Here is a 114,374-nt window from a genome sequence, read left to right on the forward strand (position 1 = left end):
TGGAAGGTAAAGATGACGTGACGGGTGAAGACCTTGTGGTTCGTGATGACGACAAAGAAGAGACCGTTCGCGCTCGCTTAGGTGTCTACCACGATCAAACTGCGCCACTGATCGAATACTACGGTAAAGAAGCGGCAGCAGGTAACACTAAGTACTTGAAATTCGATGGTACTAAGCAAGTGGCGGAAGTGAGCGCTGATATCGAGAAGGCATTAGCATAATAGGCAATACCTATTATCATCACTTTTGTGAAATTTGTTATAGTGAAGCGACCTAATCAGGTCGCTTTTTTTATATTTCTCTTGAACTTAACGCGGCTAGGCAACGTATCTTTCAGACAATTAAGACTGGATTCAACACAGGATCGGCGGACTCTATGCAGAATAAAAAACAACAAGGTGTGCTATTGGTGAACTTGGGCACACCCGATGAACCCACCGCACCAGCCGTGAAGCGCTTTCTAAGTCAGTTCCTTCATGATCATCGAGTCGTCGACATGAGCCGCTGGCTGTGGTGCCCTATTTTACATGGTGTGATATTGCCCATTCGCTCGCCCAAAGTCGCCAAGTTATATCAAAGCGTTTGGATGGAAGAAGGGTCGCCGCTGATGGTGTACTCTAAGCGCCAAGCGGCGCGTCTGGCTGATTTTTTATCGATGCCAGTGGAGCTTGGCATGACTTATGGCAATCCTAGTCTGCAATCTGGCGTTGAGGCACTGCTTGTACAAGGCGTCGAAGAGATCATTGTGCTGCCTCTTTACCCTCAGTATTCCGGCACCACCACTGGCGCGGTCAACGATGGCTTAGCGAAAGCCTTTAAAACGATGCCCGTGTTACCCAATTATCGAATGCTGCGCGACTATCACGATCATCCTCTGTATATCAAAGCGCTGGCGGCCAGTGTTGAAGCCTCTTGGCGCCAACATGGGCGTGGGGATTACTTGCTCTGTTCGTATCATGGCATCCCTAAACGCTACGCCGATAATGGTGACATCTATCCACAGCACTGTTTGCGAACCACTGAGCTTTTGGGTAAGGCGCTGGGATTAACCAGTGAACAAATTGGCACCACGTTCCAGTCGCGCTTTGGTCGAGAAGAGTGGCTTCAGCCCTATACGGACAAAACCATTGAACAGTTGCCGAGCGCTGGCATCAAAAAGCTCGATATTATGACCCCTGCCTTTTCTGCCGATTGTTTGGAGACCTTAGAGGAGATTTCCGAGCAGTGTCGTGAGTTGTATGAAGAGCATGGGGGAGAGCAGTTTAATTTTATTCCTTGCCTCAATGATGATGAGCTGCATATCGAGATGATGGCAGCCTTAGTTCAAGGAGAATAATGAGAGGCGATGTTAAGCCAGCCAAGAGCCCGATGTGTTCTTGACTGGCTTTTTTACACCTCATGTCAGCCCCTTGATGGTGACTGACTCACTTTTTACTCTTTCGCTTCATAATGACGGTATTCAAATACCTGCCCTTGCTCATTGAACGCATACACTGAATAGGCGTCGCTTTTCTCTCCATATTCCATACCGGGTGAGCCCATCGGCATGCCTGGCATCGCTAATCCTTTTGCCCCTTTGGGAGGATTGGCGAGAAACGCTTGAATGTCACTGGCGGGGATGTGGCCTTCAAATACATAACCGTCGATTTCTGCGGTATGGCAAGAGGCAAGCTGCGAGCTAATACCTAGCTGTTCTTTAATTGGGTTCATGTTGTCATGCAGTACTTCTTTGACGGTGAACCCTGCCTGCTCCATGTGTTTAGTCCACTCGCTACAACAGCCACAGTACGGCGATTTATGGTTGACCACATCGGCTGCCAGTACCTGCGGCGCTATAGTGAGTAGGGCGGTCAACATTGAGGTTTTCAGCAATCTGTTCATGAGCGATCTCCAAGCTGAGTTGAGGTTTTAAAAAGTCGAAGTCGATTGGCGTTGCTGACAACAGTAATCGACGATAAAGCCATCGCTGCGCCAGCAATGACTGGGCTGAGCAAGAAACCAAAGAGTGGGTATAACACGCCAGCGGCGACGGGAATGCCCAGTGAGTTATAGATGAAAGCACCAAATAAGTTCTGTTTCATGTTTTTGAGAGTGGCTTTAGAGAGCTCGATGGCCTGCACCACCGCCATCGGCGAGGCGTTAAGTAACGTCATTTGCGCGCTTTCAATTGCCACATCACTGCCACTGCCCATTGCAATACCGATGTCTGCTAAGGCGAGCGCGGGTGCATCGTTGACGCCATCACCGACCATGGCGACACGTTGACCGCGCACTTTCAGTGACTCAATATGCTGCGCTTTTTGATCTGGCAGCACTTCGGCGATGACGTCATCAATACCGAGCTGCTTTGCGATGGCGTTGGCGACATGGGCGTTGTCTCCAGTCAGCAGCACAGGGGTAATCCCCATATTTTTTAAAGTGGTTATCGTTCGCGCGGAATCAGGTTTAATGCCATCGGCGATCGCCATCACACCGACAACCTGCTCATCCAAAGCAATAATGATTGGCGTGTAAGCCTGGTCAGCCGCCCGTTTGATGTCTGCGTCGGCGAGGCTATGATCCCAGCCTTTTGCCTTGGCATAGTTGAGAGAGACAGCACTTAGAGATAGCTTTTGATAGTGTCCGGTCACCCCTTGTCCGCGTAGGTTAGTGAAGTGTGTGATAGGCAGCGGTGTGATGTGTGACGCTTGGGCGTAGTGCACGATGGCTTTTGCCAATGGGTGTTCCGAGTGACGTTCGATACCTGCGCTGAGACCTAAAAGCGTCTCGTCATCGATATGGTAGCGGGCGTGAAACTGCACTTCAGGTTTACCTTGCGTCAAGGTGCCCGTTTTATCAAAGACGACCGTATCGATGCGACTGGCCGACTGCAACACATTCGCATCTTTAATTAAGATCCCTAGCTCCGCTGCTTTACCAATCCCAACAGTCACAGACAGTGGCGTCGCAAGGCCAAGCGCACATGGACAGGCGATAATTAATACTGTGGTCACCGTGACCAGCATATAGCTGGCTTTGGGCTCAGGGCCAACAAAGAACCAGACCGCGGCCGCAATCAGAGCAATCGCGACGACGATAGGCACAAAAACGGATGAAATCTGATCGGCCAGTTTGGCAATCTGCGGTTTACTGCTTTGCGCGTCTCTGACTAATTTGATGATTTTTGCCAGCATGGTGTCACTGCCTACGCTGGTGGCTTGATACAGCAAGCTACCATCTTGGTTCAAGGTACCGGCATGTACGGTGTCACCGCTGCGTTTGAAGACTGGGATCGGCTCACCGGTAAGCATTGACTCATCGACATAGGACTCCCCGTCAGTGACAACGCCATCGACCGCGAACTGAGCCCCAGGCATGACGCGCAGCATCATACCTGGGGTGATCTGGTCGATAGGGATGGTTCGTTCACCTTGCTCGTCGACCAACAGCGCGTCGTTACTTTGCAAATTGATCAGTGCTTTAAGCGATTGGGTAGTCTTGGCTTTCGCTTTCGCTTCAATATAGTGGCCGAGCGAAATCAGGCCGATAATCATGGCACTGGCTTCAAAGTAGACGTGTCTTGAGGCAACAGGGAACCACTGTGGCATGACAACCACAAGCATCGAAAAGAGCCAGGCAGCGCCAGTGCCCAGAGCGACTAAGGTGTCCATGGTCGCTCGTTTATGGCGCAGTGCCGCGATAGCGTTAACAAAAAATCCTCTTCCTGCACTCGCCAGTAGCGCAAAACAGATCAAGCCAACAACGCCCCACGCCCATTGGTCGCCGCGGTTTTGGATCATCATACTGCCACCGAGAACGCCCCATAGCATGAGCGGCGCCCCGACGATTAAACCGGCCAGTGCGCTACGCTTGTGCTGCGCTTGCTGCTTTGCCAAATTTGCCGCTTGCTCGTCCTGCTGGGTGTTAGGATCGGCGATATGTGTGGCTTGATAACCCGCGCTCTGGCTCGCTTCTACAAGATCAGCCAGTATCTGTGCGCTTTCTCGTTTGCTGAATACTGAGGCGGTTTGCTCGGCTAGGTTAACGCTGACTCTGTTCACGCCCTCGACGGAGAGTAAGGCTTTTTCCACTGAGCTGACGCAACTGGCGCACGTCATCCCTGAAATAGCGAAATAGAGGTGGTGCTCATTACTATCTCTTTGCGAGGTGCTCTGCGGTTCATCGCCACTCTCCTTGATAGGTTCTTCACTGACGGTGTCCTCTGATATGAGCGGGGAGTCTTCAATCGGCACTGCGTAGTAACCCGTTTCTTGTACTAGGGCGATGATCTCGTCTGCTGTGAGTAGACCGATCACGGTGAGCTTGGTAGTGGAGATATCGACATCACCGATAGACGGATGGGATTCGAGCGCTGTTCGCAACTTAGCCACGCATCGGCCACAGTTTAGCCCCGAGAGTGAAAACACATAGCTTGTTCCTGATTGATAGCCTAAAGACGCCACCGTTTTCGCCAGTTCGTCATACGGGGCGTGACTTTCGACTTCAATGTGTTTTTTCGATACGTCGAGGACGGTGAGCGCATGATGCTCTATCAGTGCTCGCTCTACTTTGCGTGCGCAGCCCATGCAACTCAAACCCTGTAATGGAATATCAAACCTGTACATAGCGACGGCCTTTCACTGTCATTCGATGTGAGTTCGATAAGCATAAACCTTCCCTCAGGGGAAAGGTCAAGCATTGGAGCCCGAATGACGTCAAATTCGTTGAAATCAACGTATCGAACAAAATCAGTGACTTGCATCAAGTGAGATCGTGCTCACCCTTTTTTTACTACAAATATAAAGTGAGCTAAATAAACGCAAATAGGCTTTGACGGCGTTAACAATCTCACCGCTTTGCAGGGAGAAAAAGCTCAAAATTGCCGTTTTTATCGCTTTAGGTTTTTATTAACCCATTGAAATATCGTTGGTTTAGATACTCTCTCAATGACAAATTTGAAGTGAGTCGAAAAATAATTTGGTTTGTTTTTTAAGACGAAAAAAGCTTGCCAAGATGAGCCCGTCCATAAAGAGTCCTCACCACTGTGAATTCATCAGCGCGGTGGTGAGGCAAGAGAAAAATTCAAAAAATGACTATATAGGGGTTAATCTTATGTCTCACTTTAAAAAAACGTTTCTTAGCGCAGCAGTTGCTGCGGCGACTCTGACTGCGGGCGCTGCACACGCTTACATGTTAGGTGACCCAAATGATGCCAATGTTGAAGTGTATGGTGTGGTCTCCATTTCAGCGGTGGATTACGGCGCATCGAATGATGCAGGGCCGGATGCAGGCTGGGCACTAGAGAATGAAACGCGTGTTGGTTTTCGCGCTGCGAAAGTGATGACGGACAGCGTCACGGCATTTGCTCAAGTGGAATCGGGTTGGGTTCTGGATGACGGCGCTAAGCTCGGCAACCGTGATACCTTCGTTGGCCTACGCGGCGATGATTGGGGCTCCGTGCGTTTTGGTCGTATGTTGACACCTATGTATGAATTGGTGGACTGGCCATACTCAGCATCAAACTTAGGCCGCACATTCGACCGCGCATGGCGAAGCGGTGAGCGTTACCACTTTGACCGTAAGAGCCAAATGTTCCGCTACGATTCGCCAGTGTTTGGTGAGATGGTGAAATTTAGCTTGGCCGGTGGTAACGGTAGCGAAAATCACGAAGATTCGAACTTCTTTGGTGGTTCTATCTCTGTGACGCCAATCGATATATTGACTCTACATGCGGCGTTTGAAACTGCCGAAGGAACAACGTTTGAAGGTGGTGAATCAGGCATTTGGGATACGAACAACCCAGATCCAAATGGTCAGCCTTCATGGAAACCAGGAGTTGCAGCATCAATTGGTGATACTGATGCGTACTTTGTCGGTTTTGAGCTTCGTCCACTCGACAACTTCAACCTCTTGGGGGCGTACAAATCTGGCTCTTACGACTCGACCAACAATGGTGGCGGCTACGGCTACAAAGAGCGTGAAATCGACGCTTACTCCATTCAAGCGAACTACTACTTTGGCAATGCCAATATTCGTGTCGGCTACGCGGATCAAACCGGTAAGCAAGATGGCCGAAAAGATAAGGATCTGGATTCTACCTCTATCAGTGGTGAATTCGGTTACTCATTTAACTCTGTCTACACCTTCGTTCGTTTAACACAACAAGACGACGCAGCGTTTGATGACGATTTGATGATTCGTATCGGTACCGAATGGGTATTCTAATATAGAGCAAGAAAGGCAAGGCGGGCTCTGTCCGCCTTTTGTCGTTTTTGTACTTTTTGCCACTGCTATGTATTTGCCATTATAAAAATAGGGAAAGATCGTGATGAGATCATTAACGCTGCTGAGTTTGTTTGTCTGTCAGTCACTGTGGGCCAACGTGCAATTGACGACCGAGGGGCGAGTGGAGGTATTAGCGCTCAACTCAACCGATACCATTGTTCATGTTAAACCGGGTGAATGGCAACTGCCCAACGGCACCAATCAACTGTTAGTGCGAGTCAGTGGGATGATTGACACCAACGGAGGTAAACAGAAGTTTAATGGCTTACCTCTAGTGGTCACATTTGAGGCGCACGATCAAGCGGTGACCATTGCAGAACCCTTTGTTATCCGCGATCAAAGAGGGGTAGAGCGGTATAAACGGGCACCGAGTGTCCATTTACACGTCAATGGCCAGCCTTTGCCGTATCAATCGGATGAAATCTACGACCAGAGTTTTTCTCTGACCAAAAACTACGATGAAATGTTAGCAAGCTACAACGAACTTGGTGATGGTAAAGCGCAGCTGCGCACCTCAACATTAAAATCAACTGCGACAGCTGCTACGTCTCCAGCGCCATCCGACGTTGTTCTAGAAGCGACGCCGAGTTTGACGGATAAGGAGGAATCGACACGTACATCGCGGTTGCAACATGATTTTCTCACGCTTCCTGCTTCAGAACGCCAAGAGTTTCTCTCTTGGGCAGTAAAACACCTTAACCACGGATTGTAGATTTACATATCGGTGCTAAAATAACGCGCAATTTTGGCGTCACACTCCTCGCAAACGGAAGGCGGCGCAGTCATTCAGACAATCAAGGTATTTTACATGACGGTTAAAACTCGTTTTGCTCCAAGCCCGACAGGCTACCTCCATGTGGGTGGCGCTCGTACTGCTCTTTATTCTTGGCTCTACGCAAAAAGCCAAGGCGGTGAATTTGTACTTCGTATTGAAGACACCGACCTTGAGCGTAATTCACAAGAAGCTGTCGATGCGATTCTTGAAGGCATGCAATGGATGGGACTTGAGTGGGATGAGGGCCCGTACTACCAATCCAAGCGTTTTGATCGTTACAATGAAATGGTCGACAAACTGCTGGCTGAAGACAAAGCGTACAAATGTTACGCACCGAAAGAGCTGCTTGACGAAATTCGCGCAGAACAAGAAGAAGCAAAGCAGATGCCGCGCTACGACGCTAACCACCCGAAAATTATCGCTGCCAACGCGGCAGCAAAAGAGGGTGATCCGTGTGTGATTCGTTTCCGCAACCCGAAAGAGGGCAGCGTAGTGTTTGACGACCAAATTCGCGGCCGCATCGAAATTGGCAACGATCAGTTGGATGATCTGATTATCCGTCGTACGGATGGCGCGCCAACCTACAACTTTGTGGTTGTTGTCGACGATTGGGACATGGGCATCACTCACGTTGTTCGCGGTGAAGACCATATCAACAACACGCCTCGTCAAATCAATATTTACAAAGCGCTAGGTGCACCCGTGCCAACGTTTGCCCACTGTGCCATGATTTTGGGTGATGACGGTGCGAAGCTGTCAAAACGCCACGGTGCGGTCTCTGTGATGCAATATCGTGATGAAGGTTATCTGCCGAATGCACTCAATAACTACCTAGTGCGTTTGGGCTGGTCTCATGGCGATCAAGAGATCTTCTCACGCGAAGAGATGATTGAACATTTCTCCTTGAAGGCGATTTCTAAGTCAGCTTCTGCGTTTAACACAGATAAATTGCTTTGGTTGAACAACCACTACATCAAAACCTCCGATCCAGCGTACGTTGCAACGCATCTTCAATGGCATTTGGATAACCAAAAACTCGATATCTCAAATGGCCCTACGATCACAGATGTGATTCAACTGGTCGGTGAGCGTTGTCACACATTAGTGGAACTGGCTGAGCAAATTCGATACTTCTACGAAGACTTTTCGGAGTTTGAAGCCGGGGCGGCGAAGAAGCACCTTCGTGGCGTTGCCAAAGAGCCTCTGCAACTTGCTCTAGAGAAAGCCAAAGCCCTGACAGAGTGGACAACCGACAACATCAAGCAAGCGATCATTGCGACTGTGTGTGAAGAGCTTGAGATCGGCATGGGTAAAATTGGTATGCCGCTGCGCGTCGCTGTGACTGGCGGTGGTCAATCACCATCAGTGGATGCCGTGATGGCGCTTATCGGTAAAGAACGCGTTGTCGCTCGTATTGAATTGGCACTTGCTTTTATTACTGAGCGTGAAGCGAACGCGTAAATCGCGCGTTAAGTAGATCCAGACACTAGCCGCAGTGGTTAATCCCTGCGGCTTTTTTTTCATCTGAAGGGTGTTCATTATTTTTTATTCTCTTTGCCTAACTAATTACTGACTTATCAATATAATTTTTCACGCTATTTTAACCTTTGAGACAAGACATTTGGTCATTCTTCACATATTCTGAAAGGGTGTCTTCCAATGGAAGTGGTGGTCAACGGACCGCGCATTAAGGAGAAAATAAATGAAAATAAAAACAGTAGCAGTGGTTGTAGCAAGTGCTCTCGCTTTCTCTTCAGCGCCTTCATTCGCTGATGTGTACTTAGGGGGTAAAGTCGGTAAATCTTGGTTAAATGATGCGTGTGATATGACCGCAGATTGTGATGATGATGCCATCACTGGTGGTGTGTTCGCGGGTTACCAATTTGTGGACTGGCTTGGCCTAGAAGCCGGTTATGACTATCTCGGTAAATACACCGCTGATGGTATTGCTGACGAGTCCGCCAGCGCGTTTACCCTTGCGCCGAAACTCAGTGTACCTCTGACCGATGTGATCTCACTTTACGGTAAAGTGGGCGGTGCTTTTGTCGATTATGGAAGTGAGAATGATGCCTCATTCCTAGGTGCAGTGGGTGTCGAGCTCAATGCGAGCAAGTCCACTGGTGTGCGTATTGAATATCAGCGCTTGACTGACGTAAATAACAACTCAGCTCGTGCAGCCGTGAACTCTGCTACGATGAATTTCGTTTACCGTTTCGGTGCGAGTGAGCAGCCGATGACAACGGAAGAGCCCGTCGCCGAGGTGATGGCGGCAGAGCCGGTGCAAGAAGTGGTCGCCGAGCCTGCAACCAAGAAATTTACCGCCCAGTTGGTTGATGCCGGTATCTTCGAAGTGAACAGCGCTGAGCTAAAGTCAGAAAGTGTCGCGATGCTCGACAAACTTGTTGCCATGATGAAGCAGTATCCGCAATCTACCGTTACCATTACAGGTCACACGGACTCCACAGGTTCAGCGGCGTACAATCAGACGTTGTCAGAGAAGCGTGCCCAAGCGATCGCCGGCTTGCTTGAAAATGAAGGCATCGATGCTTCGCGCATCACTGCAGAGGGCAAAGGTGAATCTAGCCCTATCGCGTCAAATGAGACCAGCGAAGGTCGTCAAAAGAACCGTCGCGTCGAAATCAACGTTCCTGAGTTTGAATACGAAGAGTAAGTTGATCACTATGTTGATACTAAAGCCTTGGCATCTGCCAAGGCTTTTTACGTTATGGCTTGAGAACGTAGTTTGATTATTTGAGAGCGATACTCGTTAAGCGGCCCATGAACTCGAGTATTTCCAGATTATCCTTATTGGCTTCCAATAGGGCTTTTTTGGTTTTGGTGTAGGCACCCAAGCGACCATGCTTTTTGATAGAACAGACGACACTTTTATAGATTAAACGGCCATTGTCATCGTAGTTTCTCCATGCGGCGATATAGCATTCGTCTCTCGCCTCCGGATCGTGTTTTGTGGGTCGAGGTTTATAAATAATTTTAGGTTCCAGTGAGTGGGGGAGACGCGTGATCAGATAGGGGTCTTTGAGGAGGCGACGCCAGAATTTGCCCCACATTTCGCTACCCAGCTCATTTCTCAGGCGAATCGCTTTTTGCAGCCCTTTTTTTTCACCGATACGAACATAACCAACCGAACGGTGCAACACCTTATCATCCGGCGTATGGATATGAATTTTGTAGGCGGTTTTCGCTTTTGAAATAAAACGATGACCTGTATTGGTAATGAGGTTGCTTTTTGTCATTGTGCGGTTATCTACAACTCTGTTAATTACTAGTTTAGAAGAGATTCGCCGCAAGGGAAAATAGAGAGTAAAAGTAATTGCGCAGAGGCTCACAATGAAAGCAAAAGAGCGAGTGGATACCCGCTCTTGAATATTGGCGCTCCCGACAGGATTCGAACCTGTGACCTGCCCCTTAGGAGGGGGCCGCGCTATCCAGCTGTGCCACGGGAGCTCAGGGGTATGATACCCCAAATTATGCTGTTGTTAAGGGGTAACACTATGATCTGATTTACTTTTGAACATCGCTAGAGCAGTTTGTGCATCACATCGCCAATTTGAATGCTGCCCAGTAGCTCGGGTTGGTCAATGGTAAGCTCTGCTTCGTTTTCATACACACGAGATACCGTCAGTGTGATGTCCGTTTCTGTGACTTTATTGCGTGGTAACCCACGTTGGTCGATGAAAGAACCTGTATGCCATAGCTGCAACTTGTCGCCTTCGACGACGCCATGTACACGACCGAGATCCATGGTGATGGTGTTGCCCCACTTGGCGACTACTTCAGGTAAGGTGATTTTACAAGAGATTTCAGATTCAAGATCCAACATGATGTTTCGGCTTACGCGCAACATCATACTGCCGTAGGTCGACGCCCAAAAACGCGCGCTCTTAGTGTCCACTTGGCTGGTTTTAGGGAACGGCCATTTTGCCACTTCACGATAGTTTCGGTGGTAAATCTCATTACCCGTTTTGCCGTCGTACACTGTCATCTCGAGTGAGAACTGTCGGTTGATGATGTCGTCTTGCAGCAATTTTTGTTCAATGGTCGCTGTCAAGTCGTTGATAACGCCGCCAATGATGTACTGCGCGCCAGTATCTTGCGCGATCATTTTTAATCTTTCTGGGTAATCTTTGTTGATTTCAAAATCTGTGGTGCCTACCGATACAAAACTTGCCGATTCATTGTCGAGTTGGCGGTTGATGACTTGGGCGAAGTCGTCCCCGACACTATAGATTTGCCCCATGACAGCTTGCTGGGGGGAAGCTAAATCTATATTGCCCACTAAGAGGGTCTTCTTGTATTGACTCACGTGGCAACCTGTTGCCGATGGATAGATGTCAATACGCGCACGTAAGTACATGGTGCCACTGCGTACTCTCTGCTCCTCAATCAAGATGTAACGCACTTCACTGTTAGTAAATTGATACTCTTTTTGCGATGTCTCCAAGAAGGGACGCAAGTTACTAATGCTGCCGATGTCAGCGCCAGAAAAGCTGACTGCTTTATAAAGCGCATCTTCTAACGCATGTATTCTTGCCACCTCTTCTGATGACACCACGGTAGCGACGCCGGTGACCTCATACCAGCCTGCATTCGCGATCGAGGAGAAGAGGCTAAGATACAAGCCAGAGATAACGGTCAGAAGTGTTTTTTTCATGTTCGATTACCAACTTGGTTCGTTTTTTGCTTAGTTAATCTTAGCTGATTTAGGCATTGTGATTCTAAATGATTGCACAATTAGAAAAGCAAAGAGCGTTCCACTTTTTCAACTAAAAACTGTCGGAACGAAGAATGCCTAGGGTTATCGGAGATAAGAGAATGAAAAAATGGTTATTGCTTGTACCAGTCGTCATGCTGACGGCTTGTGCTTACGCCCCAATATACAACGGTAAAGAAGCTTACCGTGGTTCACAATTTATGTTGATGGAAAGTCCGCGTCACACTCTTGACTTTTTTGTTGAGAGCATGACAGAAGACTTGATGATTTCAAACACGAGTGTATCAGCACGAACGCCCATCGCCGTGACCTCTTTTGTCGACTTGCAAAACATGGATGCGACGAACTGGCTTGGAAATTCAGTGTCAGAGGGGTTCATCCATCAGTTTCAACGCCGCGGTTTTAAAGTTGTTGATTTCAAAACGACGGGATCGATTCAGGTCACACATTCGGGTGATTTTGCGTTTAGCCGCGATTGGAAGGATCTTGCTCAGGAGCAAGATATCCAGTATGTGTTAACGGGCACCATGCTTCGCCAAGAAGGGGGGGTGATCGTGAATGCGCGAGTTGTGGGGATGCAGTCTAGAGTTGTTGTCGCCACCGCTCAGGGTTTCTTACCGGCTGACCGAATTGGTCGCGATTTGGATACATTGAATAGTATCCGGACTCAAGATGGAGTGTTGATTCGTTCTGACCCAACGATGACTCAGCCATACACTGTTATTTTGCGACCATAGTAGGGAGACATGATGAAAAAAGTGATACTACTGATAGTTGCTCTCATTATGGTGGGCTGTCAGCCGATTCAAAATATGCGGCCTGAAGATTGGCTCACGGCTGTTGGTTACGCAAGCATAAGTGAGCAAAAAGGCAACAATGAAGAAGAGAAGCAAGTTCGGGCGATGCGAGCCTCTAAAATTGACGCTTACCGAGAGCTCGCCGAACAGGTGTATGGTTTGAGAGTGAGTGCCAGAGCAGATTTAAAAGATCAACGCTTAGGGACAGAGCTGACATCGGGAGCCGTAGATGGGGTCATTCGTGGTGCTGAAGTAGTCCGTAGTTATAAAGTCGGTGACAGTTACGTCACGGAACTTCGACTTGATGTCAAAAAAATGAATCAGTTGCGAGACTACGGGGAAGTGCAGCAAGTTCCAGAAAAACGCCAGCAAACGTTATTCTAGGCACATATTTTCTCTGATTTCCGATATAAAAACGGCGCTCTTATGAGCGCCGTTTTTATATCATCCTAACAATGTAACGCTATAGCGACTTTAGGCTTTAATATTAGTGCCAAGGGTGGTGACGTTACTGGTTTGCCCTTCGGCAGTGTACGTCATACCAAGCTTACCCTGGGACTGTTTCATGAGATTGTTGAGTTTATTGAAGCTCAATTGAGCACGTTGCAATGCTTCACCGTTAACGGCATTGGCCTGCTGGCAATCAGAGATGATGCTGCGGATCTTGTCGACCAGAGGGCTCAACTCTGGATCGCTCGTCAGCGTCTCAACATCGGGGTGTTTCTGAATGCGTTGATCGGTTTGTTGAAGCTTAGAGATCAGATCGACCTTCGCTTTCGCAACCTGTTCGATATCTTTAGAGACGCGACTGGCTATCGCCACTTTTTCTTGCTCTAACAGTGCCGACAATTCGGTTGCGCTTTGCAATTGGAATTCTACAAGCCCTTTTAACGCTGCCATGGTGGTATTGTTTCTTCAGTTCCAAATTCAGTGGTTAAAAACCACCAAGCTCTTTTTCGAATTTCATCATGTTGTCAGCCAGCTTTTCCGGATCCACGGAATAAGAGCCGTTTGCAATCGCTTCTTTGATTGCCGCCACTTTTGCTTTGTCAAAGCTGGGTTGACTTGCCATTTGATTATGCATCTCGCCCACCGCTTTACCTTGTGTGCTGAGGGACACCGAATCTTGCGCTACACCCGACTTGCTCGGAGAGTCACTTGTATTGGATGTTGCGTTCGTTTCACTGCGCGAGGGGCTACGAGTGGACGTGGTTAACGTCTGCCCTGCACGAATGTTATCAATACCTGCCATGTTTGAGCCTTTTAATTAGAGGATGACCTGTACTGTCACTATCGACTACAGGGCGAATAACTTTAGTGCTTTTTCAACCAAAGTTAAAAAATAACCGTGACTTCTGAAATGCCTGTTACTCTGCCTTCAATTATACGGTTGGATTTACTATTTTTCACTCTTATCTGCTCACCATGAGATCCATCTGTCAAAGCCACGCCTTTGGTGGTGATGGTCATACCAGACTGTACGGCGCGAATGGTGACGGTTTCATTGCGGCACACCACGCAAATATCACGGTTTTCGACTACGTCACCCGCGTTCATGTTTTTTTTTGCTTTGGCGCCAATGACCGCATCGAGCGAGGAAAAACCTTGCCGTCTGAAGCGTTGCAAATCGACCATGCTGATTGTAATGTCGTGCGCTGCAATGATTTGCCCACGGGAAATTGGGCTCAATAGAGTGACTTGTGGACCGGTTCTCGTCAGGCGAACGGGCACATAGACTCGCCAGTTATCCGCTTCACACTCGATTTGGACGGTAATATTACTGGCTATTGGGTTGGTGGAGCTAGAGGATGCCAAGAGCGGCTCGGGGCAATCTGTGGCAAAAATACGACTATCGATGGAGGCGGCGTCTGCCTCCAAAGTACCACCTGTCGGCCATTCGACATTGGCTAGAATGTACTCTTGAGCGGCATTTTGTATGGCAAATATCTGAGCTTCGGTAGCGGAATTGACTGAAAAGCTAAAGAAAATACACAAAACACCGATAGACGTATAAACTCTTTTAAATAAAGCTCTACACTTAGTGAAAGAACAACTAGTGGAAATTGAACAAAACTGTGATTTTAGGTTCTTCATTCTGTTTCCTAGAATTTCTTAGCTTGTAGTAGACTATCATTTTTTTACACGAAAGTTTTAGATGGAGATGAGCTTATGACCGGTATTCTTGATTCTGTGAATCAGCGTACGCAACTCGTCGGTCAAAACCGATTGGAACTCCTTACCTTCCGCCTGATGGGGCGTCAGCGTTATGGAATAAACGTATTTAAAGTAAAAGAGGTGCTCCAATGTCCTAAGCTTACTTCTATGCCAAATCTGCACCGTTTGGTGAAAGGAGTCGCCCACATTCGTGGCCACACGGTTTCTGTCATTGATTTAAGTTTAGCCATCGGTGGACGTCCGACCACAGATGTAGAAAAAGCTTTCGTTGTCATTGCCGAGTTCAACCGCTCTATTCAAGCGTTTTTGGTCACCTCTGTCGAGCGCATCATCAACATGCATTGGGAAGCGATCTTGCCGCCGCCAGATGGCGCAGGTAAAGCAAACTACCTCACTGCGGTCACCAACATCGATAACGAGTTGGTAGAAATCCTCGACGTAGAGAAAATCCTTGCAGAAATCGCGCCGGTTGATGAAACCATGGATGCATCCATCGGTGAGGAAATCGCCCAAGCAGAGACAGAAAAACAGATCGTTCGCCGAATTCTCATTGCCGACGACTCCACTGTGGCACGTAAGCAGGTAGAAAGAGCGATTACTTCAATTGGCTTTGAGGTCATTGCGGTTAAAGATGGGAAAGAAGCGTACGAAAAGCTGGTGGAAATGGCCGCGGAAGGCAGTATTTATGACCAGATTTCCTTGGTGATCTCAGACATCGAAATGCCAGAGATGGATGGATACACATTAACGGCCGAAATTCGCCGCAATGCCGATTTGAAAAATTTGTACGTTATCCTTCACTCATCACTCAGTGGTGTCTTTAACCAAGCGATGGTTGAGCGGGTAGGCGCCAACTCATTTATTGCGAAATTCAATCCTGATGAGCTAGGTAATGCAGTGAAATCTGCGCTGACTAACTAAAGAGAACTGAATGACAGCCATAACAATAAGCGATCAAGAATATCGTGATTTCAGCCGTTTCCTCGAAGCGCAATGTGGCATTGTGCTTGGGGATAGCAAGCAGTACCTCGTTCGGAGCCGCTTGAGTCCGCTGGTGACCAAGTTTAAGTTGGTCTCTTTGTCTGACCTGTTGAGAGATGTCGTCACTGGGAGAAACCGTGAGCTGCGTGTTGCCGCTGTAGATGCGATGACGACCAACGAAACCTTATGGTTTCGTGATGGTTACCCATTTACAGTATTGGCCGACAAGCTTCTGCCCGAAGTGGCCGCGAATAAGCGCCCAATCAAAATATGGTCAGCGGCTAGCTCGTCGGGTCAAGAACCCTACTCAATGGCAATGACAGTGTTGGAGACACAGCAACGCAAACCAGGCTTGCTACCGAGTGTCGCCATTACGGCAACGGACATCTCATCTAGCATGTTGGATATGTGTCGAGCGGGTATCTATGACAACCTTGCGCTAGGGCGAGGTCTCTCACCCGAGCGTCGTCGTACCTTCTTTGAAGATGCCGGAGATGGCCGAATGAAAGTGAAAGACAACGTGAAGCGTTTGGTGAATTTTCGACCACAGAACTTAATGGAAAGCTATGCGTTATTGGGTAAATTTGACATTATATTTTGTCGTAACGTGTTGATCTATTTCTCGCCGGATATGAAATCGAAAGTGCTCAACCAGATGGCCAATAGTCTTAACCCCGGTGGTTATTTGTTGCTTGGAGCATCGGAGTCACTCACTGGGCTGACCGACCGTTTTGAGATGGTACGTTGCAACCCAGGCATTATTTACAAGCTCAAGTAGTTTTCTCACTCTCACTCAAATCCCAGCCTTGTGGCTGGGATTTTTTTTTCTGCCATACTGTGAATACCTATCCGTAGCAACAATGCCTATGTGTAGCAATGATGACATCGACAAAGACGGGTTCCCAACTGACCGGAAATTGGCTCGGTAATTGCTAAACAAAACGTGAGTGTCTAGTACACTCGATTAAATGGCTAAACAATGGCAATCCTAAAAGTTGGTACGCTAATTGCTAAATCATTTAATAGTATCGGTCAGTTCTTTGAGTAGAGGTCAACATGGCTATTTCTTTCGACAATGCACTAGGTATCCACCAACATACGGTGGGTGTACGTGAGCGCAATGCTGAGGTGATTTCCACCAACATCGCGCAAGCCAATACGCCTGGGTATAAATCGAAAGGGATGGACTTTCAAAAGGCATTACAGGCGGCAACGTCGGGGGCAAGCATTAGTCTTAGCCGTACGGATGGTCGGCATATTCCTGCCTCTACTCAGGTGACAGGGGAAGTCATGTATCGTCTTCCAACCCAACCTGACACGGGTGACGGCAACACGGTGGATGTGGATTTAGAGCGTAACTTGTTTATGCAAAACCAAATTAGACACCAAGCGTCACTGGACTTCCTAGGCAGTAAGTTCAAGAACTTAACCAAGGCAATCAAAGGGGATTAATAGATGAGCTTATTTAACGTTTTCAATGTCACTGGTTCTGCGATGAGCGCTGAATCTGTTCGTCTAAATACCACCTCGAGCAACTTGGCGAATGCGGACAGTATCTCAAGCTCTGCGAAAGATACCTATAAGGCTCGCCATGCAGTATTTGGTGCTGAGTTAAGTAAGGCAAAGTATGGCCGCGACCATATGGTGCCAGTGAAGGTAATGGGCATCGTTGAAAGTGATAAACCGCTCACCGCGGAGTACAACCCTGACCACCCACTTGCCAATGATGAAGGGTATATTTACAAACCTAACGTCAATGTGATGGAAGAAATGGCCAACATGATTTCTGCTTCTCGTTCATACCAAACGAATGTTCAAGTGGCAGATGCAAGCAAACAAATGCTGCTGCGTACGCTGCAGATGGGTCAATAAGGATAGGAGGTAACGTATGGCCGATGGCATAAATAATGTTGGTCAAAACGGCTTGTCCTATATCGACCAGCTTAAACAGCTTCAAGACAAGAATAAGCCTAATGAGACCACAGGTAAGCAAGATCTTAAACAAGAAGACTTCTTATCACTACTCACGAAGCAGCTTGCTCAGCAAGATCCGTTTAAGCCGGTCAGTAATGACCAGATGATTGCGCAAATGGCGTCATTTGCGACGGTAGACGGGATTGGCAAAATGAACACTCAGTTCGAAACGCTCAATACCTCTATGACGTCGAACCAAGCGCTTCAAGCCTCATCATTAGTAGGACGTGATGTATTAGTCCCTGGTGCTTCGGGTGTGAAGAAGGACACTGGCAGCATGGCTGCGATGGTCAAGCTTCCGCAATCCGTAGACAACATGATGGTGCGTATTGAAGACCAAATGGGCCAACTTGTTCGAACCTTCGATGCTGGTGCTAAGCCTGCGGGCGACAACCGAGTCGAATGGGACGGCAAGGATCAAAACGGTAATCCATTGCCGGCTGGCAAATACAAGGTGAGAGCCGCGGGTTTGCTGGATGGAGAATCGAAAGAGTTTGAGGTATCAACCTATGCAAACGTCAATAGTGTTCTCTTAGGTAAAGGCGATGGTAACGTACTACTCAATCTGGCTGGCTTCGAGTCGCCAGTTCGACTTGCTGAAGTACTAGAAGTTGGCAAAGCGTAACGTGTTAGTGATAAACGACGCTAGCTAGATAGGAGATTTTGGAATGTCATATGTTGCACTTAGCGGGTTATCCGCAGCTCAGTTAGATCTGAACACTACCAGTAACAACATTGCGAACGCAAACACGTTCGGCTTTAAAGAGTCGCGTGCAGAGTTTGGCGATGTGTACTCAAATTCACTCTTTACCCATGCGAAAACAACGCCAGGGCAAGGCGTGCAGGCAGCACAGGTTGCTCAGCAGTTCCATGAAGGTTCCAGTATTTATACCAATAACCCGATGGATTTGCGTGTATCTGGTACGGGGTTCTTTGCCGTCGCAAAAGACAGATTAACCCCAACATCCAATGAACTGACTCGTAACGGCGCGTTTCATTTGGATAAAAACAACTACATGGTGACCGCTAATGACGAGTTCTTACTCGGTTACCAAGTCAATCCAGATACCGGTGATGTTCTCTCTTATGAGCCTTCGCCACTTAACATTCCAAAAGAGTTTGGTAAGCCAAAGCAAACAGCAAACATTGAAGTAGGGGTGAACTTACCTGCGGGTGGGGATTTGAAGGACCCAACCTTGTTTGATTATTCCGATCCCGAGACGTACAACCGCTCAACGTCCTCGACGATTTATGATTCGATGGGCCAGTCGTACAAACTGACGACCTACTATCTAAAAGATCAAAATCAGGCGAATACGTGGCAGACATACTACACGGTGACGGACAGTGCTGGTGAGAAGCCACTGAACATCGTTGGTGGTGATGCAACGAGTCCTACGGGGCATGTCGGTCACACTATGCGTTTCAATAATGATGGTACGCTAGCCAGTTTAAACAATGGGCAGAATATCGTCTCCGAACCTTTGGGGGCGGGTGCTAACCCGATTGACTTGAACGGTGCAGACATCAACCAAACATTGTCGTTTGGCCTTGATAGTGCCACTCAGTTTGCGGCTCCGTTTGAATTGACCAAGTTTGACGAAGATGGCGCAACTACTGGCTTCTTGACTAAGGTTGACTTTGATGAAAACGGTAGTGTCCTTGGCACATACTCTAACGGTGAGAATATCACCTTGGGACGTGTGGCGTTGGTTCGAGTAGCCAATGAACAAGGCCTAGATAAGAAGGGGGGAACTCAATGGGATTCCACTCAAAACTCTGGCGCCAAAGTGTGGGGTGAATCGAACAAAGGCTCATTTGGTACAATCAATAGCGGTGTGCTTGAACAGTCCAATATTGATATGACTCAAGAGCTGGTGGATCTGATTTCAGCCCAGCGCAACTTCCAAGCGAACTCACGTTCACTTGAAGTGCACAACCAAACTCAACAAAATATCCTTCAGATTCGTTAATCGAATCACACGCAATCTTCTGAATAGCAAACTAACGGCAATCGTTGGTTTGCTATTGTTGCCTCTAGCGGCAATTGCCGCTCCAATCTTATTCTATATTGCCATTTCTCTTTGCAACTGATTGATAACATTTACTTATTTTTATTGGCACGCCAATTGCTTTAAATGATCTAAATTGTGATTGTTGGAGCAAATTATGGATCGTGCACTGTTTCTCGCTATGAGCGGAGCAAAGCAAAATATGCAAGCGATGCAGCTAAGAGCGAATAACTTGGCAAACGTCAGTACCACGGGGTTCCGTGCTGATTTGGCGCAAGCCCGCTCAATGCAAGCATACGGCGACGGTTTGCCAAGCCGCGTATTTAGCATGACAGAGCGACCAGGTCATAATTTTCAGCAAGGCAGTGTGATTACCACTGGGCGAGATCTCGATGTCACTATTGAAGGCCAAGGTTGGATTGCCGTTATGGACAAGACGGGCAAAGAAGGCCTGACTCGAAACGGTAACCTCAACATTGACGTCAATGGCTTGCTTACCAATGGTAATGGCAACTTGGTTTTGGGCGAGACAGGCGCACCGATCACCCTACCGATTCCGTTGAGCAAAGTGGAAATCGGTACTGATGGGACGATTTCTGTTGTGCCACAAGGCGCCCCAGCGGATGCGATCGAAATCGTTGATCGCATCAAACTGACACGCAACGACAACCAATCACTGTACAAAGATGTCAATGGCCTCTTCCGCGCCAAAGATCCCAATGCAGCTTACGAGGCGGATGCCGGCGTAAAACTGCTCAAAGGCGCGTTAGAGGGCAGCAACGTGAATGCCATCGGTGAGATGACCAGCTTGATTGATCTTCAACGACAATTCGAAATGCAGGTCAAGATGATGAGCACAGCAGAAGACATGGACAAAGCGTCTGATTCTCTGCTTCGTATGAGCTAAGACCGTTTCTAGGAGAGAATTATGCAACCGGCATTATGGGTAAGTAAGACGGGCTTAGATGCTCAGCAAACCAATATTTCGACCATTTCCAACAACTTGGCTAACGCCTCGACGGTGGGTTTTAAGAAAAGCCGTCCTGTGTTTGAAGATTTGTTCTATCAAAATATCAACCAGCCGGGTGGTCAATCTTCGCAAAATACCGAATTGCCAAGTGGTTTAATGCTCGGCGCGGGTTCTAAGGTCGTGGCAACGCAGAAAGTGCATACCCAAGGGAATACGCAAACGACCAACAACAGCCTCGATATGATGATCGAAGGCGACGGTTTTTTCCAAATATTGATGCCGGATGGCAACATCGGTTACACGCGCAATGGTCAGTTCACCGTCAACAGTGAAGGTGTGATTGTCACGTCTGGTTCGGGGTATTCCTTAGAGCCTGAAATCACGATTCCAGACGACGCCATCAGCATTACTGTTGGTACGGATGGGGAAGTCTCTGTGCGTGTGCGAGGTCAGCAAGATAACCAAGTTCTGGGGCAAATTACTACGGTTGATTTTATCAACCCTGGTGGTCTTGAGCCTATTGGTCAAAATCTCTACTTGCCAACCGGTGCCAGTGGTGACCCTCAAGAAGGCGTACCGGGTTTTGACGGGTTTGGTGAAGTGCGTCAATCGATGCTAGAGACCTCAAACGTGAACGTGACGGAAGAGCTAGTCAACATGATTGAAGCGCAGCGCGTGTATGAAATGAACTCAAAAGTTATCTCTGCCGTCGATAAGATGATGAGCTTCGTAAACCAACAGCTATAACTGAATGAGTAAGGGGATTGTGATGATGCGAGTCATTAGTGTAACACTGATAGCACTGCTCTCAGGCTGTACCATGCTGGATATGCCAATCGAGACACCGGATGTGGTTCAAGGTACAACTACCGTTGATGCTGTAGAAGGAGATAAATCTTCCGATGATAGCTCTGGGATTGTAGATACTCTGCGAGGACGCACCGACCCTGTCGCTGGCGATCCTGCTTGGGCCCCCATTCATCCTAAGCATGAGCCGGAGCACTACGCGGCGGCAACCGGTTCGTTGTTTAATACCGGTAAAATGACCGTCAGTTTGTACGACGACTCTAAACCGAGAGGCATCGGTGACATCATCACCGTCACTTTGGATGAAAGTACCAAAGCGGCGAAAAGCTCAGACGCTGATCTGTCAAAAAATAATGATGCGTCGATGGACCCGCTGGAAGTGGGTGGTCAACAGCTGACCATTGGCGACTACAACTTTTCGTATAACTTAAGTAATGATAATTCGTTCAGTGGCAGCGCGGCGGCGAACCAAAGTAACAGCATTTCAGGCTCGATTTCGGTCGAAGTGATTGAAGTTCTGGCGAACGGAAATTTGGTGATTCGCGGTGAAAAGTGGTTGACCCTCAACACGGGGGACGAATACATCCGCTTAAGCGGCACCATCCGTCCGGATGACATCGACTACGACAATACCATTGCGTCAACGCGTATTTCGAATGCCCGAATCCAGTACTCTGGTACGGGAACGCAACAAGATATGCAAGAGCCTGGATTCTTGGCACGATTTTTTAATGTCGCTCTTTAATCCCGTTTGATGTCGATGTTTTGGCATTGCGTTAGAGAATAAGGTGTCCCCATGAAAACGTTGTTTGTCTTCCTAATTAGCTCGCTGCTTGTTGTAACACAAGCTCAGGCTGCGCGTATTAAAGACGTGGCTCAAATTGCCGGTGTTCGTAGTAACCAACTTGTCGGTTACGGGTTGGTCACAGGTTTGCCGGGCACAGGAGAATCGACACCCTTTACCGATCAAAGCTTTAACGCCATGCTGCAAAACTTTGGCATTCAATTGCCGCCCGGCACTAAGCCAAAGACCAAAAACGTTGCCGCTGTGATTGTGACGGCTGAGTTACCGCCTTTTTCTAAGCAAGGTCAGACGGTTGATGTCACCGTTTCCTCAATAGGCTCGGCGAAAAGCTTGCGTGGCGGTACACTGATGCAGACCATGCTCAAAGGTCTAGATGGGCAAGTGTATGCGGTGGCGCAAGGCAATTTGGTGGTGAGTGGCTTTAGTGCGACTGGCGCCGATGGCTCTAAAATTGTCGGCAACAACCCGACAGCAGGTATGATTTCTAGCGGAGCCATCGTTGAGCGAGAAATCCCATCGCCGTTTAGTCGCGGTGATTACATCACGTTTAACTTGCTTGAATCTGATTTCACCACTGCTCAGCGTATGGCGGATGCCGTTAACAACTTCCTGGGTCCTCAGATGGCCTCAGCGGTGGATGCCACATCGGTGAAAGTGCGTGCGCCTCGCGATGTCACTCAGCGTGTGGCCTTCTTATCAGCGATTGAAAACCTCGAATTTAACCCCGCCGATGGTGCAGCGAAGATCATTGTTAACTCACGTACAGGAACTATCGTTGTCGGCCAGCACGTGCGCTTGAAGCCGGCTGCCGTGACTCATGGTGGCATGACAGTGGCAATCAAAGAAAATCTCAACGTGAGTCAACCGAATGCGTTTGGTGGTGGTGAGACGGTTGTCGTCCCCGACAGCGATATCGAAGTCACCGAAGAACAAGGCAAGATGTTTAAGTTTGAGCCTGGATTAACTCTAGACGATCTGGTTCGTGCAGTGAATGAAGTCGGCGCGGCACCGTCTGATCTGATGGCAATCTTGCAAGCGCTGAAACAAGCGGGCGCGATTGAAGGTCAGCTGATCATCATTTAACGGGGGCGATATGATCAATAACGGAAATGACATCGGTTTTATTCATGATATCGCCAACCTAGACTCACTGCGCCGTAAAGCGGTCAATGGTGAGGAAGGGGCAGAGCAAGAAGCGCTCAACGCCGCCGCCAAACAGTTTGAAGCGATTTTTACCTCTATGCTGTTCAAATCGATGCGTGATGCCAATTCAACCTTTGAATCCGGCTTGATGGACAGCCAGAACCAACAGTTCTATCGTCAGATGATGGATGATCAGATGGCGAGTGAATTGAGTGCCTCTGGCTCACTCGGCCTAGCCGACATGATTGTGGCACAGCTTTCCACAGGCCAAGTGGACAATGAAACGGCGAACAACCGCAACCCTGATTTTGAAGCCATGATGGACAAAGTCTCTCGTATTCGTGAAGAGCGTGCCAATGCCCCTGCTGAAATCCGTGCTACTGGAGAGGAGCAAGCGAATACATTCGACTCTCCAGAATCGTTTGTAGCGTCGATGTCGCCTTATGCGGAAAAGGCCGCTCAGGCACTCGGCGTGGACTCATCATTGCTACTTGCTCAAGCGGCGCTCGAAACCGGCTGGGGCCAAAAAGTCATCAACAGTTCGCGTGGTAGCAGTAACAACCTCTTCAATATCAAAGCAGACCGCAGCTGGGCAGGCAATAAGATGTCCACTCAAACTCTTGAATATCATCAGGGGGTGCCAGTACAAGAGCGAGCAGCATTTCGTTCTTACGCTAACTTTGAAGAGAGTTTTAACGACTATGTGCGCTTCCTCAATCAAAACCCTCGCTATACCACAGCGCTCAAGCACAATGGCGATGATGAGGCGTTTATTCGCGGCATTCATGATGCCGGTTATGCCACAGACCCCGATTACGCGGATAAAGTGCTGAGTGTCAAACGACGTATTGATAGCATGTAATGGCTTGACCGGTAGGGTCTCTCAGCAGACCCTATCACCACCCACCACCCACCACCCCTAATCCAATCAATCTTATCCCATACACTCTCGAAAACTAACCCTGGCACACATATTGCTATTTAAGTCCATAGGCAATCAGTAAACACTGATAAATAAAGGTTTCTTGGGGGCAATATGGCGTCTGATCTTCTGAATCTTGGTTCGCAAAGCGTACTGACGGCTCAGAGACAATTGAACACCACAGGGCACAACATCTCGAACGTGAATACCGAGGGTTATAGCCGTCAGTCGGTGATACAAGGCACAAACATGCCGCGTCAATATGGCGGGGAAACCTACGGTATGGGCGTGCATGTGGAAAAAGTTCGCCGCTCATGGGATCAATTTGCCGTTAATGAACTCAATGTCTCGACCACCAATTACGCGCACAAAGTCGACGATGAAGCGAACTTAGAAATGCTGTCGAACATGCTCTCCTCAGTTGCCTCGAAAAAAATCCCAGAAAATCTCAATGAGTGGTTTGATGCGGTGAAGTCGCTTGCCGACAGCCCTAATGATGTCGGGGCACGTAAAGTGGTGCTCGAAAAAGCCAATTTGATCACCCAAAACCTCAATGATTTCCATGAGACCATTCGCCGTCAGTCGGATGTGACCAACAAAAAACTCGATCTCGGTGTCGAGCGAATGAATCAACTGGCGCTTGAAATACGTGATTTGCATCGTTTGATGATGAGAACGCCTGGGCCGCACAACGATTTAATGGACCAACACGAAAAGCTGGTGGCAGAGCTGTCTGAGTACACCAAAGTGACCGTGACTCCGCGCAAGAATGCGGAAGGGTTCAACATCCATATCGGTAACGGGCATACCTTAGTGTCAGGAACGGAAGCGAGTCGCTTAACCATGATCGATGGTTACCCAGATGTTCATCAGCGCCGTTTAGCCATGATTGAGGGTAAAGGCATCAAAGCGATTACCACCAAAGATATTGATGGCAAAATGGGCGCTATGCTCACGATGCGTGATGACAAGATCCCACAACTGATGGATGAGCTTGGCAAACTCGCCACGTCGTTTTCTTATGAAGTGAATAGATTGCAATCTCAAGGTCTTGATCTTAGGGGGGAAATTGGTGGGCTGATTTTTACTGATGTCAATTCAGACATCATAGCCAAGTCACGTGTGGTGACAGCCTCAAATTCTAATGCGGACTTAGCCGTGTATATTGAAGACACCACTCGGCTTGAAGGTGGCGAGTATTCGCTCCAGTATCACGACGGTGATTACATCATTACTCGCCCATCCGGTGAGCAGTTTGCCATACCTCAAGTAGGTAATGCACTGCAAATTGATGGCTTACGTATTGAAATCAATCAAGATTTAGCACAGGGCGAACGCGTGTTGATTCGTCCGACCCGCAGTGGCGCTGCGCAAATGAAAATGGCCACCAATGCTCCGACCGCGATCGCCGCGCAGAGTTATGAAGCTTCGACCACTTTCGCGCAAGGTAAAGCGAAATTCAATATCGAAGAAGTAGGGGATTTACGCGAGTTTGAAGTGGTGGTATCGCCGGATGGGAAGCAGTTTGCCGTCACGGACACAAAAGGCAAAATTCTCTTGCCGCCCCAAGATTACCCACCGTTTGGTCCTGTCGAGGTTCAAGGTACGATTTTTGAACTGACCGATGGGGCATTGCCGAACGATAAATTTACGGCAAACCTTGTCCCTTCCGAGGGGGACAACGGCAACTTGCTCAAAATGCAAAACATCCAAACCGAGAAAAAACTCAATGATGGTGAGTCGACCATTCTCGATATCTATCACAACCTCAACACCAACGTCGGGTTACAGATGTCTACCGCATCACGTTTAACCGATGTTTCAAGGTTAGAGAAAGAGGCGGCACAAGAGCGTGTGGCGTCTATCTCCGGAGTGAACTTGGATGAGGAAGCCGCCAACATGATGAAGTTTCAGCAAGCGTACATGGCGTCTTCACGCATCATGCAAGCGGCAAACGACACCTTTAACACGATTTTGGCATTGCGATAGGGGGCGTAAATGATCAACCGTATTTCCAGCTTCCATAATTATCAGTCGGTGCAAAACGATCTGCGTCGTCAAGAAGCAAAAGTCCATCATAACCAAGCGCAGCTCGCTTCAGGTAAGAAGTTGATGCGCGCCAGTGATGATCCCTTGGCTACGCATTACATCCAGAATATCGGTCAGCAGAAAGAGCAATTGCGCCAATACACCGATGCCATCGTGCTGACGCGTAATCGCCTTGAGCACCACGAAGTGATTATTTCCAATGCGGAAGAGTACGCCGATGAAGCAAAACGAACCGTGATGGAAATGATCAACGGTGCGCTGTCCCCTGAAGACCGCATCGCGAAGCGTAGAGAGCTTGAGGAAATCAGCAATAATTTCCTTAACTTGGTGAACGTTCAAGATGAATCGGGCAACTATATTTTTGCCGGGACTAAGCCGAAAAACCAACCCTTCTTTCGGGATAAAGATGGCGCTGTGGTGTATGCAGGCGATGACTACCAACGCAAGATGAAAATTTCCAACACGCTTGAAATGCCGATCAATGATCCAGGTAGCAAGCTGTTTATGGAAATAGATAACCCCTTCGGTGATTACTCGCCGGACTACAACCTGGGTGATACCTCTGAATTGCTGCTTGAGCGCGCGACCAACTTTAATCCTGATGATGACTCGAGCTATAAGATCACGTTTGTTGATATGCCGGGTGGCAAATATGGCTATCAACTCGAGCGCGACGGCAGTGTGGTTCAGGCCGATACCTTTGATCCGGCGAAAGGGATCAAGTACGAGGAGTTGACGATCCAGGTAAAAGGCCAAATCGAGAAGGGCGATGAAATCACGCTTGAGCCGCGCAAAAGCTACAGCATTTTCGATACCTTTCAGGAAGCCATGGCCTTGTCACAAGGGTCTGTGTCAGATACGTCCAATACCGCACGTTTGCATCGAATGACTCAAGAATTCCATTCGGCGTTTATTCATCTCAATAAAGCGCGCACGGATGTGGGGGCAAGGTTGAGCACGCTCGATATTCAAGAAGAGCAACATGAAGATTTTAAGATGACGCTCGCCAAATCGAAAAGCAACTTTGAAGATTTGGATTACTCGGAAGCGATCATCGAGTTTAACGAAAATACGCGTGCGTTGCAGGCTTCGCAGCAAGCGTTCGGAAAAACAAAAGACTTAACTCTGTTTAACTATCTCTAAATGGATCTTTATCGCCAAAGTTGATGCTTAACACTCTCGGTGATTGAGTTGTCTGACACAAGATGAAGATAACCTATGGGTTCGCTCCATGCCTTATGTGCTACGCCTTAAGCGCCGAGCAAAACCCGGCAGTCCGTGTATCGGCAAACCTTGCCACTGAGCGGCAATGATCGAGTGCCACTCACTAGCAAGTTCAGAGTGACTAAGCGCAGTTCGATGGGATTGATGTATCTAACATATTGATAGTTAGTTTAAATAAATTGATTTGGCTATTTTTTGTTAAGTTGGCATACAACTTGAATTAGTAAAATCAGAGTAAAAATTTTTAAGCCGGCTACCGCCTGCTTAGCAAGTCATACACGGTCAGTGCTTCCAAATGAGATTAAGCTGGCCGCTTCGCAAGAACTTGCGACTCACTAGGAGAGCAAACTATGACCATTACAGTCAACACTAACGTGTCAGCAATGACCGCTCAGCGTTACCTGAATAAAGCGACTGGCGATTTGAATACGTCGATGGAACGCCTATCTTCAGGACAAAAAATCAACAGTGCGAAAGACGATGCAGCAGGTCTGCAAATTTCAAACCGTCTAACCGCTCAGTCTCGTGGTTTAGATGTCGCGATGCGTAACGCCAACGACGGTATCTCGATTGCACAAACCGCAGAGGGGGCGATGAACGAGTCGACCTCGATTCTGCAACGTATGCGTGATCTATCGCTACAATCTGCGAACGGCACCAACTCCGCCTCAGAGCGTCAAGCCCTGAACGAAGAAGTGTCCGCACTGCAAGATGAGCTTAACCGTATCGCAGAAACGACCTCTTTTGGTGGTCGTAAGTTGCTCAACGGATCATTTGGTGAGGCGTCATTCCAGATCGGTGCCAGCTCGGGTGAAGCAATTATTATGGGATTGACTAGCATTCGTGCCGATGATTTTCGCATGGGAGGCCAGTCGTTCATCTCTGATGCCGAGAAGGGTAAAGACAAAGACTGGGGCGTACCTGCCAGCGCACGAGATCTAAAATTTGAATTCACCACCAAAGATGGCGAAGCGGTGACGCTCGATATCCTCGCGAAAGAAGGGGATGACATCGAAGAGCTAGCGACGTACATCAACGGTCAAACCGACAAACTGAAAGCGTCGGTCGATCAAGATGGCAGACTGCAAATCTTTGCCGCTGAGCCTAACTTGGAAGGCAATATGAATATCTCTGGTGGCTTAGCGACCGAGATTGGCCTCAACGGTGGTCCTGGTGTTCAGACAACAGTACAAAGTATTGATGTAAATACTGTGGGTGGCGCGCAAAACGCGGTCGGCATCTTGGATGCGGCGCTACGCTACGTAGATTCTCAGCGTGCCGATCTAGGTGCGAAGCAGAACCGACTCAGCCACAGTATCAATAACTTGGCCAACATCCAAGAAAACGTTGAAGCGTCAAACAGCCGAATCCGCGATACGGATTTTGCCAAAGAGACGACGGCAATGACCAAAGCACAAATTCTGCAGCAGGCGGGGACATCGATTCTTGCTCAAGCAAAACAGTTGCCAAACTCTGCGATGTCACTATTGCAGTAGTTGCGAATATCTTCATTAGCGCAGACCCAGACGTGGGGCTTTTGAAGGCATTCAGGCAAACATGGGTGATTGGATAAGCAGAGTTCTCTCTCAAACCTGCTCTGCTTAACCGCTTTACCTGTGTCTTGGTTACCAGCCCGGAATCATTTCTCTCGATCTCCAAAGGCACTGGTGACCTCTATAGCCCCGGTTCTCTCAAAGGAAAAGGGGCTTTTCTTTTATCTCCAGATTTCTCTTTCTTCAATCAATCTCATTTCTTTCGCACTGATGTCTTAAGTGCACCCGATCGGTCAATAGTTACAAAACTTTAATGATATTTTCTCGAACTCTGAGCTTGCTCAAATTCTATCGATTTTTGCTATGCAACGAGGAGGATTTATCAAAATGCTCTAAAGATAATCAAGTTGGCGTCGCTATAAGGATACTTTGAGAGAACTAATTGGTTTACCGAGACGTCGGAAACCTTTGGACCTCCGCTCTACGGAAATCAATAGGAGACACCATTATGGCGGTTAATGTAAATACCAACGTTTCGGCAATGACAGCTCAGCGCTACTTGAACTCAGCAACATCAGCGCAGCAAGCATCAATGGAAAAATTGTCGTCTGGTTTCAAAATCAATAGTGCGAAAGATGATGCAGCAGGTCTGCAAATCTCGAACCGTTTGAATGTCCAAAGTCGTGGCCTAGACGTCGCGGTACGAAATGCGAACGACGGCATTTCGATGGCGCAAACAGCGGAAGGCGCGATGAATGAAACCACCAACATCCTGCAACGTATGCGTGACCTCTCGCTACAATCGGCGAACGGCTCGAACTCTAAGTCTGAGCGTGTGGCGATTCAAGAAGAGATCACCGCGTTGAACGATGAATTGAATCGTATCGCTGAGACCACCTCGTTTGGTGGCAACAAGCTACTTAACGGTACGTTCGCCACCAAATCGTTCCAGATCGGTGCGGACAATGGTGAAGCGGTTATGTTGACGATGAACAACATGCGCAGCGACAATGCTCTGATGGGCGGTAACAGCTACGTTGCAGCCAACGGTCAAGATAAAGACTGGGCAGTGCAAGCGGGGGCCAATGACTTGACCATCAACGTCACGGATAAGTTTGGCGGCGTGCAAGACATCACCATCACCGCAAAAGAGGGGGATGATATTGAGCAGCTTGCGACTTACATCAACGGTCAAACGGACATGGTGAAAGCGTCGGTTAACGAAGATGGTCAACTTCAGTTGTTCACCGATAACAACACAGTAGAAGGCACGGCGACCTTTGGAGGCAGTCTAGCCGGTGAACTGAGCATTGGCCCAGCTAAAGCGGTCACCGTGGATACCATTGACGTTCGCACCGTCGGTGGCGCTCAAGAGTCTGTTGCCATCGTCGATGCTGCGCTTAAGTTTGTTGATAGTCACCGAGCGGAATTGGGTGCATTCCAAAACCGATTCAATCACGCGATCAATAACTTAGACAACATCAATGAGAATGTTAACGCGTCGAAGAGCCGCATCAAAGATACGGACTTCGCCAAAGAAACCACCGCATTGACTAAGTCTCAGATCTTGTCTCAAGCGTCAAGCTCTGTACTTGCTCAGGCAAAGCAAGCGCCCAACTCAGCGTTGGGGCTTTTAGGCTAAGAAAGTGATTTCTAGCATCTAAAAAGTCATGACTTAATGTTAAATCCAGCCCAAGGGCTGGATTTTTTTGTGCAGAAGAGATGCGAAAAAGGCAACTGGGCTGAAACGAGAAAACCCAGCCAAAGGCTGGGTTTTAATATGGCAGGTCTACCTGGATTCGAACCAGGGAATGGCGGCATCAAAAGCCGCTGCCTTACCACTTGGCGATAGACCTGCAGGGTGATAGCGATGCTATCAAATAATGGTGCGGAAGGAGAGACTTGAACTCTCACACCTTGCGGCGCCAGAACCTAAATCTGGTGCGTCTACCAATTCCGCCACTTCCGCTTTGTTTATATCATAACCGAACTATGGGTAAAAATCAGCTATGAATTGTAATGGTGGCTACGACGGGATTCGAACCTGTGACCCCATCATTATGAGTGATGTGCTCTAACCAGCTGAGCTACGTAGCCAAACCTGAATTAAGTATGGTGCGGAAGGAGAGACTTGAACTCTCACACCTTGCGGCGCCAGAACCTAAATCTGGTGCGTCTACCAATTCCGCCACTTCCGCATACTTAATGGTGCCTAGAAGGTCTTTCTAGACGCTTGTAATGAGAAAACTCATCACAAGAAATAATGGCAGGTCTACCTGGATTCGAACCAGGGAATGGCGGCATCAAAAGCCGCTGCCTTACCGCTTGGCGATAGACCTGCAGGTGATAGCGATGCTATCGAATGATGGTGCGGAAGGAGAGACTTGAACTCTCACACCTTGCGGCGCCAGAACCTAAATCTGGTGCGTCTACCAATTCCGCCACTTCCGCGAATCATAGTGCTCAACTTATCAAACAAGGAGTAAGTTCAGCGGTTTTCAGTCTGGCGAGACTAAAAACAAAATATGGCAGGGCTACCTGGATTCGAACCAGGGAATGGCGGCATCAAAAGCCGCTGCCTTACCGCTTGGCGATAGCCCTACAAGATTCTTATGAATCTGAATAATGGTGCGGAAAGAGAGACTTGAACTCTCACACCTTGCGGCGCCAGAACCTAAATCTGGTGCGTCTACCAATTCCGCCATTTCCGCATAATCAAATTCAGAGTTATTTACCAAGATGGTGCGGAAGGAGAGACTTGAACTCTCACACCTTGCGGCGCCAGAACCTAAATCTGGTGCGTCTACCAATTCCGCCACTTCCGCGTCTTGAACTCTGTACACAACCGATCAATTGGTAAAAATCAGTGGTGTTAATTTAATGGTGGCTACGACGGGATTCGAACCTGTGACCCCATCATTATGAGTGATGTGCTCTAACCAGCTGAGCTACGTAGCCACTCGTGAGCGAGACAATATAAACCCTCACGCTCTGATAGACAAGCCCTTTGTAATAAAAGGCTCAGCTATGTAAAAATGGCAGGTCTACCTGGATTCGAACCAGGGAATGGCGGCATCAAAAGCCGCTGCCTTACCGCTTGGCGATAGACCTGCAGATGATAGCGATGCTATCGAATAATGGTGCGGAAGGAGAGACTTGAACTCTCACACCTTGCGGCGCCAGAACCTAAATCTGGTGCGTCTACCAATTCCGCCACTTCCGCATTATTCTGTCTAGAGTTAGCTCTAGAGGTTTCCAGTCATGTATCATCACTAGAAACAAAAATGTATGGTGGCTACGACGGGATTCGAACCTGTGACCCCATCATTATGAGTGATGTGCTCTAACCAGCTGAGCTACGTAGCCACTCTGTGTCCCTTTCGGCTTCGTTTAAAAACGATATGCCTTATTGTCGGGAACGGCGCGCATTATGCGAAGTTGAGGCAGAGGCGTCAATAGTTTTTTTGAATAAATCCGGATAAACCAGCTGTTCGATTCCTTTTTAAACAAAGAGGCGTGTAAACAGGCAAAAACAGGTAACATTTTGGCGTCAATCTCTTTACTTAACTTAGGCTCGCTGGGGGAGAAAACAAAAAAGCCAGCAGAGTTGCTGGCTTTTTAAGTCAATCACTTGCGCAATTTTATACGTTAAAGCGGAAGTGGATAACGTCACCATCTTTGACGATGTAGTCTTTACCTTCTAGACGCCACTTACCGGCCTCTTTTGCACCGCTTTCACCGTTGAACTGGATGTAGTCGTCATAGCCGACAACTTCTGCGCGGATAAAGCCTTTTTCAAAATCCGTGTGGATTTTACCTGCTGCTTGTGGGGCGGTTGCACCGACAGGGATAGTCCAAGCACGTACCTCTTTGACACCTGCGGTGAAGTAGGTGTGTAGGGTCAAGAGCTCGTAACCAGAGCGGATAACGCGGTTTAGACCTGGCTCTTCAATGCCCATATCCGCCAAAAACTCTTCACGATCTTCATCGTCTAGCTCAGAAAGCTCAGATTCGATTGCAGCGCAGACGGCCACAACCACGTTGTTTTCTTTTTCTGCGTACTCACGTACCGCATCCAAGTACGGGTTGTCTTCAAAACCGTCCTCGTTGACGTTCGCAATGTACATGGTTGGCTTGAGCGTTAGGAAGTTGAGGTAACCAATGGCATCCAACTCTTCTTTCGACAACTCAACGGTACGCGCCATGCCACCTTCGGTCAGTACAGGGAGTAGCTTCTCTAGGACGGTCAATTCGAATTTCGCGTCTTTGTCGCCGCCTTTGGCTTTTTTAGCGTTACGTTGAATGGCGCGCTCACATGAGTCTAAGTCCGCCATCGCCAGTTCAAGGTTAATGACTTCGATATCTTCGATTGGAGACACTTTACCCGCAACGTGAACGATGTTTTCATTTTCAAAACAGCGAACCACATGGCCAATGGCATCGGTTTCACGGATATTGGCAAGGAATTTATTTCCTAGACCTTCACCGCGAGACGCGCCTGCAACCAAGCCTGCGATATCAACAAACTCCATCGTGGTTGGAAGTATTCTTTGTGGGTTAACGATCTTTGCCAGTGCATCGAGACGAAGATCAGGCACAGGTACCACACCTGTGTTTGGTTCAATGGTACAGAACGGGAAGTTGGCTGCTTCAATACCCGCTTTAGTCAGTGCGTTAAACAGAGTTGATTTACCTACGTTAGGGAGACCAACGATGCCACATTTAAAACCCATGATAGTAACCTTATTCAGCTTTGAACGTGTGTAGACGGTTTTGAGCTTTCGCTAAGCCATCTTTTAAAAGGATGTCTAAACAGCGGACCGATTCATCGGCGGCTGCATCGAGCAGTTCTTGCTCTTTTGCTGGTGCTTTGCCAAGGACAAAGCCAGCGACTTTGTCTTTGTGCCCAGGGTGACCAATGCCAATCCTGAGGCGATAGAAATCTTTGTTATTGCCAAGCTTGCTAATGGTGTCACGCAGGCCGTTGTGTCCACCGTGTCCACCGCCTTTTTTAAACTTGGCTACACCAGGTGGCAAGTCGAGCTCATCGTGTGCCACCATGATCTCTTCCGGTTTAATTTGGTAAAACTTTGCCATAGCGGCGACCGCTTTGCCGGAGAGATTCATAAAAGTGGTGGGGATCAGCAGGCGGAGATCTTGACCATTGATCAGTATGCGCCCGGTCATACCGAAGAATTTCGGTTCGTTCTTCAAGGTGACCGTGTGGATACGTGCGAGTTCTTCTACCACCCATGCGCCTGCATTATGGCGAGTTTTGGCGTATTCAGGCCCAGGATTGGCTAGGCCGACAAGAAGTTTGATCGGTTGAGTCAAGGTTAGGATCTCTCTTGCAATCTCAAAAAGCGCAGTATGATAGCACAATTTTATCGCCGCAATAAAAAAACACCCCGTAGGGTGTTTTTACATCGGAGCAAGGCGCGATATTAGTTGAACATCGCCGAGATAGACTCTTCATTGCTGATGCGGCGAATCGCTTCAGCCAGCATGCGAGATAGGCTTAGGCAGGTCACTTTACCGGTCGCTTCCATTTCTTTAGGTAGCGTGATCGAGTCAGTAACGATCACTTGGTCTAGCACTGAGTTACCAATGTTTTGTGCTGCGTTACCAGAGAAAACGGCGTGTGTCGCGTAAGCAAAGACACGTTTCGCGCCGCGCTCTTTTAGCGCTTCTGCTGCTTTACACAGTGTGCCGCCTGTATCGATCATGTCATCGACGATCACGCAGTCGCGACCTTCTACATCACCGATCAGGTTCATCACTTCAGAGACGTTGGCACGCGGACGACGCTTGTCAACGATAGCAATATCGATATCACCCAGTGCTTTTGCTGTTGCGCGAGCGCGAACAACACCGCCAAGGTCTGGAGAAACCACGACAGGGTTCTCTAGGCCGCGAGCCTGCATGTCTTCAAGCAGTACAGGTGTACCGAAGATATTATCAACAGGAACATCGAAGAAGCCTTGGATTTGCTCTGCATGTAGGTCGATAGTTAGAACGCGGTCAACACCGACGTTGGACAGGAAGTCAGCAACAACTTTTGCCGTAATTGGCACGCGAGCAGAACGTACGCGACGGTCTTGGCGAGCGTAACCAAAATAAGGGATAACTGCAGTAATACGGCCCGCTGAAGCGCGGCGCATTGCGTCAATCATCACTACAAGTTCCATTAGGTTGTCGTTGGTCGGTGCGCAGGTAGATTGGATGATGAAAACATCGCTACCACGAACGTTTTCGTTGATTTGTACAGCGACTTCGCCATCAGAAAAACGAGAAACAGTTGCGTCACCAAGGGAGATGTATAGACGATCAGCAATACGTTGGGCTAGTTCAGGTGTAGCGTTACCAGCAAATAGCTTCATATCAGGCACGGTGGAAACCTCAGGGTTGCGTCCAGTTTTAGATAGATTGTGTGTGGGCTAAGCGATACTTAGCCAAAGTCTCGTGTAAAGGCGAAATGTTTTTCCCTTGGGCTACAAAAGCCGAGACGGCGTCAGGTAATTTTTCGAAGACAGATTGTGCCGCATTTTTGCTCGAAAATTCGGCAAAAATGCACGATCCAGTCCCGGTCAATCTTGACGGCGCATATTGTAGCAGCCATGAAAGTTGCTTATCAACCTTTGGGTAAAGCATTCGAACAATTTTTTCGCAATCGTTTCCGTAAGGATCGGCGAGAAGGGTTGTCAGCGCTCGCTTTGGTGAATTTCTGCACAAATCTGGATGGGTGAATATATCCACCGTCGCAATGCTCACTGAGGGTTTGATAACTAAGTACCACTTTTCCTGTGGCGATGCCGGCGTCAGCTGCTCACCCACACCCTCAGCAAAGGCGGCAAAACCTCGGGTGAACACCGGGACATCTGCTCCTAGAGCCAGTCCAATCTCGGCGAGCGCATCGTCGCTCAGTTTGGTTTGCCATAAGTGATTGAGCGCGACAAGCGTTGTTGCGGCGTTAGAGGAACCGCCGCCAATGCCACCGCCCATAGGTAAAATTTTGTTGAGTTCAATATGAGCGCCGAGTGGACATTGACTCGCACTTTTCAGTGCCATTGCCGCTTTCCAGATCAAATTGTCCTCTAGCGCAACGCCTTCGATAGCAGGTGAGAGCGTAATGTTTCCACTGTGATTGGCGGTGATGGTTAGCTCATCGCCATAATCAAGGAATTGAAACAGCGTCTGCAGTTCATGGTAGCCATTGGCTCGTCGGCCTGTGATGTAGAGAAAGAGATTCAGTTTGGCCGGTGAGGGCCATGTGGTGGTTTGGGTGATCATCAGTTCAGTGTCCAGGTCGAAATAATGATGTTGATGGTCGTGTCACCTTGGCGAAGGGCAATGCGTTGTGGTAACGGTGTGGGTAGCCCAGCGACGAGCACATCTTGATACCGTTGATATTCCAACTGCCAGGTTTGGCCGCTGACCGTTTTGGTTAAGGTAGCGAGCGTGTTGGTCGGGTTGAGTGTGTAATCGTCGGCTTGCGTAGGGCGGCCCAATAGCCAGTCATGGAGATAATCAACGGGAATCGACAGACCCGTTAAGTGTTCAATCAGAGTTTGAGCACTCGGCGCTTGAAAAGTTTGCTCATCCATGGTCTCCACTTTGGCCATGGTGGGCGTGTCTTCTAGCAGTAACACGGTTTGGCCGAGAAAGGTGGTCAACCTTAGGCGGTTCGATTCACTGGCATGATGCCACTGGAAATTGAGTGATTGTCTTTGGTCTGGGGCGATATAGCCCAGCTTGCCATTGGCTCGGTATTGCTCGATGGCCGCAAGCTGTTGTTGGTGAGTTTGCCACTGCACGTTGGTGGTGCTTTCCATCGTCGCACAGCCATTAAGTAACACAAGCGTCATAAGCGCAAGGATTAGGGGTCGCAAATAGAGCGTCATTGCTGATAATTTGTCCGTTTCTTCTGCTGCCATGGGCATCACTATATCATTGATATCACGAACTCATGAAAACATATCCTCAATGCCCTTTCATTAACTTGGGGCATAAAGTAAAATTCCGTCCTCATTTGTTAACTGCCTGATTCAGAGAACCTTCGAATACATGTCTTTGCTTGCTATAGGTATCAATCACAACACGGCCTCAGTGGAACTTCGTGAAAAAGTTGCCTTTGGACCGGAAAAGCTGCCTGAAGCACTCAAGCAACTGAGCGACAATGCCGCCGTCAATGGCAGCGTGATTGTCTCTACCTGTAATCGAACGGAAGTCTACTGCGATGTCAAACCCTCCGGTAAAAGCAAGCTTATTGAGTGGTTATCTCAGTTTCATCAGGTCAGCCCTGAAGAGTTAAAGCCCAGTTTATACATCCACGAAGAGCAGGCCGCTATCAAGCATCTGATGCGTGTTTCGTGCGGGTTAGACTCGCTTGTTTTGGGCGAGCCGCAAATTCTAGGTCAGGTGAAACAAGCGTATGCCGATTCGCGTGAACACCGCTCGGTGGACAGTGCGATGGAGAAGCTGTTCCAAAAGACCTTTTCCGTTGCCAAGCGCGTACGCACAGAAACGGACATCGGCGGCCAAGCGGTCTCGGTTGCCTACGCCGCTTGTACGTTGGCGAAGCACATTTTTGAATCGCTTGAAGCCTCCACCGTGCTGTTAGTGGGCGCTGGCGAGACGATCGAACTGGTCGCTAAACACCTCTCTGCCAATGGCTGCAAAAAGATGATCGTGGCTAACCGCACCCGAGAGCGGGCCTTGCCACTGGCGCGCGAGTTTGGCGCTGAGATCATCAGTTTGCCGGAGATTCCAGAGCATCTTGGCCGAGCTGACATCGTGATCAGCTCGACGGCTAGCCCGCTACCGATTATCGGCAAAGGCATGGTGGAAAGTGCCATTAAGGCAAGACGTCACCGTCCTATGTTGTTTGTTGATATCGCCGTACCGCGTGATGTTGAATCTCAGGTCGGCGATTTGAGCGATGTGTACCTTTACACCGTCGATGATTTGCAGTCGATCATAGACAGCAACATCGAGCAGCGCAAAGTGGAAGCCATTCAAGCCGAAGCGATTGTTAGCGAAGAGAGCGCGGCGTTTATGTCTTCACTGCGCTCGTTGCAGGCGGTAGATAGCATCCGCGATTATCGCCGCAGCGCGAACGCCATTCGTGAAGAGTTGTTGGCGAAAAGCTTACAAGCACTGGCAACCGGTGCCGATCCTGAAAAACTGCTCCATGAACTCAGCAACAAATTGACCAACCGATTGATTCATGCTCCGACGCGCGCCATGCAAAGTGCTGCGGAGCAGGGCGAGCCTGCAAAGCTTGCTATCATTAGACAAAGTTTAGGCCTAGACGATAACTAGCGGAGTCACTTTGCCGTACCCGTACATTATTGATTGTGCCCACTTACCCTATCTTGAGAAATACAGTATGAAACCCTCGATTCTAACTAAGCTAGAAACACTGGTTGAACGTTACGAAGAAGTTCAACACTTACTTGGCGATCCGGATGTGATCGGTAACCAAGATAAATTCCGTGCTCTGTCGAAAGAGTACTCGCAACTTGAAGAAGTCACTCAGTGTTTCCAGGCTTACCAACAAGCTCAAGAAGACTTAGTCGCGGCGCAAGATATGGCCAATGAAGACGACGAAGAGATGCGTGAAATGGCGCAAGAAGAGATCTCAGCGGCCAAAGGCGCGATTGAGCGTCTGGAAGCGGAGCTGCAGATTCTACTGCTGCCAAAAGATCCGAATGACGATCGCAACTGCTTCCTCGAGATTCGTGCCGGTGCGGGCGGTGATGAAGCGGGCATTTTTGCCGGTGACCTGTTCCGTATGTACAGCAAATTTGCTGAAAAGAAAGGCTGGCGCATCGAAGTGATGTCTGCCAGTGAAGCCGAGCATGGTGGTTACAAAGAGATGATTGCTAAAGTGAGCGGTGAAGGCGCTTATGGCATCTTGAAATTTGAGTCAGGCGGTCATCGCGTGCAGCGCGTACCGGCAACCGAGTCGCAAGGGCGTGTGCATACCTCAGCATGTACCGTCGCGGTGATGGCGGAAATTCCAGAAGCGGAGATTCCTGAAATCAAAGCGGCAGATCTGAAAATTGATACCTTCCGAGCGTCAGGTGCTGGTGGTCAGCACGTTAACACCACGGACTCGGCGATTCGTATTACTCACTTACCAACAGGCACGGTAGTCGAGTGTCAGGACGAGCGTTCTCAACACAAAAACAAAGCGAAAGCGATGGCGGTGTTGGCGGCGCGCATCATTCAAGCGGAAGAGGCAAAACGTGCGGCTGAAGTGTCAGACACTCGTCGCAACCTGTTGGGTTCAGGGGATCGAAGCGATCGCATTCGTACCTACAACTATCCACAAGGCCGCGTTTCTGATCACCGTATTAACCTGACCATTTACCGTTTGAACGAAGTGATGGAAGGGGATTTGGTGAGCTTGGTTGACCCAGTGATCCAAGAGCACCAAGCGGATCAGTTAGCCGCGTTAGCTGAAAATCATTAATGGCATTCCGTTACTACGGAATGGAGATGAGCTTGATATGACGATCACCACGGTGGAACAAGCGCTTGCGAGAGCGACGCAGCAACTTGAGCAAAGCGGCAGTGAGTCGCCAGCGCTTGATGCGGCGGTACTGCTTTGCCACGCGTTGGAGAAACCGCGTTCCTTTTTGTTCACTTGGCCAGAAAAAACACTCGACGACGCGCAGCTTGCCGCTTTAGATGCGCTATTAGTGCGCCGCTGCGCGGGAGAGCCTGTGGCGTATATTTTGGGTGAACGAGAGTTTTGGTCTCTGCCGCTACTGGTCTCGCCATCGACCTTGATCCCAAGGCCTGATACTGAGCGTTTAGTCGAAATTGCGCTCGATAAAGTGCCAGACATTGAAGGGTCGATTCTGGATTTGGGCACAGGAACGGGCGCCATTGCCTTGGCGCTAGCCAGTGAGTGCCCTCAGCGTAAGGTTATCGGGGTTGACCTAAAGGATGACGCACGCGACTTAGCCACCCGCAACGCAGAGCGTCTTGGCATCACCAATGCTGCGTTCTTAGCGGGCAGTTGGTTCGAACCTATTGAAGCTGGTACGCAGTTTGCTTTGATTGTGTCTAATCCTCCTTATATCGAAGAGAGTGACCCACATTTGACGCAAGGTGATGTGCGGTTTGAGCCTTTGAGTGCGCTAGTGGCTGAGGATGAAGGCCTCGCAGACATCAAATGGATCGCGAGTGCGGCACGCGACTATTTGCTGCCGAATGGCTGGTTGATGTTTGAGCATGGGTTTGAACAAGGTAAGGCAGTGCGAGAGATTCTGCAAGCCAGTGGCTATCGCCAAATCAACACCCTCAAGGATTACGGCGGCAACGATCGAGTAACCATAGGTTGCCACGTTGCTGACTCATAGAGAAAAAAAATAGAGAAGAGAACATGTACGAAGGATTAAAGCATTTTCACCTATTGACCATTGCCATCAGCGCCACGCTGCTTTCGGTACGATTTGCACTGATGATGGCCAACTCAAAGCTACTCGAGAACAAGTTTCTCAAAGTGTTTCCTCACATTAATGACACCTTCTTGCTGTTGTCAGGTATTTATCTGATTGTCATCACGCGCTTCATTCCGTTCACACCAGCGGCCCCATGGTTAACAGAAAAGTTAACCTGCGTGCTGGCGTACATTGCCCTTGGTTTTTTCGCCTTGAAACTGGGCCGAAACAAACTGCTGCGCACGTTCTCCTTTTTTGGCGCACTCGGGTGGCTGGCGATGGCGGGCAAAGTCGCCATCACCAAAACGCCGATGTTTTTTGGTTAATCAACATCAGAACGAGAAAAACACTAAGATAGACAACAAAACAGGTGGTTAGGCGAGATATGCTGGAGTTATTTGACGAAGATTTTGATGCAATGGAGCTGGTAGAAGGCGCTTTGGCATTGAATAAAGCCATCAATTCAGACACTCAAGTGGCGTGGGCAGAGGCAGAATTACTTCGTTTGGTCAAAGAGGCTGAGCTGGCGCTAAGCCACGAGTATGATGAGAAGCAACGTTTTGATGCGTTGTTGCGACTTTTCTACCATGAGTGGGGATTTCGCGGTGATCAAGATGCCTACTTCGACTCCGCTAATGCCTTTGTCGATAAAGTGCTAAAGCGGCGCAAGGGGATTCCGGTGAGTTTAGGCTCGCTGCTGCTTTATCTTGGCCGTCAACTGGACTTTCCTCTTAAGGCCGTCACGTTTCCTACCCAGTTTTTGCTCAAACTGGAGTGGTTCGGTGAGCCGGCGCGTTACATCAATCCTTTTAATGGCGAGTACGTGTGTGAGCACACGTTGGGCGCTTGGTTGATAGGGCACAGCGGTCCGTTGGCGACACTCAAATCTGAACACCTTAAAGAAGCGGACAATCCAACCGTGATTGGTCGCTGGCTAGCATTGATTAAATCGGCGCTGCTGCGTGAAGAGCGCTACACTTTAGCGTTAAAATGTACCGACTTGGCGCTGACGTTTGTCCCGGATGACCCTTATGAAATCCGCGACCGTGGTTTTATCTATCAGCAGCTTGATTGTCATCAAATTGCACTCAATGATTATCAGTATTTTATTGACCAATGCCCTGATGACCCGGCGTCTGAACTGCTCAAGAGCCAAGTCAACGCGATGAGCGATACGCGCGTCACTTTACACTAGCGCTAGGCGGTGTTTGCCGCCAACGCACACAAACCACTGTGGTTGTTAAGCGCAGTGACTAAATAAAGAGAGAACAAAATGGAACAGAAAATCGTTCAGGTTGGCGATATCCCCGTTGCCAACGACAAGCCGTTTACCCTATTTGCTGGCATGAATGTGCTCGAGTCGCGCGATCTTGCGATGCAAATTTGTGAGCACTACGTGAAGGTCACTGACAAACTTGGTATTCCTTACGTATTTAAAGCCTCTTTCGATAAGGCCAACCGCAGCTCGGTACACTCTTACCGTGGGCCAGGTCTAGAAGAGGGCATGAAGATTTTCCAAGAGCTCAAAGAGACATTTGGCGTAAAAATTATCACGGATGTCCACACCGAAGCGCAAGCTCAGCCTGTTGCCGATGTGGTTGATGTTATTCAGTTGCCTGCGTTTCTTGCGCGTCAAACCGATCTCGTGCAAGCGATGGCGAAAACGGGCGCTGTCATCAATGTCAAGAAACCGCAATTCATGAGTCCAGGTCAAGTGGGCAATATCGTCGAGAAATTTGCTGAGTGTGGCAATGAGCAGGTGATTTTGTGTGAGCGTGGCTCTTGCCATGGCTACGACAACTTGGTGGTGGATATGTTGGGCTTTGGCGTTATGAAAAAAGCCTCCAACGGTAGCCCGATTATTTTCGATGTGACCCATTCATTACAGATGCGTGACCCGTCTGGCGCGGCATCTGGTGGTCGTCGTGAGCAAACGGTCGAGCTTGCGAAAGCCGGCCTTGCAACCGGTATCGCCGGTTTGTTTATCGAGGCTCACCCTGATCCAGATAAGGCGCGTTGCGACGGTCCTTCTGCACTGCCGCTAGATAAACTGGAGCCTTTCTTGGCGCAAATGAAAGCCCTTGATGATTTGATTAAGGGTTTTGCGCCGATCGATATTAAATAGTCCGTCGCGAAAAACATCGATTAAGCCAGCATTTGCTGGCTTTTTTCGTTTATGGGCGGTGAACGTTGGACAATGGGTGCAAAACTGTTGGTTAAACGCTCTCTGTCGCAAAATCAAGCTTGGGAGACCATCAATAAGCTAAACGTTTGCCTGTGATCGCTTGATGCGGCCAATGAAAACTCTGTGGTTTGTTTCATCCTTTCAAGCGAAATAAAGTGATCTATACATCATAAATATGAAAACAGACTGTTGCGCAAAAACCCTTAATTTAAACTAGTTCAAGTTTTACTGTTCTCAGAGCCGTTTTTTGACTCCGTTTAACTCGTTGAGAGCACAGTAATTTCAGCAGTGGAAACCCCCAAGTTCAAAAGGTATGACAATGAAGCAACGCCTGATCGTAAAAAGCGCTATAAGCGCAGCAATTCTGGCAACTCTGGCTGGCTGTGCCACCGCACCGCAGCACGAGTGGGAAGCAGACACAACGTACAAGCTCACCGTCCTTCACACCAATGACCACCACGGTCGTTTTTGGCAGAACAAATACGGCGAGTATGGGATGGCCGCACGTAAAACTCTGATCGATGAGTTGCGTGCTGATATCACTGCACAAGGCGGCAGTGTGCTGCTGTTGTCTGGTGGTGACATCAACACTGGCGTGCCAGAATCTGACTTGCAAGACGCGGAACCCGATTTCAAAGGCATGAGCAAAATCGGCTATGATGCGATGGCGCTCGGTAACCACGAGTTTGATAACCCACTTGAGGTGTTGTTCAAGCAAAAAGAGTGGGCCAACTTTCCAATGCTGTCCGCTAACATCTACGACAAAGCAACGGGCGAGCGTATGTTCCAGGCATACCAGATGTTCAATAAGCAAGGTATTAAGATTGCCGTCATCGGTTTAACCACCGAAGATACGGCGAAAATCGGTAACCCAGAGTTTATTGGCGGCATCGATTTCCGCGACCCGAAAGAAGAAGCGAAGAAGCTGATCGCTGAGCTACAAGAAACAGAAAAGCCAGATCTGATTTTCGCTGTGACTCACATGGGCCACTACGAAGATGGTAAGCGTGGCGTGAACGCACCGGGTGATGTGGCTTTGGCTCGTTACCTAGATGAAGGTTCTCTGGATATGATTGTGGGTGGTCACTCCCAAGAGCCAGTCTGTATGGAAGCGCCAAATGTCGTGAAGAAAAACTTCGCGCCATCGGATGAGTGTAAACCGGACATGCAAAACGGCACTTACATCGTCCAAGCGCACGAATGGGGCAAATACGTCGGTCGCGCGGACTATGAGTTCCGTAACGGTGAACTGCAGATGGTGAGCTACGACCTGATTCCGGTCAACTTGAAGAAAAAAGTCAAAGTGGATGGCGAATCAAAACGCGTCTTTATCGAAGACGAGATTGCCGAAGACAGCGAACTGCTCGAGTTTTTGCGTCCTTACCAAGAGCAAGGTCAAGCTCAGTTGAATGTGAAGATCGCAGAGACCAATGGCAAGCTGGAAGGGGATCGCAATGTGGTTCGTTTCCAACAGACCAACTTAGGCCGTTTGATCGCGACCTCGCACATGCAACGTGCCAAAGCGGATTTTGCTGTGATGAACTCAGGTGGCGTGCGTGACTCGATTGAAGGCGGTGACGTGACCTACAAAGACGTGCTAACGGTTCAGCCGTTTGCCAACATTTTGACCTACACCGATATGTCTGGCCAAGAAGTGTTGGATTACCTCAACGTTGTAGCGACCAAGCCAGTGGACTCTGGCGCTTACGCTCAGTTTGCTGGCATTTCAATGACGGTGGAAAACGGTGAAGTGTCAAACGTGTTTATCGGTGGTAAACAGCTGCGTCTTGACGGCACTTACCGCTTCACAGTACCAAGCTACAATGCTGCAGGGGGCGATGGCTATCCTAAGCTGACGGACCACCCAGGTCACGTCAATACGGGCTTCGTTGATGCAGAAGTGCTCAAAGACTACCTAGAGGCGAACAGCCCAGTAGATGTAAACCAATACGCACCAGCAGGTGAGATGGTCTACAAGTAATTGACCTAACGAGCTAAATCTTATTAACTGAATGCGCAGCCTAGAGCTGCGCTTTTTTATTCTCGGAGTGTGTATGACCCCAGCCATCAATCTTGCTAAAAAACACAAAATTCCTCATCAAATACATCAGTATCAGCACGACGCGCGTGCCGAGAGTTACGGGCTCGAAGCCGCACAAGCATTAGGGCAAGATCCCAATAGCGTGTTTAAAACTCTACTGTTTTCACTCAATGGTGAGGCGAAAAACCTCGCTGTCGCTGTGATACCTGTTAACCAAAAACTCAATTTGAAGCAGGCGGCAAAAGCGGCAAAGGCTAAAAAAGCAGAGATGGCTGATCCGGCTATTGCGCAAACAGTGACAGGGTATATTGTGGGCGGAATCAGCCCGCTCGGGCAAAAGAAGCGATTGGCGACGTTTATCCATCAAAGTGCGTTGGAGCGTGACACGATCTGTGTCAGTGCAGGTAAGCGAGGGTTGGAAATCGAGTTGGAGGCGCAAGATTTGGCAAAACTGACCCAAGGCCAGTTTGCCAATCTTTGTGAAGGGTGAGCGTGGATTAGCGCGCTTCTTCCTCTTCCATTTGTGCGTTGTCGACGACGTGGTTTTCACCCAGGTCTTTTGGAAGAACCAGATTGAGCACAATCGCGACGATACCACATAGGCTCACGCCTTGGAGACTGAACTCACCGATGCCAAACGCCATACCACCAATACCGAAGACTAAGGTAATGGCAACGATGACGAGGTTACGAGATTTGTGCAAATCGACGTGATTTTTGATTAAGGTGTTCAATCCCACGGTCGCAATTGAGCCAAACAACAGAATCATGATACCGCCCATCACTGGCATAGGGATGGTTTGCAGCGCAGCGCCAAGCTTGCCGACCAACGCAAGGACAATAGCCGTCACCGCAGCGTAGGTCATGATCACAGGATTGAAGGCTTTGGTCAGCATGACCGCACCTGTCACCTCTGAGTAGGTGGTGTTGGGTGGCGCACCAAACAGTGATGCTGCCATCGTCGCGACCCCGTCCCCCGCAATCGTGCGATGAAGGCCGGGCTTTTTCAGGTAATCTTTTCCGGTGACGTTTGAAATGGCCAGCATGTCCCCAACGTGCTCTACCGCTGGCGCGATGGCAACGGGAATCATAAATAGAATGGCGTTAATGTTAAATTCAGGCGCCGTGAAGTTTGGTAGCGCAAACCATGCCGCTTCTTTGACGGGCGTGAAATCGACAATGCCGTAGCCCAAGCTCAGGCAGTATCCCACCACAATGCCCCCCAAAATAGGGGTGAGCTTGAGGAAGCCTTTGGCAAAGACACTCAGTAGAATCGTGGTGAGCAGTGAAACAGAAGAGATCACTAGCGCCGCTTGTCCATCAATCAGTTGCGTGCCATCGCCCCCTTTACCCAGTGCCATATTGACGGCGACGGGCGCCAATCCAAGACCAATCACCATAATGACCGGCCCAACCACAACGGGAGGCAGCAATTTATGGATAATCTCAACCCCACGAAGTTTGATTAGACCACCCAGTGCGACATACACCAAGCCAGCGGCCATCAAACCACCCATAGTGGCTGGTACACCCCAGGTTTGTACTCCGTAAAGGATAGGGGCGATAAAAGCGAAGGAGGAGGCGAGGAAGATGGGAACAGAGCGGCGAGTCATTAATTGAAAGAGTAAGGTACCAAGGCCAGCACCGAAGAGGGCAACGCTAGGGTCGAGTCCCGTCAGCAGCGGGACGAGAACCAGGGCCCCAAACGCAACAAACAGCATTTGTGCGCCTTGAATGGCATTTTTCATGTCGTCATTCCTTTGTAAAGCGGATAGTTTCGGTCTAGTACATAGCGATAGAGCATGGGTACTAAAAATAAAATCGCGAGATTTTAACATTAAAGCAAACGATTGCAATCTGAGCTTGATCAAATATTGCTCGTTTGAATAGGCAGGTGAACTGTGTTTACTCGGTGCTTTGCTATTTTAATCCGTGCGTTGCTGTTTCACTCCGAGAGTGGCTACGAGGAGAGTGTTAGCCATATCGCGCTTGCTGCTGCCAACCGACCGGGAAAGTTGCCCCGCAGCGGATAGTTGCTTATCATCGCTGTTTGTGAATTTGATTAGATGTAGGAAATGTATGCGCCGTTTAGCTTTACTCGCGCTCGGACTGATGGGTTTGCCAGCGATGGCCTTGACCAATGTGGATCTTTACCGAGCTGAAATCGTCATCGATCAAAGCGAGAATAACGCCGATACCCGAGCTCGTGAAGCAGGGATGAAGCAAGTCATCATTCGCGCGTCTGGCGATCCGCAAGCTGCGGATAACGAAGTTGTCAAGAAGGCTCTCTCTCAGAGCGCTCAGTACGTTTCTCAACTCGGCTACGGCAAAATCGGTGAGGAGACCTCACTGCGCATGTCGTTTAGCGGCCCTCATATTCGTTCTCTACTCAGTCAAGCGCAATTGCCGCTTTGGCCAGCAACACGTGCGAACGTTTTAGTCTGGATGGTGGAAGAGACGCCCTACGATCGCACCATCATCTGGGAGCACTCTCGCTCTGAGACACTGGTCAACTTGCAGCAGCAAGCGCGAGAGCGAGGCTTGCCTGTTACGGTACCGGTTGGCGATTTTGATGACGTTACCGGAGTGGCTGTCTCAGACTTGTGGGGCGGCTTTATTCAGCCAGTGGGTCAAGCGAGTCAGCGCTACCCAGTTGATGCTGTCTTAGTGGTGAAAGTGCAAGGCGAATCACTACGTTGGACGTTATACGATCAAAAGCCAGCGACCATAGGGGTGACTCGTCAAGCACCGATTAGCGGCGCCAATAATGGTGCAGATGCGGCGAATAAAATGATCAACCAAATCAGCGACTACTACGCGAAAAAGAGTGCGGTGCTGGTGGCGAGTGAGTCTTCTGAGTCCGTGAAAGCACGCTTTATTGAACTCAATGACGCGATGGGCTTTTTCCAACTTGAGAATAAACTCAAGGCACTGAGCTCAGTCGCCTCGTTAGACATCATCAAAATTCAAGGCAATCAGGTGACCTTTGATGTCCACTTGCTTGCCAGTGTTGAAGAGTTTGAGCAGCAGGTCTCTGCACTCGAAGTGACGCAACTGGAGACTCAGTTTATTCAAACTGAACCCGAGGTAGGGGAGCTCACGCCAACGTTGCCAGTGCAAGGCAGCGATGAGCTCAATCAGCCTAGCGATACGATGACGGCCGATTCAACTCTGGTGGAGACAGAGAGCTCGCTGGCGGCTTCAGCCCCGCTTATTCAGACTGAAACGGTGCTGCTTTTCCAGTGGCAAGGTAAACCGTATCAACCTGAGCCGCTACTGATCCAGCCAGACAGTGACGTCTCTGCCAACGAAGCTGTGGCAGAGACTGAAGGTGTGGAGATGGAACCTATTGAGGTAGTAGAGTAAACCACATCAAGATTTGAGATGAGAAAGGGGCTGGATGATCCGCCCCTTTTGTCGTTTTTACCCGGAATATAAGTGTGAGTTGGCTAGATGGGTGACCATCAACGTGACCTTATCCCTCGGACTTATCTTCAGCGCCGAACTTAGCACGCTCTTCTTTTTCCACTTTGGACAATCTTTTTAGTTTCATGCCCAACTCTTGTCCCCGTGCTCGTGCATAAAGAATGTTGCCAGCAAACGCGAGACTGGTGAGTAGCAGTTCAACCAGTGCTAAATAACGTTCGCCGTCGTCAATCCAAAGGATGGTCAAAGCGTGCAGGAAGTAGAGCATTAAAACAAAGTTTGCCCATGCGTGTGTATACGGTTTGCCGGCCAAAATCCCGGGCATAGGCAGCAGCAGTGGGATAGCCCAAGCAATCGCGAGTGTGGTGCTGTTGAGGTGAGGGTGAGGCGATAACGATAATTGCCACAGTCCAATCCAAGCGAGCAGCGCCAGATTGCCAAGCAGCGCCATGAAACGGTATCGTTTTGTGGTCGCTTGCATCTCTTGCATGGTTAGAGTTCCTTTAATTGACGTGCGCAGCGGGCCAGACGTTTGCCGACTTGCTGAGCTAATGCTATTTCGTCTTGCGACAAGGTGCGTGGTTGATGTGTCGTGACCGCACTGGCGCCATAAGGCGTGCCTCCAGAGCGTGTGGCATGCAGAGCTGGCTCAGAATAAGGAATCCCCAAAATCAACATCCCGTGGTGCAGTAGCGGCAACATCATAGACTGCAAGGTGGTTTCTTGGCCGCCGTGCATGGATGAGGATGCGGTGAAGACACAAGCGGGCTTATCAATCAGATCGCCCGCTAGCCATAATGGTGTCGTTTTATCCCAAAAGTGCTTTAACGCGCCAGCCATATTGCCAAACCATACAGGGCTGCCCATCGCCAGCCCCGCGCAGTTTTTCAACTCGTCCAGAGTAATAATGGGATCGAGGGGATCATCGCCGCTCTCTATTTCGTTGACGGTGCGAAGCAACGCTTCACAACCGTCAATCGACTCAATGCCTCGCGCAATCTGCTGTGCGAGAGAGCGGGTTGCACCGTGTCGACTGTAGTAGAGGACAATCAGGCGGCAGCTCATAGTAGCTCAAGCACCTGCTCTGGTGGTCGGCCATGTTTGGCATGACCTTTGTTGACAACAATTGGTCGCTCAATCAACTTCGGATGTTCCGCCATTGCGCGAAACAGGGTTTCATCGTCGGCATCGGCCAGTTGCAGCTCTTTGTAAATCTCTTCTTTGGTGCGCATCATGTCACGAACTTCAGAGAAGCCGAGTTGGCTAAAGAGCGTCTTGAGTTCATCGACATTTGGGGTTTGCTCAAGATATTTGACGATGTGTGGCTCAACACCGTTTTCTTCCAATAGCGCCAGTGTTTGACGGCTTTTTGAGCAGCGAGGGTTGTGATAAATCACGACAGACATAGTCTTTCTCCATTATTGTTATCGTTAGATCTTGTGTTATTGCAGCGCCATAAAGCGATCACGCTGAATCATGAGTTGGTCAATGCGTGCATCGTATCGCGCCTGTTTTAGGCTGCCAAGGTCAGCGAGTTGGCTCGCTTGGGTGTAATACTGAATCGCTTTGTTCCAGTTGGCTTTCAACGCCAAAATCTCCGCACGCGCGGCCAAATCTTCGTCACTGTACCCTAAGTGAATGCTGGCTTCCGAGAGCAAGTGCCATCCGTTGACATCATTTGGGTTGTCGTGGGTATAGCGCTGCAAGACTTTGGACGCGTCTTGATTCTTATCCATTTGCATCAAGACGTTGGCGTAGTTGATGGTCAGGACGGGGTTGTTTGGCGTTGCTTTCAGAGCTTGCTCTAACAGCGTTTTGGCTTTCTCGGGTGTTTTTTGCGCGATATAGAGATCGCTCATCGCATCGAGATAAAAATGATTGTTCGGCTGCTGCTTGTAGAGTTCATGCAGGGTTTTGCTCGCTTCGTCGAGTTGGTTGTTGTCCATTTGTACCAGTGCTCGACCGTATTGGAATGCGCGTTTTATCTCGGGCTCTGCTTTTGCTTCGGTGCGCTCAAACCAATCGAGTGCCGCTTTCGAACTGATACCCGCATAGCGGGCGACGATACGCGCACGCGCCAAATGATAATCGAGTGACGAATCGACCCGTCTTGCCGGATAGTTTTGCGCACGAGCTCGGCTATCGGTGATGCGATCTTCAGGTAAAGGGTGAGTAAGCAGCATTGGCGGTGGCGTACTCGCGTAACGGTACTCATCCGCTAAGCGACTGAAAAAGCGTGGCATGGCGTTGACGTCAAATCCCGCTTTCGCCAGGGTGGCGATGCCAAAGCGATCCGCTTCTTTTTCGTTCGAACGCGTGTAGTTGATTTGGCCCTGCATGCTGCCTGCCGTTGTCGCCGTAATGGCCGCAATTCCTGCCTCTGGCGCCGCAATTGCAAGTAGAAGGGCACCCGCGAGAGCTGCCATGGTGGCAGGCGAACGTCTGGCTTGATCTTCCATACTGCGCGCTAAATGACGCTGCGTGACGTGAGCTATTTCGTGCGCCACGACGGAGGCGAGTTCACTTTCACTCTGTGCATGCAAAAATAATCCGCTGTGTAACGCGACATAACCACCGAAGAAGGCAAAGGCGTTGATGTTGCGGTCGCGGATCATAAAAAAGGTGAAGGGGGTTTTCACATCGTCCGCATTCGCCACCAATCGATGGCCTAAAGCGTCGATATATTCGTTGAGGACAGGGTCATTGACGATAGGCTGGCCGTTTCTCAACATGCGCATGTAGGCGTCGCCGTATTGCATCTCTTGTGCAATCGTCAAGGTGCCGCTGGCGGCGGTACCAATGTCGGGCAAGTCTAGTGTGTTGGCATACACCGGTGTAACAGGGCCGAAGCTGGCGGTAGATGTCCCTAAAACAGTCGCTACACACAAGCAAACGATAGAACGCGTACGTTTAAGCATAAATTTCCTGAAATGCTCCGTGGATATTGTCTCGACAGCAAGCTGAGCTGCACTTACTGCTTGGACACCGAGTTTTGCGGTTGGTTTCGAGTGCAATGTCTCGGTGGTCTCCCTGTGTTACCCGTCATTCTCTTAGTTGGTTGAGGGAGAGTCAAATAGCGGTCAAAGTTTGCCTAGCCGCCTCTATTTACACTGTCTCTTTTAAAAAAACACTATACAATACTTCACGATATAATATGCATCGAGCGGAAGAATGGAACCCAATATTTTGGATCTGCGCCAGGAGCGGTGCCCGATGGCGCTGTTATTAGCCAAACGTTACCTCACATCGCTTCATGAGCAGAGTTCAGCATCACTTCTTACCTCTGACCCGCAATCGTTGAAGGATATTCAGCGTTTTGTTACGGCGAAAGGGTGGCAACATGACTGCCAACCCCAAGAAGGCCACTTCGCTTTGCATGTTACTCTTTGTCTAGATGTCACAAGGGAAAACAGTTAAATGCTTGAAATGATCAATCGCTGGTACAAGCGACGCTTCTCTGATCCTCATGCCGTGAGCCTAGTGGCCATACTGCTCTTTGGTTTTATTACTATCTACTTTTTCGGCAACTTGATTGCGCCTTTGTTGGTGGCGATCGTGTTGGCTTATTTACTTGAATGGCCGGTCAATCAGTTGACCCGAGTTGGGCTGCCCCGCACCTTATCGGTGGTGGTGGTGATTCTGGGCTTTATCAGCATTATGCTGGTGGCTGTATTTGGTCTGGTACCAACGATTTGGCAACAGGTCGGCAACCTCATCAATGATATTCCCACCATGTATGTCGGTTTACAAAAAGTCATTGCTGAGTTGCCTAAGCGCTATCCAGAACTTGAGAATTTCCAGATCGTCGAATCTCTGGTGAGCAACACGAAAAATCAAGTATTGGGAATGGGAGAAAGCGTTGTCAAAGGGTCGTTGGCGTCTTTGGTGAGCTTGGCCACATTGGCTGTGTATTTGGTTCTCGTGCCACTGTTGGTGTTTTTCCTATTGAAAGATAAGCAAGAGATGCTAGAGATGGCCAGTGGCGTACTGCCGAGAAATCGTCGTCTCGCCAACAAAGTGTGGCTTGAGATGAATGAGCAGATCTCCAACTACATTCGCGGCAAAGTGATGGAAATCCTGATTGTGGGTGGCGTGAGCTACATTACGTTTGCGATTTTGGATCTGCGTTACGCGGTGTTATTGGCGGTGTCTGTCGGGCTTTCTGTGCTCATTCCTTATATTGGCGCGGCTGCCGTTACCTTGCCAGTGGCTATGGTCGGATTGTTCCAATGGGGATTCACACCACAATTCTACTGGCTGCTGTTGGCTTACGGCATAATCCAAGCGTTAGATGGCAATGTGTTGGTTCCGGTTCTGTTTTCTGAAGCGGTCAACTTACATCCGGTGGCGATCATCGTTGCTGTTTTAGTCTTTGGCGGATTGTGGGGTTTTTGGGGGGTCTTCTTCGCAATTCCTCTGGCCACTTTGGTTAAAGCGGTATGGCGTGCTCTTCCGAGTAGTGAAGAAGAGAATATTATTTCTTAGTAAGTCGTCAGTTGTCGGTGAAATAACGCCGCTAGAGTTAAAACTCTAGCGGCGTTATTTTTTATGCACTATTCATATTAGGGCAGAATTTTATTCGATAAAACCTCGATATTGCCAAGGGAGGTGTGCCGAACAAACCCAATGTGGACGAGGCGAGGTTGCATAAGGGCTAGATGACAAAAAAGTCGACTAGTACTTTTGAATTATCTGGTTTATGCAGCTAGATTTATACAGTCAGGTAGGAGTTGCCTGATAGAGCGATGAAATATTGAAAGGTTGAGTGAAAAAATTCACTCTTTTTGTTTACAAGTTATCGTTTCTATAAGAATTTACTCAAGTCAACGTCAGCACAGTCGATAGATATAACTACAATAATACGAACGACCTATACATTTTTCGAGGGAAGTTATGAGATTTAATCAAAAGATTGTCGCCGCATCGTCCGCGCTGCTATTTGTGACGGTCGCCCTGTTGTCCGTCCAGCAACTGTCCATTGTGAAAAACGAAGTCGAGGAGCTGGTGGATGTCAGCTTGAGCGAAATCGTTAACGGCGTAAGAAACACGGTGGTGTCCGAGATGGAAGCGAAAAAATCGTTGGCCCGCTCGTCGACTGAAGTGTTGCAGTTAGACCCATTCAATAAAGCACGTGTGAGTGAAATCCTTGAGCAGCCCAATTTGAAATCGAGCTTTCTTGCTGTGGGATATGGTTATGAGTCCGATGGGTCTCTGGTAGAAAACGACGATGGTTGGGAAGCCGATTCGAGTTATGACCCTCGCGTTCGTCCTTGGTATCAAGATGCGAAAGCCAAAGGAGCGTTGATTGTCACTGCGCCATACGTGGATGTCTCATCGAAGAAAGTCATTATTTCGATCGGCACGCCAGTGAAAGAAAACGGCAAAATGGTCGCCGGTATGTTCTATGACATGGAACTGGGTGGCTTGGCGGATTTGGTCAACACAGCCAATCTTCATGATGCGGGTTACCTGTTTATTATCTCAGGTGATGGCACGACCATTGCGCACCCTAACTCGGACTTTAACGGCGAGAACTTGTCGACCTACCTGCCTGAAGTAACGCTTCAAGAGGGTGAACAGCGCATCACGCAAGACGGTAAAGATTTCCTTATTAAATTGGCGCATGTTCCCAGTGAAAACTGGTACATTGGCGCGATTGTCGATGAAAGCGTCGCGTTTAAAGCCATCAGCGATATGCGTAATAGCTCGATCATTTACGTGATTATCGGTGTGGTGTTGAGTATTCTTGGCCTGACCTTCCTCATCAAAGTGTTGATGCGCCCACTAGGTACACTCAACGCGGCGATTCAAGATGTGGCATCTGGGCAAGGGGATTTGACCAAACGTCTTGATACCAACACAGATAAAGAGTTTGCCGAGCTTGCGTATGGCTTTAACCAGTTCACGGAAACGTTGCAGCAACAGATTCAACAATCGAAAGCGATCGGTGCAGAGATCCTACGCGGCACAGAGATGACGGTTCAAGGCTCGCACGAATCTGCCGAAGCAATGCGTAGTCAGTTACAAGAGCTTGAACAGTTGGCGACTGCGATGAACGAGATGGCGGTCACCGCGACGGAAGTGGCCAACAATGCACAAGGTGCTGCAGCTGCCGCGCGTGAGGCCGATGAAGCAACGCTTGATGGTACCTCGGTGGTGAGTGACACCACAGCCTCGATCGACATGCTTTCTGCTCGCATCGATCAAGCGGTTGAAGAAGTGCAAGGGCTTGAGTCGGCGACGGCTAACATTGAGACCATTTTGAAGGTCATCAATGACATTGCCGATCAAACTAACCTATTGGCACTGAACGCCGCGATTGAGGCTGCGCGTGCGGGTGAGTCGGGACGTGGGTTTGCGGTTGTAGCTGATGAAGTTCGAACTCTGGCGCAAAGAACCCAAGAGTCAACGACCGAAATTCGCAACATGATTGAGCAGCTACAAGCAGGCGCGAGCTCAGTGTCGGCCGCCATGAACGAAAGTAAAGCGACCGCGGTCGACGCTGTGGACAAAGCGCAAGCGGCCGATGGTGCACTGCAACGTATTCGTGATGCGATTCAGCGAATCTCGGATATGAATATGCAAATTGCGTCGGCGGCTGAGCAGCAGAGCTTGGTTGCAGAAGAGATCAACAGCAACACAGTGAAAATCAAAGATCTCTCTACACAGGTGACCAACGCGTCAGAAGAGGCCAGTATTGCCATGCAGGTTCAAACTGAGAACGTGCGAGAGCAAGACGCGATTCTCAACAAGTTCATTGTGTAGTTCCTACCTTTGATAGTAAAAATGCCAGCATTTCTGCTGGCATTTTTGTCTCTGTAATTTTCTCTATCCAACTTTTTCACGGTAAGGCGCGATGAGTGGGTGGTAAACGCAATCGTTAGGCTTTCTCATTCAGGTAGTTCAGAACCACTTCGTGATGGTCTTTCGTTTTGAACTTGTCGAACACGTGTTCAATCACACCGTCTTCGTTGATAAGGAAGCTAATGCGGTGCAAACCGTCATACACTTTACCCATAAATTTCTTTTCGCCCCACACACCGAACTGCTCGGCGACAGCGTGGTCTTCATCGGAAAGTAAGGTGAAGTTGAGCTCGTCACGTTCGATGAATTTACCGAGTCGTTTTACTGGGTCGATACTTACCCCCAACACCACCACGTTGTGCTTATCTAGCTCGGTTTTCACGTCACGCAGACCTTGTGCTTGAACTGTGCAGCCTGGCGTCATCGCTTTAGGGTAGAAGTAGAACAGCACTTTCTTGCCAGCGAAATCGGACAATGACACGGTATCGCCGTTTTGGTCGAGAAGAGAAAAAGCAGGAGCAGGAGAGCCGGCTTTGAGTGTATTCATGAAGTATTCCTTTCTTACTGACTATTTTTTAGAAAATTAAGTGAGCCTCGAACTTGTAGCTCTTTACATAAAGCGTTGAAGTCTTCTTGTAACTGCATCAGGTTACAACCCGAGTCGACAGAAGCAGAAATAGCGATATGGAACTGGTCTTGCGGCGCTTGAATCTTATCTTTATTGATCGTCTGGGCGCTAAGAGAAGAAAGGCCAATCTCTTTGCTGGCAAAGAACTGGGTGAACTGTTCCGTTAAGCCCGGTTTATCGTCCGACTCAATGAAGACTTCGACCATATAGCTATTGTCTGACAGAGTGTGAGGAGAAGTACGTTTCATCATGGTGATGAGATCATGTTCCTGGCCAAGTAAAGGCAAGGTGGTCTCGACGCGAGTGATGGCTGCGTTGCTTCCCGACAGCAGCATGATAAGCGTGAATTCACTACCAAATAGCGCAATACGACTATCAACAATGTTGCAACCCGAGTGCGTCACATGGTGAACGACTTGGTTACAGATGCCTGAGCGGTCTGTCCCTACCGCGGTAATCACCAGATGTTGGTTCATAATGTCACTTCAGTCATTGTTAACTTTGTTAATGAGATAGCTTAGCACAGTTAAAAGGGAGAAAGTTGCGGGATCTGTAGGTTTTCTAATCACCTAAATTGAGTGTTTTCACATTGTAGAGTGAAAGCGCGCAGCCTAAGTCAAATCGGGTTGTGGAGTGGTCTAGGTTGGGATAGATTTTACCCAGAATTGCGCCAACGCTAACATATGATAAATATTCACAGATTTAGGTGATTTAAGCGTGACGAACCGCTTGTGTTTTTCAATCCCCATACAGTAACATGCGATAAGTATCGAAATTAGGGAGATAGACATGTTTTCAGGAAGTATCGTCGCGTTAATTACACCGTTTAATCAAGAAGACGAAGTCGATTACGCGAGTCTGAAAAAACTGGTCGAATACCACATTGCTGCGGGCAGCAGCGGTATTGTTGCGGTAGGTACGACGGGTGAATCATCGACGTTATCGATAGAAGAGCATGTCAAGGTTGTACTCAAGACGCTGGAATTCGCGGATGGCCGTATTCCTGTTATAGCAGGCACAGGCGCGAACGCAACCCACGAGTCAGTCACCTTTAGCCGCCTATTGAATAATACGGGTATCGCCGGTTGTCTGAGCGTTACACCATACTACAACAAGCCAACACAAGAAGGTTTGTACCAGCACTACAAAGCGATCGCTGACGTCAGCGAAGTGCCGCTGATCCTATACAATGTACCGGGTCGTACTGCGGTAGACCTTAAACCTGAGACGGTTGCTCGCCTTTCTGAAATCGACAACATCGTTGCATTAAAAGATGCGACCGGTGATTTGAGTCGAATTGCGATTCATCGTGAACTTTGTGGCGAAGATTTTATCTTACTAAGTGGTGATGACTCGACGGGTTTGGATTTCGTCAAAATGGGTGGTCAAGGTGTGATTTCTGTGACCAACAATATTGCGGCTGCGGATATGGCGACCATGTTCCGCTTAGCCAGCGAAGGCAAATACGATGAAGCGGAAGTCATCAACCAACGTTTGATGCCTTTGCACAAGAATCTATTTGTGGAGTCAAGCCCGATTCCGGTCAAGTGGGCGGCGCATAAGTTGGGTCTGATTGACCACGGTAGCCTAAGATTGCCGCTGACAGAGCTGTCAGACAACGCGCAGCCGATTGTATCGCAAGCCATGACGGATGCGGGCATCTACTGATTTAGGATAACTGCCGAAGCTTAGCTTCGGCTTTGATTTCTTAGGAGTTTCAATGAAATTGTCTCACCAGCTAGTCGTTAGTTCACTAGCTGTTTTTGTTTTAAGCGCCTGCTCAGGCAGCGCCACGCAGCGTCGCCAAGCCAAAGACGACTTTGAGTATCTCAATGCCCCTGATTTAACCGAGTGGACGTTACCGGCGGGCGCAGAGCCTCAGTTTTACCCCAACTACCAAATTCCTCAAGGTGAGTTTAGCGGTGGAATTGGTCGTGAAGTGGATATCCGCCCTCCCCAGCAGGTCCTAGCCTTGATTCCTGGCGCGCGAGCAGAGCGCAAAGAAGGGGAAACGACATTATGGCTGCTACGCGAAGACGAACTGGATCGCGTTTGGCAAACTGCGCAAACCATGCTGAGTGAGCGCAACATCGGTATCGTAGAGCAAACGGCAGACCATATTGAAACCGATTGGGTGACATGGAATTCTGCTGATGAAGATGTGGAACTCAGCTCTCGCTACGATATCTCTCGTCTTGTGGCAAACAACCGCTACGGCTTCAAAATTTCTCTTATCGATTGGCGCGAAGGCGGTAAATCTATGCCTGTTACTGCGACCAATAAATCTCGCTACAACGCTTTGATGACCAATCTTGTCACCGCTCGCTATGATTTGGATTTGCGTGAAGAAGCGACGCGTAAAGCGCAAGAGCTGGTTAAACAGATCCCTATTACAATGGGCCGAGATCGCAGTGGTTTCCCGGTTATCATCGCTCGTACTCCATACGATGTCCTATGGCAGCGTTTGCCAGAATTGCTACCTAAGATGGGCTTTACCATCGAAGCGCGCAACCAATCTCAAGGCACCATCAAGGCCAAGTATGCCTCACCGGATGATGCGTTTTGGGATGATATCGGAGTGAAACCGACCGAGCTGAAAGCGGGAACTTATACCTTCCTCTTTGGCGATCTTGGGAACCGTACGTCCATCAACATTACCGATTCATCGGATGCCCCTGTGAATGAAGAGTTGTTGAAAGATATGGCGCCAGTGCTGGCGGCGGTGGCAGAAAAACAGGCCAAATAGGTGTTGTCTGCATCATCCAAACGTAAAAAAGCTGACCTAGAGTCAGCTTTTTTGATCTTAATTGTCTTTAGATTTTCATTTATCCAAAGACCAACGCGTTTAGAGCGTCATCGCGGCAATCCAGCCAAAGACGATCAATGGGATGTTGTAGTGGATAAAGGTCGGGACAACCGTTTCCCATACGTGCTCATGCTGCCCATCGGCATTCAGGCCAGACGTCGGGCCTAAGGTCGAATCAGAGGCCGGAGAGCCTGCATCACCAAGCGCTGCCGCCGTACCGACAAGGGCAACGGTCGCCAGTGGTGAAAAACCAAACGCAGCAGCAAGTGGAACGTAAATGGTGGCGATAATAGGAATAGTGGAGAAAGAAGAACCGATACCCATGGTGACTAATAGGCCAACAATGAGCATCAGAAGCGCAGCGAGCGGTTTGTTGTCACCAATGCTGGTAGAGAGTGCTTCAACCAAAGATTCAACACCACCGGTTTGCTTCATGACCGCTGCAAAGCCTGCGGCTGCAATCATGATGAAGCCAATCATAGCCATCATGTGCACACCCTTAGTAAAGACATCCTGAGTTTCACGCCAGGCAATCACACCACCAAAGGTAAAGACCATAAAGCCAGCTAGGGCACCGACAATCATTGAACCGGTCGAGAGCTGAACCGTCAATGCCGCGATAATACCCAATGCGGCAGTCAGAACGTTCTTCTTGTTCACTTGGGTGGTGTTCTCTTCCACATGCGTCAGCTCCGTCTCTTTGTAGATTCGAGGCTTACGGTAGCTGACAAAAATAGCCGTGATCAGACCAAACACCATACCCGCAGCAGGGAGCAGCATCGCCATCGGCACTTGGCTTGCGGTGACAGACTCAAGACCGTTGTCGTGCAAGTTTTTCAGTAAGATGTTGTTGAGGAAAATGCCACCAAAACCGATCGGCAACACCATGTATGGCGTGACCAGGCCAAAAGTCAGCACACAGGCAATCATGCGGCGGTCAAGGTTCAGTTTTGCAAATACGCCTAGCAAAGGTGGAATAAGAATAGGGATGAAGGCGATATGGACAGGAATGACGTTTTGCGATGACATGGTCACTAGAATCAGGGCAACCAGCACGGCGTACTTAAGGCCAAGTGACGCATTGGCATTCTCTTTACCATGAATACGTTTGATCACGCTGCTTGCTAGAAGGTCGGTGATGCCGGATTTTGAAATCGCAACGGCAAACGTACCTAGCATCGCGTAGCTCAGTGCAATCGTTGCGCCGCCACCTAGACCACTTTCAAACGCGGAAACCGCCTCATTTAGACTCATGCCAGAGACGAGGCCGCCGATGATAGCACTGAATGTCAGCGCGACCACGACGTTCACGCGCATTAGGGCAAGCGCTAGCATAACGCAAACGGAAATAACAACAGGGTTCATAACTTACTCGATAATTGTGTTTACATGTTTTTAGTATTAATCGGCGTCGTCGCTCAGTGGCCAGCCGCCTAGGGCTTTCCATTTATTGACGATGCCACAGAAAAGCTCTGCGGTTTTCTCCGTGTCGTAGAGCGCAGAGTGGGCTTCTTTGTTGTCAAATTCCATCCCTGCGGTTTTACACGCTTTGGCCAGAACAGTTTGACCGTAGGCCAAACCACTTAATGCGGCAGTATCAAAGGTGGCGAAGGGGTGAAATGGGACGCGTTTGAGCTTGCTACGTTCGCTTGCTGCCATGACAAAACTGTGGTCAAAAGTGGCATTGTGCGCAACGATGATAGCTCGGCTACAGTCCGCCGCTTTTTGCTCGCGGCGAACAAGCTTATAAATCTCTTTTAATGCTTCGGCTTCTGTCACTGCGCCGCGAAGCGGGCTAAATGGGTCACGAATCCCATTGAATTCTAGGGCTTCTTTTTCTAAGTTCGCCCCTTCAAATGGTTCAACATGGAAGTGAATCGTTGACGCAGGGTGGAGGTCGCCATTTTCATCCATACGTAAGGTGACCGCGCAGATTTCCAAGAGGGCATCGGTTTGGGCGTTAAATCCTGCGGTCTCGACGTCGATCACCACTGGGAAATAGCCTCGAAAGCGTTTTTTAAGCGTCAATGCTTCGTTTTCTGAACTCATGTTGGTCTATTGTTATGTGACAGGGGCAGCATTATTGCAGATTCTGTCAACAAGAAAAACCGTTAATCTCTTTGATGGCGACGCTGGGGAATGAAAGTGTTGGCGAGCTTTTTGCATCATTCTCACCAAAGTCATGCAGACAGAGTGACAAGCGGCAACGCCAGTCACCCAGCAGTATTAGAGATGAAGCATACTATGAACAAATTCTACGTTGCCTGTTTAGGGCTAGTCATTGCCGGTTTTGAAGCGAACGCCTTTGCGCTTGAGAAGCGCTATGTGGCAACGCCGATGCAGTCAACCTGGCAAATGGTTGCCAATACGCCGCTAGAATGTAAGTTGGTTCATCCTATCCCAAACTACGGCGATGCGGTGTTTTCTTCCCAAGCCAGTAAAAAGATCAATCTGGACTTTGAGCTGAAGATGAAACGGCCAATGGGGCAGACAAGAGACGTTAGCTTAGTGTCGATGCCTCCAGCATGGCGACCTGGCGATGGCGCTAGCCGCATGTCGAGCATTCAGTTTTTTCAGCAATTTGATGGTTACGTTGGTGGACAAACCGCGTGGAGCATTTTGGGTGAGCTTGAAAAGGGGCGTTATCCCACGTTTAGCTATCAAGAGTGGCAAAGTCGTGACGAGCGGGTAGAGGTGGCGTTGTCGTCGGTGCTTTTTCAGCCCACCTACAACGTATTTAGTGACTGTATTGCCAACTTGTTGCCTTACAGCTTTGAAGATATCGCCTTCACCATTTTGCATTATGACCGTTCTAGCGTAGAGCTGAATAAAGCTTCGCAAAAACGCCTTGCACAAATTGCGGAGTACATTAAACACAACCAAGATATCGACTTGGTGTTGGTATCGACATACACCGACTCGTTAGACAGTAAAGCCGCCAGCCAAAGTTTATCTGAGCAGCGTGCTGAAGTGCTGCAACGTTACTTCCGTTCGCTTGGTTTACCGGAAGACAGGATTCAAGTTCAAGGTTATGGGCGTCGTCGTCCGGTGGCGGACAACGCATCACCGCTTGGCAAAGATAAAAACCGCCGCGTAGTGATTTCTCTCGGTCGTACCCAAGTCTAAAAAAACAGCGCCAAAATTTGGCGCTGTTTTTGTATCGACTGCATAACTTCAGTATTAAGGCAAAACATGAAGCCAAGTTGTTATCAAGATAGCCGATCAATTCAGCTTAAACTGTGCGATTAAGTTGCAATTGGTCGCTGTATCGATGTCTTGTACCATGCGAGCGATGGTCGGATTGGGGTGGCGTTTCATAAATTCCACTAACGCCTTTTTACAGCAGCCGATCGAAGAGACAAAGGCGTCACAGTCTGAATTCGGGCATTGAGGGATCAGCGTCAGCACTTTCTCTGAAGCGAGCTGTAAATACTTCAGTTCATACTTTTCATCGCCCATCGAGCGCCAGAAGGTCGCTAGGTTGTGGCACGAAATCACCGAGATCATCAGTCGGTCTTCGATATCGACATCGACCTGTTCTCCCAGTCGTTCGCTCAGTGTTAATGCCTGTTGATAATGCAGAATACTGCGTAAGTGGTCTTGGTCCTTAAACGCGACGTCTGCGAGCAGTGTGTGTTTTTCCCATTCTGCCAGTTGCATGCTTGTCTCTCCTCTCTATGAGAAGGATAAGATTAAGTGATAATCATTATCATGTAAAGCAAATAAAAATGGGCAGCCGAGGCTACCCATAGGTTGAATTGATTGGCACTGTTAGCCTTCAAGCCCAGCTGTCGCTTGCTTGTTTTGAATCAACTCAATTTTGTAACCGTCTGGATCTTCAACAAACGCGATGTGTGTCGTGCCACCTTTTACGGGGCCTGGCTCACGGGTCACATTGCCGCCTGCGGCTTTGATCGCATCACAAGTAGCGTAGATGTCATCGACACCCACTGCTACATGGCCAAATGCGTTGCCAAGATCGTAACTGTCGGTACCCCAGTTGTACGTTAGCTCAATCACCGCGCCTTGCGACTCATCGCCATAGCCAACGAAAGCCAACGTGTATTGGTATTCTGTGTTTTCGTTTTTACGTAACAGAGACATGCCCATTACGTCAGTGTAGAACTGAATAGATTTGTCGAGATCACCTACGCGTAGCATGGTGTGTAGAATGCGTCCGTTTGACATGTGCCTAGCTCCTAGTTGTCGGGGTAAACTTTCTCTTTATATTCACACAGGTCTTCAATCAAGCAACTGCCACACCTTGGCTTACGGGCCAAACAGGTGTAGCGGCCATGAAGGATCAACCAGTGATGTACGTCGAGTTTGAATTCTTTGGGGACCACCTTAAGCAGTTTCTCTTCTACTTGGTCAACGTTCTTGCCCATAGCGAATTTGGTGCGATTGGAGACGCGGAAAATGTGCGTGTCGACCGCAATCGTTGGCCAACCAAAGGCAGTGTTGAGGACGACATTCGCCGTCTTGCGACCCACTCCAGGTAGTGCCTCGAGTGCCTCACGGTTTTCAGGCACCTCACCGTTATGTTGGTCGAGCAGAATACGACAGGTTTTGATGACGTTTTCTGCTTTTGAGTTAAATAAGCCAATGGTTTTGATGTACTCTTTCACGCCGTCAACACCGAGATCAAACATCGCTTGTGGCGTGTTGGCAACAGGGTAGAGCTTGTCAGTGGCTTTGTTGACACTGACATCGGTGGCTTGAGCCGAGAGGAGAACCGCGATCAGCAGCTCGAAAGGCGTGTTCCAATTCAGCTCCGTTTGCGGGTGCGGATTGTCATCTCTTAGCCTCTGTAGAATTTGAATGCGTTTCTCTTTGTTCATTATTCGCTGACTTCCCGTGTGTTGATTAGCTGGTCACCCGCGCTCTTTCTATCGTTGGTTTGGTTTTTTCTTTGCGCGCGCTCAGTCGACTATCGATGGTGTTTTTAATCGCAATCAGCAGCCCAACGCCGATGAAGGCACCTGGCGGCAGCATTGCCAGCAGGAAATTGCTGTCAAATTGGAACACTTCAATTCGCAGCGCCGTTGCCCACTGCCCTAGCAGCAGCTCTGCACCATCAAATAAGGTACCGTTGCCAAGAATCTCACGCATTGCTCCCAAAATGACAAGAATAATCAGCATCCCCATGCCCATCCAAAAACCGTCTTGAGCGGCAAGAAGTGGTATGTTTTTCGAGGCAAACGCTTCAGCGCGTCCGATGATGATGCAGTTGGTCACGATAAGGGGGATAAAGATGCCTAGCGACAAATACAAACCGTAAGCGTATGCGTTCATCAGCAGCTGCACGCAGGTCACTAACGAGGCAATGATCATCACAAAGACCGGAATGCGTACCTCTTTTGGCACATAGTCGCGTACTAAAGAGACGGTCACGTTCGATCCAACCAGAACCAGCAGGGTCGCAATCCCCAAGCCAAGCGCATTAGTGACGGTAGAGGAGACCGCCAGTAAAGGGCATAGGCCAAGTAGTTGGACCAGTGCGGGGTTGTTGTCCCACAAACCATTCTTAATCAGTGTTTGATGTTCAGTCACGCGCACCTCCGCAATTTAGCGGTTGAGATTGAATGTCACCACGATGGTCGTTGACATACTCTAACGTATTACGTACCGCCTTGACGACCGCTCTTGGGGTGATGGTCGCCCCAGTAAATTGATCAAATTGCCCGCCGTCTTTGCGCACTTTCCAACTGGCCTGGTTATCCGCAGTCAGCACTTTGCCGGTAAAGCCGAGGATCCAATCTGTGATACGTAAATCAACTTTGTCACCGAGTCCGGGGGTCTCTTGATGGCTCAATACTCGGGTGCCGGTGACGGTACCGTCTTGTTTCACGCCAATAATGAGTTTGATGGAACCGTTATAGCCATCGGGCGCGATGGCTTCAATCGCCATGGCGCTAGGCTCGCCATTTAAGGAAGCGAGGTAGACTGGCATAGGTTCAGCCGTGCCAAGCAGCGGATCCGTCACCAAGGTACAGGCTTGGTAGAGATCATTGTCGTGCAGATCATGTGGGATGACCTGATTGAGTACCGAGAGCAACTGCGCTTGCTCCTGGCGCTGGATCTGATCGGCGGTCAAGTAGTGAGTCAGCGCAACTAAGCCTGTAGAAGCACAGGCAAAGATGGCAAGGATTGCGCCGTTGTTACGTATAGCGTTCAGCATGATACCCCTCAGTGACCGTAAGTTTTGGGTTTGGTGTAGTAATCAATCATGGGTACACACATATTGCCCAGTAGCACCGCAAAGGCAACGCCATCTGGGAAGCCGCCCCACGTTCGAATGATAAAGACCATAGCGCCAATAAAGGCCCCAAATACCAAGCGTCCCTTGACAGTGGTCGACGCCGACACCGGATCGGTTGCGATAAAAAAGGCGCAGATCATGGCTGCGCCAGACAGGAGGTGCAAGATGGGTGAGGCGGTCTCTCCTGGCATGATGAGCATAAAAATGCCGCTCATGGCAGCGAGGCTAGCGAGAAAACTCACAGGGATGTGCCAACTGATGATGCGCAGTTTTATCAGCATCAAACCACCGAACAAATACGCCAAGTTGACCCATTCCCAACCGACGCCGCCTAAACCGCTAAATTGCGCTTGTCGCATCACTTCCACACTGGTATTTCCTGCAAGCAGGCCAGTTTTAAACGCATCGAGTGGCGTGGCCATAGTGATGCCATCGATACCGGTGCGAATTTGTTGTAGCGACAGCCCCTCTTGACTGTAACCGCTAAAGATTAGCGACAAGGTATCGGCAAGGGAGGTGCTGACGGGTTGCAGTGTGCTTGGCGCCATCCAACTGGTCATCTGGACAGGGAAGGAGATGAGCAACACCACGTAGGCGACCATTGCTGGGTTAAAGAGGTTTTGTCCAATACCGCCGTAGAGGTGTTTTGCGATGACGATGGCGAACACCAATCCAATCACCATCATCCACCAAGGGGAAAGAGGCGGAATGGCCACAGCCAGCAACCAAGCGGTCACGATGGCGCTGTTATCACGCAGTGCCGACATGGGTGAGCGGCCACGAACCAGCATCACCACGCTTTCAAGTAGCAGTGCCAGTGCAATGGCAAAAATCAGTTGGATCAAAGTGCCCCAACCAAAAAAGTAGATTTGAGCGGCAAGCCCGGGCAAGGCGCAGACGGCGACCCATTTCATCAAATCCGGCGTGCTTTTACGGCTGTGAGCATGGGGGGAACTTGCGATAAAGAACGCCACTAGTTGTTCTCCTCAGAAGGTTTAGATGATTGTTGGGCGGCTTTACGAGCTTTTGCGCGAGCAATCGCTGCCGCGACTGCGGCTTTTTTCGGATCCTCAGCAGGCTCATTCTTAGCTTGAGTTTCTTCGCTGCTAGAGTCTGCGTCGCTCTCTTGCTGCGCCTTACGCGCTTTGGCGCGCGCAACCGCTGCCGCCACGGCGGCTTTTTTCGGATCCTCAGCAGGCTCATTCTTAGCTTGAGTCTCTTCGCTGCTGGAGTCTGCGTTGCTCTCTTGCTGCGCTTTACGCGCTTTAGCGCGCGCAACCGCTGCTGCGACGGCGGCTTTTTTCGGATCCTCAGCAGGCTCATTCTTAGCTTGAGCCTCTTCGCTGCTGGAGCCCGTTTCGTTCTCTTGCTGCACCTTACGAGCTTTAGCGCGAGCAATCGCTGCCGCGACTGCCGCTTTTTTTGGATCCTCTGCTGGCTTGTGCTCTTCAGGTGTCTCTTCGCTACTGTTACTTGCTAATGCGGCTTTGCGCGCTTTCGCTCTGGCCACAGCAGCGGCGACGGCGGAAGATTTGTCTGTTTCGCTTTGCTCATCACTTTGAGTGGTTTCTTGTTGCGCTTTCTGCGCTTTTTTCTCGCGGGCTTGACGTTTACGCTCTTCTCGCAACTTGGCCATTTCCGTGTTGTCCGGTTGGTCGCTGCTGCTTGTCGCTTGCTCTCTAGCCGCTTCTTGTTTCGCTTTGGCTCTGGCAATCGCGGCGGCGACCGCTGGCTTGGTTTTGCTGTCTTCGCTTGTGGATTTTTGCGCTTTCACACGCGCGATGGCGGCGGCGATGGCGTCATCTCCTCCACTAGCTTTCATCTCGCTGCGACGTTCATCCGCGGCTTTTTTGAAGCGATTCTCACGTTCGGCTTTGTCGCGTTCCATACGCGCTTTTTTCTCTTCAAAGCGGAGTTTGGCACGCTCTGCTGCTTGCGCTTCTTCTTTGCGCGTGCGTATCTCCGCTTTGGCCTGGCGATAATATTGCACCAGTGGGATCTCGCTAGGGCAGACGTACGCACAAGCGCCACATTCAATGCAGTCTTTTAGATTGAGCTCTTCACATTTTTCATACTCTTGCGATTTCGCATACCACTGCAACTGTTGAGGCAATAGTGACGCGGGGCAAACCTCAGCGCACTGAGCACAGCGAATGCACGCCATTTCCGTACCCGCAGGGGCGATCTCGCGGCGAGTTGGGGCAAGAATACAGTTGGATGTTTTTGTGATGGGCACATTGGCGTGCGGCAAGGTAAAGCCCATCATTGGCCCACCCATGATCAATCGAGGTAGGCGCTTATCTGCTTGATAGCCGAACTCGTCGAGCAGCGCTTGAACTGGGGTACCCAAAGCCGCAAGGACGTTGCGTGGTTGACGAAATGCATTGCCCGTTAACGTAACGATGCGCTCAATCAAAGGTTCACCATCCACAACGGCGCGTTTGATGGCGTACAGCGATCCGACGTTTTGTACCATCATCCCAATGTCCGCTGGGATGCCATCGGCGGGGACTTCTTTGTTAGTCAGCAGTTTGATGAGCTGCTTTTCGCCGCCCGAGGGGTACTTAGTCGGTACGACACGAATGATCAGGTTTTTGTCTTGCGCTGCCGCTTCTAAGGCTGCAATCGCCTCAGGTTTGTTGTCTTCAATGCCGATCACGGTCAGCTTTGGCTTGAGAATATGCTCGACAATCTCGATGCCCGTGATCACCTCTTGTGCAAACTCTCGCATCAAGGTGTCATCGGCGGTGATGTAGGGTTCACACTCAGCGGCATTGATGATCAAAATCTCGGTACGCGAGAGGCCTGATTGAATCTTTTTCGCGGTAGGAAAGCCAGCGCCTCCCATACCAGAAATCCCCGCTAGGCGGATCTTTTCAATCAGAGCTTCTGGAGAGTGTTGGCTGAAATCAGGCCAAGGGGCTTTGTCATACCAGGTGTCTTTGCCATCGGGTTGAATGACAATGCAGGTCTCCGCCAAACCGGAAGGGTGGGCGGTGGTACGAGGCTCAATCGCCGTAATGGTGCCTGAGGTGGGCGCGTGCACGGGCAACGTGAACGTGACGTCGTACTTGGTTAACGGCTCACCTTTTAAGACGTGCGCGCCGATATCAACCAGTAATGTCCCTTCTTTGCCGATGTGCTGTTTGAGAGGCAGCACAATTTCAGTTGGCAACGAGGCGCGAACCAATTCACTGCCCAGCGACTGCTGTTTATTCTCTGGTGGGTGAATTCCCCCAGGAAACTGCCACAGCGTACCTGATTTAATTTGTTCGATTAATGACAACATACCAGTCCTTAATTCACGCTTTTCTGCGCGGAGGCAGAATCGGTAATATCAACAACAGGAATGGCGTCCAGTTGCCACTTCCAGTTCGCTGTAGTGTTTTCTACAGGAATCATTTCAATGCAGTCCGTTGGGCACGGCGCGACACACAAATCACAGCCAGTACATTCATCTTTAATCACGGTATGCAGTGCTTTGGTGCCGCCAACAATGGCATCAACCGGGCAGGCTTGAATACACTTGGTGCAGCCAATACACATATCCTCATGAATAAAGGCGACTTTTTTGACGGCTTCATCTAGGTCATGCGCAGACTCTGTCGCTTCGACACCCATTAAATCCGCCAGCTTCTCAATGGTGGCTTGACCGCCGGGAGGACACTTGTTGATCTCGTCTCCCGTGGCGATCGCTTCCGCATAAGGGCGACAGCCAGGGTAGCCGCACTGGCCACACTGCGTTTGCGGTAAAATCGCGTCGATTTGATCGACGATCGGATCGGCTTCTACTTTGAAGCGGATGGAGGCGAAGCCCAAGATTGCGCCAAACAGCGCAGCAAGCGCGGCAATCGCGATAACGGCAATTAGGATGGCACTCATTACAGCTTCACCAACCCAGTAAAGCCCATAAAGGCGAGAGACATCAGTCCTGCGGTGATCATCGCAATGGACGCCCCTTTAAATGGGACTGGCACATCCGCAGCGTTAATACGTTCACGCATCGAAGCGAACAAAATCAGCACCATAGAGAAACCCACAGCAGCGCCAAAGCCGTAGATAATCGATTGGATAAAGTTGTGGTTCTCATTGATGTTAAGCAGGGCAACACCCAGTACCGCACAGTTGGTGGTGATCAACGGCAGGAAGATGCCGAGTAAGCGGTAGAGTGTCGGGCTGGTTTTGTGTACCACCATTTCTGTGAACTGCACGACGACGGCGATAACAAGAATGAAGCTCATGGTACGTAAGTATTGCAACCCAAGCGGCAGCAAGATGTAGTTTTCTACTAAATACGCGCACACGGAAGCGAGGGTTAACACGAACGTCGTCGCGAGCCCCATACCAATAGCGGTCTCTAATTTCTTAGACACCCCCATAAATGGACATAAACCCAGGAATTTTACCAGTACAAAGTTGTTTACCAGCACAGTGCCGACCAACAACAAAAGATATTCGGTCATAGTTATATAATTTAGATATTCCGATCCCGACATTATCCTGCTTTGGATGCCTAATAACAACCAAGGAAAGATAAGGTTTTATATTGTTGAATGAAAATTATACGGGATCGTGCGTCGTTTGGTCAGCCAAGTCACTAATTTGTCGTCGCTCGTTCACTTGGGTCGAGTTCAGGATAGCGCTCTGATATCGCTTTTAGTTCGCTTTGATGCTCGCGCAGTGCATTGACGCAATCACGATCCAATTTACCCATCTGAACCATCTTTTCCAGCTCTAGTAGTGCGTAAAGAATCGACGATGCCTGTTTATACGGGCGATGTGTGATCAAAGCGTCAAAGATATTTGCGACGCAGACAATACGAGCGGCGAGAGGGATCTCATGGCCTTTTAGATGGCGAGGATACCCCGAGCCATCGAGAAACTCATAGTGGTGCGCAATGATGTGTAAAAACAGTTCAGCACTGGGGTGACCACTTGCGCCCGCTTGCTCAATGAACTCATGAATGATGGCTTCGCCCGCTTGAACATGTTCTCTGAGTGTGGCGAGTTCTACCTCGGTCAACTTACCGGGTTTACACAGTAGCTCGGCCGGTAGCGTGACTTTGCCAATGTCGTGATACTGCGAAAATAAGCTGAGGTGTTCAATGGTTTCGTCATCGAGATCGTATTTGAGCGCAAGGCCCGTTGCTATTACATGTGTAAAACTGGCGACGCGCTGTTTGTGCGCCCGAGATTCTCGTTGATAGAGCGGAAACTGCGCAGCGTGCTTGCAAGCGCAATTGATCAAGGTATCCACCAGCTGATACTCAGAAAAAATCGACAACCTCATCATCTCCAAGTAAGGCTTAAGGGTATCGAGCGCCACCGGTGTAAACGCACTCTCTTGATAAGAGTTGAGGAAGATGAACCCAAGGAATCGATCATGGATAAAGGTTGGTATGGTCGCCGAAGAACGGTAGCCATCGCGCAGTAAAGACTCAATATGCGGCGAGCGGCGCAATGTTTTTAGATGCGTCAAAATGACCGGGCTGCGCGATTGCAGGCTTTGGCGCAGCGTCGGTAATGAACTCAGTGGCGCTTCGTAATGGGTAATATTGAGCGAAAGCGAGGTACTGTCGGCGTAACTGCGCAGCAAATGATCTCTGTCGTCATACAGGGCAAAACTTAAGTGGTCGAGAGCGGGATGGTGAACTTGCATACGCTCCAACAAGCCGGTCATTTGCTCGTTTAGGTGATGGGTTTGTGCCAGTGAAGAGTGGCGATGCAGTGTTGAGTTTTCCATGATGCCCCCCTTACAAAATCAACGCCAACGATGAATCAAGAACGAACCGATTGTTGTGCCTCACTGGGTATTGAATGTGTGCACACTCAGTTTCGGCCACATAGCTTCGGACAAGCAGTAATCTGCAATCTGCAACTTACCTACTTAAGTGTAGACAGGGATAACTCGCTTGGCGGGGAAAGGCAGAGCTAAATGCGAAAGGCTTGATCCATCGCAAACTTGGGGAGAAAAAATGTAAAGCGCCGCTGATCGCGGCGCTTGGTCTATTGGTTAATCAATACGTTTTAACTGAGCGAGGATAAAACAGGCCGTCGCGCAGATGACGACAGATGGACCAGCCGGGGTATCGTAATGCCAAGAGAGCGACAGCCCACAGATCACCGCGACACTGCCAATCAGCGATGCAAAGCACGCCATTTGCTCTGGGCTTTTGGCAAAACGTCTTGCCGCCGCAGCAGGAATGATCAGTAGTGAGGTCATGATCAAGGCCCCGACGTATTTCATACCAATCGCAATCACTAGGCCGACCAGCAACATTAAAATCAAGCGCATCAAATCGACGTTATGGCCTTCGACAGCCGCCAACTCTTCGTTGACGGTGGTAGAAATGAGCGGACGCCAGAAGACGATAAGCACCGCGCCAACGACGAGCGAGCCAAGGTAAATGTAGATCAAATCTGTGGGCGTGACGGCGAGCAAATCTCCGAACAAGTAGCTCATCAAATCAATACGTACGTGATCAAGAAAGCTGACGGCGACCAAACCGAGTGATAGGGCACTGTGAGCCAAGATCCCAAGTAAGGTATCGGTGGCGACCAACTGCTGGCGTTGCAACGTGACCAGAATCACCGCGAGCGCCAAACAGCAGACCACCAAGGCGAGATACAAGTTGATATTGAGCAAAAAGCCGAGTGCGATACCCATGAGCGACGCATGAGCCAAGGTGTCCCCAAAATAGGCCATTTTTCGCCACACGACGAATGAACCCAACGGACCGGAGATCGCCGCAATACCAAGACCGGCAAAGAGTGAGGGGAGTAGAAACTCAATCATGATGATGGTGTCCGTGAGAATGGTGAGAACAGGCCGTTGCATCGCCCGCTACGGGTTGACCGGATAAATCATGATGATGGTGGTCATGCTGGTGGTGATAAAACGCCAGTGACTCACGTTGAGCTTGGCCAAACAGCGCAATATAATTGGGGTGCTGTGTAATGTCGGCAGGTGCGCCGGAGCAGCAGATGTGATGTTGCAGACAAATCACATCATCGGTCTTGGCCATGACGAGATGTAAATCATGGGAGACCATAAACACCGCGCAGTTAAAACGGCGGCGTAGCGTATCAATCAGCTCATACAGATCGATTTGCCCTTGCACGTCGACCCCTTGCGCCGGTTCGTCAAGCACCAATAAATCTGGACGCTGTAACAGAGCCCGCGCGAGTAACACGCGTTGCGTTTCACCGCCAGATAGCGAATGCATATTGGCCATGAGCATGTGTTCTGCGCCCACCAGTTTGAGCGAGTCGATGATCTCTTGTTGGCTGTAACGCCCGGCCAGTTTAAGAAATCGCTCAACGGTCAAAGGGAGCGAATCATTCAGCTTGAGTTTCTGTGGGACGTAGCCGGTGCGCAGCCCTTTTTGGCGTGTGATCTGGCCGGTAAAGCGCTTCTGCAAGCCAAGCAGCACTTTGACTAAGGTGGATTTACCCGCGCCGTTTGGGCCAATCAAGGTGGTGATTTCGCCGCGTTTGATGGTCAAGGAGACCTTATCGAGCACTTTGCGCTCATCAAATTGGACCGAAATATTAGCTAGTTCGACGAGAGTCGACATGAATAGAACTCATTTGCAATTCAGTATTGTTATAATGTAACATTTATACTTTCTCAACGCTATAGAGCAGTCGTACATAAATGAAACGTTTCCTTCCTCTCTTGTTGCTTATCTTGAGCAGCAAGAGTGTCGTGGCCAGCGATATTATCGCGAGTATAAAACCGATCCAATTAATTTCGTATGAATTAACACTAGGCATCAACGAGCCGGATGTTTTATTGGCGGCCAACACCTCGCCGCACGATTATGCGTTGCGTCCGTCTGACGTGCGCCGAATCAACCAAGCGGATTTGATTATTTGGTTTGGCCCAGACCTAGAGCCTTTCCTTGACAAAATCTTAGAGGGGCGTGACAACGTGCTAACACTGAGCAAAATTGACGGTCTCCCTTTGCGTGAATATCAGGGCGATCATCATGATCATGACGGTCACGATCATGACGGTCACGATCATGACGGTCACGATCATGGCAGTCACGATCCCCACTTTTGGATGGGCGTGGACACGGCTTCTCAGGTGGCCAAAGCGATCAGTGCCAAGTTGATTGAGATAGACCCAAGTCAGCAAGCAGCATATCAAGCCAACCTTGCTCAGTTTGAAGCGCGCCTGCGCCAGCAGCACAATGAGATTGCCGCTCAACTCAGCAAGGTAAAAGATCAAGGCTACTACGTGTTCCACGACGCGTATGGTTACTTTGAAGAGGATTATGGCCTCAATCAATTGGGTTTTTTCACTGTCAGCCCAGAGCGCAAGCCAGGCGCGAAGACCTTGATTGCAATAAGGCAAGCACTGTCGAAGAAAGAGGCGAAATGCGTCTTTTCTGAGCCACAATATACGCCTGCGGTGGTCGAGTCCGTGACGCGAAACACCGACGTCAACCAAGGCGTGCTTGACCCCATCGGCGCAGACATCGTGGTAGAATCTGGCGGTTATTTCAACTTTATGCAGCAGATGGCGGACAGTTTTGAGCAGTGTTTATCGGACTAAGACGTTCAGATATAAAAATGTTCAGATATAGAGCGCAACGGACGTTTGGTGTAACGCGCTCAGCGCAGGAAGCGAGGGAAAAGGGAGACGACGTGTCTCCCTTTTTGCTTTCGGTCACAACGATTTGCCACAAAGAATGTGATAAGTGAGACGCAAACACCTTGTAATGACCAAGCGTTGTTAGATAATTATCGACTCAAAATAACTGCGCAGCGACTCTTGTCGCTGCGCGTCACTGATAGCAACAGGTGTATTTTGCGCGTCGTCCCTTTATCAAAACTGATGACTCAACTCATCGCTTTCTGGCTGTGCTTGAGCGCACACGTTGTAGTGGCCTCTCCAGAGGTCTTTTATTCTCTACCCAGTCAAAGTCAGGGTAAGGTCTTTGCCGCCAAACAGTTGTTTCTTGCTGAGGGCGGCGGTTTGTGGCTGCAAGATGTTCGAGCCCAAATCCTCTTTTTTGACGGTCAAAACGTGGCGCCGAACGTCGGCTCGGCGCTGACGCATGATGTCGATAAAGTGGCGTACGCTGACCATGCATTTTGGTCTTTCTTTCGCAATGAAATCTATCGAACGCTGCCAAATCAGGAGCGCGAACTGGTGTTGAGCCTCACTCCTGGCACTGATATTCATTCCATCGGCGCGTCGGGAGATTACATTTGGTTGGCCGATGAACGCTATTTTTACACCTACCATATCCCCAGTGGTGAACTCGATACGCTCTCTTTGATGGAGTTGTATCAGTTTACCCAATCCTCAACCATCATCATCAATGATGCGCAATTTGTCGTCTCCAAATGGGTGCTCGCCACCAATGCGGGCGCCTACGTCTCCGACCGACGTCATTTCGAACACGTGCCACTTTCGCAGCAGCATTACATTGAAAAGCTCCATTACTCCGCGAAGCGAGGCGAAATTGTGGTTGGGACCTTGTCGGGAGCGCTGGTGTTTAATATCCATCGTCCTACTCAAATGGTCGCCGACATTCCGGGTTCGCACGTGCTGAGCTTGGCAGAAACAGATGACGCGTATTGGATTGGCACTGAACACGGCTTGATTATTTACTCCCATAACGATGGTGCTGAACGCCGTCTTGGCTCCCAGCGTTTGGCTGGGCACCCGCTTTATGGAGAGCGTATCTACTCCATCGTCAACGATGAAGCGGGCGGTATTTGGTTGGCAACCGATAAGGGCGTGCGCTATTACTCCTTGTTCTCTCCCAATTTCCAGCGCTTTAATCCGCAATTGCTCAGCGAAGGAACGGAGCGAGAGCAACCCCTAATGTTGGAGCCAATGGCGCAGCGTCAAGGGTATTGGCTCTTAACGACACTCGGGCTCTATCAACTGGACCTTACAGATAGAGGGCAGAGGACATTAGTGTATCAAGGCGCTGTTAGTGATGTGATGGAGCATCAAGAGACCTTGTGGCTAGCGACCCCCAATGGCGTGATCACCTTACCACCCAGTCGCCTTGCTGAGCCACAACTGGTATCGAATGCACCGGTTGCCAAGTATCTTGAAGTTGACAGTCAGGGCCACATCTGGGGGGCCAGTGACCAGCAGTTATGGCGCTATGATCCCGAGCGCGCAGTGTTCCGTGATTTTGTCTCGGATTGGATGTTAACGCAGTACCTCCCAGCGCAACTGACGTATCTCAAATCGGCCGGTGAGCGTTTGCTGATCGGCACCGATCATGGACTCTATTTGCTCGAGCGTCGTGTGATTAAGTTTGTTGATGACAGCAGCCAATACGGCGGCGTGAGCCACATTATTGAGGTGGCAGATGATGAGCTTTGGGTGGCCGGTCAATACGGGCTCTATCGTGTTGATACGGCGACAGGGATCACCGAATCGCTAGCGTTGATTGAAGGCCATATCTCGCCAAAATGCTTGATGAGTAATGAGCAAGGTATCTGGCTAACGACATCTGCAGGGCTGTCGCAATACACATTGGCGGGGGCGCTCAAGGAGCACTACGGCGAGCCTTTAGGGCTGAGGAATAATGAGTTTGTCACTGGGCTTTGCGGCGCTAAATCTGGCCGCGAACACACCTTGCTGATGGGCTCAAGCCATCATTTGATGACAGTGGATACTGAGCGTTTAGCAAATCAAGCGCTCCCATCTGGTCGCGTCGTAGTCAGTCAAGTGAACGTTGGTCAGGAACGGGTCGCTTTGGGCCATTCACCGGATAGAAGACTAACCACAGAGTTTGGCGAGTCACTCTCCTTCCAATTTGGTGTGATGCCTCAGTTGAGTGGCGCGCAGATTGAGTATCGTTTAGATAACGAGCCTGAATGGCAAGTGTTGGAGGGGGTGACGCTGACCATCGAACACTTGCTACCCGGCTTGCATCAATTGAGCGTGAGAGTGACACACAACGGCCGACGCACCGGTCAGGAAGACCGCTTTCAATTTCTCGTTAATAAGCCTTGGTACTTAGAGCACAGCTCGATAGGGGCGGCCGTGGTGTTGCTCTGTGCGTGTATCGTCTGGATAGTGTATTGGCGATCGCGGCTAATGGCCAAAGCAAACCGAGCGCTTAAAGCGCAAGTGGAACTGAAAACCCACCAGCTTGAACACCAAAGCCGAGTGCTATTGGCGAATAATGTCCAGTTAAGGAAACAACTTCACATTCGGCGTCTTATTTACGCCCACTCTGTGGCGAGTTTACAGAGTAAGTTGACGATGCCGCCATACAACAGTGCGGAGTTTAAACCAGTGGTCGATAGGCTCAGTCAAGAGCTCGCGTTATCGATTTTTGCCCGCGAAGCGAATAAAGAGGCGGATCCGGTTTACCACTTTAATCTCATTTTTCATGCGGCGATCGATGGTTGGCAAGAAGAGATTCGTAAATCAGGGCAGAGCTTGGATATTGAGTGGCCACAAGATCAAGCGGTTTATCTCTCTCTAAATGCGTTCAACCTCGACGAAATACTTAACGTGCTGATTGATAATGTCATTAAGCGCGGCTATCGCAACCAGACGGTGATGATGCGTATTGACCACAATGTTGAGCGCCTTGCCTTGACGGTGCTAGATCAAGGGGAGTCGATCGACCATGCGGACCTCGGCCAAGATTACCTGATGAAAATGAGCCAGTTGGTTGAGGCGAGCGGTGGTAGTGTGACGATTCACTGCTCAAAAGAGCGCAATATGCAGGAGTTTACGTGGCCAGTGAGCGATCACTTCACTGAGCGCTCAGCCGTCAAGCAACTGCCGCACTCTGTGCAAGAAGAGAGGGACCCTTGGTTCGCCAAACTGAAAACCATTGTTGAAGCGCACTATGCGGAGGCGGATTTTGGCTTATCAAAGGCGGCGCAATTGCTCTATGTCTCAGAGCGCAGCCTTCAGCGCCGCTTAAAAAGCCATCAGCACACCACTTTTACCGAATATCTCAATGAAGTACGCCTCGATCATGCATGTCGACGTTTACTAGCGGGGGAAAAAGTGTCGGATGTGGCGTTTGAATGTGGCTTTAACGATCCCTCGTATTTCAGTCAACGGTTTAAATATCGCTTTGGAGTGTCGCCGACTCAATTTGTCGAAGGGCAGGGGGAAGAGTAAAAAAATAACGTGGTATAGCCGGGGGGACTATACCACGGGTGTCAATGACACCTTCGCTTGCTGCCGGAGTGGCGCGCTGCGCCACCTCTGGAATTCAATGTCACTTCAGGCTGTGCCCTAGCGACCTGTTCACTATAAATACCCGCACTTATTTTACTTATAAAATTAACGCCATTTTACTATAAGAATTGCGCCAATCGTTTTAAGTGTATGAATTTTATTTACTTTATGTGGTTTTTTGATGATTTTATGTCATGTGGAATGTGGGGACGGTCTGAACAAGTGTCCCATTTTGACGGTATTGACGAGGCGAAAATTAACAAAAGTGACGAGGACAAAAATGCAAAGATTGATTTCAGACAATATCTGACCGGGTAGAGAGAGATATCATCTCAATAACTAATAGTAATATTTCTCATTTACACTATCGATTGGTCTGTTATGCAATTATCTCAGCTTTCTCCGGGTCAAACCGCGACCATCATTGGCTTTGGTCAGATGTCAAAAGAAGTACGCAAGAAACTCATGGTCATGGGGCTTCTGCCTAACACGGCGGTAACCTTGATTCGTGTCGCACCAATGGGAGATCCACTGCAAGTTGAAGTACGCGGTGTCTCATTGGCCGTTCGTCAATCTATGGCCAACTCGATTGATGTGGAGGTGCGCGCATGAATTACCAAATTCTCACTGTCGGCAATCCAAACAGTGGCAAAACGACCTTGTTTAACGGCTTAACGGGCGCGCGTCAGCAAGTGGGTAACTGGGCTGGCGTGACGGTAGAGAAAAAGACCGGCCGCTTTCACCATGCCGGCGATGATTTCTCTTTAACCGATCTGCCGGGTATCTACGCGCTTGATAGCGGGAACGATGGCAACAGCATAGACGAGTCTATTGCCTCCCGGGCAGTGCTTACTCATCCTGCGGATCTTATCATCAATGTCGTTGACGCGACCTGTCTTGAACGCAGCCTCTATATGACTTTGCAGCTACGCGAGCTCGGCCGACCGATGATCGTGGTGCTCAATAAGATGGACGCCCTAAAACGAGTCAGACAAACCATTGACGTCAACGCGCTAGAACGCGCTTTAGGTTGCCCCGTCTGGGCGCTCTCTGCCAACCGAAAGAGTGACGTTGAACAGTTTAAGACGCATATCCATAAACGTTTAGTGCAAGGCATTGCGCCGAAAGCATTTTGCTTGAATTACGGTGATGCGTTTGAAGCGGCGATTGATTCGCTCACATCGACCTTATCGAGTCAGGCTGAAGTGAATCCGCGTGCGTTGGCGATCCGAGCGCTGGAAAGTGACCGCTTGGTGCTCAACGGACTCACTCAAGCGTCAAGAGAAAAGGTACATCTGGCTCAGAGTCAATTGACGATGGATATTGATCTGCTGGTGGCAGATACCAAATACACCTATCTTCACCAATTGTGCCAACAGGTGCGTCGAGCCCAGGGAGTGTTAAGCCATTCATTCACACAAAATGTTGATAACGTCATTCTCAACAAGTGGGTTGGCGTGCCGTTTTTCTTTGTTGTGATGTATTTGATGTTTATGTTCTCCATCAACATCGGCAGCGCATTTATCGACTTCTTTGATATTGGTGTCGGCGCTTTGCTGGTCGATGGCGGCCACTACTTGCTCGATGATCATCTGCCCGTGTGGTTGGTGACTTTGCTTGCCGATGGCATTGGTGGCGGTATACAAACCGTCGCCACCTTTATTCCCGTGATCGCGTGTTTGTATCTGTTTCTCGCCATTTTGGAAAGTTCAGGCTACATGTCTCGCGCTGCGTTTGTGCTGGATAAGGTGATGCAAAAACTCGGTTTACCGGGTAAAGCATTTGTGCCTTTGGTGCTCGGGTTTGGCTGCAATGTACCCTCCATTATGGCCACGCGCACGCTCGATCAAGAACGAGAGCGTAAGCTGGCTGCCTCAATGGCGCCGTTTATGTCCTGCGGGGCTCGTCTACCGGTTTACGCGCTGTTTGCTGCCGCTTTCTTCCCGCAAAGTGGGCAGAACGTTGTCTTCGCCCTCTACTTACTTGGCATTGTCGCCGCAGTGTTGACGGGTTGGGTACTTAAGCACACGCTCTATCCAGGTTCGAGTGAGAGTTTAGTGATGGAAATGCCGGATTATGAGCTACCGACGATACCAAATGTGTTGATCAAAACTTGGCAAAAGCTCAAACGCTTTGTGCTTGGCGCGGGGAAAACCATTGTCATGGTTGTCGCGATCTTGAGTTTTATGAACTCGCTCGGTACTGATGGCAGTTTTGGGAATGAGGACAGCGAGCACTCGGTGCTGTCGCAAGCGGCGGTGTGGGTCACACCGGTATTTGAGCCCATCGGTATTGAAGCGGACAATTGGCCGGCAACCATCGGCATCATCACCGGCATTTTTGCTAAAGAAGCGGTGGTCGGCACCTTGAATAACCTCTACGCGCCCGCGCAAGGTGAAGAGAGTGAGTATGATTTATTAGCCAGTATGGAAGAGGCGTTTGCCTCGATCGGCGATAACTTGATTGGCCTGAGCTTTAGCGACCCGTTGGGCATTTCTGTGGGGGATTTATCCGACACCGAAGCGGTGGCAGAAGAGCAAGCGGTGGACGCATCGATTTTCGGTAACTTAAAGCAGCATTTTGCTTCTTCTCACGCAGCGTTCGCCTATCTGGTATTCATATTGCTCTATACACCGTGTGTGGCGGCGATGGGAGCGTATGTGCGTGAATTTGGCGCTCGATACGCACGCTTTATTGCCGTATGGACGATGGGGCTGGCCTACGGCAGCGCGGCCTTGTATTACCAAGTGGCGCATTTTACCGATCATCCTCTGAGTAGCAGCGTGTGGATTGCGGGGATTGTCGTTGTCAGTGCAGGCGTTTGGCGTGCTCTGAAAGTGGCGGGAAGACGAGAGCAAGCGTCGCTAGAGGTGCAAACCGCATGATCGTATCAGAGCTAAAAGCTTACATTGATCAATGTGGTACGGTGACCCAAGCGGAGCTTGCCAAGCGTTTTTCATTGTCGCTCGATGGGGTCGATGCCATGTTGGCGATATGGTTACGCAAAGGGAAACTGTCTAGGATAGATGATGTCAATGAGCACAACATTACGGTTCGGACACGATATGTGTCCGTCCGAAATGACCAGATTGCTATCATCACTAGCATGTAGACGTCTGCTGCTGTGGTGCTCGACAGAAGTTCAAACTCGTGTAAACAAGTGACTAAGCGACAGAACATTGCTCAAGCGAGTTGCTATCTCAATTTGTGCCTCGTCGCTACGATGTTCACCCGGCGTATTGCCCCAAACAGGGCCAGGCCAAGCCACATCATCCTTAAAGCGAGCGATATGGTGAATGTGCAGTTGCGGCACCATGTTGCCCAGCGCCCCAAGGTTCAGTTTATCAGGTCGAAAGGTGGCTTCCAGAGCTTGGCTCACCGCTTGTGACTCCAGCAAAAACTGTTGCTGTTCTTGCATCGGCAAATGGTGCAGCTCTTTGAGTTGCGCTCGTTTGGGCACCAAGATAACCCAAGGCACGGCACCGTCTTTGTGTAACAGCGCAACACAGAGGGGGAAGTGGCCAAGTAAGGTCGTGTCTTTAACCAGTTGGGGATGAAGTTCAAAACTCATGGTGAGGATCCTTAGTCCATGGATAACAAAAAGGTTGATGCTTTCACACCAACCTTCGTTTCGTCGCCTGAATGGTCAAGGCTAGGCGCGATTACATGCGCTCAAGGGTATCGATACCCAACAGAGAAAGACCTTGTTTGATGGTCTTCGCGGTCAATGCCGCCAGTTTTAAGCGGCTTTGCTTGATAGACTCATCTTCGCTGCTCAAAATAGGGCATGCTTCGTAGAAGCTAGAGAATTGACCCGCTAACTCAAACAGGTAGCTACACATGATATGAGGCTGACCTTCGCGAGCCACTGACTGTACCGCTTCTTCAAATTGCAGAAGCTTAGCGATCAGCGCTTTCTCTTTCTCTTCCGTCACTTTAATCTCACCAGACAACGCGTCCATTTCGATTCCCGCTTTGGCGAAGATCGACGCAACACGCGTGTAGGCATACTGCATGTAAGGCGCAGTATTGCCTTCAAAGGCGAGCATGTTGTCCCAGTCAAACACATAATCCGTGGTACGGTGCTTAGAGAGATCCGCGTATTTCACCGCTGCCATCGCTACGGTCGTCGCGATGTTGGTTTTCTCTTGCGCATCAAGATCTGGGTTTTTCGATTCGATCAGTTTGATGGCACGCTCTTGCGCTTCGTCCAACAGATCAGCAAGGCGCACAGTGCCGCCCGCGCGAGTTTTGAATGGGCGACCATCTTTGCCAAGCATCATACCGAATGCGTGGTGCTCAAGGGTAACCTCTTCTGGTACGTAACCTGCCTTACGAACGATGGTCCACGCTTGCATTAGGTGCTGATGCTGACGTGAGTCGATAAAGTACAACACGCGATCAGCGCCTAGCGTTTCATAGCGGTATTTGGCACACGCAATGTCTGTTGTGGTGTAGAGGAAGCCGCCATCGCGTTTTTGGATGATGACGCCCATAGGCTCACCGTCTTTGTTCTTGTATTCGTCAAGGAAGACGACCTGCGCGCCATCGTCTTCTTGCGCCAAGCCTTTCTCTTTGAGATCGGCAACGATGCCTGGCAGCATGTCGTTGTACATGCTTTCGCCCATGACGTCGTCACGCGTCAAAGAAACGTTGAGGCGATCATAGTTGCGCTGGTTCTGGATCATGGTGACATCCACCAGTTTTTTCCACATTTCTGCGCAGTATTCGTCACCACCTTGCAGTTTGACCACGTAGTTACGGGCTTTCTCTGCAAATGCTTCATCTTCGTCGTAGAGCTTTTTCGATTCGCGGTAGAAGGCTTCAAGATCCGACAGTTCCATCGACACTTCGCCAGATTCTTTCTGTACGCGCTCTAGGTTGGCAATCAACATACCAAATTGCGTGCCCCAGTCACCGATGTGGTTAGCGCGAATCACTTTGTGGCCCAAAAACTCCAGTGTGCGCACCACCGCGTCACCAATGATGGTTGAGCGCAAGTGACCAACGTGCATCTCTTTGGCGACGTTTGGCGCTGAGTAGTCTGCGACGATGGTTTGCTGTGCTTCAGCCGCCACGCCAAGGCGCGCATCGGCAAGCGCTGCATCGGCTTGTTTTGCAAGGAAGGCTTCATCAAGGAAGATGTTAATGAAACCTGGGCCAGCGATTTCCGTTTTGCTGGCGATGCCATCGAGGTCTAGTACGTCCAATACTTTTTGTGCAAATTCTCGTGGGTTGGTGCCGAGTTTTTTCGCGACGCCCATAACGCCGTTCGCTTGGTAGTCACCAAACTGTGGTTTTGCAGATTGACGTACCGCTGCAGGGCTGCCTGCAGGTGCGCCAGCGGCTTCTAGAGCCTGAGAAACTTTGTCATTAATAAGTGCTTGGATATTCACTCGCGCTTCCTTCAATTCTCGGGAATTGGTTGGGTATGCATTCAATTTCGGCGAGCAGATGGGCATCTTGCTGCGCATAATATCCGTGGGGATAGGGTGAATGCATATCTCGATCTAGTTCATAAATTGGCGCACATAATAACAACTTTATCGCGGCGCTTATAGGGACTTAATTGGGAAATTTTCTACTTTTCAGCGCGAACTTGTTACTATTGCCGCAATCTCAACGTACTGGATGCAAAACCATGGCTCAATCCCTGTCAGACGCAGCGCTGTTGCCAGCGCAAATGAAAGCTAATTTGGATAACTTCATGCATAAAATTCGCGATTTAAGCGAGTTGCTGCATTTGGATTTGAGTCCTTACCAGGCGGATCACATCGCAATGCGCATCAATGACAATGCGTTGGCTGAACTTGCCCATCAGGCCTGGCGTGAAGAGGGTAAGGAAATCTCGACAGCGCGTATTAATGGCCGTCCCATCGTTGTGCTTGAGTTTCATCAACCTCTTGAAAGCTTGGGCTGGTCGATTGAGTGCTTAGAGCTCCCTTATCCGGCGCCCGGAAAAGTGTATCCAGAGCAAAGTTGGGAACATGTTGAATTTGTGGTTCCCTCACAGGCACAAGATGCCGAGGCTTACCTTGAAGAGATCAAGCATCGTTTTCCGCTATTGAAAGCGCATTGGGGGAAGCTGGATGAGATGGGAGTGAAAGTGAAATTGTCGAGTCCGAAAGGAGAGGGCGAGCGGCTCAGCAACCCGACGGTCGCCTTTAAATATCAAGGGGTGTGCATCAAGCTCCACCCCCATTCGTTAAAGGCCATTGTGGCGTCTGAGTTAGCCTAGTTCGACATCTTTAGGTCGGAGTTGGAACTGTTCGATAGAGCCAATCTCTAGACCTAAATTGAGCGGCGGGGCATCACTGTGTGCGTTGCCTTGAGTGTGCATGATCAAACGATCGGCGGTGCGCGGTTTGAGTTTATTGACCACGAAGCGAATCATGTCCGTTCTGGTCAGGCTCTTAAGTTCACGCAGTACCACTTCTTTCTGATTAAACTCTTTGTCTTTATTACCAATCGCGACCCAAAGACGCTGCGCGCGGCCGCGCAATGTGGTGTCTGGGGTGGCGATTTGGTTCCAAAGCCCTTTCTTACTGCTGTGCCATTGGTACTCGTTCAGTTCAAGCAACACCATGTAAAAAGCATTAAGGAACTCGTCAATCGACGCAATTAAATCAATCGGAGCGGCATTGGGCGACTGTACGTACAACACAATACCGGGGTGTTTGTTGAGGGGCAGGTTGCCGGTGCCCACCATATACCCCAGTTGCTGTTTGGTGCGAATTTCATGGAAAAATGTCGCCGACATCAAGTGGTTTGCTAACGAGTAGAGGGCGATGTTTCTTGGCGAGGAATCCTCGCATTGGTAATAAAGCACCACCGCTGAGTCTTCTTGGTTGCAGTGCACTTCTCGTTGGAAGGTGCCGTTTTCGCCAAGCATGACCAATGGACGAAGTGCTTCTTCATACTGCTGATTTTTGACGCGCAACGCGTGTTTCAATGTCTCACCGAGGGCGAGCGCATCGCGTTTGGTCCAGTCACCATAGACGAACATCTCAACGTGCAACTCGGCTAAAATAGCATCGACAAAACGTGCTAGCTCGTCGACGTTAATGGTATCTAGCGCGTCAAGTAACGTCGCATACGGTGGGTTATTGGGTTGGAGTATGCCTGTTAGTGCATTGAACAACTGCGATATAGGGCGATCTTGCGCCGAGTTTTGCCAATTTCGTTTCAACTGCGCTTTGATGGTCTCAAAACGTTGAGCACTGAACTCTCGCGCTGCAAATCGTTTCAGGATCATCGCCATCAACTCGGGTTGTTTCTGGCTAAAACCGGAGAGGGTGAGCGTCACGCCCCCTTGATGTGCGTACATGTTGTAGCCAAGACCAGCGATTTCAGCTTGGTAGGTCTCTTTGGCCAGCGAGTCTAAAAACATCTCCACGCACAGACGCGTCATGACAATATTGCGCGGATTGGCGACCGCATGTGGGCTATCAATCGCCACATAGACAACGCCTTTTGGCACCCGAAACTCGCTGTCTTGCATGTGCCAGAGAGTAAATCCAGGCAAATTCTCAAGGATTTCAGGGACAAGCTGATGCTCAGCAATAGGCTGAGGATCGAGATCGTAGGCGATAAACGGGTTTTTCTCTGGCAGAGCAAACGTCAGCGTTGATGGCGCGTGATAGAACGCCATCTGTTCATCACTGAGTGGCTTAACCGAGTAGGGCGTGAAGTACCATTTGGCTTGCTGGTCACACGGCAAGTTTTTGGCAATCACGGTGATGCGCAGGTTCTGCGGCGTGAAATAGCCCATCAATTCGCGTAATAAAGCCTCATCGTAGCCCGCCATCATAAAGTCGCCGTAGACGATGTCTTGCGCATGATAATGCTGCATGTTGACGACCAAATGGCTGACTAAATCGAGGGGGCGAGTCGGCTCTTGAAAACGAAACGCTGACTCCAACACGGCGCGTTTTTCCATGTAGCGCCATTCGTCAAAACCGTGCGCTTTGATTAAGGTCAGGTAACTAAACACCGCCTGAACCAGTTCATCAATGTGCTCAAGCCCTTCTGGGGTCAGTGCGCAGCTGACGGTAAATTCGCGGTAGTTGCTGCCACTGGTGCCGCCCCCTGCGGACAACGAAGTGATCCACCCAGCGTCTTTGAGTGCCAACATCAAGCTGCCTTCGCCTTCATAGCCAAGCAAATGAGCGAAATAAGAGAGAGGCTTGGTTTGATAATGATTATCCATGCTTGGCATGGGGAAGGTGAGGATGATTTTTCGCAGATCTTTAACCGGTTCGACATTAACACGGATAGCGGTGGAACCCGGATGAGTGTAGGGCGCCTCTATCTGCTTGCCCGCCAAGCGCTGATTGCGCACTGTGGTGAATTTCTCTCGCACCCATTCCTCAAGTTGAGACAACGACTGCGGGCCGACCACTGTGAGTGTCATGAGATCCGCTGAGTAGTGATCACGGTGAAAGGCAACGATTTCGTCGCGGATCGATTGGCCTTCTCGGTCGCCTAAGGTGTCGATATTACCCACTGAAAACTTGCTAAACGGGTGAGCAGGATTCACCAACTCTTTGTGGACTTGGTACAGTCGGCGCGAGTCATCATTGAGTTTCAGTTTGTATTCAGAGTCGACCGCTTGGCGTTCTTTATCGAGTGCTTCGGAGTTAAACAGTGGTGCGGTGAAGAACTGACTAAAACGATGTAGGCCAGATTCAAATGCCGTGGGAGAGACATCGAAAAAGAAGCAGGTATGTTCAGTGCCCGTCCAAGCGTTATTTGACCCGCCGTGTTGACTAATAAAACTTTGGAACTCCCCCACTTTAGGGTATTTCTCTGTGCCGAGAAATAGCATGTGCTCGAGGTAATGGGCTAATCCTTGACGATCTTCCGGGTCGTCGAAGTGACCGACATTCACCGCCAATGCCGCAGCGGATTTCTGTGCGTTTTTATCGTGAATCAACAATACCCTCAAGCCATTGTCCAACTCGAGATAATGGTATTGATTGGTATCATTTGGGCTAATGTGCACGATGTTCTCCAAAAAGTGGGCGAGTGATGTGAATGGCGATTAGGGTAATGCAAATAGTCGTCGTTCTTTTTAACAATTATGAACGCGATGTGCCTGTCTGCAAACCATATCGTCAAGAAAAGTCATTGATTTTATAAAACGCTCGTCGGAACCTGCCCGAGATTGCGATCGTTTCGTCAACAATTCATTAATAAAATCGGTGTCTTTAGCCACGCTCTTGATATACTTGAGAGTAAAAATGGCCAGCAGGACTGGCACGATAATAAATTTGCCACGTCGAATGGGCGCTGGCAGGGTAGTGTAGGATTTAGCCATGAAAATTTTTATTATGCGCCATGGGGAAGCAGAGCATTTTGCCGACAGTGATGCCCAGCGTGAGTTAACCGCGAATGGTCGACAAGCGTCTCTAGCGGTCGCAAAAGCGTGTGTCGAGCAGGGCTATCGCTCTTTTGATAAGGTTCTTGTTAGCCCTTATATCCGTGCTCAGCAGACATGGCAGGAGATCGCTCACTGCTTTGACGCCAATAAAGTTGAGACACTGGATGACATCACGCCCTATGGGGACTCTGAGCAAGTCGCGCAGTATCTTGACGCCTTGATTGATGTTGAGCAGCTAGAGTCTGTGTTGCTCGTCTCTCACTTACCTCTGGTTGGATATTTGACCGCGGAGTTTGTGGTGGATATGGCGCCGCCACTGTTCCCTACCTCAGGGTTGGCTTGTGTCGATTACCAACCTCAGACCAAACAAGGCGAGTTGCTGTTTAACCTCAGACCCTAACGCCGTCAGCAATATCCAGGCGTGAACGTCAGTCGTGCTACAGGTGTCACTTCGAAAGATGGGTCGCCTAGTTCTTGTCTCTAGCCAGTTTTTTGACAACATCACTGGACTAAAAATTGCATAAACAGCTGACGTTGACTCTTTTTCCATAGATTCTCATTACTTACCTATGAAGTTTTCTTTGCCGTTTGCAGATAAGCTGCCACCGATACCTCAGCGAGCCTTACCCGCGATAGGCGCGCCTGTCATGGTGCTGTCGACATTGGCGATGATCGTATTGCCGATCCCGCCTTTTTTGCTCGATTTGTCGTTTACCTTCAACATCGCTTTGGCGATGGTGGTGCTGCTCGTCACGGTTTACACACGCCGCCCGCTTGATTTTGCGGCTTTCCCCACGGTACTGCTGATTGCGACCTTGCTGCGTTTGGCGCTCAACGTTGCTTCAACGCGTGTGGTACTGCTGTACGGTCATGAAGGACCTGAAGCGGCAGGTTCTGTGATTGAAGCCTTCGGTAACGTGGTGATTGGTGGTAACTACGCTGTCGGTTTGGTGGTCTTTCTCATCTTGATGATCATCAACTTTATGGTCGTGACCAAAGGTGCAGGGCGTATCTCTGAGGTGAGTGCTCGCTTTACCTTGGACGCTTTACCTGGTAAGCAAATGGCGATTGACGCAGACTTGAACGCGGGACTGATCGACCAAGATCAAGCGCGTACTCGACGTCAAGAAGTGACCAAAGAAGCCGATTTCTATGGTTCGATGGACGGTGCGTCAAAATTTGTTAAAGGTGACGCCATCGCCGGTATCTTGATTCTGTTTATCAACATTATCGGCGGCTTATCGATCGGTATGGCGCAATACGGCCTCGGCTTTGGTGAAGCGATTCAAATCTATACCTTGCTGACCATTGGTGATGGTTTGGTCGCCCAGATCCCATCATTGCTGTTGTCGATTGGCGCCGCGATCATGGTGACGCGTCAAAATACAGACGAGGATATGGGACAGCAGGTTGTCTTTCAGATGTTTGACAACCCCAAGGCGCTGATGATCACCGCCGCGATTTTGTTTGTCATGGGCATCGTTCCGGGTATGCCTCATTTTGCGTTTTTGCTCCTCGCTCTGTTGGCGGGCGGCGGTGCGTACCTCATTCAACGCAAGCAGAAAAAACAGGCCGAGAGCAAGAACCTGCCCGCCACGCAAGAGACAGAAGCTCCCACGCCGAAAGAGCTCTCTTGGGATGATGTTCAGCCGGTCGATACCATTGGTCTTGAGGTGGGCTACCGCCTGATCCCATTGGTGGATAAAGACCAAGGGGGTGAACTGCTTGAGCGAGTGAAAGGGGTGCGTAAAAAGCTCTCTCAAGATTTTGGCTTCCTCATTCCAGCTGTGCACATTCGCGATAACCTGGAATTGACGCCAAATAGCTACCGCATCACTTTAATGGGCGTTGCGGTAGGCGAGGCGGAGATTCGCCCAGATATGGAGCTGGCAATCAACCCAGGCCAAGTGTACGGGATGATTGAGGGTGAACCGACCATTGACCCCGCGTTTGGGCTTGAAGCTGTGTGGATTCGCGAGGAGCAGCGCGAGCATGCTCAGGCGTTAGGCTACACCGTCGTTGACTCGTCCACGGTATTGGCGACGCACTTAAGCCAGCTGTTGACCAACAACGCCTCTCAACTGCTCGGTCATGAAGAAGTACAAAATCTACTTGAAATGTTGGGCCGCAGCGCGCCGAAGTTGGTGGAAAACTTTGTACCCGATCAGCTGCAACTTGGCGTCGTGGTGAAAGTTCTGCAAAACTTACTCAACGAAGCCGTGCCCATTCGAGACATTCGTACCATCGTTCAGACCTTGTCGGAATACTCATCAAAGAGTCAAGAACCCGACATCCTAACGGCCGCTGCACGAATCTCATTGAAGCGCTTAATCGTTCAGGAAATCAACGGTATAGAGCCAGAGTTGCCGGTTATTACCTTGATTCCTGAACTGGAACAAATATTGCATCAAACAATGCAAGCTTCGGGAGGAGAGTCCGCAGGGATAGAACCTGGTTTGGCAGAGCGATTGCAATCATCACTGAGCCATGCCACACAAGAACAAGAGCTCAAAGGTGAGCCTGCTGTGCTCCTGACATCAGGGGTGTTGCGTTCAACCTTAGCCAAGTTCGTGAAGAATACGATTCCATCACTGCGTGTGCTGTCATACCAAGAAATACCTGACGAAAAACAAATCCGCATTGTTCAAGCTGTCGGTAACTAGAACAGAGTCGGTAAAACACGGTATCTAATTTGAAAATTAAACGATTTTTTGCAAAAGACATGCGTGGCGCTCTGCTTCAAGTGAAAGCAGAGTTAGGCGATGACGCAGTAATCATGTCGAACAAAAAAGTCGCTGGTGGCGTAGAAATCGTGGCGGCTGTTGACGGAGATTCCGCAGCGAAGCGAGCGGCGCCAAGTCACAGCTACAACTCCAACCCACGACATGTCCCCGCCTCTCAGTCCGCTAACCAGCATAGCCAAGCCAGTGCGAGCTTAGCCTCATCGAATCAGCGTCGCCTTGATGATGATAAGGTGAGCCTACAATCACAAGGTGATTCTGGACGTTCGATGACCAAACGTTTTGCCAATATGCTGGCCCAATATCGTGGCGGGACTCCGCCTCGTGATGAGGAAGAAGAAGACTCGCTGGCGGCGTTGTTGAAGCGTCAAAATACCTCTTATAAATCAGGTCAGGATAACGATGTTCGCGTACGTGAAGATTCGCCTTTGGCCAAGCTGATTGCAGAAGACCGCCGTATTGAAAAACCGGCTGCGCGCTTGGATCCTTCTCGTTATGAGCGTGGTCGCGCGCAAGAGTCAGCGATGCCCAACGAAGATTTTGAAGAGATGAAAGAGGAAATGTCCTCGATTCGTCGTCTGCTTGAGCATCAAGTATCGGGGTTAATGTGGCAAGAAGTGGAGCGAAGAGAGCCCCTTAGAGCCATGTTAATTAAGCGCCTTGAGCGGATGGGCGTCTCTTCGGATTTGGCCGATCAATTAGCGTGTTACATACCTGAAGACACGCCGCCTACCAAAGCGTGGAAAGCGTTGCTGGGTTTAGTCTCAGACCAGATCCCTATCTCCAAACAAGACATCCTTAAACGCGGTGGTGTGGTCGCATTACTTGGCCCAACCGGTGTGGGGAAAACCACGACGGTGGCCAAATTGGCCGCACGCGCTGCCATGGAGTTTGGCGCGGACAACGTGGCGCTTGTGACCACAGACACTTATCGAATTGGTGCTCATGAACAGTTGGCTATTTATGGTCGAATTATGGGGTGCCCAGTAAAAGTTGCTAAAGATTCCAATGAATTAGCCGATGTTATTTATCAGTTGAGAAATCGTCGCCTAATTTTGGTCGATACTGCCGGCATGGGACAGCGCGATGTCCGATTGTCAGAGCAGCTTGACACCCTAATGCACGAAATTGGTGAAGTGATTCATAGCTACTTGGTACTGCCTGCCACGGCGCAGCGCAAAGTATTACAAGAGACCATTGATCACTTTAAACGTATTCCACTTTCTGGATGTATTTTGACCAAGCTCGATGAGTCACTGAGTTTGGGAGAGTTTGTCAGTGTTGTGGTGCAAAACGCACTGCCCGTCGCGTATATCGCGAATGGACAGCGTGTACCAGAAGACATTGTGATTGCTCAGCCAAAATACATGGTAGCGAAAGCAAATGAGTTGCTAGAGAAGTCGACAGATAACGAACCTCACTATTGGAATAGTGACGCAGACAGGTTCTAGGCGGCGGACGATTATGACGAAGAATATGATTCAAGACCAAGCTAGCGGGCTACGCCGCTTAACCCAACCCTCGTTGACTAAAGTTATTTCGGTAACCGGAGGCAAAGGCGGAGTTGGTAAGTCAAACGTAACCTTAGGCATGGCAATTTGTATGGCGCGCCAAGGTAAAAAAGTCATGGTGCTCGATGCTGACTTAGGTCTGGCCAACGTGGACGTGATGCTCGGCATTCGACCTAAACGCAATTTAGGCCATGTATTGGCCGGAGAGTGTGACCTGCAAGACGCCATCGTTGAAGGGCCACACGGTATTCGCATCATTCCTGCAACATCAGGGACACAGTCGATGACCGAACTCTCCCACGCGCAACATGTGGGCTTGATTCGCGCTTTTGGCAGTCTCGAAGACGAAATGGATGTGCTGTTGATTGATACAGCGGCAGGCATTTCTGATATGGTAGTGAGTTTTTCGCGCGCGGCCCAAGATGTGGTTGTCGTCGTGTGTGATGAACCTACGTCAATTACCGATGCGTATGCTTTAATTAAACTATTGAACAAGGACCACCAAGTGCAGCGATTCAAAATTGTTGCAAATATGGTCAGAAGCTATCGAGAAGGCCGAGAATTGTTCGCAAAGTTGACCTTGGTCACAGAGCGATTCTTGAATGTGAGTCTTGAGCTCGTAGCATGTATTCCTTTAGATGATAAAGTTCGACAAGCCGTTAAAAAGCAAAAGATTGTTGTGGACGCCTTCCCGCGCTCCCCTGCTGCTCTCGCCATCGGTTCATTGGCCAGTAAAGCGCTCACTTGGCCAATTCCGAAAGTACCGAGTGGACATCTTGAGTTTTTTGTAGAACGCTTAGTAAATAAGAATGAGATGCTAGAGGAACCGTTTGGTGAATAAGGCCCTGACCTACGACCAATATGCCAATCACGATAGCCAGCGAGCGTTTTTAGAAAAATACTCGGTGCTGGTGAAGCGTATTGCTCACCATTTGCTTGGACGTTTGCCTCCGAGTGTGCAGGTAGAAGATCTTATTCAGGCGGGCATGATTGGTCTGCTAGAGGCACAAAAAAACTACGATGGTAGTAAAGGCGCCAGTTTTGAAACGTATGCGGGCATACGGATTCGAGGCGCGATGTTGGATGACATCCGACGTGGAGACTGGGTTCCTCGCTCTGTGCATAAGAACAATCGAGAAATCAGTCAAGCTATCGCCTCGTTGGAAGGGCAACTGAATCGAGACCCAACCGATGCGGAAGTGGCGCAGTTTATGGGCATCAGCCTGGATCAGTACCACACCATACTAACGGACATTAACTGTTCACGTTTGGTTGGGATAGAGGATTTAGGCGTCTCGGAAGATTCGATTTCGCCTGAGGACCAAGAGGAAGACAATGTCCCTTTTAAAGGGGTGGCAGATGAGTATTTTCGCACCGCACTTGTCGACTCGATCAAATCTCTACCAGAACGAGAGGCACTAGTACTTTCGCTTTATTACGATGAAGAGTTAAACTTGAAAGAAATCGGTGAGGTAATTGGGGTTAGCGAGTCACGCGTTAGCCAGATACTAAGCCAATCAATGCAACGTCTACGCACAAAGTTGAGTGCTTGGACAAATAATGACTAACATCACTGATATCAAACTCAGTGGAGGCAATTTTGAATAAAAACATGAAAATCCTAATTGTTGATGACTTTTCAACAATGCGCCGAATCGTTAAGAACTTACTTCGTGACTTGGGTTTTAATAACACTCAAGAAGCCGACGATGGTTTGACTGCGTTACCTATGCTGAAAAAAGGTGATTTCGACTTTGTCGTGACCGACTGGAACATGCCAGGCATGCAAGGTATTGACCTACTCAAACACATTCGCGCCGATGCTGAGCTTAAGCACCTTCCTGTTTTGATGATTACTGCGGAAGCAAAGCGTGAACAGATCATTGAGGCGGCACAAGCGGGTGTGAACGGCTACATCGTTAAGCCATTTACCGCGGCAACACTAAAAGAAAAACTAGACAAAATTTTTGAGCGTTTATAAGTCAAGGAATTGACGACGTGGCGCAATAGGCCAAATTCAGAATGATTTCATTAGAACAGGCAAAACAACTTGTCGAACTATTAGAAAACGGTCAACAGCAGGAAGCAGACCTTCTTGTTAAAGACATTCATGAATCAAATGCCAATCCGATGCTTCAAGAGATTGGCGAGTTAACCCGTGATCTGCACGAGTCTATCAAGCAGTTTACGCTCAGCGAACGAGTTAACGAAATCGCGAATGACGAAATTCCTGATGCAAGGGATCGCCTCCAATACGTCATTGACAAGACAGAAGTCGCCGCGAACAAAACCATGGATGCCGTCGACCGTTGTATGCCGATTGCAGACAATCTGCACGAAGGGCTACTGAAGGTACGTCCTCAGTGGAACGAATTGATGCACGGGCGCATTGACCTTGCAGAGTTCAAAGCCTTGTGCCACCGCATTGATGACCTGCTCGGTCAAGTCGAAGGCGACAGTTCAGAGTTACGCGGTCAGTTGACGGAAATACTGATGGCTCAAGATTTCCAAGATTTGACCGGACAAATTATTAGACGCGTGATTACTTTGGTTAGTGAAGTTGAAGCACGATTAGTTGAGATTCTCACTGCGTTTGGCGCAAGCCAGTTGGAAGGCAGCACAGATAACAAGAATAAAGCATCTACGGATCCGGAAGGGCCAATCCTTAACCCTCATGAAAGGGATGATGCCGTTTCATCACAAGACGAAGTGGACGACTTGCTCTCTAGTCTTGGGTTTTAGAGGTAACATATGAGCTTTGATTTAGACGAAGATATTCTTCAGGACTTTTTGGTAGAAGCGGGTGAGATTCTAGAACTACTGTCTGAGCAGTTGGTAGAATTGGAAAACAACCCAGATGACAGAGATTTGCTCAACGCCATTTTCCGTGGTTTCCACACGGTGAAAGGGGGCGCAGGGTTTCTCTCTTTGACTGAGCTTGTTGACACATGTCACGGCGCAGAGAATGTGTTTGATACGCTGCGTAATGGCCAGCGTCAGGTCGATTCTGGCTTGATGGATACCATGCTGCAAGCACTCGACACCGTCAATGAACAGTTTCAGGCTGTCCAAGACAGAGACCCGTTAACGCCTGCTGACCCTGCGCTTCTTGAGGAACTCCATCGTCTAAGCAAACCGGCTTCAGAAGATGAGGTGCCCCAAGCCGAAGCGCCCGTTGAGCCTGAGCCTGTCGTCGAAGAGCCGGTTGTGGTCGAAGAACCTGTAGTCGAAGAACCTATCGGGGAAGCGCCAACTGCAGATGCAGCCCCGTCAGGCTCTGGCGGTTCTATCGACGAAATCACCCAAGACGAATTTGAAAAGCTACTTGATGAGCTTCACGGCAAGGGCAGTGCACCTGGTAAAGAAGCCGAAGCGCAGTCATCAGCTGCTCCAGCGCCAAGTGCAGACATGAGCGGTGATATCACCGATGATGAATTTGAAAAGCTGCTTGATGAACTTCACGGGGTCGGCAAAGGACCAGGTGAAAATGAAGCGGCAGCGGCGTCTGCTCCGCCGCCACCTCCACCACCGAGCCCTGCGGCTGGTGATGGCGATTTAATGACTGATGAAGAGTTCGAGAAGCTGTTGGACAACCTGCATGGTGCAGGTAAAGGTCCATCAGTGGAAGAACTCGAAGCGGCCACGAAGCCAGTGCCACCTAAACCTGCTGCGACGCCATCTTCTGCACCAAGTCAACCGGCTCCAGCGGCGGCTCCGAAAGCGCAGCCTGCTGCAAAACCAGCCCCTGCCGAGAAGAAAGAGGCGTCTGCTCCGGCCAAGAAAACTCAAGCGGAAGCCACGGTCCGTGTGGATACTTCAACCCTCGATGTCATCATGAACATGGTGGGCGAGCTAGTGTTGGTGCGAAACCGCTTACTCAGTTTGGGGCTTAATAGCAACGATGAAGAGATGTCTAAAGCGGTCGCAAACCTAGACGTTGTCACTGCGGACTTGCAAGGCGCGGTCATGAAAACGCGCATGCAGCCGATTAAGAAAGTGTTTGGTCGTTTCCCGCGAGTAGTTCGAGACTTGGCGCGTAGCCTGAACAAAGACATCACGCTGGAAATGCGCGGTGAAGAGACAGACTTAGATAAAAACCTAGTTGAGGCGCTTGCCGATCCATTGATCCACTTGGTTCGAAACTCGGTGGATCACGGTGTAGAAATGCCCGACGATCGCGTTGCCGCTGGCAAGCCGCGCACGGGTAAAGTGATTCTGTCTGCCTCGCAAGAAGGTGATCATATTGAACTGGCTATTGTCGATGACGGTGGCGGTATGGACCCAGATAAGCTCCGTGCGATTGCCGTTAAACGTGGCATGATGGATGAAGACGCAGCGTCTCGCCTCACAGACAAAGAGTGTTTCAACCTGATCTTCATGCCAGGTTTCTCAAGTAAAGAGAAGATTTCTGACATCTCTGGTCGCGGTGTGGGTATGGACGTGGTGAAAACGGCCATCAATACCTTAAACGGCTCGATCGATATTGACTCAGAGCTCGGTAAAGGCACCAAGATTACGATCAAAGTACCTCTGACACTGGCGATTTTGCCAACCTTGATGGTTGGGGTGGCCGGGCATCCATTTGCGTTGCCTTTGGCAAGTGTCAACGAGATCTTCCATTTGGATTTGAGCCGCACTAACGTCGTCGACGGCCAATTGACCATCATCGTTCGAGACAAATCCATTCCGCTATTCTATCTGCAAAACTGGCTAGCGCCGAGTGCGGGGAAAGTCGAGCTACGTAAAGGGCATGGTCATGTGGTTATCGTTCAACTAGGAAGCCAGCGTGTTGGCTTTGTTGTGGATACCTTGATTGGACAAGAAGAAGTCGTCATCAAGCCGCTTGATAAGTTGTTGCAAGGGACGCCGGGTATGGCGGGGGCAACGATTACCAGTGATGGTCACATTGCTTTGATTCTTGATGTGCCTGATCTGCTGAAACAATACGCAGCGGCATCACGCATCTAACGGTGCGTAAATAGAAGGATTTATATGGCAATCAAAGTATTAGTTGTTGACGATTCGAGCTTCTTTCGCCGTCGTGTTAGCGAGATCATTAACTCTGAGCCTAAGCTTGAAGTGATGGATGTCGCAACCAACGGCAAAGAGGCGGTGCAAAAAGCACTGTCGCTTAAGCCTGACGTCATCACTATGGACATCGAAATGCCTATTATGGACGGCATCACTGCCGTCCGCGAAATTATGGCGCAAAGTCCTGTTCCGATTTTGATGTTTTCATCATTGACGCACGATGGTGCGAAAGCGACCCTCGATGCGCTGGAAGCCGGAGCGTTGGACTTTTTGCCGAAAAAGTTTGAAGACATCGCGCGCAATCGAGATGAAGCGGTGACGTTACTGCAACAAAGAGTGTTGCAAATCGCTTCGCGTCGAACCTTTATGCGCCGTCCGGTGGCAAAACCGGCGACGGCCGCGCCAAGAAGCACGCCGACCTCATCTGCGCTTCGTTCAACCTCAACAGCAAGAACGGCACCAAGCGCCGCCACACAGTCGCGTCCGGCGGTGAATGCGACGCGCTTTAAAGCCAGTGGTAAAAAATATCAGTTAACGGCTATCGGAACCTCCACCGGTGGCCCGGTCGCCTTGCAAAAAATTCTCACCAAATTACCCGCAAGCTATCCGCATCCAATCGTGCTTATTCAGCACATGCCTGCGACGTTTACCGCGGCGTTTGCGAGTCGCTTAAACTCGCTGTGTAAAATCACCGTTAAAGAAGCAGAAGATGGCGATATGCTAAGACCAGGTGTGGCTTATCTCGCGCCAGGTGGTATGCAGATGATGATTGATGGCCGCCCAGGTAGCGCTAAATTGCGTGTGATTGATGGTGGCGAGCGGATGAACTACAAACCTTGTGTCGATGTCACCTTTGGCAGTGCAGCCAAAGTGTATGGTGACCAAGTGTTGTCGATGGTACTGACGGGTATGGGGGCGGATGGTCGTGAAGGCGCACGAATGCTGAAAAATGCCGGCGCAACGATTTGGGCGCAGGATGAAGAGAGCTGTGTGGTGTATGGCATGCCTCAAGCTGTGGCTAAAGCCGGACTCTCCAGTGAAGATCTACCTCTAGACCGCATTCCAGAGCGAATGTTGGTTGAGCTTGGACTCGCGTAGAGGTGGCGACATGATAGTTTGGAGTATTGCAAACCAAAAAGGCGGCGTAGGCAAAACCACCACCACCATTACGCTGGCCGGCCTATTAAGCCAGCAAGGTAAACGGGTGTTATTGGTCGATACCGATCCGCATGCCTCTTTGACGACCTATCTTGGTTATGATTCCGACAGCGTACCTGCCAGTTTGTTTGATCTTTTTCAGCTCAAGGATTATACCCCAAGCACCGTCAACCCTTTGATCATGAACTCGGACATTGAAGGCATTGATCTGATTCCGGCGCACATGTCTTTAGCGACGCTGGATCGCGTGATGGGTAATCGCAGCGGTATGGGGTTAATTCTAAAGCGCGCTTTGCTCGCGATTCGAGATCAATACGATTATGTGTTGATTGATTGCCCACCTATCCTAGGGGTGATGATGGTCAATGCTTTGGCGGCGAGCGATCGAATTTTGATTCCGGTTCAGACCGAGTTTTTGGCCATGAAAGGCTTAGAGCGCATGGTTCGCACGTTGGCGATCATGCAGAAGTCTCGTAATCGTGCATTCAAAGTGACGATAGTCCCCACCATGTACGACAAGCGGACTCGCGCGTCGCTGCAAACCCTGCAGCAGCTTAAGAAAGATTACCCGAATCAGGTGTGGTCTTCGGCCATTCCGATTGATACCAAATTTCGTGATGCGAGCTTAAAGCATTTACCTGTCTCACACTTTGCGGCAGGCAGTCGCGGTGTGTTTGCCTACAAGCAGCTGTTGATTCATTTAGAGAGGTTAGCGCTCAATGAGTAACAACGCGTTGCTGTCAGGTGAACAGGCACTGGATGATTATTTTGCCGCTTTGCTCGACGAAGAGGTGGAGCTAGAAGAGACTCAGGTCGCCGCGCCACAAGATGAATCGTCGGACACAGTCGAGCCAATGCATGCGGTTGAAACGTCATGGGAGCCAGAGCCACAAGTGCAGCCCGTGGCTGAAAACAGCTACATCTTACAGTCGACGGTCGATTTGGAAGTGCCCAATCTTGAGGACGTAGAAAGACTGCTTAAACAGCTCGAGTCGACGAATCCTGTTGCTGACTTACAATTAGAAGAGGTCATGGAGCAGAATACGGCGGCGATTGCTCAGGTTGAACCTGACATTGTGAAGCCAGAAGTCGAAGAGATTCAAGATTGGGTGATCGATGAACCCCTAGCCCCAACACAAGAGGCGGAGGCGTTCGTCGAAGAGGACGTTGCGACGTTCGAACCGCCACTAACTGAGGTGGTCGATGAGGTGCCCATCGCTGAGTTTCCTGTCGCAGAGGAGCCGATTGCTGAAGTACCTATTGCTGAAGTGGAGCAGCATATTGAATCCACGGTCGAGGTGCAGAGCGAACTCGAGACATCCAGTGGCAATGCGCTAGACAGCTGGCAAAGTACCGAGCGTCACGTATCGTTTCAGGTACTCTACTTTGAGGTGAATGGCGTGACCTTTGCGGTGCCACTCGATGAGCTTGGCGGCATTCACCGTATTGGCGATCTGAATCATTTAATTGGTCGACCAACTTGGTATTTGGGTTTACAAACCAATCGGGATTCTCAGCTTGATGTGGTGGATACCGCGAAATGGGTGATGGCCGAAAAGCTGAAAGATGATAGCCATAAAGACGAATATCAATACATTGTCATGCTTGGTGAGAGCCTTTGGGGACTAGCAAGCACGCAATTGCTGGGTACTGAGTCGCTCAGCCCTGAAAAGGTCCGCTGGCGTGTGACTGCCGGGAAGCGTCCGTGGCTTGCGGGTATGGTAAAAGAAAAAATGTGTGCTTTGGTTCACGTTGAGGCATTGATAGCTATGCTTAATGCAGGACTTGATGTTAAAGCACTAGATAAATAAGTTCATTTAAGGCCAATTTGGGCAGAGAGGAATAGGTATGTCTCAAACGAATGAAGTCGAAGTAAGAAAAGACCAGTCCAATGACGAAGTACTTCAGTGGGTGACGTTCCAACTAGAAGAAGAAACTTACGGTATTAACGTAATGCAAGTGCGTGAAGTGCTGCGTTACACCGAAATCGCACCAGTACCGGGTGCGCCAGACTATGTACTGGGTATTATCAACCTTCGTGGTAACGTCGTCACTGTCATCGATACGCGTTCACGTTTTGGTCTCATGGAAGGTGAGATCACTGACAACACTCGCATCATTGTGATTGAGTCTGAGCACCAAGTGATCGGTATTCTGGTTGATAGTGTGGCTGAAGTGGTTTACCTCCGTTCTTCTGAAATCGATACAACACCAAGTGTCGGCACTGACGAAAGCGCCAAGTTCATTCAGGGTGTCAGCAACCGTGATGGTAAGCTACTTATCCTTGTCGACTTGAACAAGCTGTTGACTGACGAAGAATGGGATGAGATGGCTCACCTATAATGGATATCTTCGCTGTGGCTCCCGCACCTGTGTTAGCAGGGGCGGTGGCGTTCGTCTTTTTGTTTCTTTTGCTTGCGCTGTTTCGCCTCAAGCGAGGTCAAGTGAGAACGGCCGATCATTTTCGCCAGCAGCAACGGCATTTTGATAAAGAGCTGCAAAAGGCCAATAAGCAGCTTTTAGAAGTGCGCTCGGTTGTTGTTGGACTTGGACAAAGGATCAGCGAGCAGCAGGACATCATTCAGCACCTCAATGAACGCGTGACAGAACTTGAGCAAGAGGACAGTGATGGGCGTCTCTATTCAAGAGCGACCAAAATGGTCCAACTCGGGGCTGATTTGGATGAGTTGATTGAACAGTGTGAGCTTCCCAAGGCGGAAGCGGAGCTGATGATGTCATTACAGAAGAAATTAGCGGGAGAGGAGAAGATTCCTCCACTCCAGAGCACACCAAGACGTCAAGAGGCGCGCAAACGCCCGGTACGAAAGTGACATTATCAAATTAGCAGTGTCGCAAATATTGAGGATGCCCATTCAGGCATCCTTTTTTCTTTCACCCTATCCATAAGGGGTAGAGTGTGAAATTCACATCGCTGTAAATCACAATTTTCACGCCGAAAGCATAAACATAATCAATTATTAACAGAATCTTACGTAGTTTCGTGAGCCTAGGTCAGTGTTGGTAGTTTTGTCGTGAAAAGGCTGTGGTAAACTAGCGGCTCGAAAATGGTTGATTGGTCATACATGTTACAAGTCTCGCAACTGACGGCGATCCGAGATGAAAGAGTGTTGTTTGAATCGCTCTCTTTCGATATAGAGCCAGGTGAATTAGTACAAATTGAAGGGCGCAACGGCACCGGAAAAACGACGTTGCTGCGCATTATTACGGGTCTTGGTGACAAAGAGTGCGGAGACATTGCTTGGCGTGGTGAATCTGTGCTCTCCAATCGTGAAGCTTTCCATCAAGACTTGCTGTTTCTCGGCCACCAGACCGGCATCAAGCGCGAACTCACCGCGTACGAAAATTTGCGTTTTTATCTCGGCCTGCACAGCCAGCAAGCGCTCACGAAAACCGATATCTATAACGCTCTGGTCAAAGTTGGATTGGCAGGGCGAGAGGATGTTCCCGTTGGGCAGCTGTCTGCGGGGCAACAGCGACGAGTAGCATTGGCAAGGTTGTGGCTCAGTGAACATAAATTGTGGATTTTAGATGAGCCTCTCACGGCCATCGATAAGCAAGGCGTCAAGGTGTTAGAAGCGCTCTTTCTGCAACATGCAGAGCAAGGGGGCATAGTGATTTTGACGACGCACCAAGACATGTTTGCCGACAATCCCATCCTTAGAAAAATTAAGTTAGGTGACTAGCCATGCTCGCAGCTATGAACACGATAATTCGCCGTGAGTTGCTGATCGCGTTTCGCCGTCAAGCGGATATTTTTAACCCATTGTGGTTCTTTATTATTGTCATCACGCTCTTTCCGCTCAGCATCGGGCCTGAGCCCAATTTGTTGGCTCGCATTGCTGCAGGCATCGTTTGGGTCGCGGCACTGTTGTCGGCGCTGCTCTCCTTAGAGCGCCTGTTTAGGGATGACTTCCAAGACGGTTCACTTGAGCAGATGATGCTGATGCCCATTCCATTGCCGCTGGTGGTGATGTCAAAGGTGGTGGCACACTGGCTGTTAACGGGATTGCCGCTCATTCTGATTAGCCCGCTGCTCGCCATATTACTATCGCTGGATTTTAATACTTGGCTTGGTGTCGTGCTGACACTCTTGATTGGTACACCCACGCTGAGCTTTATTGGAGCGATAGGCGTTGCGCTGACCGTTGGTCTGCAGAAAGGTGGCGTGTTGCTGAGTTTATTGGTGCTGCCGCTCTATATACCTATTTTGATTTTTGCGACCTCCGCGATTGATGCGGCATCGCTTGGCATGGCGTATAACGGACAGTTAGCGATACTCGGTGCCATGCTGGTGGGATCGATGACGTTAACGCCATTTGCGATCAGTGCAGCACTTAGGGTAAGCGTGACTTGATTGTTTTGAATCAAGCACGAAAAATTCCCTTTCTATACATGACATAATGGTCATAAATAAAACATAACGACAATAAATAAACCGACCGAATGACCCGTTGATGAATTTTGCGGGACGGTGCCCAGAAGTAAGAGTGAGTAAAACGATGTGGAAATGGCTCCATCCTTATGCCAAGCCAGAAGCCGCTTACCGATTGTGCGGTAAGTGCTTACCTTGGTTTTCCGTTTTAGCCTTGGTGTGTCTCGTCGCCGGAACCGTGTGGGGGCTGGCCTTTGCGCCTTCTGACTACCAACAAGGCGACAGTTTTAGAATCATCTATATCCATGTACCCTCTGCGATCTGGTCGATGGGCGTCTACATGTCAATGGCGATCGCCGCGTTTATCGGATTGGTGTGGCAAGTCCGCTTATCGGATATGGCAGCCTCTGCGATGGCGCCAATTGGCGCGGTGTACACCTTCATTGCCTTATTAACGGGGGCCGTGTGGGGCAAACCGATGTGGGGTACATGGTGGGTATGGGACGCTCGCCTAACATCTGAGTTGATTCTGTTGTTTCTCTACCTTGGCGTGATTGCGCTGTATCACGCGTTTGATGATCAAAAAACCGCCGCCAAAGCAGCCGGTATTTTAGCGATTGTTGGTGTGGTTAATTTGCCTATCATTCACTTCTCAGTGGAATGGTGGAACACCTTGCATCAGGGCGCCACCATCACCAAGTTCGAAAAGCCGTCTATCTCGGCGAACATGCTGTGGCCTTTACTCTTGAACATCTTTGGTTTTGCGTTTTTCTTTGCCAGCCTGACCATGGTTCGCTTGAGAAATGAAATTTTGGCTAAAGAGAGCCATCGCCCGTGGGTGGTTCAACTCGCCACAGAAGAATCGAAGCAGGAGGCCTAACCATGCATTTTGATAGCTTAAGTGATTTTTGGGCAATGGGCGGTTATGCCGGCTATGTGTGGAGTGCGTTTGGAATCACGTTTTTGTCGATGTGGATACTCTGGGTGGTCAGTGTGAAGCGTGGCAAAGGCATCTTGCGCGATGTGAAAGCAAAAGTAGACCGCCAAGCACGAATCGAAGCGGCGAAAAATTTGGAGAACACCTTATGAACCCAAGACGTAAAAAGAGACTCAGTATTGTCCTTGCTATTTTTGTCGGCATCTCTGCGACCGTGGGTTTGATGCTCTATGCCCTAAACCAAAACATGGATCTTTTCTATACACCAACCGAGCTGGTCAACGGTAAGCCTGATGGCACCAAACCAGAAGTGGGTCAACGCCTTCGCATTGGTGGCATGGTGGTAGAAGGGTCTGTTAAGCGCGATCCGCAATCTCTGCGTGTGTCGTTTGACTTACATGATATCGGCCCGAAAGTGACCATTTACTACGATGGCATTTTGCCTGACCTATTTCGCGAGGGGCAAGGGATCGTGGCGCAAGGCGTACTAAAAAACGCGACCACCATTGAGGCGTTTGAAGTGTTAGCGAAGCACGACGAAGAGTACATGCCGCCTGAAGTGGCCGAAGCGATGAAGAAGACCCACGAACCGCTTCAGTACACTCAAGAGCAAAAACAAGGAAGTGACCAATGATTGCTGAGATTGGCCATTTTGCGCTGATTATTTCTCTCGCCATGGCAGTGCTCTTGAGCATTTTGCCACTGGTCGGTGCATCGCGTAACAATACGCTTTTGATGAACACTGCAAGACCGCTCTCTTGGGGGATGTTCTTGCTGCTGTTGGTGTCGTTTGCCATCTTGTTGTGGGCGTTTTATACCAACGACTTCACCTTGAACTATGTGGCAAGTAACTCCAACACGCAATTGCCTTGGTACTATCGACTGACCGCGGTTTGGGGTGCCCATGAAGGCTCATTGCTGCTGTGGGTTCTTATCCAAGCGGGTTGGACGGTTGCGGTGGCAAGCTTTAGTCGAGGCATGCCACAAGAGTCGGTCGCACGCGTACTGGCGGTGATGGGTCTGATCACGGTCGGCTTTTTGTTGTTTATCATCGTCACCTCGAATCCGTTTTTACGTACTTTGCCGTACTTCCCGGTCGATGGCCGCGATTTAAACCCGTTACTGCAAGACCCGGGGTTGATCATTCACCCACCCATGCTCTACATGGGGTACGTAGGCTTTTCGGTTGCTTTCTCATTTGCGATCGCCTCGCTGATGACCGGTCGACTTGATACAGCATGGGCGCGTTGGTCTCGTCCTTGGACAACCGCCGCTTGGCTTTTCCTCACTCTGGGTATTGCGTTAGGCTCATGGTGGGCTTACTACGAGTTAGGTTGGGGAGGCTGGTGGTTCTGGGATCCAGTTGAAAACGCCTCTTTCATGCCTTGGCTTGCCGGTACAGCGCTGATGCACTCACTCGCTGTGACCGAAAAACGCGGCACGTTCAAAGCGTGGACCGTGCTACTGGCCATATCGGCATTCTCGCTCAGCTTATTGGGCACCTTCTTAGTGCGCTCCGGCATTCTGGTCTCGGTGCATGCTTTCGCTTCCGATCCTTCGCGTGGGATGTTTATCCTTGGCTTCTTGGTGTTTGTCATCGGCGGCTCACTGCTTCTGTTTGCGCTCAAAGGCGCGTCGGTTCGTGTGCGTGGCAACTTCGAGTTGGTATCACGCGAAAATGCGCTGTTGGTCAATAACGTGTTGCTGATTGCGGCGTTAGTCGTGGTGTTGGTTGGGACTTTATTACCTCTGGTGCACAAGCAAATCGGGTTAGGCTCTGTCTCCATTGGTGCGCCATTCTTTGACATGCTGTTTGCCTGGTTGATGGTGCCGTTTGCCTTCTTCCTCGGTATTGGACCGCTGATCCGCTGGAAACGCGACAACCTAAAAACCGTCAAAGTGCCGATGCTTATCTCTGGCGTGGCTTCTTTGTTGCTCGCTGCCTTGTTCACTGTGTGGCTAGCCGATCAGTTCTTGGTGATGGCGTATATCGGCTGGGTGATGGCACTGTGGATCATCTTGCTGCATGGGTTTGAGCTCTACCAACGTGCGACGCACCGTCACCCTTTCTGGAGTGGTGTGAAAAAACTTCAGCGCAGTCACTGGGCGATGATGTTGGGCCACATCGGTCTTGCGGTTTCGATTATCGGTATTGCCATGGTGCAAAACTACAGTATCGAACGTGATGTCCGTTTGGCACCTGGCGAGCATTTCCAAATTCAAGGTTATGACTTCTATTTTGAAGGCTTACGAGACAAAGATGGCCCCAACTATGATGGCTATATTGCGGATTTTGAAATTACCCTTAACGGCAAATACATCAATACCTTGCATGCAGAGAAACGCTTCTACCGCACGGCGCGCTCTATGATGACCGAAGCGGCGATCGATCGAGGGATAACGCGCGATCTCTATATTGCGATGGGCGAGCAACTCGACGACAACAAATCGTGGGCCGTACGTATTTACTACAAACCGTTTGTGCGTTGGATTTGGGCGGGGGCTCTGTTGATGTCTCTCGGCGGTGCGATTGCCATCAGCGATAAGCGTTACCGATTTAGAAAGAATACCCAGCAGGAGGCATCATGAGTAAGAAGCTACTGTTTATTCCCTTGGTGGCCTTTTTAGGATTAGTCAGCGTTTTTGCCACCCAGCTCATCAAAAACCAACATGGTGATGATCCCACAAAGTTGGAGTCGGTCTTGGTCGGTAAAACGGTGCCAGAGTTTCGCTTAGAAGATTTAGCGGAACCGGGCAAACTGTACGATCAACAGATTTTTGTTGGCGAGCCTTTGCTACTCAATGTCTGGGCAACGTGGTGCCCTACGTGCTATGCCGAGCATCAGTATCTTAATGAGTTGGCTAGCCAAGGCGTTAAAATCATCGGACTGAACTACAAAGACGATCGCACTAAGGCAGTCGGCTGGCTCAACGACCTCGGTAACCCGTATCTCATCAGCCTGTTTGATGGCAATGGTATGTTGGGCCTAGATCTTGGTGTTTATGGCGCGCCAGAGACGTTCCTCATTGATGCAAATGGCGTGATTCAGTACCGCCATGTGGGTGATGTGAACGCACGCAACTGGGCAGAGAAGCTAGAGCCTATGTACCAACGTATGGTTGAGGAAGCAGTACAATGATTCGAAAGAGCGTTTCCCCCTTTCTGCTTTTAACTTTGATGTTAATGACGGCATTGACGCTCTCAATGGCAGCGAAAGCGGCCATCGAGGTGTATGAATTTGAGACTCTCGAGCAAGAGCAGCAGTTCAAGGAGCTCGGGCACACCTTGCGTTGTCCGAAATGTCAAAACAACACCATTGCGGACTCTAACGCGGAACTTGCGGTCGATTTGCGCCAAAAAGTGTACGAAATGACCAAAGACGGCAAATCGAAGCAAGAGATTGTTGATTACATGATCGCGCGCTACGGCAATTTTGTGACTTACAAACCGCCGTTCACATTGGCCACCTCGATTCTGTGGATTGGCCCGCTGTGTGTGGTGGTGCTGGGCTTTGCGCTGATTGTTCTTCGCAGCAGAAAAAGCAAAGTAAAGAGTGTGCCCGATGAGCAATGGAGCGCCGATAAGGAAGCGCGACTGAAAGCCCTTCTTGATGAACAAAATGATGGAGATAAACACAAATGACACTATTTTGGGTAGCCTCAGTCATTTTAATCGTCATGAGCTGCTTGCTGGTTGCTTTGCCTTTCATTCGACGCACAGAGAACCAAGATGTCCGTCTGCGTGACGAGCTCAATAAAGCGTTTTACAAAGACCGTCTCTCGGAACTTGCTGAAGAAACCGATGAAGGCTTGGTGGAGAACCAACAAGAGCTCATCGACGATCTTAAGCAATCCCTGCTCGATGACATCCCTACCAAAGAGGGGGGCGCTGATAGCGCTACTATCAAGCCGGTCTGGGTGCTAGTGCCATCATTTGCGCTGGTCATTGCGCTCTCTTATGCGATGTATTTCCAGTTTGGTGGAGCCAATCAAGTCAGTGAATGGCAGCAAGTGAGTGCAAACTTGCCTGCGCTATCGAAAAAGCTCATGTCGCCGGAAGGCGCCAGCTTGAGCGACGACGAGATGAAAGACTTAACCTTGGCGTTGAGAACCCGCCTTCATTATCAACCGGATGATTCAACGGGTTGGTTGCTACTCGGTCGTATTGGCCTCGCTAATCGCGATGTAGATACGGCGATCGGTGCGATGAAAAAAGCCTATCGTCTAGAACCCGAGAACACCGATGTTCAACTGGGTTATGCTCAAGCCTTGATGCTCTCTCAAGATGAGTTTGATCAAAACCGTGCTCGTACCTTGCTCTCAGAGTTGGTTCAGCAAGAGTATGTCGACTTGCGTGTGTTCTCTTTGCTCGCGTTTGATGCTTACGAGCGTCAGGACTTCCCAGCGGCGATTCGTTATTGGGGCGTGATGCAGCAGATGATCGGCCCAGAGGATAGTCGCTATGAGATGCTCTCGCGCAGTATTGACAACGCGCGCAAGCAGATGGGGCAAGCGATAGGTAACGGTCAATCTGTGGCGGTGACGATTGCGCTTGACCCTAGTGTACAAGCGGATCCGAATGCTTCGCTGATTGTGTCAGTGCACAGCGCCGATGGCGCGCCTATGCCAGTCGCAGCAGCGCGCTACCCTGTGGGGAGCTTCCCGCGCACTGTGGTGTTGGATGACAGCAACAGCATGTTGGAAGCACGTAAACTCTCATCGCTCGATGCGTTGATGGTGCGTGTGCGCATTGACAGCGATGGCAATGTTGCCACCAAAGCAGGGGACTGGTTTGGCGAGAGCGAAGCGGTTAAGATAGGGGAACCAGTTGAAGTGCTAATAGATAAGCAGTACTAATTCCCAATGCTTATGGATTAACAAAAAGCCGGTCACGACCGGCTTTTTTCATGGAAAGAGATAATAATGATAGATAAAACGTCTCGAACCGGACTGTTACTTTGCTCAGCGTTAGTGATGTCAGGGTGTGCTAGCCAGCCTGATGCTTCCTCGGCTTATGACGACTCTGGTCCGTATGACCCCATCGAAGGGTTTAACCGAACCATGTGGACCCTTAATTACGATTACTTGGATCCTTACTTTGTGCGACCCGTATCGCTCGCCTACGTTGGTTATGTTCCGACGCCGATTCGTTCTGGTATCGGTAACTTCTTAGGCAACTTAGATGAGCCATCTAGCGTGATCAACAACCTTGTTATGGGCAATGGCGAAAAAGCGCTCGACCACTTTAATCGATTCCTGATCAACAGTACGCTGGGTTTGCTGGGTTTGATTGACGTGGCATCTGCGGCGGGTATCACCGACCACAACGAAAAAACGTTCAGTGATGCGGTGGGTCACTACGGGGTCGGCAATGGTCCCTATGTCATGGTGCCGGGGTATGGCCCTTGGACAGTGCGAGAGACCGCCGATTTTGTCGACAGTGCTTACGTACCACTTTCGTTGCTGAATTTTTGGGGCGCGTTAGGCAAATGGGCCCTGGAAGGGATGGAAACCCGTGCAGCGTTGGTGAATCAAGAAGTGATGTTGGAAAACTCTCCTGACCCTTACGCACTGACGCGTGATGCGTATCTTCAACGCCAAGACTTTAACGCCGAGATAGAAAAAGAAGCGTTCAATGAGGAAGAAGAAGCTTATCTTGATGAATATCTACAAGATTTCTGACTACTTGACGTTGAGAAAGTAAAAGGGCTTGGTCACTGACCAAGCCCTCGTCGCATAAAGGCGAAGTATTTAAGGATATGCGTTAGAAGGTGTAGTTCGCTTGTACACCGACGATGATCACGTGCCCTGATGTTTCCCCTACAAACTGTCCAGCCAGTGCTTCCGCGGTGTCATCGGAATCGTAGCCGCGAGATTCGGTGATAGGCGCATCTTTTGCGAACACGTAAGTGAAGCCACCATCTAGCGTGAATTGCTTGGTAAACGCGTAACTGGCGCCAACGCTCAGCCAAGTACGGTCTGTTTCTGGAATAGTAATGGTGCGGTTTTTGTCACTGACCGCTGACATGTCATACGCGACACCCGCTCGTAACGCCAATTTCGGATCCCACTGATAGGTCGTACCCAGCGCAAAGCGGTAGTTGTCTTCCCAATTTTCCACCTTGATGGTCTGCGATGGCAAGGTATCTAAATCGGCGTAAAGTTGCTTGAATGAGCTCCAATCCGTCCAGTTTACACTGGCGTGAATCGCGACTTTTTCAGTCAACTGGTGGAAGCTGGCGAGTTCAGCAGTGGCGGGCAACGTTAAATCAATAGAGCCTGTGCTGGTGGCAATTGCAGTACCAGTAAAGATGTTGGCTGAACCGGTAAGTTTGAGATCGACTGCCGATTTGTAGGCAAAGCCCACACGGTTACGCTCATCGATTTGCCAAGCGGCACCAAGTTGCCAACCCCAAGCAGTGTCATCGCCTTCCATATATTTGAGGGTCGTGCCTTGTGAAAGAGCGTAAGCATTATTTGTTGGCGCCGTTGCGCCAAAGCTTCCTTCACCCATCACGTAACGTAGACCACCACCGATGCTCACCGCATCATTGATTTGATATGCAGCATTCAGGTTGGCTTCCATCGAAATCACACTGGCTTCATTACCAAAGTGAGAAGCGGCGAAATCGGTACCCAGATCAGTCTCCATGCCGTAGTTGGTGCCAAATGCGGCGCCAACAAAGAACTGCTCAGAATACTGGTGAGAAGCGTAAAAGTTAGGGATAACCGCATCGTGAGCAAAGTCTTTACTGTTTGCAGGTATCTCGGTGCCATAAAAATTGGTTGTGCCACTCACATCCACATTCGGGTCCACATACACTGCACCTACAGAGAGCTGTGTCCCTTTTAGGTAAGTCAGCATGGCAGGGTTGCGCCATTGCGCACTGGCGTTGTCTGCCATCGCCGCTTCACCAGCGTACGCTCGACCTAGGCCTGTTGCGGAGTACTCGGCGAGCTGAAAGCCAGCCGCAGACACGTGTGTGGCGCTGGTCATCAGAGTGCCAGCCACTGCAAGAGAAAGAAGTGTTTTATTGGTTTTCATTTTTATGTTCGCTGATTGTCGTTGACTTTGGTCGTGTGATGATAAAGTTAGAGCAATCACTTTAAAAATAAAAAACAAGCTATTGATGGTTTTTAGAATAAAAATCTAACCATAGTAAAATTATATAATTTAAATGTTGTTTGTTAATGGTGTGTTTCTAAATTTGAGCGTACATCTGTAGGGTCAATCGGATAGTTCAGGTTACACGTGTAGCCTGAATAGGAAGTGAAGTGATTGAATACGAAATTAAAAAAGGCCGCGAGGGCGGCCTTTGAAGATATAGAGTGTTCGCTGTGCTTAGAAGCTACGGCTGTATTGTAGACCTAGTAGGATAGCGTCAGCTTTCGTCGTGCCAGTTACTTGTGTATAACCATAACCAGTTGGACTATCGCTGTTAGGTAGAACTAAAGTTTCCTTTACGTCTGTTTCTTTACCCATTAGGTAGGTAAAACCAAAATCAATATTGGAGCTAGAGTCAATATGATACGTGAAGCCTGTTGATAACCATTGTCTATCGGAATCAGGAACTGAAATCGATGTTAGTTCATCTTGAGCACTAGTGTCGTACATATAGCCCGCACGAAGAGTCCAATCAGAGTTAAGGTAATAAGTACCTCCTAAAGCGAAGTGCCAACCATCTTGCCATTTGTAGTCTTTGTTGTAAGTGGTGCTAACACCTGCGAGCTGTGACTGAGATACATCTAGGTTTTCAAAATCAATTTGGTCGAATTTACCCCAACCAATCCACTGCACGCTATAGTGGACAGCGAACTTAGTTTCCTGGATCTTATGGAAACCAGAGAACTCCGCAATATCTGGAAGAGGTAAAGTTACTTCTTGACCGTAGTCATCTTCTGCAGAGAACTCTGGGCTGTAACGGTATGCAAACCCAAATCGATTGTTTTCATCAAGCTCATAAACAGTACCAACGTTAAAGCCTAGCGCCCATCCATCAGCTTTGTCTACGTTGAGTAAGTATGCGGCGCTGTTAGTGCCTGGGACTGCTCTTTTAAATGTACCTTGTCCATAAATGAGGTCCAAGCCAGCACCAAAACTCCACTGATCATTCAGTCTATAGGAACCCGCTAAGCCTAAATTGAAGCTTTTGACATCAGTTAAACCACCGTATTCAGACGCTGCATAGTCGTCAGCAAACTCTGTTTTAGTACCAAAGTTTGTATACGCATTAACGCCCCAAGCGAATTTATCATTTACAGGCACGATCAAGTGGATGTTTGGTGCTATGGATGTGTCTCCAGCATCATCGTAGTTGGCTGATGTTGAGCTGGCTGATAGTGCGCCAGCTGTTGGAGAGTATGCGCCGCTTGTATATGTGGCGTCTTTCACTTCAATCATTGATGTGACGGTCTCGAAGCCCAGCGATAACTCTGTCTTGTCAAATAATGCCATTGTTGCGGAGTTGCGAGACATTGCTGCTGCGTTATCAGCAATAACCGCATCACCTGCGAATGCACGACCAAGGCCGGTCGCTGATTGTGCGTTAAGTTGGAAACCGGCGGCCATCGCTTGCTGTGAAGCCATTGCCGTTGATGCGATAGTCACTGCTAACAGTGATTTTTTAAACAGACGCGTCTTGTTCATTTGTGCTTTTTCCTTTTTGTTCGTCTCTTTCGGACGTTATATTTGAGCAAAAGCTCAGTGGTGGCTGATCCTAGAGGCAATTATAGGAGATACATATCCGACCATTGCGTAGTTGGCAGATAAAATTAGCGAAATGACGGTTATCTGGCAGGAAAATCCTACAAAATGACTGTTTTTAGAGTGTAAGCTCTAATTTTATGCTAAAAAAATGGCCCGAGAGGGAATCTCGGGCCATGATCTTGCTCACAAAATGTTATCAGGTTGTTAACTCATCGGTTTGATGATATCCATCAAGGTTTGCGCGATGTTCGCCACATCTTCGCCTTTGTCTCCAACCAGAATCAGGCTGTTGTTGCCAATCGGTTCAACAATGCCCGCCATGCCTTGTTTTTCAAAGGCAAAGGCTTTGTCACTGGCGATACCGGTTAAGAACAGCGTCACTTTGCCTTGCGTCCCTTTAAAGACCATATGCACCGCATTGGAGTCGCCAAAGCCACAGTGGTTAAGATAGTAGACATGGTAAGGGAACTGCTCAATCAAGTGTTTTTTAAACGGCACCATTTTGGCGTTGATTTGCGACGATTGGACTTGTTCATCCAACACAAACACGAAGCCTTTTTCATCAAACACATGTTGAATGGCGGTGTCCGCTAAATTGGCGTTCGCGGGTGATACCACTAAATTGCCCCAGTTGACTTGGCCAACCAGCAGACCAGCGACAAAGGCGACCGAAGCTGCCATTGCCATGGCACGTTTAACGAATGTCGGGCGAACGACATTGTCTTCTTTGATTGCCGCGGATTGATTAAACAAAATGCGGTCAGCGAGCCCATCGGGTACATCGACCTTCATGGCATTGGCAATGAGGGTATCGAGCTCAAGAATATCGTCGGCAAACTTGGCATTCTTGCTGTCGGCTTTGATCGCTTCGTTGATTTGTGAGTCACGCTGTTTTGGGTCGGACATAATACGACGACGGAATTCTAACTCATCCATTTTTTTGCCCCCTTGCGCTGTCATCAGAATCTAACATCTCTTTAAGTTGGTTACGCGCTCGAAAAAGCCGTGTCATGACGGTGTTTTTGTTCAAAGACAAAATCTCGCCTATCTCTTCACCACTGAACCCTCCTACCACTTGGAGGAAGAGGGGCTCACGGTATTCTTCTTCTAGCTTCATGATTTGCGCTTGGATCCACTGGGTTTGATGATGTGGGTCATCGCTCACTTTGGCTTCGCCGCTGTAATCATCGATATCCACGAGATCAAACTGCTTACGCTCAAAACGACGCGCGTTCTCACGGCGCAAGATGGTGATCAGCCAAGACTTGGCGGCTTTTTCATCTTGCAAACTGTCCAGTGACTTCCAAGCCCTTAGGCAGGTTTCCTGCACCAAATCTTCCGCGATGGTTGGGTCTTTGCAGAGCCAATACGCATAGCGGTAGAGATCTCGGTGATAGGCACGAACCAGCGCTTCATATTTTCTTTGTCTGTCCATATCCGAGTTGACCGGAGTGTCGGACTTTTTCTTTCCAAAAAACGAAATTATTGACACACGAGCCTCCTAGTATGCTCCGTGGTGCTCATTATGGCTGATAAAACCCTCTTTATATATTGAAGCAAAGTGGCGCACAGTGCGATAAAAAGAGAGAAATCCCATTAAAATTGATCTACTTCAAAAAGAGGCAAGCGGCAACAGGTATAGTAACTCCTGTCATCTAGTCGGCATCTGCTGACAAGTTGAGCAAGATGACACTTCCTTTTGAAGGCTGACTTTACTTTCTCCTAATCAGGAAACTGATTATTTTCAATTGGCGTTAGTTAATTGCTTTATACATTCCGACCACACAGTTCTGTGTGGTTTTTTTTTGCCTCGAGAAAATGCCCGGCGCAGCAACGCTGTTCTCCCGTTTAGGCGGCGGTGTTTGATGATCACAGTGTTTGGCAAAAGCCGACAACCTGGATTGTCACCCTACCTTGTCTGATGTTATAAACTGAGGATAAAAGTGATGCATTTGTTGCATTGCCTACAAGGAAAGTTGAGGACCGATGAGAATCTTGATAGTGGAAGATGATCGTTTGATCAGCCAATCATTGGAGCAGCGCTTCACTGATTTAGGTCATGGAGTTGATTGTGCCTACGATGGAAAAGTGGCGTATGCCTTGGTCGCTCACACTCAATACGACTTAATCATCTTGGATTTGAATCTTCCGCATCGTTCTGGAGAAGAGATCACAAAAAAAATTCGCCAACGTTACGATACGCCTATTTTGATACTGACGGCGAGAAACGAGGTGCTCGATAGAATCCAACTGCTTGACTTAGGTGCGGATGATTACCTTTGTAAGCCATTTGACTTGGGTGAACTAGAGGCGCGATGTCGTTCTATTGTGCGCAGGAGTCAAGGGCAAGATCACAACCTTATCGAATTTGGTGACATCTGTTTTGATGCAGCCAGTGCCACGGTGCAGGTGAAGGGTAAGACGGTGGAGCTCAAACAGCGAGAGTATCGCTTGTTGGAAGTGTTTCTCGGTCACCCGAATCGCGTTCTCAGTAAAGAAGAGATCATCGACCATCTGTATGGCTATGACAATCCGCCGAATCTGAACGCAATTGAGACATACGTAGGGCGTCTCAGAAAAGCGTTGTCCGAGAGTGAGGTGGAGATCAAAACACTACGTGGCCTTGGGTATGTGATGGCCAAAGCAGGATGATCGCCTCATTGCCCGTTTTTCAGGGATTTTCTACTCGTTCTTTACGTTTTCAGCTTGTTGTTTATGCGACGATGTTGCTGCTGTTTATTGGCTTGCTCTCTATGCTCGCTGTCAAGCGCTATGCGTATCAGACAGCGCAAATTGCGTTCGATCGCCCGCTCGCCAACTCAGCGTTACAAATTTTAGAGCAGGTAAGGTTTGAGCACCTGCAAGTCAGCGTTGACCTGCCTTTCTCTGCGTTTGCCGGTTTATCAGATTCTCCCAGGGACAAAGTATTTTATGCTGTTGTCATCAATCACGATGAATTTATCACGGGCTATGCTTCCTTGCTCAGCGATACAACAATTCAATCACACATTCAGCAATATCCCGTACAGTTAGAGATCAAACCCCATTTTTTCTACCACACCATGTTTGATGAGTATGTACGCTTTGCCTTGGTCAGCCGCTCCGTGAACACCAGTGAGGGGGCGCAAGTGGTCTCGGTATTGGTGGGTCAGACGGTTCAAGCCAGGACCCATTGGGAAAAAGAGCTATCAGATGTGGCATTCAAGCTATTGGTCGGTGTGGTCAGTTGTGCCCTTGTGGTGATTCTCGTACTGATTGCTATGGTACTTAAACCTTTAAACGTGATTAACCAGAAAATCGCCAGTCGCTCCAATGTGGATCTCACACCCATCGATATGGATGCACCTGAGGAAGTGTCCCACTTGATTGAGACCGTTAACACCTTTATGTCTCAGTTGGATGACACGCTGACAAACCTGAAAAACTTTACTGGAGAAGCGGCGCATCAGTTGAAAACCCCGCTTGCCGGCATGCGCGCGCAAGTCGGTTTGATTCTGAGTCGAGATCACAATGAGGCGACCGCACGATCGTTAGCGAACGTGCTCAAGGCGTGCGATGTGCTCGAACGGACCATTGATCAACTGCTTAATCACGCAACC

The 114,374-nt window shown here is 49.4% G+C and carries 108 protein-coding genes, 14 tRNA genes and 1 pseudogene (1 of these 123 running past the window's edge); 69 read left to right on the forward strand and 54 right to left on the reverse strand.

From position 1 onward, the window contains the following. Together AC6R1A_RS04025 and hemH are read left to right on the forward strand one after the other, a co-directional pair. Positions 1-221 (forward strand): annotated as a pseudogene (locus AC6R1A_RS04025) (adenylate kinase); the annotation flags it as partial. A 155-nt stretch (positions 222-376) separates the two neighbouring features. Continuing rightward, on the forward strand, positions 377-1,336 hold the full coding sequence (hemH, locus tag AC6R1A_RS04030; RefSeq protein ID WP_500633588.1) for a ferrochelatase: 960 nt from the start codon (positions 377-379) through the stop codon (positions 1,334-1,336). 95 nt (positions 1,337-1,431) lie between these two features. Here the strand turns inward: hemH and AC6R1A_RS04035 are convergent, their stop codons facing one another. After that, positions 1,432-1,881, reverse strand: coding sequence for a DUF411 domain-containing protein (locus tag AC6R1A_RS04035; protein WP_500633589.1), 450 nt, complete (start codon positions 1,879-1,881; stop codon positions 1,432-1,434). Next, the gene (locus AC6R1A_RS04040; RefSeq protein WP_500633590.1) at positions 1,878-4,604 is read right to left on the reverse strand and encodes a heavy metal translocating P-type ATPase; all 2,727 of its coding nucleotides are present in this window, start codon (positions 4,602-4,604) and stop codon (positions 1,878-1,880) included. The genes AC6R1A_RS04035 and AC6R1A_RS04040 overlap by 4 nt, the downstream gene beginning before the upstream one ends. A 487-nt stretch (positions 4,605-5,091) precedes the next feature. Between AC6R1A_RS04040 and AC6R1A_RS04045 the strand changes: the two genes are divergently transcribed. The 4 genes from AC6R1A_RS04045 (at position 5,092) to AC6R1A_RS04060 (ending at position 9,710) form a co-directional block, all read left to right on the forward strand. Beyond that, complete coding sequence (locus tag AC6R1A_RS04045) at positions 5,092-6,204, forward strand: porin (protein WP_500633591.1); 1,113 nt, start codon at positions 5,092-5,094, stop codon at positions 6,202-6,204. A 103-nt stretch (positions 6,205-6,307) separates the two neighbouring features. After that, positions 6,308-6,976 (forward strand): DUF2057 family protein, encoded by a 669-nt coding sequence (locus AC6R1A_RS04050; protein ID WP_500630494.1) that lies wholly within the window; start codon positions 6,308-6,310, stop codon positions 6,974-6,976. Positions 6,977-7,072: 96 nt separating this feature from the next. Further along, positions 7,073-8,500 (forward strand): glutamate--tRNA ligase, encoded by a 1,428-nt coding sequence (gltX, locus tag AC6R1A_RS04055; RefSeq protein WP_500633592.1) that lies wholly within the window; start codon positions 7,073-7,075, stop codon positions 8,498-8,500. A 247-nt stretch (positions 8,501-8,747) separates the two neighbouring features. After that, positions 8,748-9,710, forward strand: coding sequence for an OmpA family protein (locus AC6R1A_RS04060; protein ID WP_500633599.1), 963 nt, complete (start codon positions 8,748-8,750; stop codon positions 9,708-9,710). A 76-nt stretch (positions 9,711-9,786) separates the two neighbouring features. On the opposite strand, the gene AC6R1A_RS04065 is transcribed toward AC6R1A_RS04060, so the two are convergent. The 3 genes from AC6R1A_RS04065 to AC6R1A_RS04075 all read right to left on the reverse strand — a co-directional run bounded on the left by AC6R1A_RS04065 (position 9,787) and on the right by AC6R1A_RS04075 (position 11,711). Further along, the gene (locus AC6R1A_RS04065; protein WP_500630489.1) at positions 9,787-10,293 is read right to left on the reverse strand and encodes a Fe3+-citrate ABC transporter substrate-binding protein; all 507 of its coding nucleotides are present in this window, start codon (positions 10,291-10,293) and stop codon (positions 9,787-9,789) included. 134 nt (positions 10,294-10,427) lie between these two features. Next, positions 10,428-10,504 (reverse strand) — tRNA-Arg (locus AC6R1A_RS04070). Positions 10,505-10,577: 73 nt separating this feature from the next. Further along, positions 10,578-11,711 (reverse strand): flagellar assembly protein FlgT, encoded by a 1,134-nt coding sequence (locus AC6R1A_RS04075; protein WP_487903750.1) that lies wholly within the window; start codon positions 11,709-11,711, stop codon positions 10,578-10,580. Positions 11,712-11,872: 161 nt separating this feature from the next. On the opposite strand from AC6R1A_RS04075, the gene AC6R1A_RS04080 reads away from it, so the two are divergent. Together AC6R1A_RS04080 and flgP are read left to right on the forward strand one after the other, a co-directional pair. After that, positions 11,873-12,508: a FlgO family outer membrane protein gene (locus tag AC6R1A_RS04080; RefSeq protein ID WP_334551202.1), complete on the forward strand. Its 636-nt coding sequence runs from the start codon at positions 11,873-11,875 to the stop codon at positions 12,506-12,508. 12 nt (positions 12,509-12,520) lie between these two features. Beyond that, positions 12,521-12,952 (forward strand): flagellar assembly lipoprotein FlgP, encoded by a 432-nt coding sequence (gene flgP / locus AC6R1A_RS04085; protein WP_334551201.1) that lies wholly within the window; start codon positions 12,521-12,523, stop codon positions 12,950-12,952. A 90-nt stretch (positions 12,953-13,042) separates the two neighbouring features. Here flgP and AC6R1A_RS04090 read toward each other — a convergent pair whose 3' ends face one another. The 3 genes from AC6R1A_RS04090 to flgA form a co-directional block, all read right to left on the reverse strand. Beyond that, on the reverse strand, positions 13,043-13,468 hold the full coding sequence (locus AC6R1A_RS04090; RefSeq protein ID WP_487903749.1) for a flagella synthesis protein FlgN: 426 nt from the start codon (positions 13,466-13,468) through the stop codon (positions 13,043-13,045). A gap of 34 nt (positions 13,469-13,502) precedes the next feature. Further along, the gene (gene flgM, locus AC6R1A_RS04095) at positions 13,503-13,820 is read right to left on the reverse strand and encodes a flagellar biosynthesis anti-sigma factor FlgM (protein ID WP_500633593.1); all 318 of its coding nucleotides are present in this window, start codon (positions 13,818-13,820) and stop codon (positions 13,503-13,505) included. 83 nt (positions 13,821-13,903) lie between these two features. After that, on the reverse strand, positions 13,904-14,662 hold the full coding sequence (flgA, locus tag AC6R1A_RS04100) for a flagellar basal body P-ring formation chaperone FlgA (RefSeq protein ID WP_500633594.1): 759 nt from the start codon (positions 14,660-14,662) through the stop codon (positions 13,904-13,906). 75 nt (positions 14,663-14,737) lie between these two features. Here flgA and AC6R1A_RS04105 point away from each other — a divergent pair, with 75 nt between their 5' ends. From AC6R1A_RS04105 to AC6R1A_RS04175, 15 genes are all read left to right on the forward strand, one after another. After that, on the forward strand, positions 14,738-15,664 hold the full coding sequence (locus AC6R1A_RS04105) for a chemotaxis protein CheV (RefSeq protein WP_334551197.1): 927 nt from the start codon (positions 14,738-14,740) through the stop codon (positions 15,662-15,664). Positions 15,665-15,674: 10 nt separating this feature from the next. Beyond that, on the forward strand, positions 15,675-16,502 hold the full coding sequence (locus AC6R1A_RS04110) for a protein-glutamate O-methyltransferase (RefSeq protein ID WP_500633595.1): 828 nt from the start codon (positions 15,675-15,677) through the stop codon (positions 16,500-16,502). Positions 16,503-16,780: 278 nt separating this feature from the next. After that, positions 16,781-17,176, forward strand: coding sequence for a flagellar basal body rod protein FlgB (flgB, locus tag AC6R1A_RS04115; protein ID WP_334551195.1), 396 nt, complete (start codon positions 16,781-16,783; stop codon positions 17,174-17,176). A 3-nt stretch (positions 17,177-17,179) separates the two neighbouring features. After that, entirely contained in the window at positions 17,180-17,596 is a 417-nt protein-coding gene (gene flgC / locus AC6R1A_RS04120) for a flagellar basal body rod protein FlgC (protein ID WP_487903744.1), read from the forward strand. 16 nt (positions 17,597-17,612) lie between these two features. Then, positions 17,613-18,323: a flagellar hook assembly protein FlgD gene (gene flgD, locus AC6R1A_RS04125; protein WP_334551193.1), complete on the forward strand. Its 711-nt coding sequence runs from the start codon at positions 17,613-17,615 to the stop codon at positions 18,321-18,323. A gap of 43 nt (positions 18,324-18,366) precedes the next feature. Next, positions 18,367-19,671 (forward strand): flagellar hook protein FlgE, encoded by a 1,305-nt coding sequence (gene flgE / locus AC6R1A_RS04130; RefSeq protein ID WP_500633596.1) that lies wholly within the window; start codon positions 18,367-18,369, stop codon positions 19,669-19,671. Positions 19,672-19,867: 196 nt separating this feature from the next. Next, positions 19,868-20,617: a flagellar basal-body rod protein FlgF gene (gene flgF, locus AC6R1A_RS04135; protein WP_334551190.1), complete on the forward strand. Its 750-nt coding sequence runs from the start codon at positions 19,868-19,870 to the stop codon at positions 20,615-20,617. A gap of 21 nt (positions 20,618-20,638) precedes the next feature. Then, complete coding sequence (gene flgG / locus AC6R1A_RS04140) at positions 20,639-21,427, forward strand: flagellar basal-body rod protein FlgG (RefSeq protein ID WP_487903742.1); 789 nt, start codon at positions 20,639-20,641, stop codon at positions 21,425-21,427. A gap of 22 nt (positions 21,428-21,449) precedes the next feature. Beyond that, entirely contained in the window at positions 21,450-22,232 is a 783-nt protein-coding gene (gene flgH / locus AC6R1A_RS04145; RefSeq protein ID WP_487903741.1) for a flagellar basal body L-ring protein FlgH, read from the forward strand. A gap of 51 nt (positions 22,233-22,283) precedes the next feature. Continuing rightward, positions 22,284-23,375 (forward strand): flagellar basal body P-ring protein FlgI, encoded by a 1,092-nt coding sequence (locus AC6R1A_RS04150; protein ID WP_334551187.1) that lies wholly within the window; start codon positions 22,284-22,286, stop codon positions 23,373-23,375. A gap of 10 nt (positions 23,376-23,385) precedes the next feature. After that, positions 23,386-24,297 (forward strand): flagellar assembly peptidoglycan hydrolase FlgJ, encoded by a 912-nt coding sequence (gene flgJ, locus AC6R1A_RS04155; RefSeq protein ID WP_500631836.1) that lies wholly within the window; start codon positions 23,386-23,388, stop codon positions 24,295-24,297. Between the two features lie 174 nt (positions 24,298-24,471). Next, a complete protein-coding gene (gene flgK / locus AC6R1A_RS04160) occupies positions 24,472-26,346 on the forward strand; it encodes a flagellar hook-associated protein FlgK (RefSeq protein WP_500633597.1) in 1,875 nt (624 codons plus the stop codon). Positions 26,347-26,355: 9 nt separating this feature from the next. Beyond that, complete coding sequence (gene flgL, locus AC6R1A_RS04165; protein WP_500633598.1) at positions 26,356-27,549, forward strand: flagellar hook-associated protein FlgL; 1,194 nt, start codon at positions 26,356-26,358, stop codon at positions 27,547-27,549. Positions 27,550-27,980: 431 nt separating this feature from the next. Beyond that, positions 27,981-29,126 carry a flagellin gene (locus AC6R1A_RS04170; protein ID WP_500627893.1) on the forward strand — a complete coding sequence of 382 codons (1,146 nt, stop codon included), beginning with the start codon at positions 27,981-27,983 and terminating at the stop codon, positions 29,124-29,126. Positions 29,127-29,631: 505 nt separating this feature from the next. Beyond that, positions 29,632-30,765 (forward strand): flagellin, encoded by a 1,134-nt coding sequence (locus AC6R1A_RS04175; RefSeq protein ID WP_500631840.1) that lies wholly within the window; start codon positions 29,632-29,634, stop codon positions 30,763-30,765. A gap of 139 nt (positions 30,766-30,904) precedes the next feature. Here AC6R1A_RS04175 and AC6R1A_RS04180 read toward each other — a convergent pair. From AC6R1A_RS04180 to lolB, 18 genes are all read right to left on the reverse strand, one after another. After that, a tRNA-Gln gene (locus tag AC6R1A_RS04180) sits at positions 30,905-30,979 on the reverse strand. A 28-nt stretch (positions 30,980-31,007) separates the two neighbouring features. After that, positions 31,008-31,092 (reverse strand) — tRNA-Leu (locus AC6R1A_RS04185). A 51-nt stretch (positions 31,093-31,143) separates the two neighbouring features. Beyond that, a tRNA-Met gene (locus AC6R1A_RS04190) sits at positions 31,144-31,220 on the reverse strand. A 16-nt stretch (positions 31,221-31,236) separates the two neighbouring features. Next, a tRNA-Leu gene (locus tag AC6R1A_RS04195) sits at positions 31,237-31,321 on the reverse strand. Positions 31,322-31,387: 66 nt separating this feature from the next. Continuing rightward, a tRNA-Gln gene (locus AC6R1A_RS04200) sits at positions 31,388-31,462 on the reverse strand. Positions 31,463-31,489: 27 nt separating this feature from the next. After that, positions 31,490-31,574: transfer RNA gene (locus tag AC6R1A_RS04205), tRNA-Leu, on the reverse strand. 75 nt (positions 31,575-31,649) lie between these two features. Beyond that, a tRNA-Gln gene (locus AC6R1A_RS04210) sits at positions 31,650-31,724 on the reverse strand. A gap of 25 nt (positions 31,725-31,749) precedes the next feature. Further along, positions 31,750-31,834, reverse strand: a tRNA-Leu gene (locus tag AC6R1A_RS04215). 29 nt (positions 31,835-31,863) lie between these two features. Further along, positions 31,864-31,948, reverse strand: a tRNA-Leu gene (locus tag AC6R1A_RS04220). A gap of 56 nt (positions 31,949-32,004) precedes the next feature. Beyond that, positions 32,005-32,081 (reverse strand) — tRNA-Met (locus AC6R1A_RS04225). A 78-nt stretch (positions 32,082-32,159) separates the two neighbouring features. Then, positions 32,160-32,234: transfer RNA gene (locus AC6R1A_RS04230), tRNA-Gln, on the reverse strand. A gap of 27 nt (positions 32,235-32,261) precedes the next feature. Beyond that, positions 32,262-32,346: transfer RNA gene (locus tag AC6R1A_RS04235), tRNA-Leu, on the reverse strand. Between the two features lie 66 nt (positions 32,347-32,412). Further along, positions 32,413-32,489 (reverse strand) — tRNA-Met (locus tag AC6R1A_RS04240). A 275-nt stretch (positions 32,490-32,764) separates the two neighbouring features. Then, on the reverse strand, positions 32,765-33,856 hold the full coding sequence (gene ychF / locus AC6R1A_RS04245; protein ID WP_334551179.1) for a redox-regulated ATPase YchF: 1,092 nt from the start codon (positions 33,854-33,856) through the stop codon (positions 32,765-32,767). Between the two features lie 10 nt (positions 33,857-33,866). Further along, positions 33,867-34,457, reverse strand: a complete 591-nt coding sequence (pth, locus tag AC6R1A_RS04250; protein WP_334551178.1) for an aminoacyl-tRNA hydrolase — start codon at positions 34,455-34,457, stop codon at positions 33,867-33,869. Between the two features lie 110 nt (positions 34,458-34,567). Further along, entirely contained in the window at positions 34,568-35,512 is a 945-nt protein-coding gene (locus AC6R1A_RS04255; protein WP_038133791.1) for a ribose-phosphate pyrophosphokinase, read from the reverse strand. 28 nt (positions 35,513-35,540) lie between these two features. Continuing rightward, positions 35,541-36,413, reverse strand: a complete 873-nt coding sequence (gene ispE / locus AC6R1A_RS04260) for a 4-(cytidine 5'-diphospho)-2-C-methyl-D-erythritol kinase (RefSeq protein WP_500632798.1) — start codon at positions 36,411-36,413, stop codon at positions 35,541-35,543. Further along, positions 36,413-37,024 carry a lipoprotein insertase outer membrane protein LolB gene (gene lolB, locus AC6R1A_RS04265; protein ID WP_334551489.1) on the reverse strand — a complete coding sequence of 204 codons (612 nt, stop codon included), beginning with the start codon at positions 37,022-37,024 and terminating at the stop codon, positions 36,413-36,415. Before lolB ends, ispE begins: the two co-directional genes overlap by 1 nt. A 163-nt stretch (positions 37,025-37,187) precedes the next feature. On the opposite strand from lolB, the gene hemA reads away from it, so the two are divergent. The 8 genes from hemA (at position 37,188) to ybaK (ending at position 45,292) form a co-directional block, all read left to right on the forward strand. Then, positions 37,188-38,444: a glutamyl-tRNA reductase gene (gene hemA, locus AC6R1A_RS04270; protein ID WP_487903619.1), complete on the forward strand. Its 1,257-nt coding sequence runs from the start codon at positions 37,188-37,190 to the stop codon at positions 38,442-38,444. 67 nt (positions 38,445-38,511) lie between these two features. Then, entirely contained in the window at positions 38,512-39,600 is a 1,089-nt protein-coding gene (gene prfA / locus AC6R1A_RS04275) for a peptide chain release factor 1 (protein WP_500632797.1), read from the forward strand. 37 nt (positions 39,601-39,637) lie between these two features. After that, complete coding sequence (gene prmC / locus AC6R1A_RS04280) at positions 39,638-40,495, forward strand: peptide chain release factor N(5)-glutamine methyltransferase (RefSeq protein ID WP_500632796.1); 858 nt, start codon at positions 39,638-39,640, stop codon at positions 40,493-40,495. A gap of 23 nt (positions 40,496-40,518) precedes the next feature. After that, on the forward strand, positions 40,519-40,902 hold the full coding sequence (locus tag AC6R1A_RS04285) for a SirB2 family protein (RefSeq protein WP_500632795.1): 384 nt from the start codon (positions 40,519-40,521) through the stop codon (positions 40,900-40,902). Positions 40,903-40,961: 59 nt separating this feature from the next. Further along, positions 40,962-41,771, forward strand: coding sequence for a SirB1 family protein (locus tag AC6R1A_RS04290; protein ID WP_487903621.1), 810 nt, complete (start codon positions 40,962-40,964; stop codon positions 41,769-41,771). A 78-nt stretch (positions 41,772-41,849) separates the two neighbouring features. Then, positions 41,850-42,701 (forward strand): 3-deoxy-8-phosphooctulonate synthase, encoded by an 852-nt coding sequence (gene kdsA, locus AC6R1A_RS04295; protein WP_334551169.1) that lies wholly within the window; start codon positions 41,850-41,852, stop codon positions 42,699-42,701. 379 nt (positions 42,702-43,080) lie between these two features. Further along, positions 43,081-44,742, forward strand: coding sequence for a bifunctional UDP-sugar hydrolase/5'-nucleotidase UshA (gene ushA / locus AC6R1A_RS04300; protein WP_334551168.1), 1,662 nt, complete (start codon positions 43,081-43,083; stop codon positions 44,740-44,742). 73 nt (positions 44,743-44,815) lie between these two features. After that, positions 44,816-45,292, forward strand: coding sequence for a Cys-tRNA(Pro) deacylase (ybaK, locus tag AC6R1A_RS04305; protein ID WP_500632794.1), 477 nt, complete (start codon positions 44,816-44,818; stop codon positions 45,290-45,292). 7 nt (positions 45,293-45,299) lie between these two features. On the opposite strand, the gene AC6R1A_RS04310 is transcribed toward ybaK, so the two are convergent. Then, positions 45,300-46,550, reverse strand: coding sequence for a uracil-xanthine permease family protein (locus AC6R1A_RS04310; protein ID WP_334551166.1), 1,251 nt, complete (start codon positions 46,548-46,550; stop codon positions 45,300-45,302). A gap of 331 nt (positions 46,551-46,881) precedes the next feature. Between AC6R1A_RS04310 and AC6R1A_RS04315 the strand changes: the two genes are divergently transcribed. Beyond that, entirely contained in the window at positions 46,882-48,168 is a 1,287-nt protein-coding gene (locus AC6R1A_RS04315) for a DUF2066 domain-containing protein (RefSeq protein ID WP_500632793.1), read from the forward strand. A 109-nt stretch (positions 48,169-48,277) separates the two neighbouring features. Here AC6R1A_RS04315 and AC6R1A_RS04320 read toward each other — a convergent pair whose 3' ends face one another. The 4 genes from AC6R1A_RS04320 to bepA are packed head-to-tail and all read right to left on the reverse strand — an operon-like array spanning position 48,278 to position 51,146. Continuing rightward, on the reverse strand, positions 48,278-48,718 hold the full coding sequence (locus AC6R1A_RS04320) for a DUF2069 domain-containing protein (protein WP_500625742.1): 441 nt from the start codon (positions 48,716-48,718) through the stop codon (positions 48,278-48,280). Between the two features lie 2 nt (positions 48,719-48,720). After that, the gene (gene wrbA, locus AC6R1A_RS04325) at positions 48,721-49,293 is read right to left on the reverse strand and encodes an NAD(P)H:quinone oxidoreductase (protein WP_500625743.1); all 573 of its coding nucleotides are present in this window, start codon (positions 49,291-49,293) and stop codon (positions 48,721-48,723) included. Then, a complete protein-coding gene (arsC, locus tag AC6R1A_RS04330) occupies positions 49,290-49,634 on the reverse strand; it encodes an arsenate reductase (glutaredoxin) (RefSeq protein ID WP_500632792.1) in 345 nt (114 codons plus the stop codon). The genes wrbA and arsC overlap by 4 nt, the downstream gene beginning before the upstream one ends. A 36-nt stretch (positions 49,635-49,670) precedes the next feature. Further along, positions 49,671-51,146 carry a beta-barrel assembly-enhancing protease gene (bepA, locus tag AC6R1A_RS04335; RefSeq protein WP_500628587.1) on the reverse strand — a complete coding sequence of 492 codons (1,476 nt, stop codon included), beginning with the start codon at positions 51,144-51,146 and terminating at the stop codon, positions 49,671-49,673. 253 nt (positions 51,147-51,399) lie between these two features. Between bepA and AC6R1A_RS04340 the strand changes: the two genes are divergently transcribed. The 3 genes from AC6R1A_RS04340 (at position 51,400) to AC6R1A_RS04350 (ending at position 54,993) form a co-directional block, all read left to right on the forward strand. After that, positions 51,400-51,645: a sulfurtransferase TusA family protein gene (locus AC6R1A_RS04340; RefSeq protein WP_500632791.1), complete on the forward strand. Its 246-nt coding sequence runs from the start codon at positions 51,400-51,402 to the stop codon at positions 51,643-51,645. After that, positions 51,646-52,713: an AI-2E family transporter gene (locus AC6R1A_RS04345; protein WP_334551158.1), complete on the forward strand. Its 1,068-nt coding sequence runs from the start codon at positions 51,646-51,648 to the stop codon at positions 52,711-52,713. It abuts the gene before it with no gap. A 408-nt stretch (positions 52,714-53,121) separates the two neighbouring features. Beyond that, complete coding sequence (locus AC6R1A_RS04350) at positions 53,122-54,993, forward strand: methyl-accepting chemotaxis protein (protein WP_500632790.1); 1,872 nt, start codon at positions 53,122-53,124, stop codon at positions 54,991-54,993. A 115-nt stretch (positions 54,994-55,108) separates the two neighbouring features. Here the strand turns inward: AC6R1A_RS04350 and bcp are convergent, their stop codons facing one another. Together bcp and AC6R1A_RS04360 are read right to left on the reverse strand one after the other, a co-directional pair. Continuing rightward, positions 55,109-55,579 carry a thioredoxin-dependent thiol peroxidase gene (gene bcp, locus AC6R1A_RS04355; protein WP_500632789.1) on the reverse strand — a complete coding sequence of 157 codons (471 nt, stop codon included), beginning with the start codon at positions 55,577-55,579 and terminating at the stop codon, positions 55,109-55,111. 14 nt (positions 55,580-55,593) lie between these two features. Beyond that, a complete protein-coding gene (locus AC6R1A_RS04360; protein ID WP_500628591.1) occupies positions 55,594-56,136 on the reverse strand; it encodes a glycine cleavage system transcriptional repressor in 543 nt (180 codons plus the stop codon). Positions 56,137-56,449: 313 nt separating this feature from the next. Between AC6R1A_RS04360 and dapA the strand changes: the two genes are divergently transcribed. Then, positions 56,450-57,328 (forward strand): 4-hydroxy-tetrahydrodipicolinate synthase, encoded by an 879-nt coding sequence (dapA, locus tag AC6R1A_RS04365; protein ID WP_500628592.1) that lies wholly within the window; start codon positions 56,450-56,452, stop codon positions 57,326-57,328. A 52-nt stretch (positions 57,329-57,380) separates the two neighbouring features. Next, entirely contained in the window at positions 57,381-58,406 is a 1,026-nt protein-coding gene (gene bamC, locus AC6R1A_RS04370; protein ID WP_500633261.1) for an outer membrane protein assembly factor BamC, read from the forward strand. 99 nt (positions 58,407-58,505) lie between these two features. Here the strand turns inward: bamC and AC6R1A_RS04375 are convergent, their stop codons facing one another. Beyond that, positions 58,506-59,831 (reverse strand): Na+/H+ antiporter family protein, encoded by a 1,326-nt coding sequence (locus AC6R1A_RS04375; RefSeq protein ID WP_500628594.1) that lies wholly within the window; start codon positions 59,829-59,831, stop codon positions 58,506-58,508. 36 nt (positions 59,832-59,867) lie between these two features. Then, entirely contained in the window at positions 59,868-60,515 is a 648-nt protein-coding gene (gene rnt, locus AC6R1A_RS04380) for a ribonuclease T (protein ID WP_334551149.1), read from the reverse strand. Between the two features lie 195 nt (positions 60,516-60,710). On the opposite strand from rnt, the gene motY reads away from it, so the two are divergent. After that, positions 60,711-61,592, forward strand: a complete 882-nt coding sequence (motY, locus tag AC6R1A_RS04385; RefSeq protein WP_334551147.1) for a flagellar protein MotY — start codon at positions 60,711-60,713, stop codon at positions 61,590-61,592. 96 nt (positions 61,593-61,688) lie between these two features. Here motY and AC6R1A_RS04390 read toward each other — a convergent pair whose 3' ends face one another. The 12 genes from AC6R1A_RS04390 to znuC all read right to left on the reverse strand — a co-directional run bounded on the left by AC6R1A_RS04390 (position 61,689) and on the right by znuC (position 72,305). Further along, on the reverse strand, positions 61,689-62,126 hold the full coding sequence (locus tag AC6R1A_RS04390; RefSeq protein WP_334551145.1) for a DUF2753 domain-containing protein: 438 nt from the start codon (positions 62,124-62,126) through the stop codon (positions 61,689-61,691). A 111-nt stretch (positions 62,127-62,237) separates the two neighbouring features. Continuing rightward, complete coding sequence (gene gloA, locus AC6R1A_RS04395; RefSeq protein WP_334551144.1) at positions 62,238-62,654, reverse strand: lactoylglutathione lyase; 417 nt, start codon at positions 62,652-62,654, stop codon at positions 62,238-62,240. Positions 62,655-62,665: 11 nt separating this feature from the next. Then, complete coding sequence (nth, locus tag AC6R1A_RS04400) at positions 62,666-63,307, reverse strand: endonuclease III (RefSeq protein WP_334551142.1); 642 nt, start codon at positions 63,305-63,307, stop codon at positions 62,666-62,668. Between the two features lie 25 nt (positions 63,308-63,332). After that, on the reverse strand, positions 63,333-64,019 hold the full coding sequence (locus tag AC6R1A_RS04405) for an electron transport complex subunit E (RefSeq protein WP_500631859.1): 687 nt from the start codon (positions 64,017-64,019) through the stop codon (positions 63,333-63,335). Next, complete coding sequence (gene rsxG, locus AC6R1A_RS04410; RefSeq protein ID WP_500633259.1) at positions 64,012-64,647, reverse strand: electron transport complex subunit RsxG; 636 nt, start codon at positions 64,645-64,647, stop codon at positions 64,012-64,014. Before rsxG ends, AC6R1A_RS04405 begins: the two co-directional genes overlap by 8 nt. An 8-nt stretch (positions 64,648-64,655) precedes the next feature. Next, on the reverse strand, positions 64,656-65,702 hold the full coding sequence (gene rsxD, locus AC6R1A_RS04415; RefSeq protein WP_500633258.1) for an electron transport complex subunit RsxD: 1,047 nt from the start codon (positions 65,700-65,702) through the stop codon (positions 64,656-64,658). Beyond that, entirely contained in the window at positions 65,702-68,017 is a 2,316-nt protein-coding gene (gene rsxC, locus AC6R1A_RS04420) for an electron transport complex subunit RsxC (protein WP_500633256.1), read from the reverse strand. The genes rsxD and rsxC overlap by 1 nt, the downstream gene beginning before the upstream one ends. 8 nt (positions 68,018-68,025) lie before the next feature. Beyond that, entirely contained in the window at positions 68,026-68,610 is a 585-nt protein-coding gene (gene rsxB / locus AC6R1A_RS04425) for an electron transport complex subunit RsxB (RefSeq protein ID WP_334551134.1), read from the reverse strand. Then, positions 68,610-69,191 carry an electron transport complex subunit RsxA gene (gene rsxA, locus AC6R1A_RS04430; protein ID WP_334551133.1) on the reverse strand — a complete coding sequence of 194 codons (582 nt, stop codon included), beginning with the start codon at positions 69,189-69,191 and terminating at the stop codon, positions 68,610-68,612. The genes rsxB and rsxA overlap by 1 nt, the downstream gene beginning before the upstream one ends. Before the next feature lie 134 nt (positions 69,192-69,325). Next, positions 69,326-70,471: an HD domain-containing phosphohydrolase gene (locus AC6R1A_RS04435; RefSeq protein WP_500633255.1), complete on the reverse strand. Its 1,146-nt coding sequence runs from the start codon at positions 70,469-70,471 to the stop codon at positions 69,326-69,328. A 270-nt stretch (positions 70,472-70,741) separates the two neighbouring features. Further along, complete coding sequence (gene znuB / locus AC6R1A_RS04440) at positions 70,742-71,524, reverse strand: zinc ABC transporter permease subunit ZnuB (protein ID WP_500631949.1); 783 nt, start codon at positions 71,522-71,524, stop codon at positions 70,742-70,744. After that, positions 71,517-72,305 carry a zinc ABC transporter ATP-binding protein ZnuC gene (gene znuC / locus AC6R1A_RS04445; protein ID WP_500633254.1) on the reverse strand — a complete coding sequence of 263 codons (789 nt, stop codon included), beginning with the start codon at positions 72,303-72,305 and terminating at the stop codon, positions 71,517-71,519. Before znuC ends, znuB begins: the two co-directional genes overlap by 8 nt. A gap of 80 nt (positions 72,306-72,385) precedes the next feature. Here znuC and znuA point away from each other — a divergent pair, with 80 nt between their 5' ends. The 5 genes from znuA (at position 72,386) to AC6R1A_RS04470 (ending at position 80,027) form a co-directional block, all read left to right on the forward strand. Further along, on the forward strand, positions 72,386-73,291 hold the full coding sequence (gene znuA / locus AC6R1A_RS04450) for a zinc ABC transporter substrate-binding protein ZnuA (protein WP_500633253.1): 906 nt from the start codon (positions 72,386-72,388) through the stop codon (positions 73,289-73,291). 282 nt (positions 73,292-73,573) lie between these two features. Continuing rightward, positions 73,574-76,855, forward strand: coding sequence for a helix-turn-helix domain-containing protein (locus AC6R1A_RS04455; RefSeq protein WP_500633252.1), 3,282 nt, complete (start codon positions 73,574-73,576; stop codon positions 76,853-76,855). A gap of 441 nt (positions 76,856-77,296) precedes the next feature. Beyond that, the gene (locus AC6R1A_RS04460; protein ID WP_500631867.1) at positions 77,297-77,527 is read left to right on the forward strand and encodes a FeoA family protein; all 231 of its coding nucleotides are present in this window, start codon (positions 77,297-77,299) and stop codon (positions 77,525-77,527) included. After that, on the forward strand, positions 77,524-79,800 hold the full coding sequence (gene feoB, locus AC6R1A_RS04465; RefSeq protein ID WP_500633251.1) for a Fe(2+) transporter permease subunit FeoB: 2,277 nt from the start codon (positions 77,524-77,526) through the stop codon (positions 79,798-79,800). Before AC6R1A_RS04460 ends, feoB begins: the two co-directional genes overlap by 4 nt. Then, complete coding sequence (locus AC6R1A_RS04470) at positions 79,797-80,027, forward strand: FeoC-like transcriptional regulator (protein ID WP_500631869.1); 231 nt, start codon at positions 79,797-79,799, stop codon at positions 80,025-80,027. The genes feoB and AC6R1A_RS04470 overlap by 4 nt, the downstream gene beginning before the upstream one ends. Positions 80,028-80,057: 30 nt before the next feature. Here AC6R1A_RS04470 and AC6R1A_RS04475 read toward each other — a convergent pair whose 3' ends face one another. Continuing rightward, positions 80,058-80,486 carry an HIT family protein gene (locus AC6R1A_RS04475; protein WP_500633250.1) on the reverse strand — a complete coding sequence of 143 codons (429 nt, stop codon included), beginning with the start codon at positions 80,484-80,486 and terminating at the stop codon, positions 80,058-80,060. A 91-nt stretch (positions 80,487-80,577) separates the two neighbouring features. Next, positions 80,578-82,311 carry an arginine--tRNA ligase gene (argS, locus tag AC6R1A_RS04480; RefSeq protein ID WP_334551121.1) on the reverse strand — a complete coding sequence of 578 codons (1,734 nt, stop codon included), beginning with the start codon at positions 82,309-82,311 and terminating at the stop codon, positions 80,578-80,580. A 245-nt stretch (positions 82,312-82,556) separates the two neighbouring features. Here argS and AC6R1A_RS04485 point away from each other — a divergent pair, with 245 nt between their 5' ends. Beyond that, positions 82,557-83,153, forward strand: a complete 597-nt coding sequence (locus tag AC6R1A_RS04485; protein ID WP_500631872.1) for a VOC family protein — start codon at positions 82,557-82,559, stop codon at positions 83,151-83,153. Here the strand turns inward: AC6R1A_RS04485 and AC6R1A_RS04490 are convergent. Next, a complete protein-coding gene (locus AC6R1A_RS04490; RefSeq protein ID WP_500633249.1) occupies positions 83,145-85,919 on the reverse strand; it encodes an insulinase family protein in 2,775 nt (924 codons plus the stop codon). The genes AC6R1A_RS04485 and AC6R1A_RS04490 overlap by 9 nt on opposite strands. A gap of 313 nt (positions 85,920-86,232) precedes the next feature. Here AC6R1A_RS04490 and sixA point away from each other — a divergent pair, with 313 nt between their 5' ends. From sixA to AC6R1A_RS04605, 23 genes are all read left to right on the forward strand, one after another. Further along, positions 86,233-86,697: a phosphohistidine phosphatase SixA gene (sixA, locus tag AC6R1A_RS04495; RefSeq protein ID WP_500628707.1), complete on the forward strand. Its 465-nt coding sequence runs from the start codon at positions 86,233-86,235 to the stop codon at positions 86,695-86,697. A 169-nt stretch (positions 86,698-86,866) separates the two neighbouring features. Beyond that, a complete protein-coding gene (gene flhA, locus AC6R1A_RS04500) occupies positions 86,867-88,960 on the forward strand; it encodes a flagellar biosynthesis protein FlhA (RefSeq protein WP_500625769.1) in 2,094 nt (697 codons plus the stop codon). Between the two features lie 29 nt (positions 88,961-88,989). Then, positions 88,990-90,489: a flagellar biosynthesis GTPase FlhF gene (gene flhF, locus AC6R1A_RS04505; protein ID WP_500628705.1), complete on the forward strand. Its 1,500-nt coding sequence runs from the start codon at positions 88,990-88,992 to the stop codon at positions 90,487-90,489. Positions 90,490-90,502: 13 nt separating this feature from the next. Next, positions 90,503-91,390, forward strand: coding sequence for a MinD/ParA family protein (locus AC6R1A_RS04510; RefSeq protein ID WP_334551112.1), 888 nt, complete (start codon positions 90,503-90,505; stop codon positions 91,388-91,390). Next, the gene (locus AC6R1A_RS04515; protein ID WP_334551111.1) at positions 91,383-92,117 is read left to right on the forward strand and encodes an RNA polymerase sigma factor FliA; all 735 of its coding nucleotides are present in this window, start codon (positions 91,383-91,385) and stop codon (positions 92,115-92,117) included. Before AC6R1A_RS04510 ends, AC6R1A_RS04515 begins: the two co-directional genes overlap by 8 nt. A gap of 44 nt (positions 92,118-92,161) precedes the next feature. Beyond that, the gene (gene cheY, locus AC6R1A_RS04520; RefSeq protein WP_017635949.1) at positions 92,162-92,530 is read left to right on the forward strand and encodes a chemotaxis response regulator CheY; all 369 of its coding nucleotides are present in this window, start codon (positions 92,162-92,164) and stop codon (positions 92,528-92,530) included. Between the two features lie 41 nt (positions 92,531-92,571). Next, entirely contained in the window at positions 92,572-93,291 is a 720-nt protein-coding gene (locus tag AC6R1A_RS04525; RefSeq protein ID WP_500625771.1) for a protein phosphatase CheZ, read from the forward strand. A gap of 9 nt (positions 93,292-93,300) precedes the next feature. Then, the gene (locus AC6R1A_RS04530) at positions 93,301-95,517 is read left to right on the forward strand and encodes a chemotaxis protein CheA (protein WP_500633248.1); all 2,217 of its coding nucleotides are present in this window, start codon (positions 93,301-93,303) and stop codon (positions 95,515-95,517) included. Between the two features lie 24 nt (positions 95,518-95,541). Continuing rightward, entirely contained in the window at positions 95,542-96,678 is a 1,137-nt protein-coding gene (locus tag AC6R1A_RS04535) for a protein-glutamate methylesterase/protein-glutamine glutaminase (RefSeq protein ID WP_500633247.1), read from the forward strand. 10 nt (positions 96,679-96,688) lie between these two features. Next, positions 96,689-97,465, forward strand: coding sequence for a ParA family protein (locus AC6R1A_RS04540; RefSeq protein ID WP_487903592.1), 777 nt, complete (start codon positions 96,689-96,691; stop codon positions 97,463-97,465). Beyond that, the gene (locus tag AC6R1A_RS04545) at positions 97,458-98,549 is read left to right on the forward strand and encodes a chemotaxis protein CheW (protein ID WP_500633246.1); all 1,092 of its coding nucleotides are present in this window, start codon (positions 97,458-97,460) and stop codon (positions 98,547-98,549) included. The genes AC6R1A_RS04540 and AC6R1A_RS04545 overlap by 8 nt, the downstream gene beginning before the upstream one ends. Before the next feature lie 37 nt (positions 98,550-98,586). Next, complete coding sequence (locus AC6R1A_RS04550; protein WP_006959436.1) at positions 98,587-99,081, forward strand: chemotaxis protein CheW; 495 nt, start codon at positions 98,587-98,589, stop codon at positions 99,079-99,081. Further along, a complete protein-coding gene (locus tag AC6R1A_RS04555) occupies positions 99,081-99,569 on the forward strand; it encodes a DUF2802 domain-containing protein (RefSeq protein WP_500628700.1) in 489 nt (162 codons plus the stop codon). Before AC6R1A_RS04550 ends, AC6R1A_RS04555 begins: the two co-directional genes overlap by 1 nt. 252 nt (positions 99,570-99,821) lie before the next feature. After that, positions 99,822-100,442 (forward strand): cytochrome c biogenesis heme-transporting ATPase CcmA, encoded by a 621-nt coding sequence (ccmA, locus tag AC6R1A_RS04560; protein ID WP_500633245.1) that lies wholly within the window; start codon positions 99,822-99,824, stop codon positions 100,440-100,442. Between the two features lie 2 nt (positions 100,443-100,444). Then, a complete protein-coding gene (ccmB, locus tag AC6R1A_RS04565) occupies positions 100,445-101,113 on the forward strand; it encodes a heme exporter protein CcmB (RefSeq protein ID WP_500633244.1) in 669 nt (222 codons plus the stop codon). Between the two features lie 145 nt (positions 101,114-101,258). Beyond that, complete coding sequence (locus AC6R1A_RS04570) at positions 101,259-102,011, forward strand: heme ABC transporter permease (RefSeq protein WP_500633243.1); 753 nt, start codon at positions 101,259-101,261, stop codon at positions 102,009-102,011. A gap of 2 nt (positions 102,012-102,013) precedes the next feature. Further along, entirely contained in the window at positions 102,014-102,220 is a 207-nt protein-coding gene (ccmD, locus tag AC6R1A_RS04575) for a heme exporter protein CcmD (RefSeq protein ID WP_334551093.1), read from the forward strand. Next, a complete protein-coding gene (ccmE, locus tag AC6R1A_RS04580) occupies positions 102,217-102,702 on the forward strand; it encodes a cytochrome c maturation protein CcmE (protein WP_334551092.1) in 486 nt (161 codons plus the stop codon). Before ccmD ends, ccmE begins: the two co-directional genes overlap by 4 nt. Continuing rightward, a complete protein-coding gene (locus AC6R1A_RS04585) occupies positions 102,699-104,657 on the forward strand; it encodes a heme lyase CcmF/NrfE family subunit (RefSeq protein ID WP_500633242.1) in 1,959 nt (652 codons plus the stop codon). The genes ccmE and AC6R1A_RS04585 overlap by 4 nt, the downstream gene beginning before the upstream one ends. Further along, on the forward strand, positions 104,654-105,208 hold the full coding sequence (locus AC6R1A_RS04590; RefSeq protein WP_500631882.1) for a DsbE family thiol:disulfide interchange protein: 555 nt from the start codon (positions 104,654-104,656) through the stop codon (positions 105,206-105,208). Before AC6R1A_RS04585 ends, AC6R1A_RS04590 begins: the two co-directional genes overlap by 4 nt. Then, positions 105,205-105,711: a cytochrome c-type biogenesis protein gene (locus AC6R1A_RS04595; protein ID WP_500633241.1), complete on the forward strand. Its 507-nt coding sequence runs from the start codon at positions 105,205-105,207 to the stop codon at positions 105,709-105,711. Before AC6R1A_RS04590 ends, AC6R1A_RS04595 begins: the two co-directional genes overlap by 4 nt. After that, a complete protein-coding gene (gene ccmI / locus AC6R1A_RS04600; protein ID WP_500633240.1) occupies positions 105,708-106,925 on the forward strand; it encodes a c-type cytochrome biogenesis protein CcmI in 1,218 nt (405 codons plus the stop codon). The genes AC6R1A_RS04595 and ccmI overlap by 4 nt, the downstream gene beginning before the upstream one ends. A 66-nt stretch (positions 106,926-106,991) precedes the next feature. Then, positions 106,992-107,750, forward strand: a complete 759-nt coding sequence (locus AC6R1A_RS04605) for an MlaA family lipoprotein (protein ID WP_500633239.1) — start codon at positions 106,992-106,994, stop codon at positions 107,748-107,750. Between the two features lie 82 nt (positions 107,751-107,832). Here AC6R1A_RS04605 and AC6R1A_RS04610 read toward each other — a convergent pair whose 3' ends face one another. The 4 genes from AC6R1A_RS04610 to AC6R1A_RS04625 all read right to left on the reverse strand — a co-directional run bounded on the left by AC6R1A_RS04610 (position 107,833) and on the right by AC6R1A_RS04625 (position 112,210). Further along, a complete protein-coding gene (locus AC6R1A_RS04610) occupies positions 107,833-109,113 on the reverse strand; it encodes an outer membrane protein transport protein (protein ID WP_500633238.1) in 1,281 nt (426 codons plus the stop codon). A gap of 297 nt (positions 109,114-109,410) precedes the next feature. Further along, positions 109,411-110,715 carry an outer membrane protein transport protein gene (locus tag AC6R1A_RS04615; RefSeq protein WP_500633237.1) on the reverse strand — a complete coding sequence of 435 codons (1,305 nt, stop codon included), beginning with the start codon at positions 110,713-110,715 and terminating at the stop codon, positions 109,411-109,413. 264 nt (positions 110,716-110,979) lie between these two features. Further along, entirely contained in the window at positions 110,980-111,711 is a 732-nt protein-coding gene (locus AC6R1A_RS04620; RefSeq protein ID WP_500638760.1) for a DUF3379 domain-containing protein, read from the reverse strand. Next, positions 111,704-112,210: a sigma-70 family RNA polymerase sigma factor gene (locus AC6R1A_RS04625; RefSeq protein WP_334551485.1), complete on the reverse strand. Its 507-nt coding sequence runs from the start codon at positions 112,208-112,210 to the stop codon at positions 111,704-111,706. The genes AC6R1A_RS04620 and AC6R1A_RS04625 overlap by 8 nt, the downstream gene beginning before the upstream one ends. Positions 112,211-112,761: 551 nt before the next feature. Here AC6R1A_RS04625 and AC6R1A_RS04630 point away from each other — a divergent pair. Together AC6R1A_RS04630 and AC6R1A_RS04635 are read left to right on the forward strand one after the other, a co-directional pair. After that, positions 112,762-113,427 carry a response regulator transcription factor gene (locus AC6R1A_RS04630; protein WP_500625786.1) on the forward strand — a complete coding sequence of 222 codons (666 nt, stop codon included), beginning with the start codon at positions 112,762-112,764 and terminating at the stop codon, positions 113,425-113,427. Next, positions 113,424-114,374: the 5' portion of a sensor histidine kinase gene (locus AC6R1A_RS04635; RefSeq protein WP_500634168.1), read on the forward strand. Its footprint extends 495 nt past the window's final position; 951 of the gene's 1,446 nt are visible here — the first part of the coding sequence; the start codon lies at positions 113,424-113,426; its stop codon lies off the right edge, out of view. Before AC6R1A_RS04630 ends, AC6R1A_RS04635 begins: the two co-directional genes overlap by 4 nt.

The sequence above is a fragment of the Vibrio sp. R10-SG3-ISO3 genome, assembly GCF_059834225.1.

What these genes read in the sequence shown, in the direction of transcription:
- flgG (WP_487903742.1), top strand. Translation starts at nt 20,639, where the DNA reads ATGCAACCGGCATTATGGGTAAGTAAGACGGGCTTAGATGCTCAGCAA.
- AC6R1A_RS04315 (WP_500632793.1), top strand. Translation starts at nt 46,882, where the DNA reads ATGCGCCGTTTAGCTTTACTCGCGCTCGGACTGATGGGTTTGCCAGCG.
- AC6R1A_RS04045 (WP_500633591.1), top strand. Translation starts at nt 5,092, where the DNA reads ATGTCTCACTTTAAAAAAACGTTTCTTAGCGCAGCAGTTGCTGCGGCG.
- znuB (WP_500631949.1), bottom strand. Translation starts at nt 71,524, where the DNA reads ATGATTGAGTTTCTACTCCCCTCACTCTTTGCCGGTCTTGGTATTGCG.
- AC6R1A_RS04525 (WP_500625771.1), top strand. Translation starts at nt 92,572, where the DNA reads ATGATTTCATTAGAACAGGCAAAACAACTTGTCGAACTATTAGAAAAC.
- AC6R1A_RS04530 (WP_500633248.1), top strand. Translation starts at nt 93,301, where the DNA reads ATGAGCTTTGATTTAGACGAAGATATTCTTCAGGACTTTTTGGTAGAA.
- ispE (WP_500632798.1), bottom strand. Translation starts at nt 36,413, where the DNA reads ATGATCACCCAAACCACCACATGGCCCTCACCGGCCAAACTGAATCTC.
- gloA (WP_334551144.1), bottom strand. Translation starts at nt 62,654, where the DNA reads ATGTCAAACGGACGCATTCTACACACCATGCTACGCGTAGGTGATCTC.
- rsxB (WP_334551134.1), bottom strand. Translation starts at nt 68,610, where the DNA reads ATGAGTGCCATCCTAATTGCCGTTATCGCGATTGCCGCGCTTGCTGCG.
- AC6R1A_RS04375 (WP_500628594.1), bottom strand. Translation starts at nt 59,831, where the DNA reads ATGAACCCTGTTGTTATTTCCGTTTGCGTTATGCTAGCGCTTGCCCTA.
- bcp (WP_500632789.1), bottom strand. Translation starts at nt 55,579, where the DNA reads ATGAATACACTCAAAGCCGGCTCTCCTGCTCCTGCTTTTTCTCTTCTC.
- AC6R1A_RS04050 (WP_500630494.1), top strand. Translation starts at nt 6,308, where the DNA reads ATGAGATCATTAACGCTGCTGAGTTTGTTTGTCTGTCAGTCACTGTGG.
- AC6R1A_RS04150 (WP_334551187.1), top strand. Translation starts at nt 22,284, where the DNA reads ATGAAAACGTTGTTTGTCTTCCTAATTAGCTCGCTGCTTGTTGTAACA.
- prfA (WP_500632797.1), top strand. Translation starts at nt 38,512, where the DNA reads ATGAAACCCTCGATTCTAACTAAGCTAGAAACACTGGTTGAACGTTAC.
- bepA (WP_500628587.1), bottom strand. Translation starts at nt 51,146, where the DNA reads ATGCTTAAACGTACGCGTTCTATCGTTTGCTTGTGTGTAGCGACTGTT.
- AC6R1A_RS04285 (WP_500632795.1), top strand. Translation starts at nt 40,519, where the DNA reads ATGTACGAAGGATTAAAGCATTTTCACCTATTGACCATTGCCATCAGC.
- ccmB (WP_500633244.1), top strand. Translation starts at nt 100,445, where the DNA reads ATGCTCGCAGCTATGAACACGATAATTCGCCGTGAGTTGCTGATCGCG.
- znuC (WP_500633254.1), bottom strand. Translation starts at nt 72,305, where the DNA reads ATGTCGACTCTCGTCGAACTAGCTAATATTTCGGTCCAATTTGATGAG.
- rnt (WP_334551149.1), bottom strand. Translation starts at nt 60,515, where the DNA reads ATGAGTTCAGAAAACGAAGCATTGACGCTTAAAAAACGCTTTCGAGGC.
- AC6R1A_RS04350 (WP_500632790.1), top strand. Translation starts at nt 53,122, where the DNA reads ATGAGATTTAATCAAAAGATTGTCGCCGCATCGTCCGCGCTGCTATTT.
- AC6R1A_RS04610 (WP_500633238.1), bottom strand. Translation starts at nt 109,113, where the DNA reads ATGAAAACCAATAAAACACTTCTTTCTCTTGCAGTGGCTGGCACTCTG.
- ushA (WP_334551168.1), top strand. Translation starts at nt 43,081, where the DNA reads ATGAAGCAACGCCTGATCGTAAAAAGCGCTATAAGCGCAGCAATTCTG.
- AC6R1A_RS04605 (WP_500633239.1), top strand. Translation starts at nt 106,992, where the DNA reads ATGATAGATAAAACGTCTCGAACCGGACTGTTACTTTGCTCAGCGTTA.
- prmC (WP_500632796.1), top strand. Translation starts at nt 39,638, where the DNA reads ATGACGATCACCACGGTGGAACAAGCGCTTGCGAGAGCGACGCAGCAA.
- AC6R1A_RS04510 (WP_334551112.1), top strand. Translation starts at nt 90,503, where the DNA reads ATGACGAAGAATATGATTCAAGACCAAGCTAGCGGGCTACGCCGCTTA.
- AC6R1A_RS04485 (WP_500631872.1), top strand. Translation starts at nt 82,557, where the DNA reads ATGGCTCAATCCCTGTCAGACGCAGCGCTGTTGCCAGCGCAAATGAAA.
- ccmD (WP_334551093.1), top strand. Translation starts at nt 102,014, where the DNA reads ATGCATTTTGATAGCTTAAGTGATTTTTGGGCAATGGGCGGTTATGCC.
- AC6R1A_RS04535 (WP_500633247.1), top strand. Translation starts at nt 95,542, where the DNA reads ATGGCAATCAAAGTATTAGTTGTTGACGATTCGAGCTTCTTTCGCCGT.
- flgF (WP_334551190.1), top strand. Translation starts at nt 19,868, where the DNA reads ATGGATCGTGCACTGTTTCTCGCTATGAGCGGAGCAAAGCAAAATATG.
- sixA (WP_500628707.1), top strand. Translation starts at nt 86,233, where the DNA reads ATGAAAATTTTTATTATGCGCCATGGGGAAGCAGAGCATTTTGCCGAC.
- ccmA (WP_500633245.1), top strand. Translation starts at nt 99,822, where the DNA reads ATGTTACAAGTCTCGCAACTGACGGCGATCCGAGATGAAAGAGTGTTG.
- AC6R1A_RS04455 (WP_500633252.1), top strand. Translation starts at nt 73,574, where the DNA reads ATGACTCAACTCATCGCTTTCTGGCTGTGCTTGAGCGCACACGTTGTA.
- AC6R1A_RS04460 (WP_500631867.1), top strand. Translation starts at nt 77,297, where the DNA reads ATGCAATTATCTCAGCTTTCTCCGGGTCAAACCGCGACCATCATTGGC.
- kdsA (WP_334551169.1), top strand. Translation starts at nt 41,850, where the DNA reads ATGGAACAGAAAATCGTTCAGGTTGGCGATATCCCCGTTGCCAACGAC.
- nth (WP_334551142.1), bottom strand. Translation starts at nt 63,307, where the DNA reads ATGAACAAAGAGAAACGCATTCAAATTCTACAGAGGCTAAGAGATGAC.
- flgK (WP_500633597.1), top strand. Translation starts at nt 24,472, where the DNA reads ATGGCGTCTGATCTTCTGAATCTTGGTTCGCAAAGCGTACTGACGGCT.
- AC6R1A_RS04625 (WP_334551485.1), bottom strand. Translation starts at nt 112,210, where the DNA reads ATGGACAGACAAAGAAAATATGAAGCGCTGGTTCGTGCCTATCACCGA.
- flgH (WP_487903741.1), top strand. Translation starts at nt 21,450, where the DNA reads ATGATGCGAGTCATTAGTGTAACACTGATAGCACTGCTCTCAGGCTGT.
- znuA (WP_500633253.1), top strand. Translation starts at nt 72,386, where the DNA reads ATGAAACGTTTCCTTCCTCTCTTGTTGCTTATCTTGAGCAGCAAGAGT.
- AC6R1A_RS04620 (WP_500638760.1), bottom strand. Translation starts at nt 111,711, where the DNA reads ATGGATGAGTTAGAATTCCGTCGTCGTATTATGTCCGACCCAAAACAG.
- flgJ (WP_500631836.1), top strand. Translation starts at nt 23,386, where the DNA reads ATGATCAATAACGGAAATGACATCGGTTTTATTCATGATATCGCCAAC.
- AC6R1A_RS04470 (WP_500631869.1), top strand. Translation starts at nt 79,797, where the DNA reads ATGATCGTATCAGAGCTAAAAGCTTACATTGATCAATGTGGTACGGTG.
- AC6R1A_RS04345 (WP_334551158.1), top strand. Translation starts at nt 51,646, where the DNA reads ATGCTTGAAATGATCAATCGCTGGTACAAGCGACGCTTCTCTGATCCT.
- AC6R1A_RS04035 (WP_500633589.1), bottom strand. Translation starts at nt 1,881, where the DNA reads ATGAACAGATTGCTGAAAACCTCAATGTTGACCGCCCTACTCACTATA.
- flgE (WP_500633596.1), top strand. Translation starts at nt 18,367, where the DNA reads ATGTCATATGTTGCACTTAGCGGGTTATCCGCAGCTCAGTTAGATCTG.
- AC6R1A_RS04390 (WP_334551145.1), bottom strand. Translation starts at nt 62,126, where the DNA reads ATGCAACTGGCAGAATGGGAAAAACACACACTGCTCGCAGACGTCGCG.
- AC6R1A_RS04435 (WP_500633255.1), bottom strand. Translation starts at nt 70,471, where the DNA reads ATGGAAAACTCAACACTGCATCGCCACTCTTCACTGGCACAAACCCAT.
- AC6R1A_RS04310 (WP_334551166.1), bottom strand. Translation starts at nt 46,550, where the DNA reads ATGAAAAATGCCATTCAAGGCGCACAAATGCTGTTTGTTGCGTTTGGG.
- rsxA (WP_334551133.1), bottom strand. Translation starts at nt 69,191, where the DNA reads ATGACCGAATATCTTTTGTTGTTGGTCGGCACTGTGCTGGTAAACAAC.
- AC6R1A_RS04550 (WP_006959436.1), top strand. Translation starts at nt 98,587, where the DNA reads ATGTCTCAAACGAATGAAGTCGAAGTAAGAAAAGACCAGTCCAATGAC.
- cheY (WP_017635949.1), top strand. Translation starts at nt 92,162, where the DNA reads ATGAAAATCCTAATTGTTGATGACTTTTCAACAATGCGCCGAATCGTT.
- flgL (WP_500633598.1), top strand. Translation starts at nt 26,356, where the DNA reads ATGATCAACCGTATTTCCAGCTTCCATAATTATCAGTCGGTGCAAAAC.
- AC6R1A_RS04570 (WP_500633243.1), top strand. Translation starts at nt 101,259, where the DNA reads ATGTGGAAATGGCTCCATCCTTATGCCAAGCCAGAAGCCGCTTACCGA.
- flgM (WP_500633593.1), bottom strand. Translation starts at nt 13,820, where the DNA reads ATGGCAGGTATTGATAACATTCGTGCAGGGCAGACGTTAACCACGTCC.
- flhA (WP_500625769.1), top strand. Translation starts at nt 86,867, where the DNA reads ATGAAGTTTTCTTTGCCGTTTGCAGATAAGCTGCCACCGATACCTCAG.
- AC6R1A_RS04630 (WP_500625786.1), top strand. Translation starts at nt 112,762, where the DNA reads ATGAGAATCTTGATAGTGGAAGATGATCGTTTGATCAGCCAATCATTG.
- AC6R1A_RS04595 (WP_500633241.1), top strand. Translation starts at nt 105,205, where the DNA reads ATGATTCGAAAGAGCGTTTCCCCCTTTCTGCTTTTAACTTTGATGTTA.
- rsxG (WP_500633259.1), bottom strand. Translation starts at nt 64,647, where the DNA reads ATGCTGAACGCTATACGTAACAACGGCGCAATCCTTGCCATCTTTGCC.
- ybaK (WP_500632794.1), top strand. Translation starts at nt 44,816, where the DNA reads ATGACCCCAGCCATCAATCTTGCTAAAAAACACAAAATTCCTCATCAA.
- AC6R1A_RS04590 (WP_500631882.1), top strand. Translation starts at nt 104,654, where the DNA reads ATGAGTAAGAAGCTACTGTTTATTCCCTTGGTGGCCTTTTTAGGATTA.
- AC6R1A_RS04475 (WP_500633250.1), bottom strand. Translation starts at nt 80,486, where the DNA reads ATGAGTTTTGAACTTCATCCCCAACTGGTTAAAGACACGACCTTACTT.
- AC6R1A_RS04320 (WP_500625742.1), bottom strand. Translation starts at nt 48,718, where the DNA reads ATGCAAGAGATGCAAGCGACCACAAAACGATACCGTTTCATGGCGCTG.
- arsC (WP_500632792.1), bottom strand. Translation starts at nt 49,634, where the DNA reads ATGTCTGTCGTGATTTATCACAACCCTCGCTGCTCAAAAAGCCGTCAA.
- AC6R1A_RS04290 (WP_487903621.1), top strand. Translation starts at nt 40,962, where the DNA reads ATGCTGGAGTTATTTGACGAAGATTTTGATGCAATGGAGCTGGTAGAA.
- dapA (WP_500628592.1), top strand. Translation starts at nt 56,450, where the DNA reads ATGTTTTCAGGAAGTATCGTCGCGTTAATTACACCGTTTAATCAAGAA.
- AC6R1A_RS04585 (WP_500633242.1), top strand. Translation starts at nt 102,699, where the DNA reads ATGATTGCTGAGATTGGCCATTTTGCGCTGATTATTTCTCTCGCCATG.
- AC6R1A_RS04555 (WP_500628700.1), top strand. Translation starts at nt 99,081, where the DNA reads ATGGATATCTTCGCTGTGGCTCCCGCACCTGTGTTAGCAGGGGCGGTG.
- AC6R1A_RS04080 (WP_334551202.1), top strand. Translation starts at nt 11,873, where the DNA reads ATGAAAAAATGGTTATTGCTTGTACCAGTCGTCATGCTGACGGCTTGT.
- flgD (WP_334551193.1), top strand. Translation starts at nt 17,613, where the DNA reads ATGGCCGATGGCATAAATAATGTTGGTCAAAACGGCTTGTCCTATATC.
- AC6R1A_RS04040 (WP_500633590.1), bottom strand. Translation starts at nt 4,604, where the DNA reads ATGTACAGGTTTGATATTCCATTACAGGGTTTGAGTTGCATGGGCTGC.
- AC6R1A_RS04065 (WP_500630489.1), bottom strand. Translation starts at nt 10,293, where the DNA reads ATGACAAAAAGCAACCTCATTACCAATACAGGTCATCGTTTTATTTCA.
- lolB (WP_334551489.1), bottom strand. Translation starts at nt 37,024, where the DNA reads ATGACGCTCTATTTGCGACCCCTAATCCTTGCGCTTATGACGCTTGTG.
- AC6R1A_RS04090 (WP_487903749.1), bottom strand. Translation starts at nt 13,468, where the DNA reads ATGGCAGCGTTAAAAGGGCTTGTAGAATTCCAATTGCAAAGCGCAACC.
- AC6R1A_RS04175 (WP_500631840.1), top strand. Translation starts at nt 29,632, where the DNA reads ATGGCGGTTAATGTAAATACCAACGTTTCGGCAATGACAGCTCAGCGC.
- feoB (WP_500633251.1), top strand. Translation starts at nt 77,524, where the DNA reads ATGAATTACCAAATTCTCACTGTCGGCAATCCAAACAGTGGCAAAACG.
- bamC (WP_500633261.1), top strand. Translation starts at nt 57,381, where the DNA reads ATGAAATTGTCTCACCAGCTAGTCGTTAGTTCACTAGCTGTTTTTGTT.
- AC6R1A_RS04105 (WP_334551197.1), top strand. Translation starts at nt 14,738, where the DNA reads ATGACCGGTATTCTTGATTCTGTGAATCAGCGTACGCAACTCGTCGGT.
- AC6R1A_RS04545 (WP_500633246.1), top strand. Translation starts at nt 97,458, where the DNA reads ATGAGTAACAACGCGTTGCTGTCAGGTGAACAGGCACTGGATGATTAT.
- motY (WP_334551147.1), top strand. Translation starts at nt 60,711, where the DNA reads ATGAACAAATTCTACGTTGCCTGTTTAGGGCTAGTCATTGCCGGTTTT.
- AC6R1A_RS04340 (WP_500632791.1), top strand. Translation starts at nt 51,400, where the DNA reads ATGGAACCCAATATTTTGGATCTGCGCCAGGAGCGGTGCCCGATGGCG.
- AC6R1A_RS04170 (WP_500627893.1), top strand. Translation starts at nt 27,981, where the DNA reads ATGACCATTACAGTCAACACTAACGTGTCAGCAATGACCGCTCAGCGT.
- hemH (WP_500633588.1), top strand. Translation starts at nt 377, where the DNA reads ATGCAGAATAAAAAACAACAAGGTGTGCTATTGGTGAACTTGGGCACA.
- hemA (WP_487903619.1), top strand. Translation starts at nt 37,188, where the DNA reads ATGTCTTTGCTTGCTATAGGTATCAATCACAACACGGCCTCAGTGGAA.
- wrbA (WP_500625743.1), bottom strand. Translation starts at nt 49,293, where the DNA reads ATGAGCTGCCGCCTGATTGTCCTCTACTACAGTCGACACGGTGCAACC.
- AC6R1A_RS04540 (WP_487903592.1), top strand. Translation starts at nt 96,689, where the DNA reads ATGATAGTTTGGAGTATTGCAAACCAAAAAGGCGGCGTAGGCAAAACC.
- flgP (WP_334551201.1), top strand. Translation starts at nt 12,521, where the DNA reads ATGAAAAAAGTGATACTACTGATAGTTGCTCTCATTATGGTGGGCTGT.
- AC6R1A_RS04360 (WP_500628591.1), bottom strand. Translation starts at nt 56,136, where the DNA reads ATGAACCAACATCTGGTGATTACCGCGGTAGGGACAGACCGCTCAGGC.
- flgA (WP_500633594.1), bottom strand. Translation starts at nt 14,662, where the DNA reads ATGAAGAACCTAAAATCACAGTTTTGTTCAATTTCCACTAGTTGTTCT.
- AC6R1A_RS04615 (WP_500633237.1), bottom strand. Translation starts at nt 110,715, where the DNA reads ATGAACAAGACGCGTCTGTTTAAAAAATCACTGTTAGCAGTGACTATC.
- rsxC (WP_500633256.1), bottom strand. Translation starts at nt 68,017, where the DNA reads ATGTTGTCATTAATCGAACAAATTAAATCAGGTACGCTGTGGCAGTTT.
- ychF (WP_334551179.1), bottom strand. Translation starts at nt 33,856, where the DNA reads ATGGGTTTTAAATGTGGCATCGTTGGTCTCCCTAACGTAGGTAAATCA.
- flgC (WP_487903744.1), top strand. Translation starts at nt 17,180, where the DNA reads ATGAGCTTATTTAACGTTTTCAATGTCACTGGTTCTGCGATGAGCGCT.
- ccmE (WP_334551092.1), top strand. Translation starts at nt 102,217, where the DNA reads ATGAACCCAAGACGTAAAAAGAGACTCAGTATTGTCCTTGCTATTTTT.
- flgB (WP_334551195.1), top strand. Translation starts at nt 16,781, where the DNA reads ATGGCTATTTCTTTCGACAATGCACTAGGTATCCACCAACATACGGTG.
- AC6R1A_RS04110 (WP_500633595.1), top strand. Translation starts at nt 15,675, where the DNA reads ATGACAGCCATAACAATAAGCGATCAAGAATATCGTGATTTCAGCCGT.
- AC6R1A_RS04075 (WP_487903750.1), bottom strand. Translation starts at nt 11,711, where the DNA reads ATGAAAAAAACACTTCTGACCGTTATCTCTGGCTTGTATCTTAGCCTC.
- ccmI (WP_500633240.1), top strand. Translation starts at nt 105,708, where the DNA reads ATGACACTATTTTGGGTAGCCTCAGTCATTTTAATCGTCATGAGCTGC.
- gltX (WP_500633592.1), top strand. Translation starts at nt 7,073, where the DNA reads ATGACGGTTAAAACTCGTTTTGCTCCAAGCCCGACAGGCTACCTCCAT.